This window comes from Sorangium sp. So ce321 (genome assembly GCF_051530195.1).
Lineage (GTDB): Bacteria > Myxococcota_A > Polyangia > Polyangiales > Polyangiaceae > Sorangium.
In genome coordinates this window covers 2,645,320-2,760,662 of record NZ_CP150329.1, presented here as the reverse complement: position 1 = coordinate 2,760,662, position 115,343 = coordinate 2,645,320, and the positions used below count along the sequence as shown (strand labels likewise).

80 protein-coding genes (2 of these 80 only partly in view) are annotated in these 115,343 nt (G+C 72.1%); 41 read left to right on the top strand and 39 right to left on the bottom strand.

From position 1 onward, the window contains the following. Nucleotides 1-1,997, bottom strand: the start of a protein-coding gene (locus WME89_RS10705) for a protein kinase domain-containing protein (RefSeq protein WP_438009118.1). 2,020 nt of this gene lie to the left of the window's left edge; the window shows 1,997 of its 4,017 coding nt (coding positions 1-1,997); the start codon lies at nucleotides 1,995-1,997; the stop codon falls past the left edge of the window. 576 nt (nucleotides 1,998-2,573) lie between these two features. Between WME89_RS10705 and WME89_RS10700 the strand changes: the two genes are divergently transcribed. From WME89_RS10700 to WME89_RS10645, 12 genes are all read left to right on the top strand, one after another. Continuing rightward, on the top strand, nucleotides 2,574-6,902 hold the full coding sequence (locus WME89_RS10700; RefSeq protein WP_438009117.1) for a HEAT repeat domain-containing protein: 4,329 nt from the start codon (nucleotides 2,574-2,576) through the stop codon (nucleotides 6,900-6,902). Beyond that, nucleotides 6,899-7,531, top strand: coding sequence for a hypothetical protein (locus tag WME89_RS10695; protein ID WP_438009116.1), 633 nt, complete (start codon nucleotides 6,899-6,901; stop codon nucleotides 7,529-7,531). Before WME89_RS10700 ends, WME89_RS10695 begins: the two co-directional genes overlap by 4 nt. Continuing rightward, a complete protein-coding gene (gene tsaD, locus WME89_RS10690; protein WP_438009115.1) occupies nucleotides 7,519-8,592 on the top strand; it encodes a tRNA (adenosine(37)-N6)-threonylcarbamoyltransferase complex transferase subunit TsaD in 1,074 nt (357 codons plus the stop codon). The genes WME89_RS10695 and tsaD overlap by 13 nt, the downstream gene beginning before the upstream one ends. A gap of 298 nt (nucleotides 8,593-8,890) precedes the next feature. After that, nucleotides 8,891-9,910 carry a hypothetical protein gene (locus tag WME89_RS10685; protein WP_438009114.1) on the top strand — a complete coding sequence of 340 codons (1,020 nt, stop codon included), beginning with the start codon at nucleotides 8,891-8,893 and terminating at the stop codon, nucleotides 9,908-9,910. Next, nucleotides 9,900-11,759 carry a hypothetical protein gene (locus WME89_RS10680; protein WP_438009113.1) on the top strand — a complete coding sequence of 620 codons (1,860 nt, stop codon included), beginning with the start codon at nucleotides 9,900-9,902 and terminating at the stop codon, nucleotides 11,757-11,759. Before WME89_RS10685 ends, WME89_RS10680 begins: the two co-directional genes overlap by 11 nt. A gap of 2 nt (nucleotides 11,760-11,761) precedes the next feature. Further along, nucleotides 11,762-12,874: a PEGA domain-containing protein gene (locus WME89_RS10675; RefSeq protein ID WP_438009112.1), complete on the top strand. Its 1,113-nt coding sequence runs from the start codon at nucleotides 11,762-11,764 to the stop codon at nucleotides 12,872-12,874. Nucleotides 12,875-12,885: 11 nt separating this feature from the next. Next, complete coding sequence (locus WME89_RS10670) at nucleotides 12,886-14,481, top strand: hypothetical protein (RefSeq protein ID WP_438009111.1); 1,596 nt, start codon at nucleotides 12,886-12,888, stop codon at nucleotides 14,479-14,481. A gap of 80 nt (nucleotides 14,482-14,561) precedes the next feature. Beyond that, nucleotides 14,562-15,557, top strand: coding sequence for a tetratricopeptide repeat protein (locus WME89_RS10665; protein WP_438009110.1), 996 nt, complete (start codon nucleotides 14,562-14,564; stop codon nucleotides 15,555-15,557). Between the two features lie 12 nt (nucleotides 15,558-15,569). Then, nucleotides 15,570-17,165: a hypothetical protein gene (locus WME89_RS10660; RefSeq protein ID WP_438009109.1), complete on the top strand. Its 1,596-nt coding sequence runs from the start codon at nucleotides 15,570-15,572 to the stop codon at nucleotides 17,163-17,165. A gap of 1,412 nt (nucleotides 17,166-18,577) precedes the next feature. Beyond that, nucleotides 18,578-20,014: a PGRS family protein gene (locus tag WME89_RS10655; protein WP_438009108.1), complete on the top strand. Its 1,437-nt coding sequence runs from the start codon at nucleotides 18,578-18,580 to the stop codon at nucleotides 20,012-20,014. A gap of 81 nt (nucleotides 20,015-20,095) precedes the next feature. Then, on the top strand, nucleotides 20,096-21,082 hold the full coding sequence (locus WME89_RS10650; RefSeq protein WP_438009107.1) for a tetratricopeptide repeat protein: 987 nt from the start codon (nucleotides 20,096-20,098) through the stop codon (nucleotides 21,080-21,082). Between the two features lie 162 nt (nucleotides 21,083-21,244). Then, a complete protein-coding gene (locus WME89_RS10645) occupies nucleotides 21,245-22,768 on the top strand; it encodes a PGRS family protein (RefSeq protein ID WP_438009106.1) in 1,524 nt (507 codons plus the stop codon). 410 nt (nucleotides 22,769-23,178) lie between these two features. Here the strand turns inward: WME89_RS10645 and WME89_RS10640 are convergent, their stop codons facing one another. The 4 genes from WME89_RS10640 to WME89_RS10625 all read right to left on the bottom strand — a co-directional run bounded on the left by WME89_RS10640 (nucleotide 23,179) and on the right by WME89_RS10625 (nucleotide 31,598). Continuing rightward, complete coding sequence (locus WME89_RS10640; protein WP_438009105.1) at nucleotides 23,179-24,837, bottom strand: protein kinase domain-containing protein; 1,659 nt, start codon at nucleotides 24,835-24,837, stop codon at nucleotides 23,179-23,181. A 290-nt stretch (nucleotides 24,838-25,127) separates the two neighbouring features. Beyond that, nucleotides 25,128-27,374, bottom strand: coding sequence for a protein kinase domain-containing protein (locus tag WME89_RS10635; RefSeq protein WP_438009104.1), 2,247 nt, complete (start codon nucleotides 27,372-27,374; stop codon nucleotides 25,128-25,130). 5 nt (nucleotides 27,375-27,379) lie between these two features. After that, nucleotides 27,380-28,885 (bottom strand): protein kinase domain-containing protein, encoded by a 1,506-nt coding sequence (locus tag WME89_RS10630; protein WP_438009103.1) that lies wholly within the window; start codon nucleotides 28,883-28,885, stop codon nucleotides 27,380-27,382. A 262-nt stretch (nucleotides 28,886-29,147) separates the two neighbouring features. After that, nucleotides 29,148-31,598: a serine/threonine-protein kinase gene (locus tag WME89_RS10625; protein ID WP_438009102.1), complete on the bottom strand. Its 2,451-nt coding sequence runs from the start codon at nucleotides 31,596-31,598 to the stop codon at nucleotides 29,148-29,150. Nucleotides 31,599-31,997: 399 nt separating this feature from the next. Here WME89_RS10625 and WME89_RS10620 point away from each other — a divergent pair, with 399 nt between their 5' ends. After that, a complete protein-coding gene (locus WME89_RS10620) occupies nucleotides 31,998-32,339 on the top strand; it encodes a cupin domain-containing protein (protein WP_438009101.1) in 342 nt (113 codons plus the stop codon). A gap of 102 nt (nucleotides 32,340-32,441) precedes the next feature. Here the strand turns inward: WME89_RS10620 and WME89_RS10615 are convergent, their stop codons facing one another. From WME89_RS10615 to WME89_RS10580, 8 genes are all read right to left on the bottom strand, one after another. After that, on the bottom strand, nucleotides 32,442-35,243 hold the full coding sequence (locus tag WME89_RS10615) for a transglycosylase SLT domain-containing protein (protein WP_438009100.1): 2,802 nt from the start codon (nucleotides 35,241-35,243) through the stop codon (nucleotides 32,442-32,444). Between the two features lie 364 nt (nucleotides 35,244-35,607). Next, nucleotides 35,608-36,690 carry a chemotaxis-specific protein-glutamate methyltransferase CheB gene (gene cheB / locus WME89_RS10610; protein WP_437625028.1) on the bottom strand — a complete coding sequence of 361 codons (1,083 nt, stop codon included), beginning with the start codon at nucleotides 36,688-36,690 and terminating at the stop codon, nucleotides 35,608-35,610. Between the two features lie 132 nt (nucleotides 36,691-36,822). Beyond that, nucleotides 36,823-37,731: a CheR family methyltransferase gene (locus WME89_RS10605; protein ID WP_438009099.1), complete on the bottom strand. Its 909-nt coding sequence runs from the start codon at nucleotides 37,729-37,731 to the stop codon at nucleotides 36,823-36,825. Continuing rightward, entirely contained in the window at nucleotides 37,728-39,851 is a 2,124-nt protein-coding gene (locus tag WME89_RS10600; RefSeq protein ID WP_438009098.1) for a HEAT repeat domain-containing protein, read from the bottom strand. The genes WME89_RS10605 and WME89_RS10600 overlap by 4 nt, the downstream gene beginning before the upstream one ends. Further along, nucleotides 39,848-40,339: a chemotaxis protein CheW gene (locus WME89_RS10595; protein WP_437625025.1), complete on the bottom strand. Its 492-nt coding sequence runs from the start codon at nucleotides 40,337-40,339 to the stop codon at nucleotides 39,848-39,850. The genes WME89_RS10600 and WME89_RS10595 overlap by 4 nt, the downstream gene beginning before the upstream one ends. 56 nt (nucleotides 40,340-40,395) lie before the next feature. After that, a complete protein-coding gene (locus WME89_RS10590; protein ID WP_437309009.1) occupies nucleotides 40,396-40,932 on the bottom strand; it encodes a chemotaxis protein CheW in 537 nt (178 codons plus the stop codon). After that, a complete protein-coding gene (locus WME89_RS10585; RefSeq protein WP_437625024.1) occupies nucleotides 40,925-43,189 on the bottom strand; it encodes a chemotaxis protein CheA in 2,265 nt (754 codons plus the stop codon). The genes WME89_RS10590 and WME89_RS10585 overlap by 8 nt, the downstream gene beginning before the upstream one ends. Further along, nucleotides 43,189-43,716 (bottom strand): response regulator, encoded by a 528-nt coding sequence (locus WME89_RS10580; RefSeq protein WP_438009097.1) that lies wholly within the window; start codon nucleotides 43,714-43,716, stop codon nucleotides 43,189-43,191. The genes WME89_RS10585 and WME89_RS10580 overlap by 1 nt, the downstream gene beginning before the upstream one ends. A gap of 331 nt (nucleotides 43,717-44,047) precedes the next feature. Between WME89_RS10580 and WME89_RS10575 the strand changes: the two genes are divergently transcribed. After that, nucleotides 44,048-45,160, top strand: coding sequence for a VWA domain-containing protein (locus WME89_RS10575; protein ID WP_438009096.1), 1,113 nt, complete (start codon nucleotides 44,048-44,050; stop codon nucleotides 45,158-45,160). A gap of 58 nt (nucleotides 45,161-45,218) precedes the next feature. On the opposite strand, the gene WME89_RS10570 is transcribed toward WME89_RS10575, so the two are convergent. Together WME89_RS10570 and WME89_RS10565 are read right to left on the bottom strand one after the other, a co-directional pair. Next, a complete protein-coding gene (locus tag WME89_RS10570; protein WP_438009095.1) occupies nucleotides 45,219-46,058 on the bottom strand; it encodes a hypothetical protein in 840 nt (279 codons plus the stop codon). A gap of 117 nt (nucleotides 46,059-46,175) precedes the next feature. Continuing rightward, entirely contained in the window at nucleotides 46,176-47,258 is a 1,083-nt protein-coding gene (locus WME89_RS10565) for a hypothetical protein (RefSeq protein ID WP_438009094.1), read from the bottom strand. 218 nt (nucleotides 47,259-47,476) lie between these two features. Here WME89_RS10565 and WME89_RS10560 point away from each other — a divergent pair, with 218 nt between their 5' ends. The 3 genes from WME89_RS10560 (at nucleotide 47,477) to WME89_RS10550 (ending at nucleotide 50,743) form a co-directional block, all read left to right on the top strand. After that, a complete protein-coding gene (locus WME89_RS10560; RefSeq protein ID WP_438009093.1) occupies nucleotides 47,477-48,724 on the top strand; it encodes a putative DNA modification/repair radical SAM protein in 1,248 nt (415 codons plus the stop codon). Beyond that, nucleotides 48,721-50,175: a UdgX family uracil-DNA binding protein gene (locus WME89_RS10555; RefSeq protein ID WP_438009092.1), complete on the top strand. Its 1,455-nt coding sequence runs from the start codon at nucleotides 48,721-48,723 to the stop codon at nucleotides 50,173-50,175. The genes WME89_RS10560 and WME89_RS10555 overlap by 4 nt, the downstream gene beginning before the upstream one ends. Nucleotides 50,176-50,467: 292 nt before the next feature. Beyond that, on the top strand, nucleotides 50,468-50,743 hold the full coding sequence (locus tag WME89_RS10550; protein WP_438009091.1) for a hypothetical protein: 276 nt from the start codon (nucleotides 50,468-50,470) through the stop codon (nucleotides 50,741-50,743). Nucleotides 50,744-50,784: 41 nt separating this feature from the next. Here WME89_RS10550 and WME89_RS10545 read toward each other — a convergent pair whose 3' ends face one another. Together WME89_RS10545 and WME89_RS10540 are read right to left on the bottom strand one after the other, a co-directional pair. Next, entirely contained in the window at nucleotides 50,785-51,750 is a 966-nt protein-coding gene (locus tag WME89_RS10545; RefSeq protein WP_438009090.1) for a serine/threonine-protein kinase, read from the bottom strand. Nucleotides 51,751-51,848: 98 nt separating this feature from the next. Then, nucleotides 51,849-55,313: a nitric oxide synthase oxygenase gene (locus tag WME89_RS10540; protein ID WP_438009089.1), complete on the bottom strand. Its 3,465-nt coding sequence runs from the start codon at nucleotides 55,311-55,313 to the stop codon at nucleotides 51,849-51,851. Nucleotides 55,314-55,878: 565 nt separating this feature from the next. Here WME89_RS10540 and WME89_RS10535 point away from each other — a divergent pair. Further along, complete coding sequence (locus tag WME89_RS10535; RefSeq protein WP_438009088.1) at nucleotides 55,879-56,775, top strand: DUF5995 family protein; 897 nt, start codon at nucleotides 55,879-55,881, stop codon at nucleotides 56,773-56,775. Here the strand turns inward: WME89_RS10535 and rlmN are convergent. Then, on the bottom strand, nucleotides 56,753-58,042 hold the full coding sequence (gene rlmN, locus WME89_RS10530; RefSeq protein WP_438009087.1) for a 23S rRNA (adenine(2503)-C(2))-methyltransferase RlmN: 1,290 nt from the start codon (nucleotides 58,040-58,042) through the stop codon (nucleotides 56,753-56,755). The genes WME89_RS10535 and rlmN overlap by 23 nt on opposite strands. A 615-nt stretch (nucleotides 58,043-58,657) precedes the next feature. Here rlmN and WME89_RS10525 point away from each other — a divergent pair. Both WME89_RS10525 and WME89_RS10520 read left to right on the top strand, forming a co-directional pair. Then, complete coding sequence (locus WME89_RS10525) at nucleotides 58,658-60,295, top strand: hypothetical protein (RefSeq protein ID WP_438009086.1); 1,638 nt, start codon at nucleotides 58,658-58,660, stop codon at nucleotides 60,293-60,295. After that, on the top strand, nucleotides 60,296-61,315 hold the full coding sequence (locus WME89_RS10520; protein ID WP_438009085.1) for a hypothetical protein: 1,020 nt from the start codon (nucleotides 60,296-60,298) through the stop codon (nucleotides 61,313-61,315). It begins immediately after the preceding gene. Between the two features lie 374 nt (nucleotides 61,316-61,689). Here WME89_RS10520 and WME89_RS10515 read toward each other — a convergent pair whose 3' ends face one another. Then, nucleotides 61,690-62,499, bottom strand: a complete 810-nt coding sequence (locus tag WME89_RS10515; protein ID WP_438009084.1) for an alpha/beta hydrolase — start codon at nucleotides 62,497-62,499, stop codon at nucleotides 61,690-61,692. A 433-nt stretch (nucleotides 62,500-62,932) separates the two neighbouring features. After that, nucleotides 62,933-64,012, bottom strand: a complete 1,080-nt coding sequence (locus WME89_RS10510) for a CAP domain-containing protein (RefSeq protein WP_438009083.1) — start codon at nucleotides 64,010-64,012, stop codon at nucleotides 62,933-62,935. Between the two features lie 778 nt (nucleotides 64,013-64,790). On the opposite strand from WME89_RS10510, the gene WME89_RS10505 reads away from it, so the two are divergent. The 9 genes from WME89_RS10505 (at nucleotide 64,791) to WME89_RS10465 (ending at nucleotide 79,682) form a co-directional block, all read left to right on the top strand. Next, the gene (locus WME89_RS10505) at nucleotides 64,791-65,630 is read left to right on the top strand and encodes an SDR family oxidoreductase (protein ID WP_438009082.1); all 840 of its coding nucleotides are present in this window, start codon (nucleotides 64,791-64,793) and stop codon (nucleotides 65,628-65,630) included. A 10-nt stretch (nucleotides 65,631-65,640) separates the two neighbouring features. Further along, nucleotides 65,641-65,985 carry a hypothetical protein gene (locus WME89_RS10500; protein ID WP_438009081.1) on the top strand — a complete coding sequence of 115 codons (345 nt, stop codon included), beginning with the start codon at nucleotides 65,641-65,643 and terminating at the stop codon, nucleotides 65,983-65,985. After that, the gene (gene mtnA, locus WME89_RS10495) at nucleotides 65,986-67,125 is read left to right on the top strand and encodes an S-methyl-5-thioribose-1-phosphate isomerase (protein WP_438009080.1); all 1,140 of its coding nucleotides are present in this window, start codon (nucleotides 65,986-65,988) and stop codon (nucleotides 67,123-67,125) included. It abuts the gene before it with no gap. Nucleotides 67,126-67,281: 156 nt separating this feature from the next. Next, nucleotides 67,282-68,424, top strand: a complete 1,143-nt coding sequence (gene lipA / locus WME89_RS10490; RefSeq protein WP_438009079.1) for a lipoyl synthase — start codon at nucleotides 67,282-67,284, stop codon at nucleotides 68,422-68,424. 329 nt (nucleotides 68,425-68,753) lie between these two features. Continuing rightward, nucleotides 68,754-69,323 carry a tellurite resistance TerB family protein gene (locus tag WME89_RS10485; protein ID WP_438009078.1) on the top strand — a complete coding sequence of 190 codons (570 nt, stop codon included), beginning with the start codon at nucleotides 68,754-68,756 and terminating at the stop codon, nucleotides 69,321-69,323. Nucleotides 69,324-69,504: 181 nt separating this feature from the next. Then, nucleotides 69,505-70,695 (top strand): thiamine pyrophosphate-dependent dehydrogenase E1 component subunit alpha, encoded by a 1,191-nt coding sequence (locus WME89_RS10480; protein ID WP_438009077.1) that lies wholly within the window; start codon nucleotides 69,505-69,507, stop codon nucleotides 70,693-70,695. A 164-nt stretch (nucleotides 70,696-70,859) separates the two neighbouring features. Next, entirely contained in the window at nucleotides 70,860-71,834 is a 975-nt protein-coding gene (locus WME89_RS10475; protein ID WP_437625001.1) for an alpha-ketoacid dehydrogenase subunit beta, read from the top strand. Between the two features lie 3 nt (nucleotides 71,835-71,837). Beyond that, the gene (locus WME89_RS10470; protein WP_438009076.1) at nucleotides 71,838-73,331 is read left to right on the top strand and encodes a dihydrolipoamide acetyltransferase family protein; all 1,494 of its coding nucleotides are present in this window, start codon (nucleotides 71,838-71,840) and stop codon (nucleotides 73,329-73,331) included. A gap of 282 nt (nucleotides 73,332-73,613) precedes the next feature. Beyond that, nucleotides 73,614-79,682, top strand: a complete 6,069-nt coding sequence (locus tag WME89_RS10465; protein WP_438009075.1) for an AAA family ATPase — start codon at nucleotides 73,614-73,616, stop codon at nucleotides 79,680-79,682. Nucleotides 79,683-80,051: 369 nt separating this feature from the next. Here the strand turns inward: WME89_RS10465 and WME89_RS10460 are convergent, their stop codons facing one another. After that, complete coding sequence (locus WME89_RS10460) at nucleotides 80,052-80,666, bottom strand: RNA polymerase sigma factor (RefSeq protein ID WP_438009074.1); 615 nt, start codon at nucleotides 80,664-80,666, stop codon at nucleotides 80,052-80,054. Between the two features lie 351 nt (nucleotides 80,667-81,017). Then, a complete protein-coding gene (locus tag WME89_RS10455; protein ID WP_438009073.1) occupies nucleotides 81,018-82,040 on the bottom strand; it encodes an RNA polymerase sigma factor in 1,023 nt (340 codons plus the stop codon). Between the two features lie 395 nt (nucleotides 82,041-82,435). On the opposite strand from WME89_RS10455, the gene WME89_RS10450 reads away from it, so the two are divergent. From WME89_RS10450 to WME89_RS10440, 3 genes are all read left to right on the top strand, one after another. After that, entirely contained in the window at nucleotides 82,436-83,533 is a 1,098-nt protein-coding gene (locus tag WME89_RS10450; RefSeq protein WP_438009072.1) for a PEGA domain-containing protein, read from the top strand. A gap of 14 nt (nucleotides 83,534-83,547) precedes the next feature. Beyond that, complete coding sequence (locus tag WME89_RS10445; protein ID WP_438009071.1) at nucleotides 83,548-85,182, top strand: hypothetical protein; 1,635 nt, start codon at nucleotides 83,548-83,550, stop codon at nucleotides 85,180-85,182. A gap of 471 nt (nucleotides 85,183-85,653) precedes the next feature. Further along, the gene (locus tag WME89_RS10440; RefSeq protein ID WP_438009070.1) at nucleotides 85,654-86,802 is read left to right on the top strand and encodes a hypothetical protein; all 1,149 of its coding nucleotides are present in this window, start codon (nucleotides 85,654-85,656) and stop codon (nucleotides 86,800-86,802) included. A gap of 387 nt (nucleotides 86,803-87,189) precedes the next feature. Here WME89_RS10440 and WME89_RS10435 read toward each other — a convergent pair whose 3' ends face one another. Next, nucleotides 87,190-88,404 (bottom strand): DUF4062 domain-containing protein, encoded by a 1,215-nt coding sequence (locus WME89_RS10435; RefSeq protein ID WP_438009069.1) that lies wholly within the window; start codon nucleotides 88,402-88,404, stop codon nucleotides 87,190-87,192. A 456-nt stretch (nucleotides 88,405-88,860) separates the two neighbouring features. Between WME89_RS10435 and WME89_RS10430 the strand changes: the two genes are divergently transcribed. Then, nucleotides 88,861-89,673: a tetratricopeptide repeat protein gene (locus WME89_RS10430; RefSeq protein WP_438009068.1), complete on the top strand. Its 813-nt coding sequence runs from the start codon at nucleotides 88,861-88,863 to the stop codon at nucleotides 89,671-89,673. A 20-nt stretch (nucleotides 89,674-89,693) separates the two neighbouring features. Here the strand turns inward: WME89_RS10430 and WME89_RS10425 are convergent, their stop codons facing one another. Both WME89_RS10425 and WME89_RS10420 read right to left on the bottom strand, forming a co-directional pair. After that, the gene (locus WME89_RS10425; RefSeq protein WP_438009067.1) at nucleotides 89,694-90,497 is read right to left on the bottom strand and encodes a hypothetical protein; all 804 of its coding nucleotides are present in this window, start codon (nucleotides 90,495-90,497) and stop codon (nucleotides 89,694-89,696) included. A 16-nt stretch (nucleotides 90,498-90,513) separates the two neighbouring features. After that, on the bottom strand, nucleotides 90,514-91,317 hold the full coding sequence (locus WME89_RS10420; RefSeq protein ID WP_438009066.1) for a hypothetical protein: 804 nt from the start codon (nucleotides 91,315-91,317) through the stop codon (nucleotides 90,514-90,516). 774 nt (nucleotides 91,318-92,091) lie between these two features. Here WME89_RS10420 and WME89_RS10415 point away from each other — a divergent pair. After that, nucleotides 92,092-93,291, top strand: coding sequence for a hypothetical protein (locus WME89_RS10415; protein ID WP_438009065.1), 1,200 nt, complete (start codon nucleotides 92,092-92,094; stop codon nucleotides 93,289-93,291). Between the two features lie 507 nt (nucleotides 93,292-93,798). Here the strand turns inward: WME89_RS10415 and WME89_RS10410 are convergent. The 6 genes from WME89_RS10410 to WME89_RS10385 all read right to left on the bottom strand — a co-directional run bounded on the left by WME89_RS10410 (nucleotide 93,799) and on the right by WME89_RS10385 (nucleotide 98,717). Beyond that, the gene (locus tag WME89_RS10410; protein ID WP_438009064.1) at nucleotides 93,799-94,500 is read right to left on the bottom strand and encodes a hypothetical protein; all 702 of its coding nucleotides are present in this window, start codon (nucleotides 94,498-94,500) and stop codon (nucleotides 93,799-93,801) included. Between the two features lie 405 nt (nucleotides 94,501-94,905). Further along, complete coding sequence (locus tag WME89_RS10405) at nucleotides 94,906-95,733, bottom strand: hypothetical protein (protein WP_438009063.1); 828 nt, start codon at nucleotides 95,731-95,733, stop codon at nucleotides 94,906-94,908. Beyond that, nucleotides 95,730-96,389: a hypothetical protein gene (locus WME89_RS10400; protein WP_438009062.1), complete on the bottom strand. Its 660-nt coding sequence runs from the start codon at nucleotides 96,387-96,389 to the stop codon at nucleotides 95,730-95,732. The genes WME89_RS10405 and WME89_RS10400 overlap by 4 nt, the downstream gene beginning before the upstream one ends. Nucleotides 96,390-97,164: 775 nt before the next feature. Continuing rightward, nucleotides 97,165-97,596 carry a type II toxin-antitoxin system VapC family toxin gene (locus WME89_RS10395; RefSeq protein ID WP_438009061.1) on the bottom strand — a complete coding sequence of 144 codons (432 nt, stop codon included), beginning with the start codon at nucleotides 97,594-97,596 and terminating at the stop codon, nucleotides 97,165-97,167. After that, entirely contained in the window at nucleotides 97,574-97,828 is a 255-nt protein-coding gene (locus WME89_RS10390) for a hypothetical protein (protein WP_438009060.1), read from the bottom strand. The genes WME89_RS10395 and WME89_RS10390 overlap by 23 nt, the downstream gene beginning before the upstream one ends. A 514-nt stretch (nucleotides 97,829-98,342) precedes the next feature. Further along, a complete protein-coding gene (locus WME89_RS10385; RefSeq protein ID WP_438009059.1) occupies nucleotides 98,343-98,717 on the bottom strand; it encodes a hypothetical protein in 375 nt (124 codons plus the stop codon). Between the two features lie 599 nt (nucleotides 98,718-99,316). On the opposite strand from WME89_RS10385, the gene WME89_RS10380 reads away from it, so the two are divergent. From WME89_RS10380 to WME89_RS10355, 6 genes are all read left to right on the top strand, one after another. After that, on the top strand, nucleotides 99,317-99,493 hold the full coding sequence (locus WME89_RS10380; protein WP_437624975.1) for a hypothetical protein: 177 nt from the start codon (nucleotides 99,317-99,319) through the stop codon (nucleotides 99,491-99,493). Between the two features lie 532 nt (nucleotides 99,494-100,025). Then, on the top strand, nucleotides 100,026-101,027 hold the full coding sequence (locus WME89_RS10375) for a hypothetical protein (RefSeq protein WP_438009058.1): 1,002 nt from the start codon (nucleotides 100,026-100,028) through the stop codon (nucleotides 101,025-101,027). A gap of 247 nt (nucleotides 101,028-101,274) precedes the next feature. After that, a complete protein-coding gene (locus tag WME89_RS10370; protein ID WP_438009057.1) occupies nucleotides 101,275-102,561 on the top strand; it encodes a NosD domain-containing protein in 1,287 nt (428 codons plus the stop codon). 400 nt (nucleotides 102,562-102,961) lie between these two features. Next, nucleotides 102,962-104,365 (top strand): hypothetical protein, encoded by a 1,404-nt coding sequence (locus tag WME89_RS10365; protein WP_438009056.1) that lies wholly within the window; start codon nucleotides 102,962-102,964, stop codon nucleotides 104,363-104,365. Continuing rightward, nucleotides 104,362-106,242 (top strand): prolipoprotein diacylglyceryl transferase, encoded by a 1,881-nt coding sequence (locus WME89_RS10360; protein WP_438009055.1) that lies wholly within the window; start codon nucleotides 104,362-104,364, stop codon nucleotides 106,240-106,242. Before WME89_RS10365 ends, WME89_RS10360 begins: the two co-directional genes overlap by 4 nt. 431 nt (nucleotides 106,243-106,673) lie before the next feature. Beyond that, nucleotides 106,674-107,669 carry an IS110 family transposase gene (locus WME89_RS10355; RefSeq protein ID WP_438009054.1) on the top strand — a complete coding sequence of 332 codons (996 nt, stop codon included), beginning with the start codon at nucleotides 106,674-106,676 and terminating at the stop codon, nucleotides 107,667-107,669. 57 nt (nucleotides 107,670-107,726) lie between these two features. Here WME89_RS10355 and WME89_RS10350 read toward each other — a convergent pair whose 3' ends face one another. From WME89_RS10350 to WME89_RS10325, 6 genes are all read right to left on the bottom strand, one after another. Further along, nucleotides 107,727-108,311, bottom strand: coding sequence for an O-methyltransferase (locus WME89_RS10350; RefSeq protein ID WP_438009053.1), 585 nt, complete (start codon nucleotides 108,309-108,311; stop codon nucleotides 107,727-107,729). A 125-nt stretch (nucleotides 108,312-108,436) separates the two neighbouring features. Further along, the gene (locus tag WME89_RS10345) at nucleotides 108,437-109,063 is read right to left on the bottom strand and encodes a class I SAM-dependent methyltransferase (protein ID WP_438009052.1); all 627 of its coding nucleotides are present in this window, start codon (nucleotides 109,061-109,063) and stop codon (nucleotides 108,437-108,439) included. A gap of 267 nt (nucleotides 109,064-109,330) precedes the next feature. Further along, nucleotides 109,331-110,032: an acireductone synthase gene (gene mtnC, locus WME89_RS10340; protein WP_438009051.1), complete on the bottom strand. Its 702-nt coding sequence runs from the start codon at nucleotides 110,030-110,032 to the stop codon at nucleotides 109,331-109,333. Nucleotides 110,033-110,034: 2 nt separating this feature from the next. Next, nucleotides 110,035-110,577: a 1,2-dihydroxy-3-keto-5-methylthiopentene dioxygenase gene (locus tag WME89_RS10335; RefSeq protein ID WP_437652361.1), complete on the bottom strand. Its 543-nt coding sequence runs from the start codon at nucleotides 110,575-110,577 to the stop codon at nucleotides 110,035-110,037. Beyond that, complete coding sequence (locus tag WME89_RS10330; RefSeq protein WP_438009050.1) at nucleotides 110,574-111,212, bottom strand: methylthioribulose 1-phosphate dehydratase; 639 nt, start codon at nucleotides 111,210-111,212, stop codon at nucleotides 110,574-110,576. The genes WME89_RS10335 and WME89_RS10330 overlap by 4 nt, the downstream gene beginning before the upstream one ends. A 103-nt stretch (nucleotides 111,213-111,315) precedes the next feature. Beyond that, the gene (locus WME89_RS10325; RefSeq protein WP_438009049.1) at nucleotides 111,316-112,392 is read right to left on the bottom strand and encodes a glycosyltransferase family 2 protein; all 1,077 of its coding nucleotides are present in this window, start codon (nucleotides 112,390-112,392) and stop codon (nucleotides 111,316-111,318) included. Between the two features lie 336 nt (nucleotides 112,393-112,728). Between WME89_RS10325 and WME89_RS10320 the strand changes: the two genes are divergently transcribed. Then, nucleotides 112,729-113,340: a tRNA (pseudouridine(54)-N(1))-methyltransferase TrmY gene (locus WME89_RS10320; RefSeq protein ID WP_438009048.1), complete on the top strand. Its 612-nt coding sequence runs from the start codon at nucleotides 112,729-112,731 to the stop codon at nucleotides 113,338-113,340. A gap of 289 nt (nucleotides 113,341-113,629) precedes the next feature. On the opposite strand, the gene WME89_RS10315 is transcribed toward WME89_RS10320, so the two are convergent. Both WME89_RS10315 and WME89_RS10310 read right to left on the bottom strand, forming a co-directional pair. Next, nucleotides 113,630-115,177: a protein kinase domain-containing protein gene (locus tag WME89_RS10315; RefSeq protein ID WP_438009047.1), complete on the bottom strand. Its 1,548-nt coding sequence runs from the start codon at nucleotides 115,175-115,177 to the stop codon at nucleotides 113,630-113,632. After that, nucleotides 115,174-115,343, bottom strand: partial view of a FecR domain-containing protein gene (locus WME89_RS10310; protein WP_438009046.1) — the 3' portion only. 2,266 nt of this gene lie beyond the right edge of the window; 170 of the gene's 2,436 nt are visible here — the last part of the coding sequence; the start codon falls outside the window, past its right edge; it ends in the stop codon at nucleotides 115,174-115,176. The genes WME89_RS10315 and WME89_RS10310 overlap by 4 nt, the downstream gene beginning before the upstream one ends.

Sequence of the window (115,343 nt, the reverse complement as noted above, 5' to 3'; positions counted from 1 at the left end):
ATCTCGCGCACCTCGGGCCGGCCGAGCGCCAGCACCATGAACGGCGCGTCGCGCAGGTTCCGCAGGGCGCTGTTGATCATGGCGACCGTGGGCAGGTCGCCCCAATGCATGTCCTCCAGGACGAGCAGCACCGGCTGCGCCGCGCACTCGGCGCGCAGGAACTCCTCCCAGACGAGGTGCAGCTGATCGCCCATGAGCAGGGAGCTCCGGCGCGCCGCCCGGAGCGCCTCGCTGTCCTCGTCCGGGAACGGCGCGCCCAGGAGCTCGCCGAGGAAGGGCGCCATGCGCGCGCCTTCCTCGCCATGACGGCCGAGGCGCTCGCGGATCGCGCGCTGCACCGCCGGGGCCGGCGCGCCGTCGGCGACGCCGAGCGCGCGGCGGAGCACCTGCGCCAGCAGGCCGAAGGCGGCGCCGGCGCTCATCGGGTCGCCGCGCGCGATCCAGACCTCCATCGGCTCGCCGCGCGCCCGGAGGCGCCGGAGCAGCTCGGTGCGCAGGCGCGACTTGCCCATGCCGGCGGGGGCCGTGACCAGCACCGCGGACGGGGTCTGCTCCTCGATGCACTGGGCGAACGTCGCCTCGAGCAGGGACAGCTCGCGGTCGCGGCCCACGCACGGCGTCGGCTTGCCGAGCAGGCGCGGCACGACCTCGAGGTCGTCGCGCTCGCCGCGCAGGAGGTGGCCGGCGTGGTCCGCGCCGAGATCGAACCGCGCGCCGAGCAGGCCGGCCGTGACCTCGTCGACACGGACGACGCCAGGCCGCGCCGCCTCGCCGGCGAGGAGCGCGGCGGCCTGATCGATGAGCTTGCCGATCGGGGAGCGGGCGGAGATCTCGGTGCGCCCCGAGACGAGCGCGACCGGCGCGCCGCCGAGCAGCACCTGCATCGCCAGGGCGCACCGCGCGCCGCGGGTGGCGAGGTCGGTGGGCGCGAGCGCGCCGGACAGCACGACGACGGGCGAGCGCGACTCGATGATCTCGAGGCGGCCCTGGTGGCGCTCGGCCAGGGCGCTGAGCGCGCGCACCCGGAGCGCGTCCTCGCCCTCCGACCGGGTCGCGTCGCTGTCGAGCGCGCCGTCGCGGGCGAGGATGAGGCAGATCATCCGGCGCTCGCCGGTCGTGAGCTCCGGGGTCGGACCGCCGGCGGGCGACGGGAGGCCGCGCCGCGAGGCGGGCGCGAGATCGCCGAGGGACGCGAGCTCGGCGGCCACGGCCGCGCCGTCGCGGGGGCGATCGCGCGGCGCCTTGGCGAGCATGCGGGTGACGAGGTCGTCGACGGCGGCGGGGACCTCGCCGCGGAGCTCCCGGAGCCGCGGTGGGTCCTCGAGCAGGACCTTCACGAGCACGGAGAGGCCGTCGTTGCCGACGAACGGGGGCCGGCCGGTGAGGCAGCGGTAGAGGACGCAGCCGAGGGCGAAGACGTCGGCGCGCGCGTCGATGGCGACCTCGCCGCGCGCCTGCTCGGGGGCCATGTACCCGGGGGTGCCGAGCATCACGCCGGGCATGGTGAGCTCCTGGCCGGCCTCCGCGACGCGCGCGACGCCGAAGTCGAGGAGGGTGACCTCCTCGACGGAGCCGCCGACGAGCAGGAGGTTGCTCGGCTTGAGGTCGCGGTGGACGATGCCGAGCCGGTGGAGCGCGCCGAGCGTGGACGCGACGCGCACGCCGAGCGCGAGGCTCTCGGGCACGGTGAGCGGCTCGCGGAGGAAGCGCTCGGCGAGCGTCTCGCCGGCGAGCCACTGCATGGCGAGGTAGAGCTCGCCGCCCTCCGTCGTGCCGTGGGCGACGTACGCGACGATGCCCGGGTGCCGGAGCGCGGCGAGCGCGTGGGCCTCCCGGATGAAGCGGTGCGTCTCCTGGGGGCCCGTGCGCTGCAGGACCTTCAGCGCGACCGGCTCGCCCGTGAGCCTGTCGCGGGCGCGGAAGATCTGCGCCATGCCGCCGGCGCTCGCGTGCCCCTCGATCTCGAAGCGGCTTCCGACGACGTCACCTGCGCGCATCAGCGGTACCCCTGCGGCGGCTCAGGGAGCCGCAGCGCTCGCCTGTGCGGTGCGTCGGACCAGCCCATCGCAGGGGCCCAGGATAGCCAGAACCGGCGGCCTTCCAGGCAGCAAATGTTGCTGTGAGCGAGGCAACCTCCGCAGGGCGCCGCGGGGTGTCTGTCGGGCGGCGCGGCGTGACGCGGGCAGGTGGTGAGGCTTCGTACGTAACGTGTGCCCGAGGCGGTCACTTCCGCGAGCGTCCTTGCATCGCGCCGGAGGAAGAGGGGTTGTCCTTCAGGGCGGTAGAGAAGAAGCTCCCGAAAACGGGGTCACCTCATCGAGGAAGCCGTTCGGGTGGCCGGTTCATCGAGGAAGCCGTTCGGGTGGCCGCTGTGGATGGCCGCCGGGTCGCCCCAGACTGTCCCGGCCGCCTCCAGCGCGCCAGGCGCCCCGCCGGGATGGCAGGAGACCCCAGCTGAGCTCAGCAGTCCGGCCCCCGGCGCGCCGCTCTGCCGACATCGCGCCCTCTCCGCGCAGGCGCCGCCGCCGCCGCTCCGGATGGCCCGCCGCGCACCGCCGATCTACCCTAGCCCGGTGCGATCCCACGTTCTGGCCGGCTGCCTCGCGGTCCTGATCCCCGCAGCCGCGACTCTCGCGATCCCGCACGCCGAGGCCGCGGACTTCGATCCGTCCGGCCGCGGCAGGCGGCCCAAGCCGAAGGCCCCGAAGCCCGGCGTCAGCAAGCCGGGCCCCGCCGCCAGACCGCAGCCCGGACCGCGGCCGCAGCCCGGACCGCGGCCGCAGCCCGCCCCGGAGCCGCAGGCGAAGCCCGACCCGGCCGACGCCGGCGACGCGAAGCGGGGCGGGCCGTCGAGCGACGCGCTGATCGCCCGCTACACGGCCATCGTGATGAGCCAGCCGAGCGCGCCCTTCCCCCTCCAGCGCCTCGCCCAGCTCTACCGCGAGCGCGACGGGAACCTGAAGAAGCTCGTCGAGGAGTTCGAGCGCCGCGCGGCGCAGCCAGGGGCCGACGCCTGGGCCTCCAAGGTCGTGCTCGCGGGCGTCTACAAGCAGGACGGGCGCTACGACGACGCGATCAAGACGTACGAGGCCGCCATCGCGGACCGGCCCCAGGACCCGGCGGCGATGATGGCGCTCGCCCAGCTCGAGGCGGACCGCGGCGACAAGGCCCGCGCCCGCGCCCACTACGAGAAGGCGCTGCCGCTGCTCAAGGTCCCCGCGGACGTGGAGCAGACCCGGCGCACGCTGCTCGCGCTCAGCCTCGACCTCTCCGACTTCGCCGCGGCCAAGGCGCAGCACGAGGCGCTCGTGAAGAACGCGCAGGGCTCGCTCTTCGTGAAGGCCGAGCTCGGGCGCGAGCTCGCCGCGCGCGGGCACCACGCGCGCGCCGAGGCCGAGTTCCGCGAGCTCGTGAAGGCCGCGGCAGGCGACAACCGCGCGCTCGCGCCGGCGCTGCGCGACCTCGGGCAGGCGCTCGCCCGGCAGAAGAAGATGGACGAGGCGCTCGCCGTGCTGAAGCGGGCGCTCGCCATCGCCGGCAGCGCCGCGGGCGTGCGGGCAGAGATCCTGCTCATCATCACCGACGCGTTCCGCGCCGAGGGGAAGCTCGCGGAGCTCATCGCGATCCTCGAGGCCGAGCGGGGGCAGGACTTCCAGCGGCTCGCGACCCTGGGCGCGCTGTACGAGGAGACCGGCGACGTCGACAAGGCGATCGCGATCTACAGGAGGGCGCTCGCGCTCGACGGCAAGCACATCGACACGCGGCTCCGGCTCGTCCACCTGCTCCAGACCGCAGGCGAGCTCGACACAGCCATCCGCGAGTACGAGCTCCTGATCAAGGCGGCGCCGAACAACGCGGACTTCGTGTTCGAGCTGTGCGAGACGCTCATCCAGCGGGGCGACCGGCCCAAGGCGCTGGCCCTGCTCACGCAGCTCGAGGGGCGCGTCGCGAACGAGCCCGAGGCGCTCGCGGCCGTCGCCGACTTCTACGAGCGGGTCGAGGAGAAGGACCGGGCCCTCCGGGTGCTCCAGCGGCTCGCGGGGGCCGCGGGCGGCGATCCGAGCCACCTCGTCGACCTGGGCGACAGGTACTTCCAGGCGGGCGACAAGAAGAAGGCGCTCGAGACCTGGGCGCGCATCAAGCAGGTCGTGCCGAACCGGGCGCGCGCCGCGGCCACGCTCGGCGAGGTGTACCTCGACCACGACATGGTGACGGAGGCGCTCGCCTCGCTCCGGGAGGCGGCGCAGCTCGAGCCCGCGAACAGCCGCTACAAGAAGGCGCTGGCGATCGCGCTGGAGCGCACCGCGAGCTCGCTCGGCAACGCGGGGCCGCGGTACACCGAGGCGCGCGAGCTCTGGGAGCAGCTGCTCGCCGGCGCGGGCACCGACAAGCTGCTCGCGCGCGAGGCGCGGACCCACATCGTCAGCCTCTGGTCGCTCACCCGCGAGCTGCCGAGCCGCGTCGCGCCGCTCGGCGCCCGCTTCAACGCGACCCCGCCCGACCTGGAGGCGGGGCGGCTGCTCGCGGAGGTGCAGCGCAAGCTGCACCGGCTGCCCGACGCCGAGGCGACGCTCCGGAAGCTCATCCAGGCCGCCCCGGGCGACGAGGACTCGCTCCTCGCGCTGGAGCGCGTGCTCGTGCTCCAGCAGAACCTCCTCGGCGCCATCGACGTGCTGGGCAAGCTCGTCGAGGTGAACCCGAAGCGCGCGCGCGAGTTCTACCAGCGCATGGCGCAGTACGCCGCGGAGCTCTACCGCGACGACGACGCGATCCGGTACGCCGCGCGGGCCGTCGAGCTGTCGCCCGAGGACGCGAGCGGCCACCAGAAGCTCGGCGACATGTACCGGCGGCGGCAGGACTTCCCGCGCGCCATCGCCGAGTACCGGCAGGCGCTCGCGAAGAACGACCGGCTGTTCCCGGTGTACTTCGACCTCGCCGAGCTCCTGCTCACGGCGGGGCAGTCCGACGAGGCCGACCGGCTCTTCCGGCGGGTCGTGCGGGCGTCGAACGACGAGGAGCTCGTCGCGCGCGCGGCGCGGATGTCGATGCAGGTGAACCTCGGCAGGGGCTCGCTCGAGGTGCTCGAGCGCGAGCTCTTGCCGGTCGCGGTCGGCAACCCGCAGAAGCCGCTCTACCGGCGGCTGCTCGTGGAGCTGTACGGGGCGATGACCTTGCCGCTGATGCAGAAGGTCCGCGGCGAGGGCCGCGCCGCGAGCGCGGGCGCGCGCGCCGAGCTCGCGAAGATCGGCGCGCGCGCCGTGAAGCCGCTGCTCGACGCGCTCGCCGACGAGAAGGAGTCGCAGCAGAAGATCGCGATCGAGGTGCTGGCCTACGTCGAGAACAAGAGCGCCGGGCCGGCGCTCTACAACTTCGCGATCGGGCAGGCGGACAAGGGCCTGCGCGCCCGCGCGATGATCGCGTGCGGCGCGCTGCGCGACCCGGCGATGCTGGAGCGCTACGAGCAGATGCTCGCGCCGAGGGACGCGGCGGCGAGCGTGCTGCCGAACGACGCTGTCGCGGTCGCCGCGGCCTGGGGCGTGGCGCGGCTCGCGGCGGGCGGCGCCCGGCCCGCGGCGGCCCGGGCGGAGGCGCTGCTCGCGCGGCTGCTCTCGTCGCCGGCGCCGGAGGTGCGGGCGATCGCCGCGATCGGCCTCGGGCTGACGCGCGACCGGAAGCACGCGGCGGCGCTGTCCGCTGTCGCGCGGGCGCCCGAGGCCGGCTCGATCCCGCGCGCGGCCGCGGTGCGGGCGCTGGGCGAGCTCGGGGGCGGGGGCGAGGGGCCGGCGCTGTTCATGTCGCTCGCCGACTCGAGCGAGCCGGAGCTCCGCCGCGCGGCGCTCCTCACGCTCGCGCGGCTCGGCGGGGGCGGGGGCGGGTCAAGGGTCGGCGGCGGCGGGCCGGGCGAGGCCGAGGCGTCCGGCTCGGGAGGGGCCGCGCAGGCGATCGCGGCCGGCGCGTTCTCGTCGGACGAGGGGCTGCGCGCGGCCGCTGTGTCGGCGGCGGTCGCGCTCACGCGGCGGGTGTACCCGCGCACGCGCGAGCCGCTGCCGGTGCCGGACGGGGCGCTGACGGTGAAGGACGTGCTCGCGGGGCTCGATCCGGACCCTTTCGGCCCCGAGGATCGCGCGGCGGCGCTCGTCGCGCTCGGCCCGGCGCTCCAGCGGGCCGCGGTCGCCGCGGTGGCGACGTCGCCGGAGCGGGCGCTCGTCGTCGCGGACGCGATCCTGTCGAGCGGGTCGCGCGGCGCTCGGGCCGGGGCCGCAGGCGGGGCAGGAGGCGAGCGCGCCGGGGGCGGGGTGGCGCTCGGGCTCGCGCCGTTCACGGACGGGCGGGCGGAGCTCGGCGCGGAGCTGAAGAAGCAGGTGGAGGCCGCCGTCGAGGGGGTCGCCGCCGCGGTCGTGAGCGGGTTCGTGGCGCTCGTGCGGCACCCGGCGATCGAGGTGCGCACGCGCGCGGTGGAGCTGCTCGCGACCCGGCCCGAGCCGGAGGCGCAGGCCGCGGTGGTCGACGCGCTCGGCGATCCGGAGGAGAGCGTGCGGCGGGCGGCGCTGTCGGCGCTCGGGGCGGTCCGGCACGGGCCGACGATCGCGGCCGTCTCGGAGCTCCTGCGCAGCTCGTCGAGCTGGCCGCTGCGCGTGCGCGCGGCGGAGGCGCTGGGCCGGCTCGGCGCGCCGGGGGCGGGCGGGGCCGGCGCCGCCAGCAGGCCGAGCCAGGTCTCCGAGACGCTCGGCGCGGCGGCGCGCTCCGACGCGTACGCCCTGGTCCGCGAGGCGGCGGCGCGCGCCCTCGCCTCGGCCGACCGCGCGGCGGCGGCGCCGGTGCTGAAGCAGCTCGCGGCGCGCGACCCCGAGCCGCGCGTGCGCCAGGCCGCGGCGGAGCTGATGCGGAGCGCCGCGCCTTGAGCAGCGGCGCCCTGCCCGGGCCGCGGCGCGTGGCGCTGCGGCTCGCGCCGCTCGCGCCGCGGCTCCCGTCGCTCACGCGGCGGCTCGCGCCGCTCGTGCTGGCCGGCGCGCTCGGCGCGGGCGGCGCGGCCGGCTGCGACGACGTGAGCCGGTTCTCGACGGCCGAGGGGGAGGCGTACTGCGGCGCGATCACGCTGGGCGGCGCGTTCCGCGCCGGCCTGAGCCCGCGCGTGCAGATGCGGCTGTCGCTCGACGCGGACGCGCTCGACGGGCCGGACCCGCCGGGCGCGCTGTGGACCTACGAGGCGCCCGACGGGACGACGCCGGAGCGGCGCCTGCTCGACGCCGCGCCGCTCCGGCCGATCGGCGCGCTCGCCCACGACCCGCTGTCGCGGCTGGAGTTCGGGGAGGGCCGGGAGCGCAACGCGATCTACGCGGTCGGCGCGGCGGAGCCCGGGGCAGAGTCGCTGCTCGCGATCCTGTCGCTGCGCACGGACGAGTCGGTCGAGGTCCGCTTGCTCCGGCCGGGCCAGGCGCCGCTCCCTTCGGGCGAGCCCCTTGCGGCGGGGCAGCGGCAGGTGTTCGGCAACTTCAGGCTGACGCGGCGGACGGGGACATGCGGGTTCTAGGCATCGAGACATCGTGCGATGAGACGGCGGCGGCGGTGGTCACCGAGGGCGGCGACGTCCTCTCGGACGTCGTGCGCAGCCAGGTGGCGCTGCACGCGCCGTACGGGGGCGTCGTGCCCGAGGTCGCGGCGCGCGATCACGCGCGCGCGGTGGTCCCTGTCGTGCGCGAGGCGCTGGCGCGCGCGGGCGTGACGGCGGCGGACCTCGACGGCATCGCGGTGACGTCGCGGCCGGGGCTCGCGGGGGCGCTGCTCGTCGGCCTGCAGGCGGCGAAGGGGCTCGCGTGGGCGTCGGGCAAGCCGCTCGTCGGCGTCGATCACCTCGTGGGGCACCTGCTCGCTGTGTTCCTGCGGCGGGACGGCGCGCCCGCTCCGCCCACGTCGGAAGAGCGGCCGGCGTTCCCGTACGTGGCGCTGCTCGCCTCGGGCGGGCACACGGCGATCTACCGGGTGGATGGGCCTGCGCTCGGCGCGATCCGGGAGCTCGGCGCGACGCGCGACGATGCGGCGGGCGAGGCGTTCGACAAGGTGGCGAAGCTGCTCGGCCTCGGGTATCCGGGCGGCCCGGTGGTCGACCGGCTCGCGGCCACGGGGGACGCGGCGGCCGCGGCGGAGGCGGTGCCGGCGGTGATGGCGCGCAAGGAGTCGCTGGAGTTCAGCTTCTCGGGCATCAAGAGCGCGGTGGCGCGCCACGTGGCGAAGCGGGGGCGTCCGGAGGGGCAGGCGCTGAACGACCTGTGCGCGGCGTTCCAGGGCGCGGTGGTCGACGCGCTCGTGCAGAAGACCGTGCGGGCGGCGCGGGCCGAGGGGATCGAGCGGGTGGTCCTCGGGGGCGGCGTCGCGGCGAACCGCGGGCTCCGGGCGAAGATGGCGGCGGCGTGCGCGCGGCGGGGGCTCGGGCTGTTCGTCCCGCCGTTCGCGAGCTGCACGGACAACGGGGCGATGATCGCGTATGCGGGCGCGCTGCGGCTCGCGGCCGGGGAGCGGGACACGCTGGATCTCGCGCCGGACACGAGGACGGCGCTGCCGCGGGTGACGCGCAAGGGCGGCGGCGTGCGGTGAGCCGGAGAGGCTGGCAGTCGCGTGTCGCGGGCCGGCGGCGGGGCGTCGCCGGGGAGGCCGCGGCGGCGTGCGGGGCTGGCGGACGCTGGCGTTACCGGCGCGGGGCTGCGGTGTGTGGGGCCATGCGGGGTGGTGCAGGAACGCCTCGTGCCGGGGATTACCTCGGACTTGTACGCTGCGGCGAGCCGTGGTCTGATGAGAGCTCAGGATTCAGGCCGGCCCGCGCTGGCCGTTCTTCCGGCCGCACGGGACAGGACAGCTTGGGAGAGCCGCCCGGCGGGGCGCGAGGGTTGTGAGCATGCAAGTTGTTCTACCGATTGTGCTCGGGTTGATCGCGGTGGCGTGCGGCGCAGGCGCCGTGTTCCTGCTGATACAGGCGACGCAGCTGAGACGGCAGCTCCAGGACGCGAACCAGCACATCGAGGCGCTCCGGCAGGCGAAGAGCCAGCTGGATCAGATGCGGTCGCAGTACGGGCAGCTCCAGCAGGCGCTCGACATCGCGCGGGGCGAGGACCGGCAGAAGGTCGACTGGCTCGATGCGCAGCAGAAAGAGATCGACTGGTACAAGAGCGAGCTCGAGAGCCGGCCGAAGATCACGCAGAAGCGGTACAAGATCCTGACCCTTGGCATCAAGTGGACCGGCAAGACGTCGCTCACGCTCAAGTGGGCGAATCCGCTCGTGGATCTCGGCACGCTGCAGGGGACGAAGATCGAGCGTTACGAGCGGACGGTCAGCCACGTGCTCACGAAAGAGGTGCTGACCGAGCACGTCTTCGAGGTCGGCGACTGGGGCGGCGAGCACATCGTGGACGCGCAGCAGGAGCTCATCATGGAGGAGATCCATGGGCTCTTGATGGTCGTGGATCTGGCGGGCAAGGACGGGCAGAAGCTCGAGCCGTCGCGGATCCAGGAGCAGCTCCGGGAGTTCCAGCCGCAGTCGCTGCAGTTCTTCTTCAGCCCGAAGACGCTGGCGTCGTGCAAGGCGGTGGTGCTGTTCATCAACAAGTCCGATGTTCTGTCCGGGACGCCGGCCGATGTGGAGCGGGAGGCGCGCGGGTATTACAAGCCGCTCATCGACAGCCTCGAGCGGTACAAGAACCACATTGATATTCGCGTGCTCGTCGGGTCGGCGAGCTACGGGCACAGCACACATCATCTGTTCTCGCACTTCGTGGAGCGGATCCTCCCGAAGAACGCGTATGATCCGCAGCTGCTCCAGCGGATGAAGCAGGACATCGGTCCGAATCCGGCGCTGTCGCGGACCGCGCAGCTCCCTGCCCCGCAGCTGCCGCAGCAGGTCAGGCCCAATGTACGGTAGCGAGGGCGCCTCGGGGTATGTGATCCCGCGGTACCGCGCGCCGGCGGACGCGCCGTGGTATCACGTGCTGCACGGGAACATCCCGGGGCACCAGATTGACTTCATGTACTGCCCGGAGGTGCCCCAGGGGCCCCTCACGACGACGCATTTCAGCCATCTGGCGCGGCTGATGAAGTACATCGAGCCCGCGACGGGGTCGACGCACGCGTTCGCGATCGGGAACCTGTCGCGCGACGACACGCAGCACGAGCCTGGGCACGGGGCGGTGGGGCTGATCTTCGGGTTCCGCATCGGCGGGGCGGTCGATCACGCCGGGCGGGGGAATCCGCCGTTCGCGCACGGGCTCGTCGCGGTGGACCGGGACCTCGGGTATGCGACGCTGCTGGAGGCGTCGGCGACGTTCTACCGGCACGTGATGAACGCGACCGAGCTGAACTCGTCGGCTGGCATGTTCTACCGCGAGTACGTGGGCGCGGTGCGGGAGGCGCCGGAGCGGGTGCCGCACGTGCTGGAGCGGTACGTCGAGGAGTACGGGGACCTGCCGTATCTGAGGCGGAGCAGCGCGACGTGGGACTGGGTGGCCGACGAGGGGACGCTGCCGAAGCGGGTGGTGATCGTGCACAAGCACGATGAGCCGTTCGGGGCGATCGCCCATGCGGCGGCGCGGATCGCGACGGTGCTCTACCGGTCGAACATCAAGTGGACGTCGATCACGAGCGGGCGCGAGGCGGACATCCCGGGCGGGGTGTCGGTGCGGTTCGTGCGGGAGCGCGATGTCTCGATGGAGGAGCGGCACGGGGTGCTGATCCGGATCGAGGAGGTCGCGGAGGACGAGGGGGAGATCGCGCGGGGGATGTTCGGGGCGCGGCCCAGCGACACGGAGCCGGAGCGGCCGAGGTACGCGGGGGGGTGGCGCGAGAAGTACGCGGCGCAGCAGGCGGGGGGCGCGGCGCACCTGGCGCAGACGGCCGGAGGGGTTGTGCAGGCCGGGCCGGTGTCGGAGGGGCGGCGGGCGCCCTCGTCGCCGCCGGGGCATCGGCGGGGCGAGGCCAGCGCGCACGCGGACGCGCAGAGCGCGGCGCTGGCGCCGATGTCGTCCGCGGCGGCGATGGGGCCGAAGGGGACGCTGGTCATCGACACGGACAAGCTGCTCAGGGGCGCTGGGCTGGGCGAGGCGTCGTCCGGCCACGCGGCGGCTGGAGGCGCGGTCCTGGGCGTGCCTGGGTTGAGCAGCGGAGCGACGGGGAGGGTTCCCTACGAGCCTGCGCGCGGCGGGGCGGCCGCCGCGCGGCCTCCGCCGCCGATGGGCGCAGGCGCGCGTGCACCTGCGCAGGCGCCGATGCCGGCCGTCGCGGCGCGCAGCGATGCGGCGGGTGACGATCTCGCGGAGATCCCGATCGTCGTCGAGCAGCCTCGCAGGTCGCGGAAGGGGCTCTGGGTGGTCGCGGCGATCGGGTGCGCCGCGGCGGCGGGGGCTGCCGCCTGGGTGGTGACGTCCAGGGGTCCGGCGGAGCAGCCGGCGCCCCCTGCGACGGAGGGCCCTGGCGCTGCGACGGGGGCGGCGACGACGGCGGCCCCGGGCGCGAAGGAGGAGCCTGGGACACCGGACCCGCAGGGGGCCGCGCCTGCGCCCTCGCAGAGCGCGGGGTCGCCGGGCGGGGCCTCGACGGCCGAGGCCAGCGCGAGCGCAGAGCCGAGCGCACCTGTACCGCGGCAGCAGGGGAGGGCCGGCAGGAGGGCGCCGGGCAGGCCGGCGGCAACGGGGGACCAGTCCACGGACCCGGAGTCCGATACGGGCACGGGGAGCCCGAAGACCCGGGGAGCAATTCAACCCAAGGTAAAATGGTGATCATGCGTTTCGCCCAGATCGTTCCGCCGATGTGCCTCCTCGGCCTGCTCGCGTCGACGTTGCCAGGCGAGGCACGAGCGCAGAGCAGCTCTCCGCCGAAAGGCGCCGCGCAGACGAAGGCGCAGGGCCAGCCGAAGCTCCAGCGCGCGCCCAGCGACGCCATGAGCGACAAGGCCCGGAAGCTCTACATCGAGGGCGTGATGGCGTCGGAGAAGGATCGGTGGGCTGACGCCTACGCGTCGTTCGTCGCGGCGTGGGCGCTGCAGAAGCACTACACGATCGCCGGGGGGATGGGGACGTGCGAGCTGATGTTGCAGAAGTACCGCGACGCGGCCGAGCACCTCGCGATCTACGTGCGCGAGATCGAGAAGGACGCGACCACCACCCCGGAGGAGCGCGCCGCCGCCGTGGAGACGTATGCGAAGGCGCGCGCGAAGGTGGGCGCGGTCGTGGTGGGCGTCAACGTGCAGGGCGCGGACGTGCTGGTGGATGGGGCGCGCGTGGGGACCGCGCCGCTCGCAGATCCGGTGTTCGTGGAGCCGGGGGCGCACACGATCACGGTGAAGCGCGAGGGGTATGTGCCGAGCGAGAAGAAGGTGGAGGTCGGCGCGGGGAGCGAGGCGCGGAGCGATTTCCAGCTGGCGAGGCCGGTCGTTAGCGAGCCGTTGAGGCCGGTGGCGGACCCGGCGCCGGCCGAGGGGACGGGGACGAAGGCCAACATGGGGATCGTCGTGGCGGGCGGCTCGGTGGCGGCGGCGGGGGTGATCGCGGGGGTGGTGTTCACGCTCGTCGCGAACAACAAGGCGAGCGACAAGAGGAAGCAGTGGCATGTGGTTCATGCCATCGGCGGCGGAGCGGTGGACTGCGCGGGACCTGTCACTGACGACGCAGCGCAGAAGTGCGAGAAGCTGCGGTCGCTGGTCAAGGACCGCGATCTCTTCAGCAACCTGGCGGTGTGGAGCTACGCCGCAGGAGGCGCGGCCGCGCTCGGGACGCTCGGCTACACCTTGTTTGCTACCTCGTCAGGGGAGCCGGAGCCGGAGAGGAGACACATGCGCCTCTCTCCACTCATGATGCCGGGCGGTGGTGGAATCGTCGCCGGCGGGGCTTTCTGAGCCGAGGGACCATGACGCGACATACCAAGACGACTATGCGACGCGCTGCTCAAGTAGCTCCGGCGCTGCTCGTGGTGTCCACGGTGGCCGCCATGCATGCGGCGGGCTGCATCAGCACAGATCCTTGCGATTATCCGGACCTGCATGCCTGCATGGAGCCGCCGCCCGTACCCGTCGAGAAGGAGTGCGTGCCCAGCAAGACGACCGTGGGCCTGGAAGACTCCTGTGGCGTGTTTGTGGCGCTCGCGCCGAGGGGGAAGCCGGGCGCGGCGGGCACCAAGGAGGCGCCCCTCGCCTCGATCGAGGAGGGCATCGGCCGCGCACAAGAGAACGGCAAGCGAGCCGTGTATGTGTGCGCCGAGCAATTCGAGGAGACCATCGAGATCGGCGACAGCATCACCCTCTTCGGCAGCCTCGACTGTGAGGATGACTGGAAGTGGGGCAAGGAGGGCAAGCAGACGGTTCTGACGACCGACCCAGGGCAGGTGCCGATGACGATGCGTCCGGCGACCGGGACAGTGCGCATTGAGGACATGAAGGTCCTGGCAGCGGAGAGCGATCCGAATGTGGACGGGCAGTCCTCCATCGCGATGATCGCCGACGGGGGCAGACTAGATCTTGTGCGCTGCGATATCGAGGCTCAAAACGCGGCGAAGGGTGCGGACGGGGCAGACCCAGCGCAACCGCTGGCGGAAAGCGCGCCGCCAGGCACTCTGGGTACTGATGGCAAGACGGCTTGCTCAGCCAACGTTGTGACAACGGAAGATCCCGTTCCCAACGACTGCGGAACACCGGATGACAAGAGCGACGACTCGGTTGGTGGGCTGGGCGGGCCAGGTATTAGTAATGGAGAGGTAGACGGGCTTCCTGGCGACCCGGACCGCGGCTTTCGCGAGAATGCTGGCACTCACCTGGACGACGGCACATGCAGCCCTGTCGAAGACGTGGCGGGAAGCGACGGTTCCTCGGGCACGTCCGGCATCAGCGCCGGTGAAGAGGCAGAAAAGATCGGGACCATCTCGAGCACCGGCTACACCGGCGTCTTCGGAACCGACGGGACCAAGGGCTCCACCGCTCAGGGCGGCGGCGGTGGCGCCGGTGCCAAGGGGAGCACCAGCGAGTGCGTAGGGCAGGACGGCAATGGAGGTGCCAGCGGCGGCAACGGAGGCTCGGGCGGCTGCGGCGGCCAGGGGGGCAAGGGCGGACATTTCGGCGGTTCGAGCATCGCCTTGATCAGCCTCGACGCGACGGTCTCCTTCGAGAACGTCGCGCTGAAAGCCGGCAACGGCGGTAAAGGCGGCGACGGAGAACCAGGTCAGCCCGGCGGCGCAGGCGGCCCAGGTGGCGACGGCGGACGGAACGTGGGCGACCTGAGCCGCGGCTGCAACGGCGGCAAGGGCGGCAAGGGCGGCGACGGCGGGCACGGCGGCGGAGGTCTCGGCGGGCACTCGCTCGGCATCGCCTACGTCGGCCAACGGCCGCCCCCCGAAGGCCGCACGATCTCCTTCGGTGAAGCCGGGATCAACGGCAATCGTGGCCCTGAGGCCACGACCAAGACCGGTCGCTCCGTCGACGTGCTGTTATTACCCAGGCAAAACGGCCAGTAGTCGCTCGCCTAGGCGCACGATCCCACACATCCTCCATGCATCGTCGTTCTCCCTGGCTCTCCCGTGCAGGTACGTTGCTCGTGGCGACGCTCATCGCCGGGCACGCCTCCGCTCAGACCGCCCTTCCCTCGACCCAGGCCAAGGAGACGGCCCGCGCGCTCGCCAACCTCGGCTGGGATCATTACCACAACGGGCGCTACGCCGAGGCCCTCCAGGCCTTCGGCGGCGCCGAGGCCGCGGTGCACGCTCCGCCGTTCTTGCTCATGATCGCGCGCACCCATGACAAGCTCGGGCGGCTGCTCGAGTCGCGTGCGACATACCGCCGCCTCGTGAGCGAAGAGCTCGCGCCAGGTTCGCCGCGGGCGTTCGTGGTGGCAAAGGGCGACGCGAAACAGGAGCTTGCCGCGCTGGAACCACGCATTCCCACCCTGGAGGTGACCGTCACGGGCACGGCGCAAGGCGGGGTGAAGCTGGCTCTGGACGGAAAACCTATCACGCCGGCGACACCTGTGGAGCTTGACCCTGGCGAACATCGATTGGTCGCGGTCGTACCAGGCCAGCGCACGGTGACGAAGACGCTTCGACTGAGGGAAGGAACGAGGGATCACGTTCTCCTCGATCTGACGCCACCATCGCCCGCAGCGTCGCCTCCGGATCGCGCCCCCGCGTCCGCTGGGAACGGTGCGAGCACGGCCTTGATCATCGGCGGCGGCGTTGCGGCCGGAGCAGGAGCGGTCGCGGGGGTTGTGTTCACACTCGTCGCGAACAGCAAGGCGAGCGACAAGAGGAAGCAGTGGCATGTGGTCGATGCCATCAATGGTGGAACGATAAACTGCGCGGAACCTGCCGCTGGCAATCCGGCGCAGCAGTGCGAGAAGCTGAACTCGCTGGTCGACGACCGAGATCTCTTCACCAACCTGGCGATGGGGAGCTTCATTGGCGGGGGCGTGGTCGCGCTCGGAACGCTCGGCTACTGGATTGCTGCGTCGTCGAGCGCACCTGAGAAGGCGCATGCGCGCATTCTTCCATTCGTGTTACCCAACGGCGGCGGGATCGTCGCCGGCGGGGCCTTCTGAGCCGGGGAACGCATGAATCGACAGACCAAGATGACGATGCGGCTCGCTGCTCGGAGGGTCTCGGCGCTGTTCGTGCTGGCCACGACGTCGGCGCTGCACGCTGCGAGTTGTAAAAGCACAGACCCCTGCGATTTTCCGGACCGGCATGCCTGCATGGAGCCGCCGCTCATGATCGTTGTGGATAAGTGCGTGCCCAGCAAGACGACCGTGGGACTGGACGACTCCTGTGGTGTGTTTGTGGCGCTCGCGCCGAGGGGGAAGCCGGGCGCGGCGGGCACCAAGGAGGCGCCCCTCGCCTCGATCGAGGAGGGCATTGGTCGCGCCCAAGAGAACGGCAAGCGAGCCGTGTATGTGTGCGCCGAGCAATTCGAGGAGACCATCGAGATCGACGACAGCGTCACCATCTTCGGCAGCCTCGATTGCGAGGATGACTGGAAGTGGGGCAAGGAGGGCAAGCGGACGGTTCTGACGACCGACCCAGGCCAGGTGCCGATGACGATGCGCCCGGCGAGCGGGGCATTGCGCATCGAGGACGTGAAGGTCCTGGCAGCGGAGAGCGATCCGAATGTGGACGGGCAGTCCTCCATCGCGATGATCGCCGACGGGGGCAGCGTAGATCTTGTGCGCTGCGAGCTCGAGGCCCAGAATGCGGCGAACGGGGCGGACGGGGCGGACCCAGAGCAACCGATGGCGGAAAGCGCGCCGACAGGCACTCCGGGCACTGATGGCAAGGCGGCTTGCTCAGACACCATTGTGAAAACGGATAATTTCGTTCCCAACGACTGCGGAACACCGGGTGACACGAGCGACGACTCGGTTGGTGGGCTTGGCGGACCAGGTCTTACCAATCAAGAGGCCGATGGGCTCGCTGGCGACCCGGACCGCGGCTTTCGCGAGAATGCTGGCACTCACCTCGACGATGGCTCGTGCAGCCTTGCCGATGACGTGGCGGGAAGCGACGGCTCCCCGGGCACGTCCGGCATCAGCGCCGGCGGAGAGGCAGACAAGATCGGAATCCTCTCGATCGCCGGCTACACCGGCGTCCCCGGGACCGACGGGACCAATGGATCTACCGCTCAGGGCGGCGGCGGTGGCGCCGGGGCCAGGGGGAGCACCGTCGAGTGCGCGAGCTTCCCCGGAACAGGCGGCGCCAGCGGCGGCAACGGAGGCTCGGGCGGCTGCGGCGGCCAGGGCGGCAAGGGCGGGCACTTCGGCGGTTCGAGCATCGCCTTGATCAGCCTTGACGCGACGGTCTCCTTCGAGGACGTCGTGCTGAAAGCCGGCAACGGCGGTAAAGGCGGCGACGGAGAACCAGGTCAGCTCGGCGGCGCAGGCGGCCCAGGTGGCAACGGCGGACGGAACGTGGGCGCCCTGAGCCGCGGCTGCAACGGCGGCCAGGGCGGCAAGGGCGGCGACGGCGGGCATGGCGGCGGAGGTCTCGGCGGGCACTCGCTCGGCATCGCCTACGTCGGCCAACGGCCGCCCACCGCCGGCCGCACGATCACCTTCGGTGCAGCCGGCATCAACGGCAATCGTGGCCCTGACGCCACGACCACGACCGGTCGCGCCGCCGACGTGCTGTTACTCCCCAGGCAAAGCGGCCAGTAGTCGCTCGCCTGGGCGCACGATCCCGCCAACGCCCGCAGCGTCGCCTGCTTCCTCTGCCCTCCGTGCAGACACGCTCCCCGCGGCAGCGTTCCTCGCGGCGCGCGCCTCCGCTCAGACCGCCCTTCCCTCGCCTCGGCCAGGGAGACGGCCCGCACGCTCTCCCACCGCGGCTGGGACCACGACCAGAACGAGCGCTATATCGAGGCGCTCCAGGCCCACAATGGTGCCGTTCCCACGTCCTTACCTCTCCTTCACCACGTGTGACGACGCGCGCCTGGAAGGCGCTCGGTAACCTGCCGAGCCATGGGGCCCAGGGCAGCCGTGGGGCCCAGCGGGAGGGAAGCTGCGGCGCCCTGGCCCGCTCACGCTTAACGGCGGCCTCTGGTGCGCCGCAGGAACCCAAGCACACTGGTCCGACCGGAATGAGCTCCGGCTCGCACGTCGATGCCGGATGAGGCGGCAACGGCGGAGCGAGCGTCAGCCGCCTCGGTGGCCACGGCATCGCACCGCCCTCTTGACACCCGGCCGCCGGCCGAAGGTGTGCCGCTCGACTCCGTTACTCGTTGCTCAATCGGCAAAGGCAGCGCGGCACGACATGGACCGCGACAACGGGACCGCCCCTCGCCACGCTTGACGATGGCGCCTCCCGCTGCCCGGAATATGGGCCCTCGGGGTGGAGCGCGCTGTCCTCCAAGTGCGCAGGTTGCCACGCGACGCCCCTGCGGCCGAGACCGTTGAGCAGGCAGAGCCGCCGCGCCAGCGTCCACGGCAGCGGGTAACGCCTGTCGAGGCGAGGACGGCGGAGAAGTAAGGTCGCACGACGTACATGCGCATCCGACCCGTCCGCAGCGCCACGAGCCCCCAGCGGATGCACGGGTTCGAAAAAAACGGCGGCGAGCCGTTTGCCGGAAGGTAAGATGATGACCATGCATCTTCCCCTGATCGACGACCCTGGACGCCGAGCCACGGACGCGGAGGCGATGGTGGCGCTGCGGAGCGTGTTCCGCAGAGCAGCCGGTGCGCTCGGGACAATCGGGCTCTTGCCTGCAAGGTCGTCGAGCCCGCCAGGAGCGAAGCTCGTGCACATTTTTCTGCTTGTGACCGCAGGCGGCGCGAGTATCGTCGTTGGCGGCGTTTTCTGAGTCGAGGAGTCCATGAATCGACAGACCAAGAGGGCGATGCGGCTCGTCGCACACGGGGCTTCGGCGCTGTTCATGGCATCGACGGTCGCCGCACTGCAAGCATCGAGCTGTGTCTATGATACCCCGGAACCGGACTGTGTAGACCGGCATCAAGGTTGCCCGGGCGGCGGCGGGAGCGGAGGGGGAGCCGGGAGCGGAGGGGGAGCCGGGAGCGGAGGCGAAGGCGAAGGCGGGCAGCCGCCCGATCCTACGGGCCCGATGGTCGAGTGCGTGCCCCACGAGATGACGGGTGGCGTGGACGAGACGTGCGGCGTGTTCGTGTCGGCAAGCCGAGCAGGCTCCGAGGGGTCGGGAGCCAAGGACGATCCGCTCGGCTCGCTCCAGCAGGCCATTGCGCTCGCCCAGCAGAACGGGACCGGTCGCGTCTACGCATGCGCAGGCGACGGCGAGGAGTTCAACGAAGCCGTCGAGGTGCCGGGCGGTGTCACGATCTTCGGCGGACTCGACTGCCGCGACGATTGGAAGTGGGTCGGCGACGCGCACAAGACGATCCTGACCGCGGAGGTGGGAAAGATCCCGCTGACCATGCGCGGGCTGCCAGGGGCCGTGCACATTGAGGACGTGCGCGTCGTCGCGCAGCCGACCAGCGAGGCAGACGACCCGGGGCTCTCGTCGATCGCGGCCATCGCGCTCAGCGCGATCGTCGAGCTCGTCCGGTGCGAGCTCGAAGCCGGAGATGCAGGGCAGGGAGCGGACGGACCACCTCGGGCGACCCCTGCCATGGCGGGCGCGCCAGGAAGGCCAGGAGGCGACGCGTGCTCCCTCGATGACGGTTCTACCGTGGCGGGTGGAAGCGCTGTGACGACCGACTGCGGCACCCCCGGCGACCTGAACGATGACTCGTCTGGTGGCCGCGGTGGGAATGGCTGGATGACCACGGGAGACGATGGGAGCAGCGGAACACCGCTCGTGTCGACCAGCAGCGACGCCGGACAGGGCGGCACAGGCCAAGATGGTCTTGGGAACCTCTGCACGGATGGCGCCACCGGCAGCAGCCGCAGCATGGGCACACCCGGCCCTGGAGCCAAGGGCCCCGGTGCCATCTCCGTGGACGGCTATGCCGGCGTCAGCGGCGCCCCCGGAAGCCCTGGAGCGCAGGCACAGGGCGGCGGCGGCGGTGGTGGCGAGCGTGGCGCATCGACGACAACGCCGGCCCGAAGCTGTCCGGACGGTGTGAAGGGCCGCTCCGGCGCAGCCGGCGGCTCCGGTGGGACCGGCGGCTGCGGCGGTCGAGGTGGACGCGGCGGCGCGCCCGGCGGCGCCAGCATCGCGCTCATCAGCATCGACGCCGCGCCGTCCTTCGCCGACGTGACCCTGAAGGCTGGCAACGGAGGCAATGGCGGCAGCGGAGGCGACGGGCAGCCGGGTGGCGACGGCGGCGAAGGTGGCCCGGGCGGGACGGTTCCGATGGGTGCCAGCGGCATGTTCCCCGGCTGCAACGGTGGCAAGGGCGGCACCGGTGGCACCGGCGGCCGAGGCGGCGGCGGGCAGGGCGGCCATTCCCTCGGCATCGCGTTCCGCGGCAGCCCGCCCCCCACCGACGGCGTGACCATCCAGCTCGGCGCCGCTGGCTCCGGTGGCGAGGGCGACGACCCCGACAACCCCGCCGACGCTGGGCTCGCGATGGACTCTCTGGAGTTCAACTGAACCGCCCGGATTCGCCTCATCACCATGAGATCCCGCCGACAGCTCCGCCTCGGTCTGCTCCTCGCCCTCGCGCTCCCGTACGTGCCGGCCACCGCCATCGCGCAGCAAGCCCAACCGACCGCGGAGGCGAAGGCCGCGGCCCGCGCTCTCGCCGGCAAGGGCTGGGAGCTCTTCAATGCCGGCCGCTATGAAGACGCGCTCACGGCCTTTCGTCACGCCGAGGCCCAGGTCCACGCGCCTCCGTTCCTCGTCATGGCCGCGCGCTCCTGCGAGCGGATCGGTCGGCTCATCGAGGCGCGCTCGTTCTATCAGCGCGTCGTGGATGAGGCGCTCGCAGCGAGCGCTCCCGGCGCATTTTATCAGGCCCAGGCCGACGCGAAGGTCGAGCTCGCGGCCCTGAGACCCCGCATCCCGGCCCTGGTGGTCGCGATCATCGGCACGGCGAAGGGCGGTGTGAACCTGACGCTGGACGGGCAACGCATCGACCAGGCACTGCCGGTGGAACGCGATCCCGGCGACCACACGTTGGTCGCCGTCGCACCAGGCCGGAACTCGATGACAAGAATGATCCGATTGAACGAGGGAACGAGAGAGCACGTCACCCTCGATTTGACGCCCCCACAGGCAGCATCATCAGCGCCCGCGGACGGCCCGGCTGCGTCTTCGGGGAGCGATGCGAGGATGGCCATGTTCATCGGCGGCGGAATCACCGCTGGAGTCGGTGTGCTCGCGGGGACTGCATTCACGCTGGTCGCCAACAGCAAGGCAGGCGATGCGAGTCAGCAACGGAACGTGGTCGATCCCACGTTCCAGGGATCTACGATCTGCTCGAAGCCCCCCGCGGACAGCGTGGCGGTGCAGTGCGACAAGTTGAGCTCGATCGTGGACGACCAGTACCTGTTCAGCAACCTGGCGCTGTGGAGCTTCATCGGCGGAGGCGCAGCCGCGCTTGGCACGCTCGGCTACGCCTGGCTGGTGACCTCGCCGAGCGAGCCGGGGAGGCAGATGCGCGTCCTCCCGGTCGTGACGCCAGGCGGCGGGGGGATCGTCGCAGGCGGGTCTTTCTGAATCGAGGAGCCCATGAACCGACAGGTGAAGAGGACCAGGCGGCTCGCCACGCACGGAGCTTCGGCGCTGGTCATGGCATCGATCGTCGCTGCGATGCAGGCGGCGGGCTGCCTCCGAGCTGATTGCAGTGAGCGGTACCAGTGCACAGACGGTGACGCAGGGATGCAGGTACCTGACGCTGACCCTGAAGATCCCTCGGAGCCGCAGGATCCGCCCGAACCGCCCGATCCTACGGGCCCGGTGGTCGAGTGCGTGCCGCGCGAGGCGACCGGCCGCGTGGATGAGACGTGCGGCGTGTTCGTGTCGGCAAGCGGATCCCGTTCCGAGGGCTCGGGAGCCAAGAACGATCCGCTCGGCTCGCTCCAACAGGCCATTGCGCTCGCCCAGCAGAACGGGACCGGTCGCGTCTACGCATGCGCAGGCGACGGCGAGGAGTTCAACGAAGCCGTCGAGGTGCCCGGCGGTGTCACGATCTTTGGCGGGCTCGACTGCGGCGACGATTGGAAGTGGGTCGGCGACGCGCAGAAGACGATCCTGACCGCGGAGGCCGGGAAGATCCCGCTGACCATGCGCGGGCTGCCGGGGGCCGTGCACATCGAGGACGTGCGCGTCGTGGCGCAGCCGACCCGCGAGGCAGGCGACCCGGGGCTCTCGTCGATCGGGGCGATCGCGCTCAGCACGATCGTCGAGCTCGTCCGGTGCGAGCTCGAAGCCGGAGATGCAGGACAGGGAGCGGACGGAGTACCTCGCGCGACCCCTGCCATGGCGGGCGTGCCAGGACAGCCAGGAGGCGATGCGTGCTCCCTCGATGACAGTTCTGTCGTGGCGGGTGGAAGCACTGTGACGAACGACTGCGGCACCTCCAACGACCTGAACGATGATTCGTCTGGTGGTCGCGGTGGGAATGGCGGGATGACCAGGGGATACGCTGGCAGCAGCGGGACACCGCTCGTGTCGACCAACAGCAACGACGGACAGGGCGGCTGGGGCGATGATGATGGGAACTTCTGCACGGATGGCGCCACCGGCAGCAGCCGCAGCATGGGCACGCCCGGCGCAGGTGCCAGGGGATTAGGTGCCATCTCCATGGACGGCTATGCCGGCGTCAGCGGCGCCTATGGAGGCATTGGAGCGCAGGGACAGGGCGGCGGCGGCGGTGGTGGCCAGCGTGGCGCATCGACGACAACGCCGGCCCGAAGCTGTCCGGACGGTGTGAAGGGCCGCTCCGGCGCAGCCGGCGGCTCCGGTGGGACCGGCGGCTGCGGCGGTCTGGGTGGACGCGGCGGCGCGCCCGGCGGCGCCAGCATCGCGCTCATCAGCATCGACGCCGCGCTGTCCTTCGACAACGTGACCCTGAAGGCTGGCAACGCAGGCAATGGCGGCAACGGAGGCAACGGGCAGCCGGGTGGCGACGGCGGCGAGGGCGGCCCGGGCGGGACGGTTCCGGAGGATGCCATCGGCATGTCCCCCGGCTGCAGCGGAGGCAAGGGCGGCACCGGTGGTACCGGCGGCCGAGGCGGCGGCGGGCAGGGCGGCCATTCCCTCGGCATCGCGTTCCGCGGCAGCCCGCCCCCCGCCGACGGCGTGACCATCCAGCTCGGCGCCGCTGGTTCCGGTGGCGAGGGCGACGACCCCGACCAGCCTGCAGACGCTGGGCTCGCGATGGACTCGCTGGAGTTCAACTAGCCGTCGCGGATGACCGGAGTTTTCGCTCCGGCGATCCGGAAGCGGTGGATCTCTCGATCCAGGCCGCGCGCATTTGCTATCGGTGCACGGGCCGGGTGCGACATCGCACAGCATCTCTCATCATGGGCAGAGCGCGAAGGCTCGCCTTAGCGAGCGGGAAGCACGCCCCGGATGTGACGTCGCACAGCTCGACGCACACCGCGGGCTCCGCAACGCCCCGCCATCGATGCGCTGCTGCCGTACACGGACGTTCCACTGCCCTCGGCGGGGGCTGCACCTCGAGCGAACGATGTCCACCTTCGTTCAACCGAAGCGCGACATCAGCTCCTCGACGTGCGACATCGGTTTTTCGATGTCGCACGTCGACTCGTGGCAGCTACCCCTTGACAAGCGCTCCCGCGAATCTCGTCTCAGAGCTTGTCAATCCCCCAGTCCGGCTGCTTCGGCGCCTCCTCGGGATACGGGTCCGAACCCGCCGGCTGTGGTTTCCCGGGTTTCGAGGACTGCGGCCGTACCGTACGCGAACCTGCCGGAGCCGCCGGACGCACCGAGGCAGCCGGCGAGGCGCTCGTTCCCGACGAAGCTGCCGTCGCCTGCGTTGGCTCGGGCGCTGCGCTCGCTCCAGCATCGTTCTCCGGCGCAAAGACGCTCGGCGCCGGCGCTGCCGCCGACGCTGATCCTGCGGCGGGCGCTGCCGCTGCCGCCGCCGTCGCAGACGCCGCAGGCCCCGCAGCACCCGTTGCCGACGCAGACTCCGCTGCGCCCGTCCCAGCGCCCGTCCTCGCGTCGGCCGGCGCGCTCGCCTCCACCGCGGCGCCCGGCGCTTCCAGCGTGCGGCGCAGCATCACCCCGAGCCCCACCCCCACGATCGCAAGCCCCGCGGCTGCCACGGCGACCCATGCCGCACGCGCTCTTCTCGAGCGCGGTCGCGGCGACGCCGACACGTGAACGGCATCGGTCAGCGTCCCCGGCGGAGGCTCCTGCCCGGCCGCCACGGCATGACCATGCCGGTTGCCCGCAAACTGCCCAGGCGCTGCCAGCTGCGGACCAGCGCCATGGCTGCCTCCCGGCACCGCAGCCCCCACCGGCGCCCTCGGTCCCGCAGCCCCCGCAGCACCTGCACCCCCCGCGGCCCCCGCAGGAACCGTCCCCGGCGCCCCCACCGCCGTCCACCCGAACGGGCTCGACCCGCCCACCCCCGACGACGAGAACACCGGCATCCCCGTCGCCCGCCCGAACTCCTCGACCATCTCGCGCGCGCTCTGGAACCGGTGCGCCCGATCGCGCGCAAACGCTCGCGCGAAGAACGCGTCGAGCGCCGGCGGCAGATCCGCCGCGAGCTGCCTCGCCGAGGGGATCGGCTCCACGAGGATCCGCGTCATCACCTGCGCCAGCACGTCGCCCGGGAACGGCAGATACCCCGTCACCATCCGGAACAGGATCACGCCCATCGCCCACAGATCGCTGCGCGCGTCGATGTCGCGGTCGGCCCGGAGCTGCTCCGGGCTCATGTAGTGCGGCGACCCCATCACCTCGCCGGTCGTCGAGGCCTCGGTCACGAGCTTCGACGCCGTCTCCTTCGCGATGCCGAAGTCGATCAGCTTGAGCAGATCCTCGTCCTCTCCATCGACGCGCGCCAGGAACAGGTTCGCCGGCTTCAGGTCCCGGTGGACCAGCCCCGCGTCGTGCACGCTCCGCAGCGCCTTCCCCGCCTGCACCAGGAGGCGCTGCGTCTCCGGCAGCGACAGCCTGCGCACCCGGGAAAGCCGCGCGCTCAGGTCCTCGCCGCGCAGGAGCTCCATCACGAGGTACGGCACGCTCTGCTCGAAGCCGAAGTCGTGCACCTGCACGACGTGAGGGCTCCTCAGGTGCGCCGCCGCGCGCGCCTCGCGCTCGAACCGGGCGCGGAACGCCGGCGATCCGGCGTAGGCGGTCCCCATGAACTTGACCGCGACGTGCGTGCCGAGCTGGACGTGCTGCGCCACCCACACCGAGCCCATGCCGCCCGCGGAGAGCGGGCGCTCCAGACGGTATTTGCCGGCGATTATCGAGCCTGATTCGAGCTGCATGCGCCGGGGCGCCTCCTGGAAGTGGGAGCAGCGTAGCCGATCGCACGCCGGTCGCGCAGGCCGAGCGCCTCCGCCGCGACCCCGGCCAGGGGCGCAGCGCGTTCACCTGTGATTCGTGGATCCCTCCACTCCGCCTCCCCAGCGCGCTCCCCTCCCGCATCCACCGCCCCCTGCAACACGAACGCCGCCCCACCGCCTGCGCGGGCTCACCATCGCGCCCGCGCGGCCAGAACCACGGAAGCCACGCTCTCGCCGGGACGGGACAGGCCACGACAGCCCGTCAGCGCCGTTCAGGGGGCGTAGGGGTCCCTCTTCCTCGCGTTCTCGCGCAGGCAGTTCGTCCGGATGAACCCTGTCTTGCCCGCGCACGGATCCGCGGGCGGCCGTCGAGCCGCGGGTTGCTGCGCAGATCGCGACGCCGCCGGCGCGGCCGGCGCCATGGGAGGCTTCATCACGGGCTGCGCCGCACCGACCGACCGTACCGGCGGCGGCGGCGCAGCTACGGACCGTACCGGCGGCGGCGCCGCAGCTGCCGGCGCCGACGGCACCGCCGGCTCCTTCCGCTCCGCGACCGCTGGCTCCTTCTGCTCCACCGCGGCCGCCGTCTCGGCGCCCGCCGCGCTGTCCGCTCCGCCTGCGTCCACAGGCTCATCGCCCCTGGGCGGCTCGGGCGTCGCCGCAGCCTGAGGCGCAGCGGTCGCCGGCGGGGGCGGCGGCTCGGGCTGCCTGGCGGCGCTCGCGTCGCCCTCGATCCCGGCCTCCGGCAGCACCTCGGGCCCCGCGGCGCTCTCCGGCGGCGCTGGCGAGCGCAAGGCAAAGAAGAGCACGACGCCCACCAGGCCTGCCGCGCCGGCGGCCATCGCCGCCAGAACCGGGCGGGGGACTCGATTCCAGATCTCCTGCTGCCACGACATCCGCGGCTGCAGCGTCGGCGCAGGGAGCGGCGTCGCTCGCGCTGCCCACGGCGATGGCTGCCCGGCTCGAGCCGCCTCCGGGCTCGGCACGAGCGGCGCCGTCGTCGACCTCCCGAAGTCGTTGTGCCCCCCTGGCGCCCCTGGCGCCCCTGGCGGCGGGGCCCCCATCCCCGGCTCTGCGCTCGTCGTGGCGTCAAACTCGAGCTTCTGGGTCAGCTCGGCGTTCCACTCCTGCTCCGGCGCCGCGCTCGCCATCCGCGCTGGCTGCGACCCGCCCGGCGCCGCGCTCGCCCTCGGCGAGAGCGGCCCTGCCGGCGCCGCGCTCCCCAGCGGCGGCAGCGACGTCCCCAGCGGCGGCAGCGACGTCCCCAGCGGCGGCAGCGGCGTCCCCAGCGGCGACAGCGGCGCCCCCGCCGGCACCGCGCTCGCCATCAGCGCCGGCTGCGACCCGCCCGGCGCCACGCCCGCCCTCGGCGACAGCGGCGGCCCTGCCGGAGGCTCGCTGTGCCGCGGCGCCCCGGCCACCATCCCACCGGCCACCGGCGACAGCAGCGCCCCCGCCGGCCCTCCGCCGGGAAACCCCGGCGCCTCGGCCAGCGCCATCTGCCCGCCGCCCCCGGCCATCCCGGGCCCCCCGGCCATCCCGGGCCCCCCGGCCATCCCAAGCCCCCCGGCCATCCCGGGCCCCCCGGCCATCCCGGCCCCCCCGGCCATCCCGAGCCCCCCGCCCCCCACGGCGGCGCCCGTCCCCACGCCCGACCGCGCGCCCGCGCCCGTGTAGCCATCGAGGAGGTCCGCCAGCTCAGCCGCCGACCCGATCCGGTCGTCCCGGTGGCGCGCCATGCACCGCGCCACGAGCTCCACGAGCCCCGGGTCGATCCGCCGCACGTACCGGGAAACCTTCGGGATTTCCCCCGTCAAGATCCCGGTGAAGACCGCCCTCGCGTCCCCCTGGAACGGCCGCATGCCGGTCAGCATCTCGAACAGCACCACGCCGAGCGCCCAGATGTCGGCGCGGTGATCGACGTTCGGCTCGGCCCTCACCTGCTCCGGGCTCATGTAGAGCGGCGACCCCACCGCGCCGCCGGTCGCCGTGCGGACCCCATCGTTCACGGCGAGGTTCTTGGCGACCCCGAAATCGAGCACCTTCACCACCGGCTCGTCCGCGTCCGGCTCGCGGTGCAGGAAGATGTTCGCCGGCTTCAGATCGCGGTGGACGATGTGCAGCGCGTGCACCGCCGACAGGCCCCGCGCCACGTCGCGCCCGATCGACGCCGCCACGTCCGCGTCGAGCCGCCGCCGGCGCTGGAGCAGCTCCGCGAGCGTCTCGCCCACGAGCAGCTGCATCACGAGGAAGGGCTCACCGAAGTCGGTCTCCCCCATGTCATACATGTCGATGACGTTGCGGTGCCGCAGCGCCCCGCCGTTCCGCCCTTCCCGCTGCAGCCGCCGCCGGAGCTCGGGATCCGGGCGGTGAATCAGCTTCAGCGCCACCTCGCGCGACGTGGACAGGTTGAGCGCCGCCCACACGACGCCCATGGACCCCTCCCCGATCCGCCGCACCAGCTTGTACTTCTCGGCGATCACCAGGCCAGCAGCGATCTGCGTGAAGGACTTCGACATCGAGCTCAACAGGGTTGTTCTGCGCGCAGCACCGCGGCGCGCGAGGTCTCTTTGCCCCTCACGAGCGCGAGGGCGTCACGGAACGTAGCACGCTCTCCGCCCCGGCCACTCGGGCTCTCCGCCCCGGCCCGCAGCAGGAGATACCCCGCGGCCATGCCGATCCCCACGAGGAGCGCCGCCGCGAGCACCGCCACCGCGATCCACAGGACCGGCGACCGGGCACGCTCAGGCGACGACCGCCGCGGCGCCGAGATCGGCCCGAGCGGCACCGTGCCGTTCACCGGCACCCCAGGCGCCGACACCGCACCTTGCGCCGGCCGATACACGGCCGCCTGCCCCGGGGAGAGCTTGATCGTCCCGTGCTCCCCCAGCAGAGGATTGCTCGACGCCCACCTCTGGCCAGCCGGTGCCGCCGGGCCTCCGCTCGCCGGAGGCGGCAGCCCCGGCGACGAGCCCGCCGCCCCGCGCGGCGATGGCGTCGGCGCGCTCGCCTGTGCCTGCTGTGCCTGCAGGCGCGCCACCGACGCCGGGAGCGGCGTCGCGGTCGCCGGCGGCGGCCCGACCGCAGCCCCGCCCCACGACCCGCGCCCGAGGTGCTGTGGCACCTCGTACCGGAGGTCCGGCGACGAGTTGACGCGCGGGGGCGCCGACGGCGTGACGAACGACTCGAGCGCCGCCGCGACGTCCGCCGCCGAGCGCGGCCTCTTCTCGCGATCGCGCTGGAGACACTGCGAGACGAGCGCGTCGAGGCCGGGATCGATCTGCCAGACGAACTGGGACACCGTCGGGATGTCGCCCTGCAGCACGTTCCGCAGGAGCTCGTGCGCCCTGCCCTGGATCGGTCGCCTGCTGGTGAGCATCTCGAACATCACCACGCCGAGCGCCCAGAGGTCCGCGCGCGTATCGATATCGCCCTGCGCCCGCACCTGCTCCGGGCTCATGTACGCCGGCGAGCCGATGAGGATGCCAGTCGCGGTGCGCATCTGTTGAGGCCCGGTGAGGAACTTGCTCACGCCGAAGTCGAGTATCTTGACGACGTAATTGCTCTCGCCAGGCTCGGTGTGGAGAAAGATGTTGGACGGCTTCAGATCGCGGTGGATGATGCCGCGCTCGTGCGCGGCGGAGAGGCCGCGCGCGATGTCCCGGGCGATGCGCGACGCCTCCGGGACCTCCAGCTTTCGCCTGCGCTTGAGCAAGGACGAGAGCGTCTCGCCGGAGAGCAGCGGCATGACCAGGAACGGATCGCCATTCTCCGCCTCGTCAGCGTCGTAGATATCGACGATGTTCCGGTGGCTCACCGCGCCGCAAGCGCGCGCCTCCCGGAGCAACCGGACGCGGAGCTCCGGGTCAGGGCGCACCAGCAGCTTGAGCGCCACCTCGCGCGAGGTGGCCTCGTTGTGCGCTGCCCAGACGACCCCCATCGCGCCCTCGCCGATCCGGCGAAGAAGGCGGTACTTGCCGCAAACGAGCGCACCTGGCGGCGGCGCGGCAGGAGGCGAGGGAGACTGCATGGGTGGACTCGCTGAAGGGCGGGCGCAGAAGGCGGATGAAGGGCGCTCGGGGGCAATTGTCGCAGGTGAGGCAGCGCACCGTCAAGCAAAGGCGCGCGCGGGGCCGGGAGAAGCACAGGAGCGCGAGGCAGGCTCCGGTGCTCCCGAGCGCGGAGCGCGATCAGCACACCTGAACGTCACGCCCGCGTCGCACCACGCGAATCCGGGCGCGACCTTGGTGTCATCGGGTGAGGCGTGGCCGAGGTGCGGAGAGAGAGCGAGCCTATTTCTTGAGCCTCGCCTCGCACATCTTCTTCTCCATGAACTTGAGCGCAGCGCACGGGTTCGCCCCTGACGGCGGCTTCGCGCTCTGCGGCGCCGCCGGCGCGGGCGAGCTCGATGAAGCGCGCGGCTTCGCGCTGCTCGCCGCCGCCACCGCTGCACCGGCGCCGCGACCGGTCGCCGCACCGGCGCTGCCGCCCGGCGCGGCGCCAGCGTTGCCGCCCGGCGCGGCGCCAGCGTTGCCGCCCGGCGCGGCGCCAGCGTTGCCGCCCGGCGCGGCGCCAGCGCTGTTCACCGGAAGGGCGCTCGGCGCCGGCGGAACGGGCGTCGCGGGCGTCGCGGAGCCCGGCGGCGCCTCGGTGGGCTGCGCCGTCGGCGCCTGGTTCTGCGGCAGCGCGCCCCCGCGCTCCGGCACGGTGCCCGTGTCGCCACCGGCGCTGTTCGCCGGCGGCGTCACGCTCCCGGGCAGCTCTGTCGCCGCGGGCGACTCTGGCGCCGCGGGCGACGTCTCGCCCGATCGCAGGGCGATGAGCATCCCCACGACGATCAGCGACAGCGCGGCGGCCGCGATCGCCAGCGTCGCGGCCGTCCTCCGGCGCTTCTGATCGTCGCCGCCGTGCAGCGTCGAATCCCGGGCGTCCTGGGCCGCGTGCGCGCCGGTCTGATGGACCGACGGGTGGTTCGAGACGAGCGGCGTCGTCGACGAGCTACCCGTCTGCCGCGGGTCGCCCGTCCGCGAGTCCGAGGCGCTCGCGCCAGGCCGCGAGTCCGAGGTGCTCGCGCCCGCCTCCGCCCCGAGCTTCACCGTCGACTCGAAGACCCCGCCCGACAGCGCGGCCGCGCCTGCGGTCATCGGCGCGGCCGCCGGGCCGCTGCTGGCCGCCCCCGCCGAGCCGCTGCCGCCCGGCTTTCGCTCCGGGATCACCGGCGGGTGCGCCATGCGCACCGTGCTTCCCCAGGCTCCGCGCTCCGGCATCGCCCCCGCCGCGGGCTGCGCCGCCGCGGGCTGCGCTGCGCTCGCCTGGGCCAGCCCGGGCACCGCGGACGCCACCTGCGCCGACGGCAGCGGCGTCAGCAGCGCGGCGCCGGGATACCCCGCTGCCGGGTGCTGCCCCGAGGACCCCGCGCGCTGCCTCGCGGCCCCGACCGCATCCGCGCTCCCCCTCGCCAGCGGCAGGGTCGCCACATCCTCGTCCCACGCGGCGCTCCCGGCGGGCGCCGCGGCGCTGATCTGCGCCGAGCTCCCCGCGCGCCGAGGCGCCGCGCCCGCCGCGTCCCGCGCCCCCGCCGGCTGGCCCAGCGCCGCCGGCTGGCCCAGCGCCGCCACCTGCCCTGGATTCAGCGAAGGCAACCTCGCCGACCCCGGCGCGTCATGCAGCGGCACCGGCGCCCGCGGCCCGCCGCCGAGCAGCGCCAGCGGCAGCGCGCCCGCGCTCACCGAGCTCGGCTCCGCGACCGCCGCCGGCCCCGCGAGGCCCGCGACGGCGCTCCCCGACCCGGGCTGCGCCCCCTGCGCCCCGCCGCCCGTCCCCTCGGCCGGCTGCAGCGCGTAGCCCTCCGACAACGACTGCCGCGACGCTGCGTCCAGGCCCCGCCCCGCGTACCGGTCGAGCTGCGCCGCGATCTCCGCCGCCGACCCGATCCGCTCCGCGCGATCCCGCCGCATGCACCGGGCGATCAGATCGACGAGCCCCTGGTCCACGCGCCGCAGGTACCTGGACACGGTGGGGATCTCGCCCGTCAGGATCCCCATGAACACCGCCTGCGCGTCCCCCTGGAACGGCCGCACGCCGGTCAGCATCTCGAACAGCACCACGCCGAGCGCCCAGATGTCGGCGCGGTGGTCGACGTTCGGCTCGGCCCGCACCTGCTCCGGGCTCATGTAGAGCGGCGACCCCACCGCGCCGCCCTGCACCGTGTGCAGGCCGTCGTTGACCGAGAGGTTCTTGGCGACCCCGAAATCGAGCACCTTCACCACCGGCTCGTCCACGTCCGGCTCGCGGTGCAGGAAGATGTTCGCCGGCTTCAGATCGCGGTGGATGGTGTGCATCGCGTGCGCCGCCGCGAGCCCCCGCGCCACGTCGCGCCCGATCGACGCGGCGACCGCCGGCTCGAGCTTGCGCCGCCGCGCGAGCAGCTCGGCCACGGTCTCGCCCGTGAGCAGCTGCATCACCAGGAACGGCTCGCCGGCCTCCGTCTCCCCCATGTCGTAGATGTCGATGACGTTCCGGTGCCGCAGCGCCCCGCAGTTGCGCGCCTCGCGCTGCAGCCGCAGCCGGAACTCGGCCTCGGGGCGGTGGATCAGCTTCAGCGCCACCTCGCGGGCGGTCGCCACGTTCACCGCCGACCACACGACGCCCATGGCCCCCTCGCCGATCTGGCGGACGAGCCGGTACTTCCTGTCGATCAGCACGCCGGACGCGAGCAACGTCGAACTCTTCGATGGGGACATCAGCGACTTTCCAGCGGCGAAGCGCGCCTCGACCTCGCGGAGCGCGCCCGGACGATCGCGGCCAGCGGGGCGAGGCGAGCGGGGCCGCGCCCTGTTCCCCCCGGATGCCCACGCCGCCCCGCGCTCGCTCCGCGCGACCCCTCCTGCGCGCGCTCCCGCGCAACGTAGCATCCGAACCCCAGGTCCACGGGTCGCGCCTCCTGAGCGATCCATCCTACAGCAGTTCGGGCGGTCGCGATACGTTCTGTGCGACGAAAGACCGACGAGGAGCGACGGACCACGAAAGCGGGAGAACCCTGATTCGCTCCAGTCAGGCTCGAATCCACGATCGCGCCCACGCTTCTCGACAAACCGGGCAGATGACCGGACGGATCGATCGAGGATGAAAGCGAGGCGCAGATGAGCGACACAACCATCATGAAGGTCTCCTCCGGCCGCTCTCCGAGAGGCCAGATGGGACAGAAATACCTGGCCTCCGGAATCCAGGTATCGATGCGGCTCTGGGAGCGCGAGCCGCCGGGCGACGAGAAACAGCCGACCGCTCGCGATTATGAGACCGTGGGGTTCGTGATCGAGGGGCGCGCCGAGCTGCACATCGAGGGGCAGATGGTGCGCCTCGAGCCGGGCGACTCCTGGACGGTGCCCAAGGGCGCATTGCACTCTTACAGGATCATTGAACCGTTCACGGCGGTCGAGGCGACCAGTCCGCCCGCCAGCGTGCACGGGCGCGACGAGTCCTGAGAAAGCCACCCGACGAGACCCGGTCGCGGCATCGGGTACATTGCGCCCTCTCGAGTGAAGAGGTCGCCTGCAGAGGAATTCGCCTCCGCACGGGACTCGACCTCAGAGCGCGGTGCCGCCGCCGGTCGCGGGCTTCTCCTTGCCCTGCGCTCCCTTGGCGCGCCCCGCCGGGGCCTTCTCGTCCGCGCCGCCCGGCGCCGGCTTCTTCTCGCCCTCGGCGGCCTTCTTCTCCTCCGGCGGCGTTCCAGTCTGATCGCCCCTGCCCGCCGCGCCGGGCTTCTCGCCCGTGCCCGCCACGCCGGGCTTCTCGCCCGCGCCGCCGGACTTCTCGCCCGTGCCCGTCTCGACCTTCGCCTGCTCCGACCGCGCCCGCTTCGTCTCGCCCGCCTCGGCCCGCGCCGGCTTCGTCTCGCTCGCTTCCGCCTTCGCCTCGGCCCGCGTCGGCTTCGTCTCGCCCGCCTCGGCCTTCGCCTCGGCCCGCGTCGGCTTCGTCTCGCTCGCTTCCGCCTTCGCCTCGGCCCGCGTCGGCTTCGTCTCGCCCGCCTCGGCCTTCGCCTCGGCCCGCGTCGGCTTCGTCTCGCTCGCTTCCGCCTTCGCCTCGGCCCGCGCCGGCTTCGCCTCCCCGCCGCCCGCCTCGGCCGCACCGCCGCTCGCGTCCTTCGCGCCGGCCGCCTTGCGGCCGTCCTGCGCGCCGCCCGCGCGCTGTGCGTCCGCCGATGCCGCCAGCCCCGCCGGCTTCACCGGCACGGCCGCGGCCGCCTTGTCACCGTCGTCCACCGGGCCCGCCGCCTCGGCCGACGCCACGCGGACCTCGTCCTCGCGCGGCTCCACCGGCGGCGGATCGTCCGGCCGCGTCGTCGGCACGTACACGACCAGCCGGTCCCCCGGCATCAGCACGCTCCGCCGCGAGCGCTGGTTGATCCGCTCCAGGCTGCCCACGCTCAGGCCGTAACGGGTCGCGATCTTGCTGAACGAGTCGCCCTCCCGCGCGGCGATCTCGACGCGCTTGCGGCCCTTCAGCCCCTCGAAGTGGGCGAAGAACTCCTCCGAGCCGACCTCCATGACGCGCGCCTCGGCCTCGTCGAGCAGGAAGACCCCGTCGTAGCGGTGCGACCTCGGGACGAACAGCTGGAGCGTCATCCCCTCGTGGAGCGACGCCCCGGGCGCGAGCGCGTTCCAGCGGCAGATCTCGTCCGGCGTCACCGACAGCACCGCCGCGAGATCCCGCAGCCCGTCGCCCGCGACGACGCGGTAGAAGACGCGCCGGCGGCCCTCGTACGAGAAGCGCTGCGCCGGGACCACGACGACCGGCTTCGCCTCCGACGACAGCGGCGCGCTGTTCGCGAGCAGGTGCTCCGCCGCCGCCACGCCGACCCCCTCCGCCGCCGGGACGAACAGCAGCGACCCCGGCCGCACCGGCTCGCCGGGCCGCAGGCCGTTCAGCGACTGCAGCGTCCACCGCGTCGTCCCCCGGAAGGTCGCTATATCGTCGAGCGACTCGCCCCAGCGGACCAGGTAGCGCTCGAGCTTCGGCTCGCGCTCCAGGAGCTTCGGCATCGACTTCGCCGCGCGCGCCCCGGCGCCCGCGGGCACCCGGATCTCCCAGCGCGCCTGCTCCTTCGCGTCCACCGGCAGCGGCGGCGTGCGCTTCGCCACGAGCTGCGGGTTCAGCGCCTCGACCTCCGGCGCCCCCGCCCCCGCCGCGGCCGCCACCGACTGCAGCGACACCCCGGACCCGAGCGAGATCTTGTCGAACGTCACCGCCGGATCGAGCTCCAGCTCGTCGCAGCCGAACACCTTCGGGTTCCGCGCCACGATCGCGATCGCGAGGATCTTCGGCACGTAGAGCGCCGTCTCCAGCGGCATCCCGGCCTCGAGCCGCGACAGCTCCCAGAAGTCGTTCGTGTTGTACTTCCGGATCGACGCGAGCAGCCCCCCGTAGCCCATGTTGTAGGCCGCGAAGGCGAGCTCCCAGCTGCCGAAGCGCCGCCGCAGATCCGACAGGTACCGCGCCGCCGCCAGGGTCGAGCGCTCCGGATCGAGGCGCTCGTCGATCCAGCGATCGACGGTGAGGCCGTAGATGCGCGCGCCCTCCGGCATGAACTGCCAGAGCCCGGCGGCGCCGGCCGGGGAGTGGATGGTCGGGTCGAAGCCGCTCTCGACGAGCGAGAGCCAGAGCAGATCCTCCGGCAGCTCCTGCTCGCGGAGGACGCGGCGGATGGCGGCGCCGTAGCGGCCGCTCTTCTTGATCCAGGAGACCACGGCGGAGCGGCCGCGCGGGTCGTCCTTGTAGTACTCGAGGTAGCGCACGACCCGGCCGTCCCAGCGGACCGGGATCTGGGGCAGCTCGAGCTGCCGCAGCCAGGAGATGTCGCGGGTCTCCTCGGCCTGCACCGGCGGGGCGGGCAGGCCCGAGGGCGGCAGGCCCGAGGCCTCGAGGCGCGGCTCGCCCGCGCCGAGCAGGAGCGTGCCGTCGCCGGGCCACGCGGGCCCGGCGCTCGGCGCGGCGCCGGGAAAGAGGGTCTGGTCGATCTCGCGCAGCGTGCGGAGCTCGGGCGACTCGCCGACGCTCGACCCGGCCGGCGTCGCCGTGCCCGCGATGACCCGCCGCGCCGCCTCGTCCGGCGCGCCAGGCTCCCCCGGCTTGCGCGCGATCTTGGCCGCGCCCTTCTTCGAGGGCGCCTTCGAGCGCGCCGCCGGCTTCGCCTGCGCCTTGGCGGCCACGCGCTTCGCGCCGCCGCTCGGCTTGTCTGGCGCAGGCTTCTCCGCCTTGCCCTCGGCCTCCCCGCCCTTCTTCGCTTCCTTCGCCTCGGCCTTCGGGGGCGCGGCCGCGGCCGGCACCGCCGTCGCGGCCTCCGGAGGCGCAGCGACGCCGTCGAGAGCGACGCCCGAGAGGGCGGCCATCCAGCCAAGACAAACAAGCCTGCCTGCGGCACGTCGGATCCGCATGTCAGCGACCGACCTGTCTCACGATGCGCCCGGGGGGTCAACTTTGGCAGTCAGCCAGGAACCGCCGCGGCCGCCAGATCACCGGGGTGCTGGAGCACACAGCACCGGTGCGGGTGCGATGAAGGAAGAGATTTGAACCACAGAGGCACAGAGGGCACAGAGGAAAGAGAGCTCGGAGACAAAGAGAGCGCAGAGCGCTCGGACAGAAGGAGGGTTCAGATCGGAGAGGGGCAGAAAACTCTCTCTCCTCTGTGCCCTCTGTGCCTCTGTGCCTCTGTGGTTCAATTTTCTTCGGGCTCTCGAGAAACCACCGCCTCGGCTAGGAGAGCAGCGCGATGAAGTCGCCGACCGCCGTGAACGGCAGGCTCTCGTTCACGACCCCCGCTCGCACCGCGGCGCCGGGCATGCCGTAGACCACCGCCGAGTCCTCGCTCTCGGCCACCACCGTGCCCCCGGCCGCGCGGATCGCCCGCGCGCCGTTCACCCCGTCGTCGCCCATCCCCGTCAGGATGATGCCCACCGCGCGGCTGCCGCCCACCTGCGCCACGCTCCGGAACAGCCGGTCCGCGCTCGGCACGTACCGATCGCCAGGCGCCGGCGCCCCGACGCGGATCCGGATGTCGCCGCTCAGGCCGACCCCGCTGCCCGGCGTCACCGCGATCTCCATGCACATCCGGCCAGGGCACACGTACGCCTTGCGGGCCACCACCTGATCGCCGTTCTGCGCCTCCACCACCCGGAGCCCGCCCTTGCGATCGAGCCGCTCGGCGAACGTGCGGGTGAACTTGTCCGGCATGTGCTGCGCGATGAGGATCGCGCCGGGGAAGCGATCCGGGATCCGGTTGAAGATCTCGAGGAGCGCCGTGGGCCCGCCCGTCGACGAGCCGACCGCCACGAGGTGGCGCAGCGACACCCCGAGCCGCGACGCCTCCGGCGCCGCGCGCGGCGAGGTGGGCTGCGACGCGCGCGCCGGGGTCGTGGCCGCCGGCATCGGCGACCGGGGCCGCAGGTAGCGCACGAGCAGGACCTTCTGGATGATCTCCCGGCGGATCTGCGCGTCCGCCGTGAACTGCCGGTCCGGCTTCGCCACGAAGTCGACCGCGCCGAGCTCGAGCGCCTTGAAGACGTTCTCCTTGTGGCTGTAACTCGAGACGATGATCACCGGCGTGGGCTGCCGCGCCATCAGGATGCGCAGGAACGTGAAGCCGTCCATGCGCGGCATCTCGAGGTCCAGCGTGATCGCGTCCGGCCTGAGCTGAGCGGCCTGGCGGAGCGCGTCATCGCCGTCACCGGCCTTGCCCACCACCTCGATCTCGTCGCTTCCGCTCAAGATCTCGGCGATGTTGCGCCGGTTGTACGCGGAGTCGTCGACGACGAGCACGCGCAGGGGAGCGAATGTCATGAGCGCAAAACCTTCCGCCGGAGGTTCATTCTAACCCACCAGGAGCGCCATGGGACCACCCGTCGCCTGCACAGCCTCCACTTCGTCGGCGCCTCATCAGCCCCCCTCTCCGCCCCCCTCTCTGGCCCCGGCTCATTCCCCCCCCTCCCCCCCCCGCTCCGGCAGGCCCTCCGCGAGCCCCAGACGCAGCGTGGCCGCCGGCTTGCGGTACACGAGGTCCTCCCGCAGGTGCACGAGCTCGAACGCGGTCGTCACGTTCAGGAGCGACTCCGAGTGGCCGAGCAGGAGGAACCCGCCGGGCAAGAGGCGCTCGTAGAAGATGTCGATCACCCGGCGCCGCGACTCCTCGTCCAGGTAGATGAGGACGTTGCGGCAGAAAATGACGTCCACGCGCCCGACCACCGCCGCGCGCGACGAGTCGAGCAGGTTCAGGTGACCGAACTGGCAGAGCGCCCGCAGCTCGTCCACCACGTGGAACCCGTCCGGCCGCTCCGTGAAGTAGCGCCGCTTGATGTCGGGCGGCGTCGCGCGGAACGACGACGCGCCGTAGACCCCCTTGCGCGCGGCCACCACGCAGCGGCGCGAGATGTCGCTGCCAAAGACGCGGAGCTCGCGGCGATCCGTGGCGCCGGACTCCCGCGCGGTGATCGCGATCGAGTAGACCTCCTCGCCGGTCGAGCAGCCCGCGCTCCAGATGGACAGCCGGCCCTTGGCGCCCCCCGCCTTGACGATCATCGGCACGATCTCGGTCATGAGGGCGCGGAGCTGGTAGTCCTCGCGGAAGAAGTACGTCTCGTTGACCGTGATGACCTCGAGCGCCTCGTCGAGCTCGGCGCGCCCGCGGCTGTGGAAGCGCAGGTACTCGTAGTACTGCCCGAACGACGAGAGCCCGAGCACGACCACCCGCTCGCGCAGCCGGCGCTCCATGGACGTGCGCGCCTCGGGCCCAAACTGGAGCCCGCAGTGCTTGTTGAACAGCTCCCGCAGCCTCTGGAACTCGTCGGGCAAGAGGCGGATCTCGTCGTCCCGCCGCCGGTTCACAGCACCTTCCCCGACGGCGGCCCGCCGGACATGCCCGGGGTGGACGCGGAGCCCTCGCCACCGTCGATGGGACCGGGCGCGCTCAGCCGGCCCCCCGCCTCGCTCCAGGGGGGATCCGACCGGAACGAGGCGCCGCCCTGCGCCGCGGCCGTGACGAGCTCGGGCTCCCCCGAGGCGCGCACCAGCCCGAGCAGCTCGCGGGCGCGGACCCGGTCGTCGCCGGCCGGGCTCGACTCCGTGAGCGACGCGTACAGCCGGCCGAGCGCGCGCGCCGCCGCGAGCCGGACCTCCCGCTCCTCGTCGGCGAGCGACAGGCTCAGCACGTCGAGCGCCGAGGCGCCCGCCGCCGCCGCGACCGCCGTCACGGCCGCCCGGCGCGCGCGCACGTCCCCCGCCGACGCGACGCCGGTGAGGAACGCGATCTCCTCGGGATCCGCCGAGCCGAGCGCCTCGATCACGATCGCCGCCGCGAGGTGGGTCTCCTCCGCCTGCATCAGCCGGCGCGCGAGCGCGCGCGCCGCCTCGGGGTACCGCTCGGAGAGCCCGGCGAGCGCGCTCTCCGCCGCGCGCGCGACCGGGAGCGAGATCGCGCGCGTCTGCGAGACGACGAGCGGGAAGTCGTCCGCGGCCCCGATCTTCGCGAGCCCGTAGAGCGCGCTCGTCGCCACGAGCGTCGAGGGGCTCTTCACCGACCGCCGCACCGCGCCGAGCAGCTCGTCGAGCTGCGGGTCGAGGCGATCGACGCCGGGCGCCCCCGGCCCGCCCTCGCGCCCGCGCTGCCGCGCGATCGCCACGGCGCCGTCGATGAGCGCGGCCGTCGCGTCGTCGAGGCCCTCCCAGAGATCGGGATCAGGATCGACGTGCCGATCGAGGTAGGCGAGCACCGCCGGCAGCGCCTCGCCGCCGAGCAGGCCGAGCGCGCGCTGCGCCGTCTCGACGAGCGCGGGCTCGATCATGGCCTGCACCGCGGCGTCGGCGGCGCCCGGCGCGCGCGCCATCGCCGCGAGCACGAGCGCCTGCGCGCGGCCGCTCACCGGGTCGGCGCCGAGGCCCCGCCACGAGGCGGGGGGCTCCGCGCCGCCCGAGCCCTGCGCCGCGGCGGCCTGCACGAGGCGGGCGCCCACCTCGATCGGCGCCGCCTGGAGCGCGTCCACGGCGTGCTGCGCGAGCGGGCCCTCCGCGAGCCGCGCGAGCGCGCGCACGAGCTGCGCGAAGGCGCCGCCGCGCGCGGTCGCGAGCGCCGCGACGAGCGCCCGCGGCGCCTCCGGGCTCTCCGCGAGCGCCGCGGCGACCAGCGCCGCCGAGCGGAGGATCGGGTCCTCGATGAGCGGCGACAGCACCCGCCACGGCACCGGCGCCTCGAGGCCGTTCAGCCCGTTCAGCGCGGTCAGCCGCACGAACCGATCGCGATCGGCGAGCCGCTCGTAGAGGATGTCCGTCACCCGCTCGCGCGCGATGAGCCCCATCCCGGAGATCGCCTCGATCGCGCTCTGGCGGAGGTTGTCGTCCTGCTCGGCGAGCGCCGCGTGGAGCGCGTCGAGCGCCGCCGGGTCGCGCGTGCGGCCGAGCGCGTCGACGACGAGCTTGCGCTCGTCGCCCCCGAGCTCGCCGAGCGCCCCGACGAGCGCCGGCGTGGCGTCGCGGCCGCAGTAGCCGAGCACCTCGATGGCCGCGTTCCGGAGGCCCACGTCGTCGCTGGTCCGCAGCGCGTCGAGGAGCGCCCCGACGAGGAGCTGCGAGGCCGGCGGCCGCTCGCCCTCGGCGCCGCCCTCGGACGCGGGCGGGCGCTCGCCCTCGGCGCCCTGGATCGACCCGGCCGGCGCGGCCTGGATCAGCCGGTGGCAGGCGTAGGTCGCCTCCTTGCGGACGCGCCAGTCGGGGTCGCCGAGCGCGCGCAGGAGGAGCGGCAGGGCCTCGGTGACGTCGGCCCTGCCGAGCCGCGCGGCCGCCTGGCGGCGCTCCTCGGCGTCGTCGGCGGCGAGCGCCGCGGCGATGGCCGAGATCGGCATCGGCGTGCTCCGCACGCTCGGCGAGATGGAGTCGGGCTCGCTCGGCCAGAGGTTCGCGTCGCTCACGCGCGGGCCGCCGAACGGACCCAGGTCGTCGGAGGCGCGGCTCACGGGGCCTCCAGGAGGGCGCCGGACGCGGCGAGCGCGAGCGCGAGCTCGATGAAGCGCCCGACGTCGAGCACGAAGATCATCCGCTCGTCGTGGGTCGTCACGCCCACGATGCCGCGCAGGTCGCTGCTGCCGCCGACCGGCGGCGTCGGCCGGTAGTCGCCGCTCGTCCCGAAGACCTCCGTCACGGCGTCGACGACGAGCCCCACCGTGTGGGTCCCCACGTCGACCAGGATCCACTTGGTGCTACGGCTCGGCTCGACCGGGTGGAGCCCGAAGCGCACGCGGAGCTCGATCACGGGCACCACCTCGCCGCGGTGGTTCGCGACGCCGGAGACCTCGGGGGGCGTGTGCGGCAGCGTGGTCACTTCGAGGGGATTCACGATCTCGCGCACCCGCGTGATGTCGATCGCGTAGTGAACGTCGCCGACCACAAAGCCGACGAGGCTCTTCTGCGGGTCGGGACGGCTGCGCTCTCCAGTCAACGGCATCTGAGCCTCCGAGCGTCCGGGCGCTGCGAGCCGCCCGGGCGCGGACGAGTCGTCCGTTAGGACGCGAGTATGGCCTGCAGGTCGAGCAGGATGATGACGCGCGGCTGCGCCTCGCCCTGCGTGCCGTCCGACGCGCTCGCCCCGTGCAGGGGCCGGGCGATGCCGGCGATGTAGCCCGCGACGTCCCCCCCGAGCGCCGTCGCGGCGTGCTCGATCTCGGCGTCGGCGAGCCGGTAGACCTGCTGGACCTCGTCGACGAACAGGCCGAGCGTCTCGCCGTTCGCCGCGTCGACGAGCAGGATGCGCGCCCGCCGCTGCGGCGCGCCCTCGTGCAGCCGCATCCGCCGCCGCAGATCGATGACGGTGACGAGCTGCCCGCGCACGCTGACGATGCCCATCGTCGAGTCCGGCGCGCGCGGCACCGGCGTGAGCGGGGGCGGCTTCAGGATCTCGCGCACGAGCGAGACGGGCGCGGCGTAGGTGTCGCCCGCGAGCGTGAAGGCGAGGTACTCGGTGCGCGGGCCGGTCGCCTGCGCGCGCGGGCTCCGCTTCGAGACAGGTATCCGGGCGGGCCTTCGGGAGAGGTTAGCCATGGGTGCTCCGCGGATCGTTGCGCTGCCGGTCCCCACCCCCATGCATGATCTCCTCGATGAGCGCCGGGGCGTCGATGACGAGCGCGATGCGCTGGTCGCCGAGCTCCGTGGCGCCGGAGAAGCCGCGCACCGAGGAGAGCGACGGGCCGAGCGCCTTGATCACGACGTCCTGCTGGCCGATGAGCGTGCTCACGACGAGCCCCAGCCTGCGCGCGCCGACCGACGCCACCACGATGTACTTGCGCTTGTTGCCCCCCTGCAGCCCGAGCGTCCCGCGGCCGTCGGACCCGCGGCGACCGCCCACGGCGGGCCGCGCCGCCGAGCCGCCGCGCGCCGCCCCGCCGAGCAGGCCGGCGATGCGCGCGCTGAGCTCCTCCTCCTCGTTCAGGCCGAAGAGCCGCGCCAGGTAGCAGAGCTGGAGCGTGCTGTTGCGCAGCGTGATCATCTCGCGGCCGTCGATCTGCCGCACCGTGGCCTCGTCGAGCGCGACCGCCTCCTGCACGTTGGTGAGCGGGATCGCGAAGAGCCTGTCGGCGACGCGGACGATGAGCGCGCTGATGATCGCCAGCGTGATCGGCAGCGTCACCGTCATCTTGGTGCCGATGCCGGGCTCGCTGTGCACGTCGATGACGCCGCCGAGCTTGCTGATGTTCGTCTTCACGACGTCCATCCCGACGCCGCGCCCCGAGATCTCGCTGACGTCGGTCTTCGTCGAGATGCCCGGCTGGAAGATGAGGTTCAGGACCTCGCGGTAGCTCGTGGTGCGCGCGTCCTCCTGGGTCATGACGCCGCGGCGCAGGGCGGCGTCGAGGAGCTTGTCGACGTCGATGCCCTTGCCGTCGTCCTCGATCTCGATGACGACGTGGTTGCCCTTCTGGAAGGCGTTCAGCGCGATCGTGCCGACCGCCGGCTTGCCCACCGCCTCGCGCACGCTCTTCGACTCGATGCCGTGGTCGATGGCGTTGCGCATCATGTGCATGAGCGGGTCGCTGAGCTCCTCGACGATGAGCTTGTCGACCTCGGTCTCGGCGCCCGTGATGACGAGGTTCACGAGCTTGTCGGCGTCGCGGCTGATCTGGCGGACGACGCGGGCGAGCTTGTCGAAGACCTGCCCGAGCGGGACCATCCGGACCTCGAGGATGCCCGCCTGCATCTGGGCGAGGTGCCGGTCGAACGTGCGCTGGAGCCGGTGGAGGTCGAGGGAGAGCTCGCGCTCGGTCGGCGCCGACCGGAGCCGCTCGACGAGGCGGCCGAGCGCCGACCGGACGAGGGCGAGCTCGCCGACGATGTTCATCAGCCGGTCGAGCTTGTGGATGTCGACGCGCACCGTCTGCGCGACCGAGCGGATGGAGCTGAGCTCGCCCTTGCGGGTGCCGCGCGCGCTCGACGGCGGGCTCGCCGCCATCGAGCCGGTCAGGTCGACGGCCCGCGACACGCCCGTCGGCGCGCCGCCGCGGAGCGCGGCCGACATCGACGGCATGCCGGGCGGCGCGACCCGGCCGTGCCCGTTGTTGTTGCGCCGCGGGATCTCCTCGACCGCGGCGCCGGCCTGGTGCAGGGCGCGCTGGAGCTCCTCGAGCGGCGCGCGCGAGGCCATGAGGATGTCGAGCTCGATCGAGTCCTGGTCCGCGCCCGCGCCGGTCGGCAGGTAGGTGATGATCTCGCCGTACGGCTTCGCGGTGATCTTCAGGTCGTCGAGGGCCTGGTCGATCGTGGCGAGGTGGAACTGCACGCGGAGCCGGAACAGGGTCATCCCGCTCGCGATGTTCGTGCGCAGCCGGTGCTCCTCGTACTCGGTGAGCACGGAGAGCAGCCCCGGGTCGAGGTCGTAGTTGTCGTCCGGGAGGCCGGCCGCGCTCGGGCCGGCGTCCTGGTGGAGCAGGCGCAGGAGGTCGTCGACCTCGGGCATGGGCGCGTCGCGCCCGTCCTTCTCGTTCTGGAGGATGCGCCCGTAGAGCTCGACGCTGCGGAACAGGAGGTCGAGGACGGACGCGCTGATCTCGATGCGCCCGAGGCGCAGGTTGTCGAGCAGCTCCTCGAGCTCGTGCGACAGCGTCGCCATCCGGGTCGCGCCGAAGAGCCCGGCGAGCCCCTTCAGGGTGTGCACGGCGCGGAAGACGTCGTTGATGACGTCGGGGTCGACCTTGTTGGTCCGCACCGCCTCGTCGAGCGCGAGGAGGTCGCGCCCGAGCCCCTCGACGATCTCCTGCGCTTCCGAGAAGAACTCCTCGCGCGCGCGATCGCCGCTGTCGACCATCAGCCCCCGCCTTCCTCGCCGGAGCCGGGCTGCTTCGTGCGCGTGGCGGGCTCGGCGGCGCGCGGGGGCACCGGGGACCCGCCGTCGGCCGGCGGGAGCGCGCCGTCGGCCGGCGGGGGCTCGCCGTCGAGCGCGGGCTGGGCCCGCCCGTCGAGGCAGGCGACCACCGCGTCGCGCAGCGCCTCGGGCGTGAACGGCTTCGCGAGGAAGCGGTCCGCGCCGAGGCGGAGCCCGCGCTGCACATCGCGCTCGGCGGCCTGCGTCGAGATGATGAGGATGCAGACGCGCCGGTAGCGGTCGCTCTGCCGGACGAAACGGATGAGCTCGAGCCCGTTGATGTCGGGCATGTTGATGTCGGTGATCACGAGGTCGAACGCGCCGCGCGGCAGGAGCCGGAGCGCGTCGAAGCCGTTCACGGCCTCCACGATATCGACGTCGCCCTCGAGCCCGAGCACGCAGTCCTCGAGCGTCGAGCGTACGTACGCTCGCATTGCCGGGGAGTCCTCGACGATCAGGATGCGTGCCATGCGGCGACAGGGTAACGGAAATCCGCTGGGAGGGAGCAACTGGCTGACTACCGGGGGGGCGCCTCGCGCGCTCCTCGGCGGCGCGCCGGCCTATGTACGGCGGTCTCCTTCCCGGTGTAAACCGGCGCGAGCGCCGTCCGGCGCTGGCCGGCGAGGGGGCCGCGCCGGAGGAGGGCGCCGCGCGCGGCGACCGGACCGGGAGCGGAGGGGGAAACGCCGCGCCGCGGGTCGACTCGGCGGTCGGCTCGGCCGGGCCCGCCCGGCGCGCCCGGGCCGGCCGCCTGCGGCAGTGAATTGACATGACGCCGCCCGATGCGCGCTAATCGCGGCCGTGAAAATTCTCTTTTGTTCTCCAGCGTTCCGGATCCTGCTCGCCGCCCTGTTTGCGCTCTCGAGCGTGGCCTGCGGCGGCGGGCTGCGGGTGAACCGGATCAACTCCGCCCAGAAGAAGCCGAACAACGTCTGGGTGTTCTTCAGCGTCGACGCCGGCGAGGACGAGCCGGTGGGCGGCCTCACCGCCGAGGACTTCGAAATTTACGAGGACGGTGATCTCGTCTCGAAGTTCGAGAGCAAGCAGACCATCCAGAACCCCGAGGTCGCGGCGGTCATGTACACGATGCTGCTCGTCGACATGAGCGGCAGCATCACCGAGTCGGGCCAGGCCGACGCGCTGGTCGACGCCGCGCAGTCGTTCAGCGACCGGGTGGGCAAGAGCCAGAAGGTCGGCGTGTACGCGTTCGACGGCGAGGTGAAGATCCACTCGGTCGTCCCGTTCACCGAGGCGCAGGGCTCGGTCCAGGGCGGGCTCGAGGGGCTCCGGACCTACAAGCCGAAGGACACGTCGACCAACCTCCACGGCGGCGTCGTCGAGGGCATCCGCGAGCTCAAGAAGCAGCTCGACAAGGACCGGCGCCCGCTCAAGTTCGGCACGCTCGTCGTCTTCTCCGACGGCACCGATCGCGCGAACCGCGTGAGCCGGGAGGACATGCTGAAGGAGCTCGACAAGGAAGAGTACGAGAACTACCAGATCTTCGTCGTCGGCGTCGGCGCCGAGATCGAGAAGGCGCGGCTCGACGAGATCGGGCGCGACGGGACCGAGCTCGCGGCGGACCAGGCCAAGGTCAAGGAGTCGTTCGAGAAGATCGCGGCGAAGATCGAGGCGCACATGAAGCGCTTCTACCTGCTCTCGTACTGCACGCCGGCGCGCGCGGGGGAGCACGAGGTGGAGATCAAGGCGATCAGCAAGGATCCGTCGGCCTCCGGGTCGCTCGCGTGGAAGTTCAACGCCGACGGGTTCGGGCCGCCGCCGGAGTGCGATCCCAACACGCCGCCGTCGTTCGATCTGAAGGCGACCACGCCCGCGCCGGACGGCGACGGCGGCGGCAGCGGCGGCGCGAAGGCGAACTTCAAGGCGAGCGCCGGCGTGAAGGTCGACGCGAAGTGAAGGCCGTCGCGGCCGCGCTCGGCGGCCGCGGCGCTGCTCTCTCGCGGCGAGCCGCTAGCTAGCGGGGCACCTCGGGGACGAACTCGGCGCCCAGCCGGAAGACGAGGAAATCCTTCGTCGCGTTGCCGCTGCCGCCGGGCCACAGGAACGGGCTGCCGCTGCTGCGGTCCGGGTCCCACTCGAACCACATCCACCGCGCCCCCTCTTCGATGCCGCAGACGATCGGGAACTCGTTGCCTGGCTGCGGGTCGTCGCGGGCGGTGTCGTTCGCTTCTCCGAACGCGACATGGCCGTGCGCGGACGGCTCGGCGGTCACCCAGCCGGCGCTGGTCGTCTGCGGATCCAGGCCCCCGCGGTTGCAGCTCGCGATGTGCTCGTTGATGGTCTCCAGCGTCGGCCCGTGCGAGCCGAGGTCGTAGTCCTCGCCCGTCGCGCAGGCCTCCCACGCGCCGCTGCCGGTGAAGACGGGCTCGGCGCCATCGCGGAAGAACTGGCCGAGCACGCCCTGCGTCGTGAGCATGTCGGCGTAGGTGACGATGTAGAGATAGTGCCCGGCGTCCGCGGACCCGGCCGGCACCCGGTACGACTCGGGGCCGTGGCCGACGGGGCAGGAGAAGATCTCGTCAGCGAGCAGGTTCTCGATGCCGCCGAAGTAATTCAGGAGCTTGTCACCGGTCCCGTAGCCGAAGCCATAAGCGTTGTCGGCCGTGATGATCACGTTCACGTCGGTCGTGACGCCGCTCCCCCCGCCGACTCCGGCGATCTCACCGGGGCCGACCTCGCCGCCGCCCGCGCCCCCGGAGCCGGAGCCCCCTGGGTCGGCGGTGCCGGCGTCCGAGCACGCGGATCCATGAAGCGCGAAAGCAAGAGCCAGGCTTGGGACAAGACGTAGGTTCATCCCATCAGGATCGGCGAAGTCGCGCTCTCTGTAAAGTTACAACGGAGCGCCCGCTCGAGGCATCCCCGCGTCCGCCTCGCTGGCCACGCGGCGATCAGGGCACGATCCGCGCGGCGATCAGGGCACGATCTCCCGGACGCTGCCCTTCTTGTACAGGAGCCCATCGGGGCCCACCCCGTCGCTCCGGAAGTAGACGCTGATATTGGGTTTGCCGGTCTCCGAGCCCGGGCGGGTCGGCTCCCGGGTGAGCCGCATCGCGGGATCGGCGCCCGGCTCGCAGGGCTCGCCGCCCACGCCGAAGTCGGTCCCCTGGTCGTCGTGCTCGTGGATCTTCACCCAGGCGCCGCCGTTCGCGCCGTCGGTCTCATCGATCCAGAGCTCCTGCTTCACATCGCCGTTCGGCAGGTCGTAGACGAGCTGCTTGTAGCCGATCCAGACCTGCTCCGGCATGCCGCCCTCCCAGTATGTCTTCCCGAGGAGGGCTACCGAGGCTGGGTGACTCGTCTCCTTCTCGAAATCGATCTTGCCGTCGTAGCGCATGCGGGCGGCGATCCCGCGCGTATCGCACCTGTTGACGTCCTCGTCGCCGATCGTGCCGTGGTTGGTGCGCGCCATGGCGACGAGGCCCCCGTAAGCCGTCCCGTCATCGCCGGCGCGCAGGAAATACATGGTCACCTCGACGTCGCGCCATTGATCGATGAGCGCGGGGTCGTGCACGTACATCCGCGGGACCCTGCCGCTGATCTCGAGGACGCCCTGGCCGTCGGTCTCATAGGAGGCGTCGCCGTGGTCGGCGTCGAACCAGGCATCCTCCGGGTCGACGCCCGAGAACGCGCGCGCGACGCCGCTGTCCCAGGTCGAGAACCACGCCTTGCCGGACGGCAGCGTGGGCCGCAGCATCGCGATCCCGAACCGGTCGACCTGACCCGCCTCCCCGCCCCCGGCGCCGGTCGAGCTCGACGCCTCGGCGTCGCTCGATCCGGACGAGACCTCGCCGGCTCCGCCGCCGGGACCGCTGCCGCCGGGACTGCCGCCGAGGCCGCCGCTGCCGCCGAGGCCACCGCCGCCGAGGCCGCCGAGGCCGCCCTGTCCGGCGTGGCTTTCGGTCGCGGGAGGGGCGTCCTCGCCGCCACAACCGGCGCTGGTCGCGCTGGCGATAGCCGCCATGATCGCCATCGCGATCGTCAAGGAAGTTCGCACGCCTCCGCAGTAACACACCGCGATCACGACGAGCGAGAGCAAACGAGCTGGCTCATCAGGCCCACGATCGTCATGAGGCCCAGCGACACGGACGCGATGAAGCGGCGAGGACCGCTCGCCTGCCTGCCTGGCCCGTTCGCTTCAACGTGTCCGTGCGCGCGGCGCGGGCCTCGCCAGGGCTTGCCAAAGGAGGCGGAATCCCCACGTTCGTTCAGCTCATGGAGCTCAAGCGAAAGCTCGCGATCCTCGCGGACGCCGCCAAGTACGACGCATCGTGCGCGAGCAGCGGCTCCCGCCGTCCCGCCCTGCCGCAGGGGATCGGCAGCACGGAGGGCATGGGCATCTGCCACAGCTACACGCCGGACGGCCGCTGCGTCTCCCTTCTCAAGATCCTGCTCACCAACGTCTGTATCTACGACTGCCAGTACTGCGTGAACCGCCTGTCCAGCGACGTGGAGCGGGCGAGCTTTTCCCCGAAAGAGGTGGTCGCGCTCACGCTCGACTTCTACCGGCGGAACTACATCGAAGGGCTGTTCCTGAGCTCGGGAGTCCTCAAGAGCCCCGACTACACGATGGAGCAGCTCGTGGCCGTCGCCCGGTCGCTCCGCGAGGAGCACCGGTTCGGCGGCTACATCCACCTGAAGGCGGCGCCGGGCGTCTCTCCCGAGCTCCTCGACGTCGCGGGGCGCTACGCCGATCGCCTCAGCGTCAACGTCGAGCTGCCCACCCAGCGGGATCTCGCGGCGCTCGCGCCCGAGAAGACGATGCCGTCCATCGAGGCCGCCATGGCGGAGATCCACACCCGGATCATCGAGACCCGCGACGATCCGAGCCCGCGGAGGCCCGCGTTCGCGCCGGCGGGGCACAGCACGCAGATGATCGTGGGCGCGACGCCGACGAGCGATCAGGAGATCCTCGCCACCGCGTCGCGGCTGTACACGGCGCACGGGCTGCGGCGCGTCTACTACTCCGCGTTCAGCCCGATCCCGCACGCCGACGCCCGGCTCCCCGCCGACTCCCCGCCGCTCGCGCGCGAGCACCGGCTTTACGAGGCGGACTGGCTGATCCGGTTCTATGGCTTCTCCGCGGGCGAGCTCCTCAGCGCGGCCTCGCCGAACCTGGATCTGACGATGGACCCGAAGCTCGCGTGGGCGATCGCGCACCGCGAGTTCTTCCCCGTCGACGTGAACACAGCGCCCCGGGAGGCGCTCCTCCGCGTGCCCGGGCTCGGGGTGCGGACGGTCAAGCGCGTGCTCGCGATGCGCCGCCACAGCGCCGTCCGCATGGCCGACCTCGCGCGGCTCCGCGTCCCGGTCGCCCGCGCGGCGCCGTTTCTCGTGACGGCCGACGAGCACCGCAGCGCGGCGCGGGATCTCGACCGCGCCGGGCTCGCGCAGCGGGTCCGCCCTCCGGCGCAGCTCGGCCTGTTCGAGGCGCGCGAGGGGGCGCGCTCCGGGGAGCTGTGATCCGCGCGCCCATCCCCCCGACGTTCGAGGCCTTCCGCGACGCCGCCCGCGCGCTGCTCGCCCGCGAGGCGCCGCCCGAGGACGTCCTCTGGGAGGACGTGGCGGAGCAGGGTCAGGGCGTCCTCTTCGGCGCCGCGCTCGCAGCGCCGGCCGCGCCCGCAACCCCGGACGCGCCCGCAACCCCGGACGCGCCGCGGCCGCGCGTCCCGGCCGCCTTCATGCGCCTCGCGACCGCCGTCGCCTGCCACCGGGACGCGGCGCGGTTTCCGCTGCTCTACCGCGCGCTGTTCCGGCTCACCCACGGCGAGCCCTACCTGCTCGAGCTCGCCGCCGATCCCGACGTGGCCAGGCTGCGCGCCCTGGAGCAGGCGGTGCGGCGCGACGTCCACAAGCTGCACGCGTTCGTGCGCTTCCGGCGGGTCGAGGACGAAGGCGGCCGCGAGCGCTACGTCGCGTGGCACCGCCCGGACCACCGGATCCTCCGCCTGGGCGCGCCGTTCTTCGAGCGGCGCTTCCCGTCGATGGGGTGGTCGATCCTCACGCCGGACGAGTCGGCGCACTGGGACGGCGCCGAGCTCCGCTACGGCCCGGGGCTGCCGCGCGACGCCGCGCCGCGCGAGGACGAGCTCGAGGAGCTGTTCCGCACCTACTACCGGGCGATCTACAACCCGGCGCGCGTGAACCTGCGGGCGATGCGCGCGGAGATGCCGGCGAAGCACTGGAGCACCCTGCCCGAGCTCTCGGTGATGAGCGAGCTCGTGCGGGACGCCGCGTCGCGCGTCGACGCGATGCAGGCGAGCCGCAGCGGGACGGCGAGCGCGGCGGAGGCGTACGTGCCCGCTGCGCGCGCGCTCCCGGTGCTCCGCGAGGCGGCGGCGTCCTGCCAGGCGTGCGCGCTGTGCGAGCGGGCGACGCAGACGGTGTTCGGGGAGGGCCCGGCGGACGCGCCGCTGATGCTCGTGGGGGAGCAGCCTGGGGATGAGGAGGACCTCTGCGGGCGGCCGTTCGTCGGTCCGGCGGGTCGCGTGCTCGACGAGGCGCTCTCCGTAGCGGGCCTGTCGCGGGGCGGCATCTACGTGACGAACGCGGTGAAGCACTTCAAGTGGGAGCCGCGCGGCGAGCGCCGGCTGCACGCGAAGCCCGTCGGCCCGGAGATCCAGGCCTGTCGCGCCTGGCTCCAGGCGGAGGTCGAGGCGGTGCGGCCGCGGGTGATCGTGTGTCTCGGCGCGACGGCGGCGCGCTCGTTCCTCGGCGGGCGATTCAGCATCACGCAGAGCCGCGGTCAGGTCTTCAAGACGCCGTGGGCGGAGGCGTGGATGGCGACATACCACCCGGCCGCGCTCCTGCGCATGCCCGACGAGGCGGCGCGCGCTGCCGCGAAGGCGCACTTCCAGGCGGATCTCGCGCAGGCGGCGAGCTTGCTCGCGGGCGAGGGGAGCTGGAGCGGATAGGGAAGCTGCGGGGCGGTTGCGGGAGAGATGCGGGCGGGGGCCCTGCCAGGGGTCTCACGGGGACAGTGTTGTTCTCGTTCGAGAATCGCTCTCTTCGTCGTACTTCGAGCAGGCGGCATTGCGTTCGTAGTTATATCGTCGATTCCCTCCCTCGTTCCCGGGATCGAGAAAGCCGCCAGCGGCGAAAGAGGCCGACTACCGGCCCAGCAGGATTGCGCCCCCGGAGCGGCCGCTCCATGAGCTCAACAACGCATCGCCCCGCGAGGCGCTGCGCCAACGTGGGGGGAAAATCATGAAGAACACGCTCGTCGCGCTGCTCCTCGGCGCGCTCTCGTTGTCCACCGTGATGTCCAGCAGCGATCCGGCGCAAGCCCAGGACCGGGACCGGGAGCCCGGTGGGTCTTACCGCAGGACGTGCAGGGACGTCCGGACCGACCGCGGCACGCTGTTCGCGCGGTGCGAGGACCGAAGAGGGAGATACCACAGGACGCGCCTGGAAGATTACCGCCGGTGCAGAGGAGATATCGAGAACGACAACGGCCAGCTCCGCTGTCGCCGCGGCCGCTGACGCTCCGGGCGGCCCTCCGCGACGCGGGCGGCCCTCCCCCCTCAGCGCGGCGGGAGCCGGGCCCCCGCCGGGATCCGCCCCTCCTCCACGGCCACCACGTACGGCGGCAGCCGGCCCGACCGCACCGCGCGGATGTCGGCGCGCATCGTCGCCGCGTCGGGGTACCGCTCGACCTTGTGGAACGCCAGCGCGCGATCCACGACGTCGCACACCTCGGAGGGCACGTCCGGCGCGCACGCCGCGAGCGACGGCGCCCGCTCCGTCGCCGCGGCGATGAGCAGGCGCGCGTCGGCGACATCGCCGTGGATCGCGCGGCCGGAGAGCAGGCGGAACATCGTCGCGCCCAGCCCGAAGACGTCGGTCCTGCCGTCGATCTCGCGCACGTTCCCCGTCGCCTGCTCGGGCGCCATGTACTCGCTCGTTCCGAGCGCCACCCCCGTCTTCGTCGCCGTCTTCTCCGGCAGCTCCCCCATGCCGAACGGGAGCGGATCGAGGACCCGCGCGATCCCGAAGTCGAGCACCTTCACGCGCCCGTCGTTCCCGATGTGCAGGTTCTCGGGCTTGATGTCCCGGTGGACCACGCCGTGCGCGTGCGCCACGACCAGCACGTCGAGGACCCGCTCGGCCAGCGTCAGCACCTCGCCCACGGGGCGCGTGCCCAGCCGGGCCATGCGGTCGAAGAGCGTCTCGCCCTCGAGCACCTCCATGGCCAGGTACGCGGCGCCGTCGTCCGCGACGCCCGACTCCAGGACGAGCGGCAGCCCCTCGCAGAGCGGGCCGACCGCGGCCAGGGCGCTGCCGATCGGGCCCTCGCGCAGGAACCGCTTCCGGAGCTCCTCGATCTGGCTGAGGGACGGGTGAAGGACCTTCACCGCCGCCGCGTGGCCGTCCGCGCGCCGGCCGAGGAAGACGCTCGCCATCCCGCCGCCCCCGAGCACGCGCTCGACCGTCCAGGTGCCGATCTTCGTGCCGATGCGCTGCGCCGCGAGCTCCTCGTCGTCCATCATCGCGCGCGGAGCTTACCAAGACAGCCGCGGGGACGATCGGGAAAGGCCCACCGACGCCCGCCGACGCCCCGCTGAGCCCCGCCGCGACGAGCCCCCCGCTACCCCTTCTGCGCCTTCCACGGGTCGTCCTGATAAAGGTAGTTCGGCTTCAGGATCTTGTTCTCCATGTTGGTGTGGAACACCGCCATGGTCGACGCCGACATCGGCGGGACGACCCAGGTCCAGTCCGCGTAGACCGGGCGCCCGCACTCCCGCTCCTGCTGCTCGAACTTCTTGAAGTACTCCGACAGCGCGTGGTGATCGAGGATGCGCACCTTGGCCTGCCGGAACGAGTGCAGCACCGCGATGTTCAGCTCGACCAGCGCCGCGTCCTGCCACAGCGTGTCGCTGCGCGACCGGTCGAGCCCGAGGCGGTCCGCGATGAGCGGCAGCTGGTTGTACCGCGTCACGTCGCTCAGGTTGCGCGCGCCGATCTCGGTCCCCATGTAGAAGCCGTTGAACGGCGCCGCCATGTACTGCACCCCGCCGACGTCGAAGGCCATGTTGCAGACCGCCGGCAGCGCGTGCCACTTCAGCCCGAGCTCGGCGAACCACGCGTGGCGCGGGTGCACGATCGGCACCTCGAGCACCCGCTCCCGCGGCAGCTCGAACCACCGCGGCCGGGCATCGCCGATCTGGATGATCAACGGCAGCAGATCGAAGCGCGTCCGCTCCCCGCCCGGCCACCCCAGCGCGAGGGCCTGCTCCGTCAGCTCCACGTTCGCCGGATCGCCGAGGATGCCCCCGTCCGGGAGCCGGTAGCCCGCATACCGGACGATCTGCCCGTTCCAGATGCGGATCCGCGGCTCCCCCGGCCTGAACACGGTCATCGTCGCCCGGATGTCGCCCCCGTTGGTCGCCAGGTCGACGTGCTCGACGAGCGCCCCGAAGATCTCCTCCTCCGTCTTCAGGTGGCGCATGTCGCGCACGTGGAGCGTCGACCAGAAGAAGCGCCCGATGCAGCGCGAGCTGTTGCGCCACGCGAGCCGGGCCCCGTACGCGAGCTCGTCGGGCAGGTGCTCGTACGTCCCGCGCTTCTCCAGGCTCGCCCGCACCTCCCGCCAGCGCTCCTCCGCGGCGGAGGGCACCCCGAGCTCCGCATAGCACTGGCGCAGGAATGCCTCGGCCTCGGTCAGCGCCGCCCCGGGCCCGGTGGGGGTCAGGTGGAACGACGCATGCTCGACCGGGCAGACCCCGCCCGCCGCGCGGGCCGCGCCGGCCCGGCGGAGCGGCATCGGGCGGATCCCCCCCGCGGCGTCGACGTTCGACGTGAACAGCTCGCGCTGGATCGCGTCCTCCGGCCAGCCCGCCGCGCGCAGGTGCTCGTGCGCGTCGCGCATGAACCCCTCGGGCCCGCACACGAGCGCCCGCGACCCCGGCCGGTAGGCGTACAGCTCGGCCACGCTCTCCCTCGACAGCCGCCCCTCCGCCTGCGTCGCGCGCAGGCGGAGCCCGACGCCGGGCGTGCGGCCGGCGATCGCGCGCAGCTCCTCCTCGAAATAGAGGAAGTCCGCGGCGCGCGACGCCGACCAGTCGAGCAGGAAGCCCTGCAGGTCGGGGCGGGCGACCTTCCCGTCGAGCGCCCGCAGCATCGCCATCGCCGGCGTGACGCCGATCCCGCCCGCGAGGAACACCACCCGGTCCACGGGCGGCGCCGGCAGGACGAAGCTGCCCCGCGGCGCGGAGGCGCGCAGCAGCGACGCCGCGCCGCGCTCGCACAGCCACCGCGAGAAGACCCCGAGCTCCTCGCGCTTCACCGTGACCTCGTAGTCCCCGCCCGCGACCGCCGGCGCCGACAGCGTGTACGCGCGCGCCACCCAGCGCCGATCGAGGTAGCCCTGCACGAGGACGTGCTGCCCGGGCTCGGACGCCGCCGGCGCGCCGCCGACCGGCGCGAGCTTGATCTGGAAGATCCCGGGAGAGAGCTCCTGCGCCCCCTTCACCTCGGCCTGCACCAGGCTCGACGCGCCGAACATCTCCTCGATCGCCGGGACGCAGCCGCCGCAGATCTGCCCCGCCCGCGTCCGCTCCGACACCTCGGCGCGCGTCGCGCACCCGGACGCGATGAGGCTCGTGATCTGCCCGCGCCTGACCCCGGCGCAGTTGCACACGACCTCGTCGGGCTCGAACAGCGTCGCGGGCTGCTCGAGCTTCAGCTCGCCGAGCTCCCGGAACGTCGCGAGCTGCCAGCCGGGCAGCGGGGCGCGCGCCATGAGCAGCCGCATCGCGGACGGGAGCCCTTGCCACTCGCCCTCGACGTGCAGCCCCGCGAGCTGTCCTTCCGAGACGAGGAGCGCGCGGCGCTTGTCGCGATCGCCGCACACCACCCACCGGAGGCTCGCGGGCACCGCGTCGAGCCACCGCGCCGAGACGCCGGTCCCGTCGAGCGCGCGGAAGAGCGAGAGGACGCGGCCGCCGCCGTCCACCACGCTCGAGATCGCGGCCGCCTTGCCCGCCAGCGCGCCCATCGCCGCGCTGCTGTCGACGAGCCCCTCGCGCAGCGAGAGCAGCCCCTGCCCGGGGAGGAGGTGGACGTTCACGTGATCGAGCGCGTGCCGCTCGGCCCATGCGTCGACGCTCGCGGGCGGGAGCTCGAGCCAGGCGTCGTCGGGCCCGCGCGCGTCCGCGGGGATCCCTTCGCTGGCCAGGCTCGTCCAGCCCTCGATCAGCGCCTCGGCCGCCGCCTTGCGCAGGCCCGCCCGGGCCAGCGCCGCCACGGCCGCGTCCGCCGGCGTGTCCACGTACCGGATCTCGAAGCTGTCCTCGCGGAGCAGCTGCTGGACGAGGTTGTCGAGCCGCCCCCGCAGCCCGGCGGTGAACTCCTCGAAATCGAGGGTCCCGTCCCCGGTCGCGTCCGCGGCCACGAGCAGCGCCTTCGCCTCGTCGGCCGGCATGCCGAGGCCGGTGAGGTAGGGCAGGAGCTCGTCCTCGCTGAGCGCGCGGTTGTTGTCGCGATCGATCTCCTCGAACCGTCGCCGCGCGAACCTGTCGCTCGCCAGCCCCGCCCGGACGGCGCGGGAGAGCGCGGCCGCCACCTGGGCCCCGGTGCACGCGGCGGGCCCGCAGACGACCGGCGGCGCGGCGCCAGGCTGCTCGAGCGCGCGGAGCGCCATGCGGGCCACGTCGGCCGGCGCCACCCACGGCAGCGCACCATCGCCGAGCGGCAGAGGCAGCGTGCGACGGAGCCGGATGTCCTCGCTCCAGAGCATGAGCGCGCTGAGCAAGGGGCCGTGACACACAGCCGTCACCTTGTGCCCGGAGGCGCGCACAAATGCCTCAGCGTCGCGAATCTGCCGCCCCACACGGCTCGAGGGCGGGAGGTATGGCGCCACCCACAGGAGGTGAGACGCTCCGACCTCCCTGGCCGAGGCGAGGAACATCCGCGCGGCGACGAGCGGATAGGCGAGGTCCGCCGTGCTCAGCACGAGCGCGATGGCCGGCTCCGCGGGCTCGATCGGCAGGGCTTGAAGGAATGAAGCGAGGTCGTTTCTCGGCTCGGAACAGACGATCTTGAGGAAGCTCATGGTGCTCGGCGATGGCGGCCGCGGAGGAGCACAGCAGACCTCCCCGCGCGCCGGTCGGTACGGTGGACGCGCGCAGAGGCGCGGGTCGCTCCGTCCAGGATACGGCGCATCCCCCGGCGGGCCGAAACTTCCGGCGCTGACTCGGGGTGTCGCACCGTGTCGCGTCAAGTCGTCGAAAGCCGCGGAGCGTCAGGAGCTCCCGCATTTTGCGTGAAGGTTCTCCGTCCGCGCGTAACAAACTGCCCCATGGGGCAGTTTGGCGCTCTGGTCAGCTTTCTCACGTTGTCGGGAGATGGCATTCAGGTAGCACCCGCTGAACGGCCCCCTCGCGGTTAGGGGAGAAACATCGCTGCGGCGCTCGCGCGCTCGCCCGGGTGTTCCAAGGGCTGCGCTTCGCTGGATTCACGGGAAATCGCGCAGGCGGAGGCGGGACGGACCAGCGCGCCTGCGCCTGTCGCGCGCGCTCGATCGCCCGCGCCGGGCGACCTCAGGGGGCGACGCAAAGTGTACGACTGCGAACAGGACATACAGGCACGATCCTTGAATTCGCTCGCTCAGCGCAGCCATGAACACCCTTACTTCCGAGCGACCCCTGGCGATGATCAGCAAGCAGACGCGGTCGGCGGCCGCGTGCCGGCCTGCGATGTCCGCCGCGCGTCACGCGGTCCTCGAGGGCGTGACGATGAAGCCCATGAACGTCGCCGAGGCGCTCGTCGCCCTGGAGACGGTCGCCGCGCGGCTGCGCGAGAAGAACGACCCGCGGGCGGTGTTCCCCGACGTCTACGCCGTGATCACGCGCCGCGTGAAGGAGGCGGTCGTCGACGGCACGGACGACCGGTTCCTCGAGCCCGCGTGGATCTCGCGCCTCGCCGGGATCTTCTGCGAGTACTACCTGAAGGCGCTGGAGGCGTCGCTGGACGGGCGCTCCACGGGCGTCGAGGCGTGGGATGTGGCGTTCCAGTGCAACAGCGCGGGTGGGACGGCGGCGGCGGTTCACGCCCTGCTCGGCATCAACGCGCACATCAACTACGACCTGGCCCTCGGGCTCTACCAGAACATCGTCCAGCACGGCGCGGTGCAGGACGCCCGGCTTCTCGGCCGCTACCGCCACGACCACGACCTTGTGAACGAAATTCTCGCGGCGGCGATGCCGGAAATCTTCGCAATCCTGAGCGATCGTTATGGCTGCCCGCTCGCCCGGATCGCGACCGTCACGAAGGACGTGCAGCGGACTGTCTCCAGCGTCGTGCTCTTCCTGCTCCGGAAGTGGCGCGACAGGGTCTGGGACGACCTGCTCTCCCTGCTTGCGACGGCCGGCGACCTGGACCGGCGGACGGTGGTCACCCGGATGAACCGGAACGCGGGGAAGGTCGCCCGCACGTTCGCGGCGGGCAACGGGGCGCTCCGCGTGGGAGCCCCGCTCGTCCGGAACGCCGCGCTCACGCTGGCGATGGCTGCCTGACGCGGGCCATCCCCGCGAGCTGGCCGCAGGCGCCGCCCACGTCGCGCCCCCGCGGCCGCCGCACCAGGGTGGTCACGCCGTGCGCGGACAGCCGGGCCACGAAGGCGTCGAGCCGCGCCGCGGACGGCGGGCGGAGCGCGGGATCCGGGCCTGGGTTGCAGGGGATGACGTTCACGCGGCACCGGAGCCCGGCGACGTACGCCGCGAGGAGATCTGCGTCCTCCGGCGCGTCGTTGTAGCCGTCGAAGAGCACGTACTCGAACAGCACGCGCCGGCCCTGCGGCATCGACCGCGCGAGCGCCTCCTTGAGGGCCGCCATCGGGAAGCGCGCGTTCACCGGCATGATCGCCTGCCTGCGGGCGTCGTCCGGGGCGTTCAGGCTGACGGCGAGCTCAGCGTGCGCGTCGCGGAAGAACGGCTCGATCTTGTCCGCCACCCCGACGGTGCTCACGGTCACGTGCGACGGGGCGAACCGGAACGCCCGCGGGTCGGTGAGCAGCCGGATCGCCTTCAGCACCTCGCCCAGGTTATCGAACGGCTCCCCCATCCCCATGAAGACGAGGTTCCTGAGCGGCGCGCCGCCGCGCTGCGCCGCGAGCGCGCGCGCGATCCGGACCTGATCGACGATCTCGCCGGCGGCGAGCTGGCGCGCGAGCCCGAGCCGCCCCGTCTCGCAGAAGGCACAGGCGCGGGCGCAGCCGACCTGGCTCGAGACGCAGAGCGTCGTGCGGGCCGGCCCCGGGATGAGCACCGACTCGATGAGCGCGCCGTCGCGAGCGCGCAGGACGAGCCGGAGCGTGTCGTCCGTCGAGGGCGCCTGCTCGGCGATCTCGAGCGACGGGGCGGGATCGAGCGCGAGCAGGGCCTCATGCGCCCACGCCCCGATGCCCAGGGCGGCGAGCGCGGCCGCGTCCCATGCAGGCGCGGGCTGCAGCGCGGCCGGCTCCGCCCCGAACGCGTGGCGCACCACCTTGCCGGCGACGGCGCGCGCCGCGGACGCCGTGCCGCCGGCCTTGAGGAGGAGCTCCGCGAGCGAGGAGGCGTCGTGGTCGGCAAGCCGTGCGCCGGCGCGCGCGCTCCTCCGGACGAGCGGGCGCGCAGCGAGCTGCGCGGGCGCGTCGCTGGCGCCGAGGGCCGGCGCGTCGCTGGAACCGAGGCGCGGCGCGTCGCTGGCGCCGAGGGCCGGCGCGTCGCTGGCGCCGAGGGCCGGCGCGTCGCTGGCGCCGAGGGCCGGCGCGATCTCCTCGGGGAATTCCGGAAGGCGCATGCGCACCAGCTAGCACGCCGCGCGCGGCGCCGCGCGCCCAGCCGCCGCCGCGCGCCTCCGGACGGCTCCGCCAGATCGGGCGTCCGCCGGCTCCCCTCTTCATGTCGTCACGCGTCTGTCAATCTCGACCGGCGCCCCGGGCCAGCACCGGCCGGGCATGGACGAAACCTGCGCGTCGTCTGGGGCCATCGGGTGGCCAATCTGTGGACAACCCTGTGGAGGGGCCAAACCCGGGTCAGGCGCGTGATTTTTGGGTTGCAGATCGGTGCCGGAGGAGGGACTTTAGCGCCCGGAAGCTCTGCGGCGGTCGGGCCGCGGAGTGCCCGAGATCGCAAGATAATCGGTGAACTTGGTGTGGGCGGCGCGTCCATGCCCGGGCTGGCCCATGGTCGGCGCCGGGGTCTGGAGGAGCTGCCGCCCCCGCGATCGGACGAGGACCCGGGCAGCTCCGCGAGGTGCCAGGGGACACGTGCGGGTAATCCACAAGCTGGGCACAACCTGTGGATTACTTGCCCGTTCCGTGCCCGCCGTGGGACGGAGGTCGGGCGGCCAGACGGCCGGCTTTCGGATTTTTGTGGAGCTCGTGGCCGCACCTGTGGACTACGTTGCCGGCCGATGTCCGTACGCAACGGCCCCGCTCCCTGCGCGCCGCGCGCGCTGCTCGCGATCGCGGTCAGCCTCTGCGGGTGGCTGACGGCGGGCGCTGCAGCGGCACAGGCGTCTCCCCGGGATGCCCAGGCGGAGGCGGCCCTGAACGAGGCGCTGGGGACCGATTACCTCGAGACCCGGTTCGACCAGGCGGAGCGCAAGCTCCGGGCTGCCATCGACGCTTGCGGCGAGTCGGGGTGCTCGCCCGCGGTCAAGGCCAGGCTGTTCGTCGCGCTGGGCTCGGTGCTCGCCCAGGGGCGAAAGGAGCTGGGGGACGCCCGCGACGCCTTCGCGGACGCCCTCCGCATCGATCCGTCCGCGCGGCTGGACCCGGGCCTGGCGACGCCGGAGGTCTCGTTCGCGTTCGAGCAGGCGCGCGCCGCGACCGGTGCCGGCGCGTCCGCCGCGGCCGGCGCGCGGCTGCAGATGTCGCCGCCGCCCGAGCAGCGCGTCCGCACGCCCGTCCCTCTTTATATCGAGGTGCCGGCCGACCTGCTGTCCAGCGTGAAGCAGGTGACCGTCTGGTACCTGCCGCCCGGCGAGGACGAGTACCGCCCGCTCGTCATGAAGAAGCTGCGGGGCCAGGGGTTCGGCATCAACGTGCCGTGCTCCGCGCTCGAGAAGGAGGGGACGCTGCGCTACCACGTCGCGGCGGTCGACGAGGACGGCGCGATCCTCGCGAGCGCGGGCGCGCGCGACGCCCCGCTGGCCACGGAGATCAAGGCGCGCCCCGCCGCGACGCCGCCGCACTGGCCCGGCTACGCGCCCCCGGCGACGTGCGCGGCGCCCGAGAAGGAGCGGCCGCGGCAGTGCCTCGACGACCGGCAGTGCAACGGCGGGCTCGCCTGTGTCGGCGGCTCGTGCGTCGCGCGATCGGCGTCGTCGTCGACGGCGGCGGCGGAGGCGGCGGCGGATGTCCGCAGGAACTGGGTCTCGCTCACCTTCTCCCCCGACGTCGCGCTGCTCTCCGGCCGGGACGTGTGCACGGTCGCGTCGCAGGCGAGCGACAACTTCGTCTGCCTGCGCGGCGACGGGACCCGGTATGACGGCACGCCGACGCCGGGGGTCGCGAACGACGTGAACCTCGGCTTCGCGCTCGCGACGCTGCGGGTGGCGATCGCCTACGATCGGCTCCTGCTCGACAACCTCACGGTCGGCGGCCGCGTCGGCTTCGCCGCCGGCGGCACCTCGGGCGGCGGCGCGTCGTTCCTGCCGCTCCACCTCGAGGCGCGCGCGCAGTACTTCCTCGCGGCGCGGCCGTTCGAGCAGCTCGGCGCCCGTCCGTTCGTGCTCGCCGCGGCAGGCGTCGCGCAGGTCGACGCCGAGGTCGACGTGGAGGTCCTCGAGGACGCGGACGCGTGCGGGGCGGGCGCCGGCATCACGAGCCCGTGCACGAGGTCGGGCCGGAGCGGGCGGCTCGAGCCCCGGCAGCAGACGCTCGCCGCGACAAGGCAAGCGGGCCAGGGGTTCGCGTCTGTCGGCGTGGGCGTCGCGTACGCGCCGCTCGACGCCGTCTCGCTGAACCTCGCGGTCCGCGCGGGGCTCACCTTTCCCGCTGTCACCGCCGTCCTCTCCCCGGAGGTCGGCCTTTCTCTGGGGTTCTGAATGGCCGATTCCTCGGATCTACGCCGGGGCGCGACGCCCCCCGGCGCGCTGCGCAACCCGAAGATCGATGCGGCGGTCGAGCGCGCCACGCAGCTCGGCGATCCGGCCGAGCTGCTCGCGCTGCTCGATCGGAGCTCGGGGCTGCCTGCCCGGCGGGGCGGCGTTCGCGCGCCAGGCCCCGACCTCGGGCCGAACGCGCCCTTGCCGCGCGTGAACCTGGATCTCGCCCGGGCGGTCGGCGCGGCGATCGCGGACCGCGGGCCGCCGGCGGAGCGGCTCGTGCGGGCGCTCTGCGCGAGCACCGAGGAGTACGCGCTCATCGTGGCCGCGCAGGCGCTCGCGGCGATGGCGACGGCGACGGCGACGGCAACGCAAGGAGCGCAGGCGGCGCGGCCGGGGGGCGCCGCAGGCGCGGCGAGCCCGCAGCGTGGGCGCGGGGCGCGGGGCGCGCGGGGCGGGTTCGATCCGCTGGGGGAGCTCGAGCAGCTGGCCGAGGACCCGCGGCGCGTGGTGCGCGACGGCGTCGTGGCGGCGCTGCGCGCCGTCATCGCGGCGCGGGGCGACGCGGCGGTCGGCGAGCTCGCGTCCTGGACCGACGGCTACCTGCAGGCGTACGTCGCGCTCGAGGCGCTCGCGGAGCGCACGCTGCTCACGGGGATCTCGGCGGGCGCGGAGGTCGTCGCGCGCCTCGAGGAGGCGTTCGCGATGGCGGATCGCTCGCCGCGCGCCGACGAGCGGCTGCAGGGGCTGCGCCTGCTCCGGCAGGGGATGCCGGCGCAGATCGCGACCTTCGCGGCCCGCTTCCCCGAGGTCGTGCGCTGGCTTGAAGAGAGGACGCAGGTGGAGCGCCCCGAGTCGCGCGACGTCGTCGCGCAGGCGATCGCCGCGCTGCGGAGAGGCTCGTTCTCGGACGCGGAGACCGCCCGGCTCGGCGCGGCGCTCACCGCGAGCGCCCCGCCGGCGCGCTACGCGGCGCGCATCGTCCAGGGGACGCGCAAGCGGAGCAAGGGGCGGCGGTAGAGAGGATCGGGCGCGCGTTCTGCGCACCAAACGGTCGCGTAAGCTCATGAGCGTGATAGCCACTCACGGATAGTGGATATCGCCATCGACTCGAACGCTACCGCATCACCAGCCCCACTCGGCCGGCTCCGAAGAGCGGATTATCCGAGCTGGAGACATGTAGTCGAGCACCACGAAAGAGATAGCTCACCAGGGCCTGTTCGTCGTGCCTGTCGCGCGCAACCGTCATCGCGGCTAGGCGAGCAACGCCAGTGAGCTCGTGGCCTGTCGCGCCGAGGAGACCGTACAGCGCGAGTAACGCATGCTGACCTTCCCGGCTCATGGCGGTGAGGCGCGGGGGCCTCCCTCAGCTCCGCCGGCGCATCGGGACCAGCTCAGGCGGCCCGCTGCGAGCCGTCCGGCGCCCCGGCGTCCCCCGGCTGCTCCCCTGCCGCCTCGGCGAACAGGAACTGCAGCGCTCCCGGGGCGCGCCGGCGCCAGGCGTCCTCGCTGTGGGTCCCGGCCTCGTCCGGGCAGAAGAGCAGGTTGGCGTCGCTGTACCCCCGCTCGCGCAGGTGCTCGACGAGCCGCGCGGCGTCGCGCAGCACCGAGCCGCCGTCCTCCTGGGCGCCGGCGTCGACGTACAGCCGCGAGCTCGCCGGGACGGGCTGCGCCGCGATGAAATCGAAGATCTTGCGCTCCGCGAACCAGAGCGAGGGCGACATGCACAGCGCCGCCCCGAGCACATCGGGGCGGCGGAAATGGGCGTAGAGCGCCGCGAGTCCCCCCATCGACGAGCCGCCGATCGCCGTGCCCGCCGGGTCGCGCCGCACCGCGAAGCGCTGCTGCACCGCCGGCACGATCTCGGAGGTGAGCCAGCCGAGGAAGTCGTCGAGCCTCCCCTCGCTGCCGTCGCCCGGGAACGGCGACAGCTCGGTCAGCCGCTCGCCCCCGCCGTGATCGATGCCGACGAGGACCGGCGCGACGAGGCCCCGATCCGCGAGATCGCGCACCGCCTCGTGGAGGTGCCAGCCGCCGCTGTACGAGGGATCGTCGTGGAAGACGTTCTGACCATCGAACAGGAAGAGCACAGGCGAAGGCTCGGCGTGCGCCCCCTCGCTGGGCAGGTAGACGCGGACGTCCCGCTCGCCCTGGAAGCCGGGGATCCGATACGGCCCGAGGAGATAGATGATGTGTTCGGCCATGACATTCTTCGAAGCGGGCAGTGGGCGCGCCGCGCGCACCGCCAGGACACCGTCTGTCCCCAGGAAGGCGGGAAGTCATGGATCTGCTTCCGACTCCCCACCTTCCTGGGCGCTACCCCGGATCGAGCGTGGGATACCTGCTCCCCACGCCGATCGGACATCTCGAGGGCGCCCTCGGTGAGCAGCGCCCCGTGAACAGCCGCGTCCTGACGGCCTTCGCGATTCTTCGCTTGCGTGGATGGTTTGCCGTTGTACCGCCCGGTGGTCCGGTCATCCGGTCATCGCGACGTGAAGCAATCGCCGGGCCGAACCGCGGTGGTCGCGCTCCGCCGGGGCGAACAGCGCAGATCGGGTGTGCTGGCACCCGATCTGCGCTGAGCCGCCGTAGCAGAACGCCTCAGACGTGACAGGCTGCTCCGGGCAGGCGCGCTGCTCAGTTGCAGCTCGCCTCGGAGCTGCCGCCGAACGTGGTGGTCCAGTAGGACCCGTAGGTGCCGCCCCCGGTCGCCCGCCCGATGCCGATCACCCGGAAGCCCGTTCCGAGCATGTTCTTGTTGTGGCCGTCCGAGTTCTTCCACTGATCGAACGTCCCCTGCGCTCCCGAGTTGCCGGCCGCGATGTTCTCGGCCATGGCGGTCCCCCCGCAGCCGAGCTCGTAACAGGCGTTGCACATGCGCGCCCACGGCGTCCGGCCGTCGAGGCTCGAGTGCGAGAAGTAGTTCTGATCGCGCATGTCCTCGCTGTGCCCCTGGGCGGCGCGGCTCATCGAGGTGCAGGCCGAGAGCGCCCCGAGACCCTTCTCGGCGCGGTACTGGTTGATGAGGCGAAGGAAGGCCTGCTCCTCGGTGTCGAGCGTCGTGGTGCTGGGCCCCGCGCCTTCGCACGTCTGGCAGGCGCCGCAGTCGCTCGCGCAGCTGGAGCAGTCCTCGCCCGCGCCGCACACGCCGTTGCCGCAGACCTCAGCGCCCGTGGAGCCGCCCCCGCCGGTCGTCGAGCTGCCCTCGCCCGTCGAGCCGCCCCCGCCGGTCGTCGAGCCGCCCTCGCCCGTCGAGCCGCCCTCGCCCGTCGAGCCGCCCTCGCCCGTCGAGCCGCCCCCGCCGCTCGTCGAGCCGCCGTCCGGCGCCGGGGCGCACGCGGCCTGGACGTAAAGCCGCTTCGTGGTTCTCCTGCACGGGTCGCCGAAGGTCGCGTTGTTCGCGAGCACGGTGCAGCTCGATTGCCCGACACACGCGCGCTCGACCACCGACTTCGACGTCGACGCGTTGCACGTGGTCGCCGAGAAGCCCCCGCAGGTCCCGCGAGGCCGGCCATAGCTCGCGAACTCGATCGCCGTGATGACCTCCCCTGCCGGGCAGGAGAGCGTGACGTCCGCGCCCTCTGCAGCGGTATCGCAGACCGACCCCTCCAGCGGATCGGACTTCCCGTCAGACAGCTCCTCGTCGACGCCGGTCGAGCTCAGACAGCCCACGGCAGAACAGCCAGCGATGAAGGCGAGGACAAGCGTCCGATGCAAGGCACTCATTAATATACTCCTAGTTCTGTGAGCCTGTCCCAGCCCGGCTCGCACCGGCGCCGCGGCTCGCGCCGACGGTCGCGCCGGGGCGCCAGCGCCGCGACAGGCCACCCCAGTACAGCGTTGTTCAGGGGGCCGAACAGCGCCCTGCGCTCTCGAGCGCAGCGCAACGCCTCCCTTCAGTTCGCTCGAGACACGGTGTCACCTGAACCCTGGCATGTCCAGAGACGAAACAATCGAGCATGCATGATTTGACGCTCCATCGCTGGATCTTTCCAAAAGCCGTGAAACCAACCTGTTCGAGCCTCGATGAGAGAGGATTTGTTCAACCGAGATCGGTGTGCGACAGGGCGCCAGTGGGACACCCCATCTCCCTTGAGCCGAAGGGTGGGTGTCCGTGCGCCGGGAGGAGACCGCGGCCAGAAGAGCCGCGGCCAGATGACGATCGACACAAGACGTCCGCGCGCGCGTCGCGCCGGGAGCCGAGGGGTCGCGCCGCGCGGCCGGCGTCGCACGGTCGATGCGCTCCTCCGGGACACGGCACACGGCGCGATCCCTCGGCCCGGCGCGACGCTCCCGGTTGAAAGCCCCCTGACATCTCGACGAGGCTCCCCGGTCGTCGCGGGGTCGCAGCGAGGTCGGACAGACCGCTCAGCGCCCTCGCCCGCCGCCGTCCGCGGCAGAGCCTGCCCTCGGCCCCGCTCCGCTCGCGACGGCTCCCCGGGCAGCGCACCGCAGGGCCGCCCCCTCGGCGGCTCCTGTGCTATGACCGCCCTCCATGCGCCTCAAGGACCGCGTCGTCTTCATCACCGGAGCTTCCCGCGGGATCGGACGGGCCGTCGCCCTCGCCTGCGCGCGGGAAGGTGCGGATATCGTCGTCGCCGCGAAGACGGAGGTCGCCGAGAACCCGCGCCTCCCGGGCACGATCCACGATGTCGCCCGCGAGGTCGAGGCGCTCGGTCGCCGCGCGCTGCCCCTCAAGCTCGACGTGCGCGACGACGAGGCCTGCAAGGCCGCCGTCGCCGCCGCCGCCGAGCGCTTCGGGCGCATCGACGCGCTCGTCAACAACGCGGGCGCGCTCTGGTGGGCCGATGTCCTGGACACGCCCATGAAGAAGTTCGACCTCATCATGGGCATCAACGTGCGCGCGTCGTTCGCCCTCTCGCAGGCGGTGCTCCCGCACATGATCGCGCAGCGATACGGCCATATCATCATGATGTCGCCCCCCGTCGACGCCGCGGCCTGCGCCCACCACGGCGCCTATGCGGTCTCGAAATTCGGCATGACGATGGTCGCCCACGCCATCGCCGAGGAGTACGCCGATCAGAACATCACGGCCCACGCCCTCTGGCCCGCCACGGCGATCGAGAGCTACGCGACGATGAACTTCGGCCTCGGCGGCCCGGAGCTGTGGCGCAAGGCGGACATCATCGCCGACGCGACGCTGGCGCTGCTCTCGCGCGAGCCGTCGGCCCGGCGCGGCAAGGCGTGGGTCGACGAGGCGCTGCTCCGCGAGGAGGGCGTCACCGACTTCTCCGGGTACCAGTGCGTGCCCGGCGTGGAGCCGCCGCAGTTCCCCTTCACCGCGATCCCCAAGGCGACGACCACCAGGAAATGAGGCGCGAACCGTGAGCCGCGACGACGACGAGGACGAGGACGAGAAGGCGCGCCCCGGTGCCGGCGGCGGCATCAATCCAGGGGCAGAGCTCGCCGCGGTCTTCGACGACCTGGAGACGCTGCTCAAGAACGGCGACGTCATCTCCGCGCTCACGTCGCGCGGGGTCAACGCCAGCATCGCGCTGCTCGCCGCCGACGCGCTCCGCGCCTACCTCGTGGGCCACAAGGCCGACGCGGCCGAGGACTTCGCGACCGTCGCCGAGGAGATCCGCGGCCGGCTGGCCGCGAGCGCCGAGGGCTCGGGGACGGACGCGGGATCGCAAGGAGAGCCGTCACGCTCGAACGGGAGGCGCTGAATGAGCACGAGCTTCGAAGCAGAACAGAGATCCCAGGCGGGCGACGGCGCACGATCGGCGCCGCCCTGGGCGCCGGCCGAGGCCCTCTCCGGCGCCGACTACTCGGCCGTCGAGCTCGCGCAGGGCGACGACCGCGTGTTCCTCCTGGAGCAGCGCGAGCTGCCCGAGCGCGAGCGCTACGTGACCGCGACCGACGCCGCCGGCGTCGCCGAGGCGATCCGGTCGATGGTGGTCCGCGGCGCCCCGGCGATCGGCATCGCCGCCGCGTACGGGATGGCGCTCGCCGCGCGCGCCGCCCGGGGCGAGGGCGCCTCCGGCTACGTCGCCGCCATGCGCGCCGCGGGAGAGCACCTCGCCTCCGCCCGGCCCACCGCCGTGAACCTCGGCTGGGCGGTGCGCCGCGCGATCGCCGCGGCCCTGCAGCACGCCGGGCGCCGCGGCGAGGAGCGCGCGCGGGAGCTCGCCGAGCTCGCGCGCGAGATCCACCGGGAAGACGTCGCCGCCTGCCACCAGATGGGCCGCGCCGGCGCGGCGCGCCTGCCCGAGTCCGGCACGGTCCTCACCCACTGCAACGCCGGCGCGCTCGCGACGGGCGGCTACGGCACGGCGCTCGGCGTCATCCGCGCCGCCATCGCCGAGGGCAAGACCATCCGCGTGCTCGCGTGCGAGACCCGCCCGTACCTCCAGGGCGCCCGCCTCACGGCGTGGGAGCTCCAGCGCGACGGCGTCCCCGTCGAGGTGATCTCCGACTCGATGGCCGCGTGGTTCATGCAGAAGGGCGAGATCGGCGCCGTCGTCGTCGGGGCCGACCGCATCGCCCGGAACGGCGACGTCGCGAACAAGATCGGGACCTACGGCCTCGCCTGCCTGGCGCGCCACCACGGCGTCCCTTTCTACGTGGCCGCCCCCTGGAGCACGATCGACCTCGCGACCGAGAGCGGCGCGTCGATCCCCATCGAGGAGCGCAGCCGCGACGAGCTCGCCGTGATCGGCGGTCGCCACTTCGTCCCGCCCGGCGTGCCCGTCCGCCACCCGGCCTTCGACGTCACCCCGGCCGAGCTCGTGACCGCGATCTTCACCGAGCGCGGCAAGCTGACCTCGCGCGAGATCAGCCGCTCCGTGCCGCCGCCGGGCGCCTAGCTCCGCCCGCGAGCAGCCCGGCGCCATGGGACGGCCGTCCGCCATGGCAGACGGCTGTCCCATGGCGCCGGGCTTCTGCGCCGGTTCGCGGCGGCTTCGCGCGGGCGGCCGCCTCCCCCTCGCGCTTCCCCTTCGCATGGGCTAAGGACAGCCCTGATGGCGCAGTTCTCGCCCAAGCCTGAATGGCTCAAGGTCCGCGCTCCCGGAGGGGACACCTACCACCACCTCAAGGAGACGTTCCGCAAGCTCGATCTCCACACGGTCTGCGAGGAGGCGCGCTGCCCGAACGTCGGCGAGTGCTGGCGCGAGGGGACCGCGACCGTGATGCTCCTCGGCGACGTGTGCACGCGCGGCTGCCGCTTCTGCGCGGTCACGACCGGCGACCCGCGCGGCGCGGTCGACGTGCGCGAGCCCGAGCACGTGGCCCGCGCCATCGCCCGGCTCTCGCTCCAGTACGTCGTGATGACCATGGTCAACCGCGACGACCTGCTCGACGGCGGCGCCGACCACGTCGCCCGCACCGTGAGCCGCCTGCACGCGCTCCGCCCCGACCTGCTCATCGAGACGCTGGTCGGCGACTTCCAGGGCCACATGAGCGGCGTCGACACCGTCGTCGACGCCGGGCCCGACGTCTTCGCCCACAACATCGAGGTCGTCCGCCGCATCACGCGCGTCATCCGCGACGTCCGGTCGAGCTACGACCAGTCGCTCGCGGTGCTGCGGCGCGCGAAGGAGCGCCAGCGGCGCCTGGCCGCGGACGCGGCGGAGCGCGGCGCGCCGGCGCCGCGGCGGCTCACCAAGAGCTCGATCATGGTCGGCATCGGCGAGACCGACGACGAGGTGCTGGAGGCCCTGCGCGACCTCCGCGAGGCCGGGGTGGACATCGTGACCATCGGCCAGTACCTCCGCCCCTCGTCGAAGCACGCGCCCGTGCAGCGCTTCGTCGAGCCCGAGACGTTCGCCGCGTTCGAGCGGGCGGCGCTCGAGATGGGCTTCCTCTACGCCGCCAGCGCGCCGCTCGTGCGGTCGAGCTACAAGGCCGCCGAGGTCTTCGTCCGCAGCCTGATGGACCGGAGCGGCCCCGGGCTGCCCGCCGCGTCCGCCGGCGCCCCCGACGGCGCCGCCGGCGCGGCGCAGGTCGAGGCGCTCCTCGAGGAGCGGCTCGCCGTGGCGCGGCGCGAGGCGGCCCGCCTCTCCGCGGAGCTCGCCCCGGACGAGCCCCACCCGCTCGACGCCGTGGCGGCGGCGTCCGCCACCCCCACGCAGCTCGTCCCCGCGACCTCTCTCGTCCGCCGCTGAGCGGGGCTCGCCCGCTTCGGATACGGGCCCACCTCGGCGCCTTCGGTGCTCGGCGCACTGGAGTGCGCCTGCGCGCCGAAGACGCCGATCTGGGCCCGTCTCCTGTGCGGGCGAGCCCCGCTCTGGGACGCGCGGACCGCCGAAGACGGCGAGCTGGGCCCATCTGCTGTGCGGGCGAGCGCCGCTCTGGGACGCGCGGACGAGGGGGTGGATAATTTTGCTGCGTTTGCGGGAGCATCGCGGTGGCGCAGCGCGTTCGCAGCTGCAAGCGGCTTGACGCTCCCCGGCGATTGACCGAGCTTGAGCCCGCAGGAGGGTCTGAGACCACGATGTCCGCTCCCATCGACAGGCGCCCCCGCGGCGTTGCTCCCGGCACCCAGCGCCCCGGCTCGGAGACGCCGCGCGCACGCATCGCGTCGATCCTCGCCCAGGCGGCGAGGGCCTACAGCGCGCGCCCTCCGATCGAGGACATCACGATGCCCACCGGCTTCGATCCGGCCGCCGTGGCGCTCTTCGAGACGATCATCGAGGCCGCGTTCCTCGTCGCGAACGCCGACGGCCACTTCGACGACGCCGAGCGCAAGCGCTTCCAGGACATCGTCGTGGACGCCTGCCAGAACCTCGTCCACGAGAAGCAGATCGAGGCGCTCATCGCCGACCTGTGCGAGATGCTCGCCGAGGATGGGATGGAGAAGCGCGTCAGCATGGTCGCCCGCACGATCGGGCGGACCGAGCATCAGCGCGAGGTGCTGCGCGTGGCGGCGTTCATGGCGCACGCCTCCAGCGGCGTGAGCGCGCCGGAGCGCGGCGTGCTGGAGCATCTCGCGCGCGGGTTCAAGCTCGACGCGGCTGCCGTCGACGAGGCGCTCGCGCAAGCAGCCGGGCCCGGGAGCGTGTAGCCGGGACATCCGCACGGCGGCGTGCGGTGCGCGACGTGCGGCGCGGGAGGGCTCGCCGCGGCGAGTCAAGCAGGGGGCGCGCTCGCTGCGACGAGTCAACGTCACGCGCACAGCGAATGAGCGTACGCGACGTCTCGGCACTGGTCTCGGGGAGCGCCTTTGATTAGTGTCCAGCGAGCCGATGAGCACCGCGACGTACTCCACCGACCGCCCGCAGAACGTCTCAGGGGCAAGCCTGGAGCCGCAGGCTGCCGTCGCACGGCACCCGCTCGACACGTGTGCCGACGACGTCATCAAGGTCCTGCGCGACGACGGCTCGCTCGACCCCGCGCACGATCCGAAGCTCGACCCGTCGGAGGTCGTCACCCTCTACAAGGCCATGGTGCGCGTGCGCCAGCTCGACGAGCGCCTCGTCGCGCTGCAGCGGCAGGGGCGCATCGGGTTCCACATCGGGTCGCTCGGCGAGGAGGCGGCGGTCCTCGGCAGCGTCGCCGCGACGCGGCCCCAGGACTGGGTGTTCCCTTGCTACCGCGAGTTCGGCGCCGCGCTCTGGCGGGGGCTGCCGCTCCAGCGGTACATCGACAACATGTTCGGCAACGCGAACGACACGGTGAAGGGGCGGCAGATGCCGGACCACTACACCTACCGCGAGGGGCACTTCGGCTCCGTGAGCTCGCCCATCGGCACGCAGATCACGCAGGCCGTGGGCTTCGCGTGGGCCGCGAAGCTGAAGCGCGACGAGCTCGCCTCGCTGGTCTACTTCGGCGACGGCGCGACGAGCTCCTCGGACTTCCACAACGGCCTGAACTTCGCGGGCGTGTTCAAGGTGCCGGTCGTCTTCTTCTGCCGGAACAACGGCTGGGCGATCAGCGTGCCGACCGAGCGCCAGACGTCGAGCAACACGTTCGCGGCCAAGGGCGTCGCGTACGGCGTCCCCGGGGTGCGGGTCGACGGCAACGACCTGTTCGCCGTCGTGAAGGTGACGCGCGACGCGATCGCGCGCGCCGCGCGCGGCGAGGGCGCGACGCTCATCGAGGCGATGACGTACCGCCTGTCGGGCCACTCGACGAGCGACGACCCGAAGGCGTACCGCCCCGACGCGTGGCTGGAGCCGTGGCGCCGGCTCGACCCGATCGCGCGGCTGCGGCGGCACCTGGAGCGCACCCACGGCTGGAGCGAGGCGCAGGACCGCGAGATCGAGGTGGCGGTCGACGCGGAGGTCAAGGCCTGCATCGCTGTCTCGGAGAAGGTGGCGCCGCCGTCGCTCGACTCGATGTTCGAGGACGTCTACGCGGAGCCGCCCTGGCACCTCGTCGAGCAGCGGGAGCAGCTCAAGGCAGGCCCGAGGCCCAAGGGCCACGGCGGCCACTAGGCCGCGCGGGCGCGGCGTGGACGGCGCGGGCGGCGGGGCGGCTCGCCGGGCAGCGCCGATGGCCGGGGTGGCGCCGCCGCCCGCGATCGACAGGGCCCCCAGGGGAGCGGGGGGCCTGTGAGGTTGCACTCCCACCTTCTGGCCGAGAGACGGAGACGAAGAGCATGCCTCAGATGAACATGGTCCAGGCGATCAACGACGCGCTACGCCACGAGATGCGGCGGGACGCGCGGGTCGTCGTGCTCGGCGAGGATGTCGGCAAGGTCGGGGGCGTGTTCCGCGTGACCCAGGGCCTGTTCGACGAGTTCGGGGACGATCGGGTGATCGACACGCCGCTCTCGGAGGGCGGCATCGTCGGGGCGGCGATCGGCATGGCCCTCTACGGGCTCGTGCCGGTCCCGGAGATCCAGTTCGCCGATTTCATCTACCCCGCGTACGACCAGATCGTGTCCGAGCTGGCGAAGTACCGCTACCGCTCGGGCGGCGAGTACCCGTCGAAGCTGGTGATCCGCACGCCGGTGGGCGGCGGCATCCGCGGCGGGCACTACCACTCGCAGTCGCCGGAGGCGCAGTTCATCCACGTGCCGGGGCTGAAGGTCGTGTGCCCGTCGAACCCGGCGGACGCGAAGGGGCTGCTGCTCTCGTCGATCCGGGATCCGGACCCGGTGCTGTTCTTCGAGCCGAAGCGCATCTACCGCGCGGCGAAGGGGGACGTCCCGGAGGGTGACTACACGGTGCCGCTCGGCAAGGCGAAGGTGGTCCGGCCGGGCTGGCACGCGACGCTCGTGGTCTGGGGCGCGATGCTCTACGAGGCGCTCGACGCGGCGAACCAGGCGGCCGCGCAGGGCGTCGAGTGCGAGGTGATCGACCTGCGCACGCTGTGGCCGCTCGACATCGACACCGTCGTCGAGTCGGTGAAGCGGACGGGCCGGGTGATCGTGGTGCACGAGGCGCCGAAGAGCTGCGGCCTCGGGGCCGAGCTCGTCGCGCTGGTCAACGAGAAGGCGTTCCTCCACCTCGAGGCGCCGCCGGTCCGGATCACGGGCTTCGACACCCCGTTCCCCTACACCCTCGAGAACGAGTACCTCCCGCTCTCGCACCGTATCCTTCCGGCGATCCTCGAGACGGCGAGGTACTGACGCATGGGCAAGTACGAGTTCAAGCTGCCGGACATCGGCGAGGGCGTGACCGAGGGGGAGATCGTGACCTGGCTGGTGTCCCCGGGCGACGTGGTCGCCGAGGACCAGCCGATGGTCGAGGTGATGACCGACAAGGCGACGGTGACGATCACGTCGCCGCGCGCGGGCCGGATCGTGGAGACGCGGGGCAAGGTGGGCGGGGTCGTCCCGGTCCACTCGGTGCTCGTCGTGTTCGACCTCGACGACAGGCCCGCCGCGCCGTCGCCCGCGTCGGGGACGGGGATGCGCCAGTCCGCCGCGAACGCCGCGAATACCGGCCCGGCGGAGCCGGCGGCGACGGCGGTCGGCGACATCAAGGAGGACCTGCCGGGGATGAACCTGGTGGCGCCCGCGCCGGCCGCCTGGATGAACGGCAGCATGGGCGCCGGCACGGCGGCGTACTTCAACGAGAAGCCGCTCGCGACGCCGGCGACGCGCAAGCTGGCGCGCGACCTCGGGGTCGACCTGCGGCGCGTGCCGCCGACCGGCCCGGGGGGCCGCGTGACCAAGGACGACGTGCGGGCGCTCGAGGCGCCCGAGGTGGAGCCCGAGACGGCACCGCTGCTGTCCGTGACGGCGCCGAGGGCGGCGGCGCCCCGGGGCGCGGGGGAGCGCGCGGCGGCGGCGGTGGAGCGCGCGGCGGCGGCGGCGGAGCGCGCGGCGGCGGCGGCGCCCGCCGGGCAGCTGGGGGAGGACCGCGGGCACGGGGCGGCCCGGCCCGACGGGGAGCGCGCGCGGAGGCTGCCCGAGTCGCCGGGCGACGAGCGCATCCCGCTGCGCGGCGTGCGCAAGCGGATCTTCGAGGGGATGTCGCGGTCGAAGCACACGGCGGCGCACTTCACCTTCGTCGAGGAGTGCGACGTCTCCGCGCTGAAGGAGCGCCGCGCGCGCCTGCGGCCGCTGGCCGAGAAGGCGGGCGTCAAGCTGACCTTCCTGCCCTTCTTCGTGAAGGCCGTCGTCGCCGCGCTCAAGAAGCACCCGACGCTGAACAGCACCTTCGACGAGGCCACGCAGGAGATCGTGGTCAAGAAGAGCTACCATATCGGGATCGCGTCCGCGACCGAGGCCGGGCTCATCGTGCCGGTCGTGCGCGACGCGGATCGCCGGAGCGTGCTGGACATCGCGAAGGAGATCGCGCGGCTCGGCGAGGACACGAAGTCGGGGCGGGTGAAGCCGGAGGATCTCGGCGGCTCGACGTTCACGATCACGTCGCTCGGCCAGCAAGGAGGCCTGTTCGCGACGCCGATCCTGAACTTCCCCGAGGTCGCGATCCTCGGGATCCACCAGATGAAGCAGAAGCCGGTGGTGCGCGACGGGCAGATCGTGATCGGCGAGGTGATGCTGCTGTCGCTGTCGTTCGATCACCGGATCATCGACGGTCACGTGGGGGCGGCGTTCGCGTACGAGATCATCGGGTATCTGGAGGATCCGGATCGGCTGTTCCTCGAGATGAGCTGAGCGCATCCCCGCCTTACCAGCGCGCGAGCCCATCTGGTGGGCTCGCCTGCGCGCTGCGCTGAGCGAGCGCCCCTGTCTCACCGGCCTCGCGAGCCCACCTGGTCGGCATCTTCTTCGTCGAGCCCTGTCACGATGTCATCGACAGGGTGGCTCCGGTGTGGGTCGTGGCGGGCGCTGGTTCGCGGAGGTGAACGGATGAGCCCGGCGCCTCGCCGGCTCATGGCGATGGCGATGCGCGCCGACCATGGCAGCATGCTTCGCACCAGCCGTCGTGGGGCTCATGTGGATACCACCATTCCCGTCTGCTCCGATCCCGGGGCGTCGTCCCGTTATGCCATCATCGCGGTCCTCTGCGAGGGCTCGGACACCCTTCTTTACCGGGGTGTGCGCGAAGACGACGGCGTTCCCGTGGTGCTCAAGGTCCTCCGGCGCGATCACGCGAGCCCGCGCGCTCTCGAGCGACTGCGTCACGAGTACGAGGTCGCCCGGGCTATCGACACCACGGCCGTCGTCAAGCCCTATGCGCTCGTGATGCTCGGCGATCAGCCGGCGCTGGTCCTGGAGGATTTCGGCGGCGTGTCGCTCGATCGGCTCCTGGAAGGGCCGACGCCGCTCGAACGCTTCTTCCCACTCGCCGTCGGCCTGGCGGAGGCGCTCGCCGGGCTGCATCGGCACGACGTCGTCCACAAGGACATCAAGCCCCAAAACCTGCTCCTCAACCCCACCACCGGCGAGGTGAAGATCACCGACCTGGGGATTGCGTCCCGGATCCCCCGCGAGCTCCAGCACCTCGCGCACGTCGGGCTCATCGAGGGGACGCTGGTTTACATGGCCCCGGAGCAGACGGGCCGGATGAACCGCTGGATTGACGATCGGACCGATCTTTACTCCCTCGGCGTCGTCTTCTACGAACTGCTGACTGGCGTGCTGCCGTTCCGGGCGAGTGATCCCGTCGAGTGGCTCTATTGCCACGTCGCCCAGAAGCCGGTCGCGCCGCACGCGATCGTCCCCTCGATTCCGCCGCTCCTGTCGGAGGTCGTGCTCAAGCTGCTCTCCAAGGCCGCCGAGGAGCGTTACCAGAGCGCGGCGGGCCTGCGGCACGATCTGGACGAGTGCTCCGCCAGGTGGCGGGCGAGCGGCACCATCCAGCCCTTCGCGCTCGGGGAGCGCGATCTCTCCAACCGGTTCCAGGTCCCGCAGCGGCTGTACGGGCGCGAGCGCGAGGTGGAGGCGCTGCTCGCCGTGTTCGAGCGGGTGGTGGCGCAGGGCCGGCCAGAGCTCGTGCTCGTATCGGGGTACTCGGGCATCGGCAAGTCGTCGCTCGTCGCCGAGCTGCACCGGCCGATCGCGAGGGAACGGGGATTCTTCCTCTCCGGCAAGTTCGATCAAACCGCGAGGGACGTCCCCTACCGCGCTTTCCTTCAGGCGTTCCGGGCGCTTCTGCAGGAGATCCTCTGCGCGAGCGAGGAGCAGGTCGAGCGCTGGAGACAGCGTCTCCGGGAGGCCCTCGGCGAAAGCGGCAGGCTGCTCGCCGATGTGCTCCCCGAGCTCACGCTGCTCCTCGGCCCCCAGCCGCCCGTGCCCGAGCTTCCGCCCACCGAGGCCCAGAGCCGGCTGCACGCGACCCTCCAGCGCGTCGTCGCGGTGTGCGCCCGGAAGGAGCACCCCATGGCGCTCTTCCTCGACGATCTGCAGTGGGCCGACGCGGCCAGCCTCCAGTTGCTCGAACAGCTCGCCACCTACACCGGGTCCGAGCACCTGCTGCTGATCGGCGCCTACCGCGACAACGAGATCGGCCCCGCGCACCCGCTGCGGCTCACGCTGGCCGAGGCGCGGAAGCGCGGCGCCGCCGTCTCCGAGCTCGTGCTCGCGCCGCTCTCCGCCGCCCACGTCGGGGCGCTCGTGGCCGAGACGGTCCACGCGCCCGAAGAGCAGGTCGAGCCGCTCACGCGGCTCGTCTATGAGAAGACGGGCGGCAACCCGTTCTTCGTGTTCCAGTTCCTGCTCGCGCTGCACCAGGAGGGGCTCATCGCCTTTGACGCGGAGCAGCGCAGGTGGCGGTGGGACATCGCCGCGATCCGCGACAAGGGGTTCACCGACAACGTCGTCGAGCTGATGGCGGGCAAGCTGATGCGGCTCTCGGTCCCGGCGCGGGACGCGCTCAAGCTCGCCGCGTGCCTCGGCAGCAGCCTGGACCTCGACACCCTCGCGATCGTCGCGGGCCGTCCGGCGGCGGAGCTCCGCGATGCGCTCGAGGAGGCCGTGCAGGAGGGGCTGCTGCTCCGCCGGGGCTCTGGCTATCGATTCCTCCATGACCGGGTGCAGCAAGCCGCTTACTCGCTCATCCCGGCGGGACAGCTCGCCGAGATGCACCTGGGGATCGGGCGGCTGCTCCTCTCGGCACAACGCGCGGAAGAGCGCGACGACGCGCTCTTCGACGTCGTCGGCCACCTCAACCGCGGCGCCGCGCTTCTACGTTCCCAGGCGGAGCGGGATGAGGTCGCGGCGCTGAACCTCCGCGCCGGCAGGAAGGCCAAGGCCGCCGCGGCCTTCCAGTCCGCCGCCGCGCTCTTCGCCGCGGGCCTTTCGCTGCTCGCGCCGGCCTCGTGGGAGGCGCGGCACGAGCTGACCTATGGCCTGACCTTCGAGCGCGCGCACATCGCGTACATCACCGGCCGCTTCGAGGAAGCCGAGCAGCGCCTGGAAGAGCTCATGGGTCGCGCGAGGACTCGGCACGAGACGGCCGCCGCCGCCGCGCTCGTCGTCGCGCTGAATGTCACCCGCGGGCAATACGCCCGCGCGGTGGAGATCGGGCTCTCGTGCCTCCGCGCGTGCGACATTGATCTGCCGCTCCACCCCACCGACGCACAGATTGAGACGGAGACCGAGAGCGTCTGGCAGGCCCTGGGCGATCGGGCCATCGAGGACCTGATCCATCTGCCCCCCATGACGCACCCGGAGATCAAGATCACGATGGGCGTCCTGCAGAGCGTGTCCCTCCCTGCGTTCTTCGTGGACCCGAACCTGTACAATCTCGTCGTCATGCGCATGGTCAAGCTCAGCCTGCGCCACGGCAACGCCGAGCACTCCGCTGTCGCGTACGCCGCCTTCGCAATGGTGATCAGCTCGAGGTTCGGGCGATATCAGGAGGCTTACCTGTTCGGCAGGCTTGGCCAGGACCTGGCGGACGGGAGCGGCCTCCTGACCACGAAATCGGCGGTGGTCGTCCTCTTCGGACACCATGTCGTCTTCTGGACACGCCACTACAGAGAGACGTATCCGTACACGCGCGACGGCTTCAGCGCCGCGGTCGAGTCCGGTGACCTGAACATGGCGTGCACCAACTGCATCTGGGCCGCGCTGTTCCCGCTGCTCTCTGGCGAGCCGCTGGAGGACGTGCTCCACGAGGTCAAGGAGCGCCTCGGTTTCGTGCACTGGGTCGGTTACACGTTTGCGCACAACGCCCTCCTCGGCGGCCACGCCATGATCCAGACGCTGCGCGGGAGGCCGGTCCGCTTCTCGATGCTGGACGGGTCCGAGCTGGATCCGCCGGCCTTCGAGGCGCAGCTGGAGGAGGCTGGGGAGCTGGAGGCCGCTCGCGACTTCTATCACAGCTTGAAGGCGCAGGCGCTCTTCGTGCTCGGCTCTCCCCGAGAGGCGCTCGCGGCGGCGACCCGCGCGATCGCCGAGCACCCCCCCAGGGTCGTGCCGCACGCGGTCATCGCCGAGAGCTTCTATTATCTCGCGCTCTCGCTCGCGGCCCTCTTCAACGAAGCGCGCGAGGCGCACGAGACGGGGCCCTCCCCGCAGCGGGAGCTCCCCGAGCGGCTCCTCGAGTGCGAGCGGCAGCTCGGCGAGTGGGCCAGGAGCGGCCCCGACAACTTCCTCCACAAGCACGCCCTGGTCCGCGCCGAGATCGCCCGGCTCCAGGGGCACGAGCCGGAGGCCAGCCGGCTCTACGAGCAGGCCATCGCGGCGGCGCGGGAGGGCGCCTTCGTCCAGCACGAGGCCATCGCCTGCGAGCTCGCCGCGGGGTTCTACCGCGGCCGCGGCCTCGCGACGCCCGCCGACAGCTACCTGCGAGAGGCCCGCGCCGCCTACTTCAGGTGGGGCGCCCACGCCAAGGTCGAGCAGCTCGATCAACGCTACCCCCACCTCGCCCTGCGCAAGCCGATCGCCCCGACCGTCACCTTCGCCGTACGAGCCGAGCAGTTCGACGTCCTGTCGGTGGTGAAGGCGTCGCAGAGCATCTCCGGCGAGCTCAAGCTCCCGCGGCTGCTCGAGACGCTGCTTCGCATCGCGGTCGAGCACGCGGGCGCCGAGGAGGGATGCGTCCTCCTGGTCCGAGAGGATCACCCGTGGATCGCGGCGATCGAGGTGCCGGGAGGCGCAGTGCGACTGCTCGGCTCGGACGAAGCGCGTTCGGCCGCGATGCCGCAGTCCATCCTCAACTACGTTCGCCGGAGCCACGAGCGCGTGCTGCTCGACGACGCCGCCGCCCGGCACCCCTTCATGGAGGACGAGTATTTCCGGCGCAAGCGCCCGAGATCGGTGCTGTGCCTCCCGATCGTGCGCCAAGGCCTCATCGGGCTGCTCTACCTGGAGAACAACCTCGTCACCGGCGCCTTCACTCCAGGGCGGCTCAGCGTCGTCGAGCTGCTCGCCTCGCAGTCAGCCATCTCGCTGGAAAACGCCATGCTCTACTCGGAGCTGGAGCAGGAGAACGCCGAGCGCCGGCGGGCGGAGCAGGCGCTCAAGGCCCACCAGGAGATGCTCCAGGCCATCGTCGACAACTCGGCGGCGAGCATCTACCTCAAAGATCGCGAGGGCCGGCTCCTGCTCGCCAACCGGCACATAGGCACCCTGCTGGGCGTGCGGAGCGAGCAGCTCCTCGGGAGGACCGATGCCGAGCTCTTCCCTGCTCCCGTCGCCGAGATGATCCGCGAGCACGACCGGAAGGTGCTGGAGGCGGGCGCGCCGATGGAGTGGGAGGAGACGATACCGCTGGAGGACGGGCTGCACACCTTCCTGTCGGTCAAATTCCCTCTTGGAGGGGGGGCCGTGCCCCACAGGCTCTGCGGCATCTCCACGGACATCACCGAGCGCAAGCGGGCCGAGCAGGCCGAGCGCTTCCTGGCCGAGGCGAGCCGCCAGCTGATGACGCTGGGTTACGGCGCGACGTTCGAGGACGTCGCGCAGCTCCCGGTGCCCGAGCTGTCGGATCAGTGCATCATCGAGGTGCGCTTCGAGGAAGGGACGCCGAGCACGACGGCCCTCGCAGGGGTGTCCGGCGAGCAGCTGGAAGCGCTGAAGGCCGCGCTGCGCGGCCTGGCGGAGGCGCCGCCGGCCGGAGCCGAGGAGGACGAGGGCCGCGTCACGCCGCGGTTTCAGCAGGTGCGTTCGCTCGACCCGCGGGTCAGGCCTCTCTGGCAGCAGCTCGGCGTTCATGCGTTCTTGCGGATTCCGCTGCTCGCGCGCGACCGGCATTTCGGCGTCATGACCCTGCTGGCGACCTCGCCCGAGCGCCGTTATGGTCCCGCCGACCTGCGGCTGGCCGAGGAGCTGGGGCGCCGCGCGGCGCTCGTGCTCGACAACGCCCGTCTGTATGCCGAGGCCCAGGAGGCGATCCAGCGGCGGGACGAGTTCCTCGTCGTCGCGTCTCACGAGCTCAAGACCCCGCTGACCTCGCTGCAGATGCAGGTGCAGGCGGTCGAGCGCCTGCTGCGCCGCCGCTCGCTCGCGGACGTCCCCCCGGAGCGGATCGAGAGGATGTTCCATATTCTCGGCCGCCAGATGTTGCGGCTCGGGCGCCTGGTCGACGAGCTGCTCGACGTCACGAGGTTGAACGCCGGGCGGCTGATGCTCGCGCGGGCGCCGGTCGATCTGGCGGAGCTGGCGCGCGAGGTCGTCGAGCGGATGCGCCCGCAGCTCGCGGAGTCCTGCTGCCGGACGCAGCTGGATCTGGAAGCGCCCGTGGTCGGGTGCTGGGATCCGTCTCGCGTGGAGCAGGTCGTCATCAACCTCCTGTCGAACGCGATGAAGTACGGCGCAGGCAAGCCTATCCTCGTCGGTGTGCGGCGGCAGGCCGAGCTCGCGCTGCTGGTCGTCCGGGATCAGGGGATCGGGATCGCCGAGGCCGATCAGGGCAGGATCTTCGAGCGCTTCGAGCGCGCGGTGTCGGTGCGGAACTTCGGCGGCCTCGGCCTCGGGCTGTACATCGTGCGCTCGGTCGTGATGTCGCACGGCGGATCCATCCGGGTGGAGAGCAAGCCAGGCGCGGGCGCGACGTTCGTGGTGGAGCTCCCGCTGAACCCGCCGGAGGCGGACGAGCCCGGCGCCGCGCCGGCCTGACCCTGCTTTCCGAACGCCAGCGCGCTCCTGCGCAGCCGTCGCCCCCCTCCTGCGCAGCCCCGGCACCCTCCTGCGCAGCCTTCGCCCCCCTCCTGCGCAGCCCCGGCACCCTCCTGCGCAGCCTTCGCCCCCTCCTGCGCACCTCTTTACGTATCCTATGTCACAATCGAGTGGCTCCTGCGCCGCCCCGGCGCCCTCCTGCGCACACCTTTTTGTGTCCTGCGCAACCAGCGCTCGACGCCTGCGCACCGCCGCCACCCCTCCTGCACTGCCCCCGGCACCCTCCTGCGCCGTCCCGGCACCCTCCTGCGCACGCAAGTACGTGAGCTACACAGCAATTTCTTTCTCCTGCGCATATCCAGACGTGAGCTATGCAACCCTTTGCGGCACCGGACCGGGCGGCGCGAGATCGTCCGAGACCACATGGGGCTTCGCGCAGCGCTCCTGCTCCGCGGCGAGGCGCCTCGCGAGCGCTTCCTGCGCGCCGTGCAGCGCTCTGGTGCGCCGTTTGTACACCGTGCTGAGGGGTATCTCTCTCATCTCGGCGATGTCTCTCATGGAGATCTCGTAGAGATCGTGCTGGAAAAGCACCGAGCGCAGCTCGAGCGGCAACTCCAGGACGAGTGATCTCAGCAGGCGCCGCCGCTCCGCTGCGAGGAGGAGCTCGACGGCCGTCGCGCCGCCGCCGGCCTTGCACAGCTCCGCGGGATCCGTGATGGCCTCGTTCCGCCTAGAAGCCTTCGCGTGGTAATGCGAAGCCAGATTCACCGTGATGCCGTTCAGCCACCGCGCGACCGAGCCGTGCGCCGGGTCATGGCGGCCAAAGCTCGAGAACGCCGCGAGGAACACTTCCTGGCTCAGGTCGTGTCGATCGCGCTCGGGCACGCGGAGCTTGCCGAGCCATCGGTGGACGCGCCGGATCATCTCCGCCTGAAAGAGGGAGCTGAAGGCGTGCTCGCGGTCGGTGTCCGCCCCAGGCTTCACCTCCTTGTACGGAGATCCAGGCGGATCCGTCGTCCGCGGCGCGATGCGAGGCGCGCCCGATGCCCCAGCACAAGCCGTCCTGTCGTGTCGCACCACAGGCGCCGACTCCTCGGCGAAGATGTGTGATCCGATGCAATGCACGATTGCCCCACGTGGCGGCAACGCCACAAGCTCCATGGCTCGCCTCTGGTCAAAATGTGAATGCTCCGCGCGCCCCCTCGTTCGCGCGCGGACGCGCCCGCGCACGAGGCGCTCAATCCCCCGTTGGCTGCGACCACGAACCACGGTGGTCCCGCACGACCTTCGTCACGAAGGCCGCCTCACGCGCGGCGATCGCCTACCGCGCCGCCCTCACCTGAGCCGGTCGAGCAGCGCTTCGCGCTCCGCCGCCAGGCGCCCGCGCGGAAACCGCCGTCCGTGCTCCTCCAGCAGGCGCCGCGCCTCGACGAGCGACACGATGTCACCGGCCTCCACGGCTGCCCGGGCGCGGGCGACCAGATCGCGTTCGCGGGCTCCGTCCGCCGGGCGCTGCCTCGATGGCCGGCCTGCCGGCGCGGCAAGGGCGAGAGAGGCCTTGGCTGGCGCTTCGTGCGCCGAGCGGGCGGACATGGTCGTGGCCTCCGCAAGCTCGCTCGGGGCTTGCGCGCCCGGCAGCGCGAGCGCGGTGGAGACCAGGGCAGCCACAGCCATGGGGCTCTGGACGGGCTCGGCCGGCTCGACGTGGCTCGTGACGAGCACCGCGAGCGCCGCCGCAAAGGCGATGACCACCCCTTCCGCCATCGACCGCGTGGGGCCGTCTCGCCACGGCCAGCGCCGCGCGAAGAGCCAGGGCGGAAAGAGCACGGCGCGCAGCCGGCGAGCGCCGCGCCCTCGTTGCCTCGACGCCCACCGGGCCGCCGCCTCGTCGAACTCCTCCCAGGCCCGGCGGAGGCGGCTCCTCGCCGTCTCGAGAGGGATCTCCTGCTCGCGGGCGACCTCGGCGATCGGCCGCTCCAGGAGCTCGCACGCGATGAAGACCCCACGATGCCGCTCGCCGATGTGACCGATGAGCTCCCGCACGAGAGCCGCCTCCTGGCGAGCGATGGCGTGCTCCTCGGGGCTCGGACGCTCATCGCGTAGCGCCGCCTCGTCAAAGCCCGTGAGCGCCTCCTCGCGCCTGCGCGCTCCCCGGCGGTGATCGCGGGCCGTGTTCAGCACGACGCTGTCGCGCCACGCGCCCGGGTTCCTGGCCGATCGGGCCTGCTCTCGCCTTTGCCACAGCCGGACCATCGCTTCCTGCATGACGTCCTCGAGGTCCCGGGTGGGCACCCCGACATAAGCGACGAGCGACTTCACGCGCGCGGGCGGATGGGGGGTCGGCGTTGCTCGGTCCACGATCCAGCAGACGATCCGGGCCCGGTCCGAAGGTTCAACAATCGACCGAGCCCCCGGAAGAAGGTGAGACAGACGGCGCCGCCGTGCGCGATCGCGAAGAGGAGAAACAGGGGCCAGCGCGGGGGCCTCCCCTCGGGCCGCAGCGCTGGCCGCCGGGGGAGCTGATCCGTTGCCCGGCGACGCCATGACCGCCTTCCTCTTCCGCTTCCGCCCTCCTGATCCCCCTGGTGGAACCAAGACACCAGGACGTTCCTTCATCGATGCTTCGATTCTCCTTCGCTCATCGTTCCAGTGACGATTCTGGCCGTCCTGAACGCGGTCGTTGACCAGGATTCCCAGCGGTTCCGGGAGACGGCTCGTTGACATGGGTCCGCGTGAAGGATACTCAGGGCGGCGTGCGTCACGCGCTGTGCGCCTTCATGCCGTGCTTCTTCATGGGAGTCGCCGCGGTGGAGGGCGTGGCGATCGCGAGCGAGCCCCATGCCGTCTCGGATCCGCGCGAGACATCGACCGTGGCGAGCTCGCTGCACCGCGCTCGGCAGGCGCGCGATGCGGGACGGTGGGTCGAGGCCGAGGCGGCGTACGAGGCGGCCCTGACGGCGGCCGACGCGGCCTGGACGACCGACGCGGAGCGCGCCGAGATCGCCGCGGAGCTCGGCCTGTGCGAGCTCGCGCTGGGCAGGTATCGAGACGCGGCCGACCACCTGGCGCAGAGCTTGAGGCACCGCGATGCGCTCCGCGGCGGGCTGGCGGAGCGGGTCGAAGAGGGATTGAAGAAGGCCGAGAGCCGGGTGGTGACGTTCTACCTGGGTGTGAGCCCACCGGACGCCGAGGTCTTCGTCGATGGAAAGCCGGTGGGGCGCCCGGCGCCGACCTACGAGCTGTTCCTGGAGCCGGGGCGCCACACGGTGCGGGCGCGGCTCACGGGCCACACGGAAGCGGTGAGCGCGTTCGAGGGGCAGGCCGGCAAGGACAGCTCGCTGACCCTGAAGCTGCCTCGCGCGCCAGAGCGCGGCGAGGCGGGGGCGGCCGGCGCCGGGCCGGCGCGGGCGGTGCGGCCGGTGGATCCGGCGGCGCAGCCGGCGGTGCGGCCGGCGCTCCCCCTGACGGAGCTGCGGGTCGGGGGCGCGGCGCTGGCGACGGCGGCGCTGGCGGCCGGCACGGTATTCCTGCTGCGGGCCGACGTGATCGACGGCAACATGGCCGAGCGCGAGATCGTGTTCCGCGGGCAAGGCTGGACGCGGACGACGTGCTGGTGGCCGAACGCGCCCTCGGCCTGCACGGAGATTCGCAACGACCTGGCCGAGCGGGATCTGTTCGCCACGATCGGCAGCGTGGCGCTGGCGACGGGGGCGGTGTTCGGGGTCGCGACGGCGGCGTCGTTCGTTGCGGAGGGGTGGCTCCTCCGCGAGACGCCGGTCCGCAGTGGCGTGCAGGTGGTGCCGAGCGCGACGGGAACGCAGGCCGGACTCGTCCTTCAGGGCGTGTGGTGAGGCGAGGAGGGGCGATGGGGATGCGCGGGGGGCGAGGTCGAGCAAGGCTGCGTTCGGTCGCGCTGATCGTGCTCGGCTGCGGAAGCGCCGCGGGGGCCGCCGGCTGTTCTTATGCCGAGGACTGCGCGAGGAGTTTCACGTGCCATCCGCTCCCCGGCGAGACGCCGCCGGTGCTGCCGGCGTCGCCGTGCGACGGCGATCCCGCGACGAGCCCGGCGAAGGACGGGTGCGGGGTGTTCGTCGCGCGGCACGGGGACGACGCGAGCGACGGGACGAGGGAAGCGCCCGTGAGGACGCTGCGGCGCGCGGTGGAAAAGGCGTCGGAGCCCGGGGGGACGCGGCGGGTGTATGCCTGCGCGGAGGACTTTGGGGAGGCGGTCACGCTGCCGTCGGGCGTCGCGATCTGGGGCGGCCGGGACTGCGGCGCGGAGGCGTGGACCTGGGGCGGCGTGGAGAGCTTCACCGGGATCGCGCCGGCGCCGGAGCAGGTGCCGCTCACCGTGGAGACGCGCCAGGCGAGCATGACGTCGGTGGTGTTCGGCGTGCGGCTCGTGGCGGCGGACGCGACCTCGCCCAGCGGGTCGTCGATCGGGATGATCGTGCGCGAGGGCGCGGCGGTGGAGGTGGTGTCGAGCGAGATCCTGGCGGGGAACGGGGCCGATGGGGCGGACGGGGACGATGGTGCTCCCCGAGACCAGCCATGGCGGGCGCCTGATGGGGCGCCTGGCCATTCAGGCGCGCCCGGGTGCCTCGCGGACTGGGCCGAGGGCGCTCCGGCGGCGGTGACCGTGTGCGAGGACGGCACGACGTCCATCGGCGGCCCGGGTGGCGACGGTGACGTCGCTGCGGGCGCCGACGGCGCGGAAGGTGCACCGGCGCCTGGCGTGGCACCAGGGTCTGGCTCGGTGGACGATGGTGAAGGGGGAAGGGGCGGGGCGATGAGCTGTACCCCCGGCAAGAGGGGAGGCGATGGGAAGCCCAGCGCGAACGGGGTTGGAGGCGGGACAGGATTGGAGGAGCCGCTCAAGTACGGGAGCATCAGCGCGCACGGCTGGCAGGGGTTCTCGGGACAGGACGGCCACAACGGGGGCATCGGCCAGGGCGGCGGCGGCGGGGGCGGCGTTGGACCGAACGGGCAGTGCCGCCCCGTGGATCCGCAAGGCGGACCGTCCGGCGGCTCGGGCGGGGGCGGCGGCTGCGGGGGGCGTGGTGGCCGGGGGGGCGGCTACGGGGGCGGTAGCTTCGGCATCATCGCCCTGCATGCTCACGTCCTGGTGGACAAGACCGACATCATCACCGGCAATGGGGGGCGCGGCGGTAACGGCGGGAGGGGGCAAGAGGGTGGCAAAGGCGGGCCACGCGGCGCCCCTGGAGCTATCCCAGGTACGGCCTACTTTGCATGCGAGGGTGGGTTCGGCGGTACCGGAGGCAAAGGTGGCCATGGCGGCGGAGGGCTTGGGGGCATTTCCGTCGCCGTCGCTCGCGTGGACAGCAGCGTTCACCTCACGGAAAGCGCTCAATGGAGCCTATCAGGCGCCCCCGGTGCCGGTGGATTCGGACCCGATCCGGACGAGGAGCCAGCCAAAGGGCAGCCCGGCATGAGTTCTCCTCTCTGGGATTTCCCGGAGCTGGTCGTGCCGCCTCAATGAGGTGGTCCGCACGGGGATGAACAGGAAGAGAGGATCATGAAGATCACAGTCGGTGCATGGGTCCTTCTGCTGTGCTCCCCGACCGTCCTGGGGTGCGGAACGGAAACGTCGACCCCACCGTGCGCGGACGGGGGCACCTGCAATGCCGAGCCTTCGGAGCAGGCGTGTCTCGAAGGCCTCGCCGCGCTGCGTGTGCAAGATGGTTGCGGGGTGTTCGCGAGCACGACCCAGGGAGACGACGACAACCCCGGCACGATGAATAGGCCGGTGAAGACGCTTGCCCGCGCGATCGCGCTCGCGCCGCGTGCACGGGGGCGGGTGTTCGCCTGCACCGAGCCTTTCCTCCATGATGTCACGTTACCGTCCGGCATCGATCTGTATGGCGGCTTCAGTTGCTGGGCGGGATGGAAACACGCCACGGAAACGTGGAGCCCCGAGTATGTGGCGTCGATCCAGCCAGGATCGTCGTCGGTGGTCGCACCGCTCACCGTGGTGGCAGCGCAGGACGACGGCGAGGTGGCCACCGACGGTGTATCCACGATCGTGGACCTGCACGTAATCGCCGATTTCGCATCGGAGGAGTCGAGCCCCTCTACCATCGCGATGAGGCTCTGGCCGGGTGCGGTCGTCGAGGTGCTTCGGAGCGTGATCCAGACGAGCTACGGCTGGAGAGGTGCTGACGGCGCGAACGGGGCGAACCTTGCCCTACCGGGATCGGGCGCATACGGGGAGATCGGCGCTATCGGGACGGACGCTTGTTCGGCCGCCACGGTGACCGGCGGGCCCGCCGTGATGACCGTGTGCGGCGACCTGATATCGACCGGCGGCAAAGGGGGCGACGGGACCCCGGACCGCGGCGGCGATGGCGAGGACGGCAAGCCGCTGCCGACCCCAAACTCCAGGGACGCAGGCCTGGGCGGCGTAGGCGCGAAGGACGGCGCCCCGTGCGAGGACGGTCGCCGTGGGAATGACGGCGCGCCGGGCGCGCCCGGCGTCGGCGGCCAGGGTGGACGCCTCACCGAGGCTGGGTGGGAAGGCGTGCCCGGCAGTCAAGGCGGCACGGGAGCGCCCGGCCAGGGGGGCGGCGGCGGAGGCGGCGCACCAGGTGGCCGGAGCAGCTGCGGCAACCCGGCGCTGGGCGGTGCGTCGGGCGGCTCGGGCGGCGGTGGCGGCTGCGGCGGCACGGGCGGCGGTGGCGGCGCGCCGGGCGGCGCGAGCATCGCGATCTTCGTCCATCCGGGCAGCAAGCTTACCCTGCAGGAGACCCGGGTCGTCACGGTCGGAGGCGGTTCCGGCGGCGGGGGCGGGCGAGGCCAGATGGGCGGGCAGGGCGTGCAAGGAGGCCCACCGGGGCGAGCGCCGGCCATGGGAGGCGAGTACGCCTGCCGAGGAGGCTACGGTGGCTGGGGCGGTACGGGCGGCTACGGCGGCGGGGGCTCCGGCGGGCCCTCGATCGGCGTCGCCCATGCCGACAACGAGCAACTCACCCTGGATCGCGTCACGTTCGAGATCGGCCCAGGGGGCCGGGGCGGCATCGCGGATGTCGAGGACGAGACGCGCGACAAGGCGAACCGAGGCAGCGACGGCTTCGCTGCCGAGACGATGCGCTTCTCGCCGTAGGGTCTGCGCCCTGGATTGCCGCCCGCGACCGCTCTCCCTTGCCCGATCGGGAGCAGGGGCGGACGAGCGAGCTAAGCTTGAGCTTGTTGCGCGCGAGCGGTCATCGTGCAACGAGAGCTATCCGACCGCCGACCGCACCGTCAGCCGTGACGAGGCGAGTTGCGCAAGGTGTACCTCGTACATCAAAGCGACACACTTAGGTGCGATCAGCGTCGTACGCGACAGTACCTCCAGTGGACACCGGTGGTTCCATTGCAATGGTCGTCAGCTGATCCAGTATCTTCTCGCATCCCGCACGCCATCAGAACGCCTTCTCGCCTACCCAACGACCAATGATAAGCTGCGCGCCGCACAGCGACGCATCAGCTTCATCGATTGATTGAGCAGCTAACGCTTCGGCCGTTTCGCCGCCGGAGACTTATGGGAATCCGCCGCGCTCACGCTGGCCACCTTAGCAGTTGGCTTCGCTCGGGACGCCTTACTGTGAGTGCCCGCCGGTGATTGGGGCGGGGCCGATGTTGCAACTGTCGGCGCATTCCCACCGCTTACCGGAGTCGCCCGGGCGTGAAACATGGTTGCGACCTGACCAAGAAATCGCTTGCCGGATTCCGACAGCACCATTCGCTGCCAGTGCACACCGTTAGGCACCTTACTAAATTCCATGAGTCCATAGACCGCCAATGGCGAGGCGACGCGGTGAAACAGCTGTTGCTCCCATTCGCTCGCTATAGCTGCACTCGATACTCCTTTGGCCAAATAGGATTTTGATCCATACGCAGCCGAAAGCAGATCGACGCTCTGGCTCTGGCCATTCTGGGTGAGTACGACCTTTTCCGCTTGGAGCACTTCATAGAGCTCTTCAAAGGTGCGTCCGTTGTACTGCCCTCGCGACGTCACCTCTCCCCGGAGTCGCTGGACTTTGGCCTCCAGCACTGCGTTTTTTTGTTGCAATGACGCTGCCAACTGCGTCGCCGCTCCCAAATCGGCGACAACTTGCGCCGTTGCAGTCGAGTCCTTACCGGAAATCCAACCGGCGAATTCGTGGCGCCGCTCAAGCTCGCGTATACTCTGCGCTACGGCGAGCCGGATATCTTTCTCATCATCGACAAACTTGCACATTCGCGATGTCACGAGCGCCTGAAAGGCCTTGAGCTTTTCCGGATTGGATCGCTCCACGATCTCATCAAGCGACTGGCCAGCTCGCACCTTAGCATTCACAAATGCTTCAGAGAGCACAACCGCAAAAAACGGCTTCTTGGAACTGTAAGCATACTCATACTCTAGCTCGGTATAGCTGCAGCCGCTCTTCGGCTCAAGGCTGCCATAACGGCGACCGAGAACGAGCATGAAGATGTCTGACTCGTCGATCCACCTACGGATTACCTCAAGTTGCTCCTCATTTCCGGCAGCGAAGAGCTCCATTCCTGCGGGAATGTGCCCGTTCTCCAGAATTGCCGTGACTGCGGCTTGACGCTCGGAGCGGAGATCCAGGTACGTGGACGAGACAAATACTTGGAGCTTGCGTTGAGGAGAAGTTGCCATCTGCATCCAGTCAGGTGAATTGCGTATGGACGGTGACATACCGCGAGCAGGGATCGCCATCCACCGATATGTAGAATTTTCCGGCTTATCCGATATCGCGCTGGTTGATCGATTTCACTTTTTGGCTCGGGAGCACAGGGCGGCCCGCACGCTACGCCATGTCTGCTTGTCCGCCCTATCAGTCGATTAGTCAACCGAAGCCGCCGGACCAGGTCTGTCTAGATCGTCGCCTGTTGTGACCTCCCCCTGGGAAGTCTCACGGATCGGCTCTGCACCGCAAGGCCCAGATGCTGTCCAGTGCCATAGGGTAGATCCACCTAACACCGGCGGCATCCGGTGCCTTTCCGGAGGGCGGGGCGCCTGGAGGCGCGCGGCGGACGCGCAGCCGGAGGCCGGCGCCGTGAAGGAGGGAGGCCATGGGTCGCGGGACGCCGGTCATGCGATCCAGGAGAGCGCTCACCTCGCTCGGCGTGAGCACCGCGGGGAGGCGCGGGGCGCTTCGCTCAGGTGAAAACGGTGAGCGCGCTCGATCGCGGACAAATCCCGGCCGCGATCGACGGGTTCCGCCGAGCGCTCACGTTCGATCCGGAGGAGCCGCGCGCGCACGCGCTGCGCGCCGTTGCCCTCTCGCTGCTGAAGCGGCTCGGGGCGGCGCTCATCGAGGCGCAGACGGCGCGCCGGCTCTCCCCCGCGGCGCCGCTCACGCACCTGGTCCTCGGCCGCGTCCTGCTCGCGCACCGGAGGCTGAGCGAGGCGCGGGAGCATGTTGCCACGGCCCGTGGCCTCGCTCTCTCGGATCCCGCGCCCCTCCGCGGCCTCGCCGCCGTCGAGCGGTACCCTGATCGCGACGATCGCGCCGTCGAGCTCCTGACCCAGGCACTCGATCTGGCCCCGCAGGACGTCGAGCCCCTCGTCGCCCTCGCCGATGCACACCTCGCGCGCGGCCGCGTCGACGACGCCGAACACTGGGCGCGCGCCGCGCGGGAGGCCGAGCCTGAGCACGCCGACGCGCTCGTCCTCCCGGGGCACGTGCTGCTCCGGCGCGGGGACGTGAGCGGCGCGCGCGAGCACGCGGCCTGGGCGCTCCGCACCGACGTGAGCGATCCGGACGCGCTGAGGCTCCTCGCCGTCATCAAGGCGCGCGAGAGCTTGCTCCTCGGCCTCTGGTTCCGGGGGAGCTCCGTGCTCGCGGGGCTCGGTCCGAGCGCGATGCTCGTCCTCCTCGCCGCGGATCTCGCCCCAGGACCCGCCGCTGCGTTGACGGCCGCTCCCGTGGCGGCTCTCCGCGGCGGGGACGTCCACCGCGCGTCGTGCGCTCGGAGCACGTGAGCGCAGCCGGCGAGCAGGCCTTAGCCATTGTCGTTGCTCGGCCCTTCCGGTGGCCCCTCGGGCGCGTCCCACCCGCCGGGTGGCTCCTCGATGCCCAGCGCGGCGAGGAGCTCGCGGGCGGCCTCCGAGACGTCGGTCGGGATCTCGGGCCCTGGCTCCCAGGCCGACAGCAGGGCGCGGAGCCTCCGGGCAGGCGCGGCGAATCGCTGCTGGTCGAGCTCCGCTCCGAAGGCGGACAGGAGCTGGTCCACATGCTCGACCAGGTGCTCTCGCGACGGCCACGACGTCGCCCTGGCCCACAAGCGCGGCGAGGCGAGCGCGCCGGCGATGTTCACGGCGCCCGCAACCGCCTGGGCCAGCTGGGCCGCCTTCTTCGAGGCGTCTCCGTAGCTCCGCGGCGCGCCCGCAGCCTCCGCTGCGGGCGGCGGCTCCGCATCGTCCGTGTCGCGGTCGACCGCGCGAACCTGGTAGCCGTCGTCGTCCTCCCAGCCGCCGGGGGGCTTCCTTCCGCCAATGGAGAGGATAAACCTCCGGGCCGCCTCGTGGACCGCCTGCGGGACCTTCTCGCCTTCTCTCCACATGAGAGCCGCCTCCCGAAGCTCGCGCGCCCGCTCGCGGCTGTTCTCGATCGGATCGATCGCGATGTAGAGGTCGAGCGCCGAGAGCAGCTCCGCGCGCGTCGGTTGCCTCTCGAGGGTCGACAGCCTGCGGGCCGAGGTCATCTCATCCATTAGAAGCACGGCCTTGTTGAATGCCTCGGCCTCCGTGTCACGGTGCGATATCGGCTGGAGGGCGCGCGGTTCTCTCGGGCAATTGGACTTCATGGTCATCGGCTCCTGCTCACGGATGAGCGATACAAACGGGTCCGAAGAATGTGTCCCTGAGCGCCGAGATGGCACCGGCACCGACGGCGACAACCTCGGGAGGCGACGTCCCGAGCTGGACGCAGACATAAGAGCACCACGACCGTATGACGACGTTCTGCAGGAGCTCGTTCACTAAGTCCGGGCAGGTGGGGCACTTCGCTTTGCCGCAGTCGTCGACAAAGCAGATGTGGCGAACGGCAGGGATATACCCCTGTTGGCATTCCGATGTGTACTTGCAGCTATAGTCTCTCCCGCACTCGTACTTTGGACTCAACGTATACGCGAGCACGGATCGGTCGGTGCCCGCGAGCCACGCCCGCGCCTGCTCCATCGCTCCCGGCGCGTACTGCTCCAGGAGCGCCCTGAGGGTCTCGTCGTCGATCGCGGCCGGATCGATTTGCGCGGCCTCGACCGCGCCGGCCAGGGCGCACGTCATGTTCCCGGCCAGGGCTGACGCGAACGCCAGCTCCTCCGGGTCGAGCTGCGCATAGGCTTCCTCGCCCAGATGCTGCTCTTCCGGGCTGACGCCCGTCCCGTCATCGACGGCCCCGCTGCCGCCCGTCCCGTCGTCGACGGCCTCGCTGCCGCCCGTCCCGTCGTCGACGGGACCGCTGCCGCCCGCTCCGTCCTCGGGGGTGCTGTCCCCGTCGCCGGAGCCAGGCCACGCCCCATCCTCATCCCCCGAACCCACCCGGATGACGCATCCGGGAACCACGGCATACCCGGCCAGCCCCACGAGCACGACCGCCACAAGCCCTTGAGTCGCTCGCTTTGCCATCCCACCCTCGCTGAACCATGGCTGGCGGCATTCCGCCACCAGCAAGCTGTCGAGGCGCGTACCATGCGCGCTCTCCCACCACAAGCGAGCGGCAGACGAGGTGCCGGCAAGCCGCGCAGCGGCCCTATGGCCACGCGCACACCGGCGAACCCCAGCGACGCCAGCCTGAGCGGCGCGGGCGCGAAGGACGGCGCCCGGTGCGAGGACGGCCGCCGTGGGGGAGACGGCGCGCCGGGCGCGCCCCGGCGCAGCCGGCCAGGGTGGACGCCTCACCGGAGCCGGGTGGGAAGGCGTGCCCGGCAGCCAGGGCGGCACGGGAGCGCCCGACCAGGGGGGCGGCGGGGGCGGCGGCGCGCCGGGTGGGCGGAGCGCCTGCGGCAACGCGGCGCTGGGCGGCGCCGGGGGCGGCCGAACCGAAGCAGCGACGGCTTCGCCGCCGAGACGATGCGCTTCTCGCCGTAGCGGCCTGCGCTGGCCCTTACTTGGGCGGGGGCCGCACCTTACGCCTGGCCTGCGCCCCTCGCTGCTGTCCCGTCCCGCGCTCGTCCCGACGATCGAGGCGACACGACGTCCGGATATCCCCATCGAAGTGCGGGACAAGACCCGAGAACCCACGCGTCCTATGCGAGACGGCGCACGACCGATCAGAGTTGCCCATAATCACGAGGCCGAGCGCTCTTTTCTTTCTCATTAGACTCGAGATCGACGACAATCCCAAGACGCGATTCAACATAGACCGCCCAGACGCCCCCTTGCCACGAAACGCCAACCCAAGTGTTCATCTCCGCTATCGACAATAGCCATTTTACACTTCGCGCCTGCCTGCCGCCGTGGCAGTTTGTCAGCTGCTCCGTCGCAATATCCCGCGGAAGTGATAGGATGGCATCCATGGTTGAGTCCACCGCCGAGCGCCCAGCGACCGGTCCGTATCCTCAGCTCGGCGCGATCGCCGCCTGGCTCGGCGTGGCCCACGCCGGGGCCCCCGAGATCAGCGCGTGGGTAGGCGGAATGAGAGTCGTCGTCTCGCTCCAGATCAACAGTGGAATCGTCTGCGGGATGTCCATTCACGTTCCGCGCGCGGGTCTCCTGAACATGACGCTACGGCCCGAGTCCTCGAGAGACGTGCGCGGCAAGGAGCTCGGCATCAACCGTGAGGTGCAATGGGGCGACGCGGATTTCAACGCTCGCGTCTACGTCGAGACCGACGCCCCCGACGTCGCGGTGCGCGCGCTCCTCGAGTCATCACGAGCGCGCGCGGCGGTGGTTGCCCTGCTGCGCTGGTGCCCGCAGATCGTGCTCTCCGCCACCGGGATCCACGCCACGACCGATAAGCACCCCGAGCTCTTCGACCCGGCGCATTTCTCCGGCGTTCTCGCCGCGATCCGCGAGCTCGCCACCGTTCCCGCGGTTCACGTCGACCCGGCTGAGCTCCGCGGGCGCACCGGGATCGTGCTCGTCGTGCTCGCCGTCGTCGCGACACCCGTGGTGCTCGGCGCGGCGCTGGCCGCGCTGGGGACCTTTCCCCCGCAGCGCGCGACGCTCCCGTTCATCGGCCTGGCGTCGGGGCTCGGCCTCTGGCCCCTCATCCGGCCGTTGCTCGCGCTACACGTCCGAGGCCACTCGCGCGCCTATCGTTACTATCTGGCGCTCGCCGTGATGACCTTCATCGACCTGCCAGCCCTGGGATGTGCGCTCGCGGTAGGGATCAACGGCGCAGCCGATCGCTCGCCGGAAGACAAGCAGGTGGGCGTGATCGCGACGATCCGTCAGGTCCACAACGACGATGGCAACAAGACCGACACGACCACGAGGTGGCTCGATGGCTCGACCAGCAGCCACATGTTCGACGACCCAGCCCACCAGCTCCGCGTGGGCGATCCGGTCGTGATCGTCCGACGAGCGGGGTTCTTCGGCTTCGCTTGGCAGCAGGAGTCGGCGGTCGCCTACTGGAATTCCGGTGGAAGGGTGCCGTGATGGATTCCGTTGGAGGAGGGGCGTCGAGCGCGGCGAAGAGCTCCGTCTGCGGCGTCGGGTCCGGCGACGATCATGTCGGATCGCGTCGAGATACCCCGCGAGAGGTGCACCTCGCGCGCGGCCGCGGCGACGACGCCGCGCGCTGGAGGCCGAGCCTGAGCACGCCGACGCGCTCGTCCTCCTGGGGCACGTGCTCCTCCGGCGCGGGGGACGTGAGCGGCGCGCGCGAGCACGCGGTCTGGGCGCTCCGCACCGACGTGAGCGATCCGGACGCGCTGAGGCTCCTCGCCGCCATCAAGGCGCGCGAGCGCCTGCTCCTCGGCCTCGGGTTCCGGTGGAGCTCGGTGCTCGCGGGGCTCGGTCCGAGCGCGAGGCTCGTCCTCCTCGGGGGTCGCCCCAGGACCCGCCGCTGCGTTGACGGCCCCTCCCGTGGCGGCTCTCCGCGGCGCGAACGTCCACCGCGCGTCGTGGGCTCAGGTCACGCGCAGCGCAGCCGGCGAGCAGGCCTTAGCCATTGTCGTTGCTCGGCCCTTCCCGCGGCCTCTCGGGCGCGTCCCACCCGCCGGGTGGCTCCTCAATACCCACCGCGGCGAGGAGCTCGCGGGCGGCCTCCGAGACGTCGGCCGGGAGCTCGGGCCCCGGCTCCCAGGCCGACAGCAGGGCGCGGAGCCTCCGGGCAGGCGCGGTGAACTTCTGTTGTTCGAGCTCCGCTCCGAAGGCGGAGAGGAGCTGGTCCACGTGCTCGACCAGGTGCTCTCGCGACGGCCACGTCGTCGCCTTGGCCCACAGGCGCGGCGAGGCGAGCGCGCCGGCGAGGTTCACGACGCCCGCCACCGCCTGGGCCAGCCGGGCCGCCTGCTTCGATGCATCGCTGTAGCTCCGGGACGCGGCCGCGGACGCCGCTTCGGGCGGTGGCTCCGCGCCGTCCGTGTCGCGATCGATCGCCCGGACCTGGTAGCCGTCGTCGTTCTCCCAGCCGCAGGCGGGCTCCCGTACGCCGAGGGAGAGCACGAATTGCCGGGTCGCCTCGTAGACCGCCTGCGGGATCTCCTCGCCTTCTCTCCAGGTGAGGACCGCCTCCCGGAGCTCGCGCGCTCGCTCACGGGGCTGCTCGAGCGGGAAGTACGCGATGTAGTCGTCGGCCGCCTGGAGGACTTCCGAGCGCGTCGGTCGTCTCACGAGGGTCGACAGCCGGCGAGCCGAGGTCATCTCACGCAACAGGTATAAGGCGTTGTCGAGGGCCTCGCCCTCCTTGTCGTCACGGTCCGATGTTCGACGGATAGTGCGCGGCTCTCGCGGTTGGGTCGGCTTCACGTATCGTCTCTCTTGCTCACGGATACGGCATCCAGACGGGTCCGAAGTAGATGTTTCACGCGCTGAGGCTCGTCGCCGCCATCAAGGCGCGCGAGAGCTTGCTCCTCGGCCTCTGGTTCCGGGTGAGCTCTGTGCTCGCGGGGCTCGGTCCGAGCGCGATGTTCGTCCTCCTCGCCGCGGATGTCGCCCCAGGGCCCAGCCGCTGCGTTGACGGCCCCTCCCGTGGCGGCTCTCCGCGGCGGGGACGTCCACCGCGCGTCGTGCGCTCGGGTCACGCGCAGCGCAGCCGGATAGCAGGCCTCATCCGCTGTCGTTGCTCGGCCCTTCCGGCGGCCCCTCGGGCGCGTCCCGCCCGTTGGGTGGCTCCTCAATGCCCAGCGCGGCAAGGAGATCGCGGGCGGCCTCCGAGACGTCGGCGGGGACATGGGGCCCCGGCTCCCAGGCCGACAGCAGCGCGCGGAGCCTCCGGGCGGGCGCGGCGAATTTCTGTTGAGCAAGCTCCGCTCCGAAGGCGGACAGGAGCTGGTCCACGTGCTCGACCAGGTGCTCTCGCGATGGCCACGGCGTCGCCTTGGCCCACAGCGAGGGCGAGGCGAGCAGTTCAGCGACGTTCACTGCGCCCGCGAGTGCCTGGGCCAGCTGGGCCGCCTTCTTCGACGCATCGCTGTAGCTCCGCGGCGCGGCCGTGGTCTCCGTTTTGGGCGGCGGCTCCGCTTCGTCCGTTTCGCGATCGATTGCCCGGACCTGGTAGCCGTCGTCGTTCTCCCAGCCGCAGGCAGGCTCCCTTATGCCAAGCGAAAGACAGAAACGCCGGACCGCCTCATGGACCGCCTGCGGGATCTCCTCGCCCTCTCTCCAGGTAAGAACCGCCTCCCGGAGCTCGCGCGCTCGCTCGCGGGGCTGCTCGAGCGGGAAATACGCGATGTAGTCGTCGGCCGCCTGGAGGACTTCCGGGCGCGTCGGTCGTCTCACGAGGGTCGACAGCCTGCGGGCCGAGGTCATCTCACGCAGCAGGTCGAACGCGTTGTCGAGGGCCTCGCCCTCCTTGTCGTCATGCTTCGATGTTCGACGCATGGTGCGCGGCTCTCGCGGTTGGGTAGGCTTCACGGCATCGTCTCTCCGGCTCACGGATACGGCATACAGACGGGTCCGAAGTAGATGTTCCTGAGCGCCGAGATGGCGCCGGCGCCGACGGCGACGACCTCGGACGGCGACGTCCCGGTCTTGACGCAGACGTAAGAGCACCACGACCGTATGGCGATGTTCTGCAGGAGCTCGTTCACGAAGTCCGGGTAGGTGGGGCACTTCGCCTTCCCGCAGTCGTTGATGATGCAACGATGACTCATGGCAGGTATGTAGCCCTGCTGGCACCGTGGCTGACGTTCGCAGCCGTAGTCTGCCTCGCATTCGTACTTTGGTATCACCGTGTATGCGAGCATTGACGGATCGGTGCCCGAGAGCCACGCCCGCGCCTGCTCCAGCGCTCCCGGCGCGTACTGCTCCAGGAGCGCCCTGAGGGTCTCGTCATCGAGCGTGGCCGGATCGATCTGCGCGGACTCGACCGCACCGGTGAGCGCGCACGTCATGTTCCCGGCCAAGGCTGAAGCGAACGCCAGCTCCTCTGGATCGATCTGCGCGTAGGCATCCTCGACCAGCTGCTGCTCCTCCGGGCTGACGCCCGTGCCCTCGTCGACGGCCTCGCTGCCGCCCGTACCGTCGTCGACGGGACCGCTGCCGCCCGCGCCGTCCTCGGGGCGCTGTCCCCGTCGGCGGAGCCAGGCCACGCCCCGTCCCCATCCCCTGGGCCCACCCGGATGACGCATCCGGGGACCACGGCATACCCGGTCAGCCATACGAGCACGACCGCCACAAGCTCTTGAGCCGCGCGCTTCGCCATCCCACCCTCGCTGACCCATGGCTGGCGGCATTCCGCCACCAGCAAGCTGTCGAGGCGCGTACCATGCGCGCTCTCCCACCACAAGCGAGCGGCAGACGAGGTGCCGGCAAGCCGCGCAGCGCCCCGATGGCCGAGGGCACACCGGCGAACCCCAGCGACGCCCGCCTGAGCGGCGCGGGCCTGAAGGACGGCGCCCGGTGCGAGCACGGATGCGATGGGCAAGATGGTGCACCGGGCGAGCCCGGTGCTAGCGGCTGGCGGCCGGGGTGGACGCCTCACCGAGGCCGGGTGGGAAGGCGTGCCCGGAGGCCAAGGCGGTACGGGAGCACCCGGCCAAGGGGATGGCGGGGGCGGCGGCGCGCCGGGTGGCCGGAGCGCCTGCGGCAACGCGGCGCTAGGCGGCGCGTCGGGCGGCTCGGGCGGCGGCGCGGGCGGCGCGAGCATCGCAATCTTCGCCCATCCGGGCAGCAAGCTGATCCTCCAAGAGATCCAGGTCATCACGGGCAAGGGCGGCGCCGGAGGCAGAGGGGGCCAAGGCCAGTCCGGCGGGGTTGGCCTGCAAGGAGGCCCGCCGGGGCGACCACCGCCCATGCTCGGTGAATACGCTTGCCGGCATGTTGGGCCCTATGCGTACCGCAGGGCGTCCTGAGTACCCTGCGGGTTCACAAGCTAGGCTCTCTCCAGTTTTCGAGCACGAGCGGGTACCCCGCATCTTGGATCTTGACGAAATGACGCGTGTTTCCGGTTGCGACGGGAAGCCCGTGACGGATCGCCGTCGCTGCGATCAGGGTATCCTCGATCGTCAACTTGCTCCCCAGGCGTTCGAGATCGGCTCGGATCCGGCCCGCGAGCTCGGCTGCCGTGGGGTCGAGCCACAAAACCTCTGCTCGCGCCAGCAGCGACAAGAACTGTTGAATCCGATCGTCACGACCCACGCGTGAATAGCCGTAGACTACCTCCATGACGGTGATCACCGAGAGCGTATAGCGCCCTAGCTCCGCGTGATACTTGCGCGCCCTCTCTGCGACGGTCGGATCCTTCGCCTTGAGGATCTCGGACCAGATGTCCGTATCAAGAATGGTTCTCGTCGCCATTGAAAGCCTCGCGCCCCTGGTGGCGCGACGTGATCGCGACATGGTGGATCTCGTCGGCGAGCTCCGGCTCGTCAGCGAGCAGTCCCAGGAACGGATCGTCCGATGGGCTCGCCAGCCCCGCCGGCTCGCTCGGGGTGCCGCCAAGCTCCCGAACGATGCGTTCGATGAGCGTGCGCTGCGCATCGGTCGGAAGACTACGGATCTCCTCGAAGATTTGCTCGGCGTCCATCATGCCCGACCTCCACTTTCGCCGCTGTCCAGTCTACCACGTCGCGCCGTTCCCGCCGCTGCAGCCGCTCTGGGGACGCAGGCAACGCTGGAGGCCGGGCGCCCGTCAAGGGCAGCCTCGGAGCGAACGGTGGCGCAGGGATCGCTGGAGTAGAAGCGGCACCTGCGCCGGACTGCACCCCACCCCTGCCCGGTCGAGCGCAATCCCCGGCGGACCGAGCGCCGTCGTCGTGAGACCCCGAGCATCCTGGCCGTGGAAGCGGGCCCCGATGGAGAGCGAGGCAGGCGCCGGTGGATGGCGCTCCCGCTGCTCACGTGTCCACGGCTCTCGTTCGTCGGGCCTGGGAGACCGCGGTCACGCAGGCCCACCCGCGCAGCATGATGCCGGCGGCCCAACATCGTCGTGGTGGCCGCGATCGACGGGTTCCGCCGGGCGCTCACGCTCGATCCGGACGAGCCGCGCGCGGACGCGCTGCTCGCCGTGGCCCTCTTGCGGCGGAAGCGGCTCGGGGCGGCGCTCATCGAGGCGCAGACGGCGCGCCCCGGCTCTCCCCCGCGGCGCCGCTCACGCACCTGGTCCTCGGCCGCGCCTGCTCGCGCACCGCAGGCCGAGCGAGGCGCGGGAGCATGTTGCCACGGCCCGTGCCTCGCTCCATCGGACCCCGCGCCCCTCCGCGGCCCTCGCCGCCGTCGCGCGGTACCCTGATCGCGACGATCGCGCCGTCGAGCTCCTGATCCTGGCGCTCGAGCTGGCCCCGGAGGACGTCGAGACGCTCGTCCCCCTCGGCGATGCGCTCCTCGCGCGCGGCCGCGTCGACGACGCCGAGCGCTGGGCGCGCGCCGCGCTGGAGGCCGAGCCTGAGCACGCCGACGCGCTCGTCCTCATGGGGCACGTGCTCCTCTGGCGCCGGACGTGAGCGGCGCGCGCGAGCACGCGGTCTCGGCGCTCCGCACCGACGTGAGCGATCCGGACGCGCTGAGGCTCCTCGCCGTCATCAAGGCGCGCGAGAGCTTGCTCCTCGGCCTCTGGTTCCGGGTGAGCTCGGTGCTCGCGGGGCTCGGTCCGAGCGCGAGGCTCGTCCTCCTCGCCGCGGATGTCGCCCCAGGACCCGCCGCTGCGTTGACGGCCCCTCCCGTGGCGGCTCTCCGCGGCGGGAACGTCCACCGGAGCGCGAGAGCTTGCGTCCCTCGTCGTGGCGTTCAACTCGAGCCCATCAGGAGTCGGCGCCCCGCTCCTGGCGTCATCTCAGGCGCGCTCCAGGTCCTCAGCTTCAGCAACGACTCCGATGCCTTCGCACGCTGCACGCACGGTAGCCTCATCCAGCAGCCCGGAGCGGTAGCAGCGCAGCAAGAACCGATAAACCGAGGCGCGAACTCTGCCTCGGGCAGCTTCCATCTGCTCCGACGGGATCCTGGTAGGCGCTGGTGGGGTCTGTGGGCCGAGCTCGCAGCGCCCTCCGCAGATCGGGCAGTACCCCGAGACCTTTGTTCCATGCGCCTTGACCCACCCGACCTGAGCTTCGCGAAGGCGACTGAACCGCTGCGGGTACTCATCGATCGTGCGCAGGGCGTGGGCAGCCTCGTCCAGCCAGAAGTCCAGGTTGGCGACCTGCCCGGCGAGCTGGTGGACGTTCGCGTGTGCGAACCGTTCGAGCTGGTCCGCAAGTAGCTCAGCTCTGTCAACGCTGTACACCATCCAGAACTTCTCGATAACCCGCCATCAAAGACCTATCGCCCAAGAACGACGAGCCGATGAAACCGCGCACCGGAGGCCGCGCGAGGCGCGGGAGCATGTTGCCACGGCCCGTGACCTCGCTCCATAAAAGCTGCATGACTCGCGCGCATCGCGCAAGCGCCTCGTGCGCGTCGCGATAACCCGGCGACACGATTTTTGCCCCACTCAACAACTTGAATGGTAACGCAAATTCGGCGCGCGTGACGGCGTGGGCTCGATCCGCGAGGCTTCACCGGGCGCCACCCCTCGCCCCAGGGCATCGCCTGGATATATACTGGGCAGCGGAGGCTCGATGATGCCGGTGTGTAGCAGGCGGGTCTGGATTGCAGCGGCAGGACTCGTCGCAGCAGGAGCCCCATCGGCTTGCGGTAGGACGTCTCCTGACGCTCCAGGCATCGCGGGCGACAGTGAAGGGGCAAGCTCCTCCGCGGGCGGAGGTGTTGGAGGAAGCGGCGCGGGCGGAACCATGGGCAAAGGCTCCGGCCCGGGTGGCCTGTTCGACTCGGCTGGGTCGAGCGACGGCGGCGCGGCAGCGAGCTCGGGCGGCATGGCCCCGGGCGGCACCGGCGGGGCTCCGGGAGGAACCGGCGGGAGCGCGGGGACGCCCACGGAGCTGGACTGCGCCACGGCGCGGCCCAGCTCGGGCTCGCTGTATTTGCAGCACCAGATCGAGGTCGACGACTTGCCGCTCATCTCGGAAGTCCAGGGGGACCTGGAGCTCGGCGAAGGGGTGAATCGGCTGCAACGCCTTGGCTGTCTACGGCACGTCACGGGCTCGGTCGACATCCGGTACACGCGTACCCTCTCCACGCTCGAGGGGCTCGAGCGGCTCGAGTCCATCGGGGCGAGCTTGACGATCGAGAGCAACGATGCGCTCGCGAGCGTGACGGGGCTTCAGGGCCTGAAGACCGTGGGGGGCGCGTTGACCATCGACTCGAACCTCCGCCTCGCTGACCTGGGCGGGCTCGAGAACCTGACGACGGTGCGCGCTGGCGGCGTCCGGATCGAGAACAGCCCCGCCCTGGTGAGCCTCGCCGGGCTGCGCAACCTGACCGCCACGGGCGCAGTGGAGCTCAAGTACAACCCGGGTCTCAAGAACTTGCAGGGCCTCGAAGGCCTGAGTCAGCTCGCCACCCTCCTCGTCAGTGACAACGCGAACCTCGAAAACCTCGAGGGGCTCCCGGCGCTCGCGACGATCTACCAGGACCTCACCATCGGGAGCAACCCCGTGCTCACTTCCCTCGATGGGCTCTCTGCGCTCCAGGCGATCGAGCAAAGCCTCATCATCTCGAACAACCCGGAGCTCACCCGCATCGATGGGCTCTCTTCGCTCGAGCGGATCCACTACCGTCTCGAGATCACGTACAACCCGAAGCTCCCCACCTGTGAAGCCGAAGAGCTCCGTGAGCGGACCGGGGTTCCACGAGCGGACCTGATCGACAACGACGACGCGGCGACGTGCCCCTGACGCTCAAGCACCTGACGCCTCACGTCGACAAGCTCTTCATACCCCGAGGCATCCGCGCGATGAACGATTGGACGGTGACGACGGCGCGGGGGAAGCGGCTCGGGTCATGAGCCCTGCAGCCGGCCGGCGACGGCCACCACGTGGCTCAGCGATTGACCGTCACCATCGCCAGGCGCGTGGCTCAGCGTGGCACACGCGGCCCCTGGATCGCGGCCGATACCGTTGCTTTCGCCTTCAGCGGAATGGCATGGCACTTGCCGTTCTCACCGCCATGAGCACCATCTCCCGATTCGGAGCGATCTGCGCCACGGTGTGGATCGCCGCGTGTGGTACAGAGGTCTCGACACGGCGGGATGTCCAGGAGCCCTCGAGCCCCGTGCAGCCAGGCGGGGCGAGCAGGCCGGACGACGCGCCGGGCGGCACCGACGGCTCGGCGCAGGGCGCTTCCTCCGCGCTGCGGCTTCGCGTGCCCGGCGGCGAGCGCGTGCTCCTCGACCGCTTGCTCGTGACATCGGACGCTCCGGCGGTGCTGGACGTCGAGAGCGCGACCGGCCCGACCATCACGCTGGCCACCGACGGCGCGGCGCTCGCTTCCGCGGTGGCGCTCGACGAGGGCGGCGAGGTGCTGGACGCGAGCACGGGCACGGCGGGGTGCTCGCTCCCGATCCCGGGCGAGGCGCGCGTGCTCGTCGTGCCGGATGTCTACCCGAGCATCCAGGGGGCCATCGACGCGGCGGCGTATGGCGATACGGTCTTCGTCCAGCCGGGGGAGTACCACGAGCACCTCCGCCTGCGCTCGGGCGTGAAGCTGGTCGGCGCGGGCGCGACGAAGACGGTGCTCGACGGGCAGGGGCTGGGCGAGAACCTCATCGACTACACCGGCGCCCAGAACGCCGTCGTCCGGGGCTTCACGCTGCGGAACGTGGGCTCGGCAGGGGATTGCTCGCGTGACGTGCTGGGCTGCTCGGGCAACTGGTACGCCGCCGCCGTCTACGCGGACGGCCACAGCGGGGATAACTGGGAAGACTGCGAGCGTCCGTCGCTGCTCCTCACGCAGAACATCATCGAGGGCAACGAGATCGGCGTGATGCTCTACTTCCACGCGCTCGCCGTGGTCCGCAACAACGTGTTCATCCACAACGAGCATGGCTTCGTGGGGAGTCACCTGCAGGATCACGCGGTCGTCGCCCAGAACGTCTTCTACGAGAACCGCGAGCACGCGATCGCCGCCGACGCCGCGGAGCTCGATGTCGTCAACAACGTGATCATCGCGAACGGCGCCGCGCTCGAGCAGGAGCACGTGCAGCGCGGGCGCGTGCGGTGCAACGTGCTCTTCGAGAACGAGCGGCTGGGCAACGTGATCGTGCCCGGTCAGGACGGGAACATCGACGCTGACCCGATCCTCGCGGATCTGCTCGCGGGTGACTTCCACCTGAGCGCCGGCTCGCCGGCGCTGACGGCCGGCTGCCTGGGCAAGGACGGCGAGGAGCACGTCGCCGCGGGCGCCCACGGCGGGGCGCTGGGCTCCTGGTAGCGCCGGAGGGCTGCCGCGCCATCACGAGGGTCGCCGGGCCTCGTCCTGTGACCCGCTCCGCGCGACGACGGCTCGACCTGCGGTGATCACCGCTCGCCTGGCAGCCGGGGCGGGTCACCTCGGGCATGGGCTCTCCCGAGGCCAGCGCCTCGAGGCGGTATCCCACCATGGCGCCAGGCCCGCGTGATGTCGGAGTCCGGGGTGCCTCGTTGAAGGAGCGTCCCGCGCTCGGCGCGAGCTCCCGCTCGGCGCTCCTCCACATGGGCCTTGGCCAGCGCCGCTCCCTCTGGCACGCTCGTCGTTGGTCTCCTCGCGGCGGTGTCCTCACCGGCGATGCGCCCGCGCGGCTGAGCGCGACGTGTCCAGTCAGGGTCCGTACGCTCGGGGAGCGAGGGGGCGAATGCGCGCGAACATCGTCATCGGAAGAGCGATCCGCTGTGCCGCTGGGCTGCTTGCGATCGCCGCGCTCGGCGCGTGCGGCGCGGAGACACCGCCTTACGACGACCTGCCGCTGCGGGACGCGCTGAGCGCCGCGCCGGAGGTCCTCGCGGCCTTGCCCGAGGAAGCCCTCCACGATCTGGCCGTGCGGCTGGAAGAGGCGCACCGCGCGGCGGGAGGAGAGACGGCCATCGACGACGCGGAGATCGCGAGCGTCCCGGCGCTGGTCCGCAGCGCGGACGCGGCGCGGGAGGAGCGCGGGGAGGACGCGATCGTCCTCGGCGCGCTCGAGCCTGCCGCGGAGGGGTTCGTGCTGCGCGCCGTCCCGTCCAGCGCGTCCGTCACGCCGGAGCGCAGGCCCGAGGGGCCGCTCGATCGGCCGGTCCTCGCGGGGGAGCCGGCGTCGCCGGAGACCGCGCAGCTCGAGGACGCGGCGCTCGACGGCCGGGCCGGCGTCATCCTGGCGGAGCTCGCGCGGCGCGCCGATGCGCACGACCTCATCCGCGTCACCGGGCTGCCCGCGGGCGTGGTCGCCCTGGATCGTACCGTGTACGTGAACGCGGCGTGGCTGGTCGCGCTCGGTGCCCTCTCGCCCCCGGGCTCGCCCGCGCTCACCGGCCCTCCGGGCGATGCCGTCGTGATCACCGGAGGACCCCGGATCGAGCCGAGATCCGTGGAGTTCAACCCCTACCACCTGCCGGGATCGATCGCCGAGTGCGCCGCCGACGTGCGGGACGTGTGCACCTGCGCGGTGGCCGGCTCCTGCGATCACGAGCGTACGGACCCGGCGTTCGCGGATGCGCAGGCCGAGTGCTCGTGGGTGAACGCTGGCGCGCTGAACGCCGAGGCGCTCTGCGTGCTCGCGCTGATGAGCATCGAAGGGGTGAAGGAGTGCGTCTACTCCGCGGGCAGCGGCGCCTGCACCGCGCTGCCGATCGCGGGCCGCGACGGCGCGCTCGCGTTCGCCGCGGACGACGGCTGCATGGGGGTGCTCGATCGCTGTCTTCAGTTCGGCAGGCCGACCGTCTCCGCCGGCGTCCCGAGCGTCCCCTCCGGAGGCACGACGGACACGGACTCGGACGGCTGCGGCGGCGGCTGCAAGGGCTGCAACGAGGACGTCTCGGGCTGCAACCAGAACTGCAGCGACTGCAATCAGAATTGCAGCGATTGCAACCAGAACTGCAGCGATTGCAACCAGGATTGCAAGAACGCCAAGGACGGTGATCCGTCGACGACCTGCCGCCTGAGCGCCGGCCGGCGCGACCTGGAGGGGGGCCGCCCGGGCGCGCCGCCGCCGCTGGGCGCCGCGTTCTGGCTGGTCGTGCCCGCGGGCTACATGCTGCTGCGCATCCGGAGGCGGGCGTGAGCGGCGCCGTGATGCTCTGGCTGGAGCGCCACGGTCTGCCGCCGTGGCTCTCGCCGACGTACGCGGTGATGGTCGCCGTCGCGGGGCTCCTCGGGGCGATGGCGTTCTTCTGGCTCGTGCGCCGGGACCGGGGCGACGTCGCCGTCGAGGGCCGCGCGCTGCTCTCGGGCTACGTCGCGGCGCTGCTGGGCGGCTACGTCTTCGAGGCGCTGCGCGCCGCGCCCGAGGCGCTCGCGCGGGGCTCGTGGGGTCCGGTGCTCCACGCGGGCCGCGCCGCATATGGCGGTCTCCTCGCGGGCGTCGTCGTGGCCAGCCTGGTCCTGCTCCGCCACCGCGCGGCCGTGCGCCCGTTCCTCGACCGGCTCGTGCCCGGGCTCGGCGTCACCTACGCCTGCGTGCGCACCGGGTGCTTCCTCGCGGGGTGCGACTACGGCCGCGTCACGGCCGGCGCGCTGGGCGTCCGGTTCCCCGCCGGCAGCCCGGCGGCGATGGACCACGCCGCGGCCGGCTGGGTGCCCCTCGGGGCGCCGAGCCTGCCCGTGCATCCCACGCAGCTCTACGAGGCGGCGCTCGGCGCGCTGGCGAGCGCGATCGCCGCCGTCTGGCTCGTCCGGGGGCATCGGGACGGCCGTGCGTTCGGGACCTGGCTCGCGCTCTACGCCGCGGGGCGGTTCATCATCGAGCTGGTCCGCGGCGATGCCGGACGCGGCGTTTACGGCGGGCTCAGCACCGCCCAGCTCGTCTCGCTGGCGCTCATGCTCGGCCTCGCGGCGGTGGCCCTACGCGCTCGCCGCGGGCGCCGCGCCGCGGCGGCGGTGCCCGCGCTGCTGTCGCTCGCGTCCCTGGGCCTCGCGGCGGGCGACGCCGCGGCCCAGCCGGCGCCCCGCGCGGCGCCGACGGCGGCTCCGCCCGCGGGAGCGAGCTCGGCGCCTGCTCCGGCGCCGCCGCCCGCGGCCTCCCCGTACCCGCCGGCCCCCGCGGGAGGCCCCTCGGCGCCCTCCTACCCGCCCCAGGCCGGCGGATACCAGCCGCCCTACCCGTACCCGCCCCCGGCCGGCGGATACCCACCGCCGTACCCGCCTCCGGCCGGCGGATACCCACCGCCGTACCCGCCCCCGGCCGGCGGATACCCACCGCCGTACCCGCCCCCGGCCGGCGGATACCCACCGCCGTACCCGCCTCCGGCCGGCGGATACCCACCGCCCTATCCCTACGCGCCGCCTCCGGCCGGCGGCTACCCGCCGCCCTATCCCTACGCGCCGCCTCCGGCCGGCGGCTACCCGCCGCCCTACTCTCCCCCGCCTGCGTCTGCTGCACAGCCGCCCCCGCCTGCCGCACAGCCGCCCGAGCGCACGCCGGACGCGCCGGCGAAACCTGCGGCGGCGAGCCCCGAGGTGAACCATCAGGCGGAGGCCAACGCGCGCCGGATGGCGCTCTCGGTCGGGCTCTCCGGCTACTTTGTCCCGGCCCGTTTCGCTGTCGAGGACGGGGTGTCTCTGGATCTCGGCGCCGTGGCGCGCCTCCGCGTGAGCGACACGAACCGCTTCGAGATGGGCGTCGAGCTCCGGGGCCTCTTTGCTGCCGACGCCGACCAGCTGGCTATCGGCGTGCCGCTCCGGTTCGTGATGGCGGTCGGCTCGCACGTCGAGATGTCGGTCGGGATCACGCCAGGCTACCACCGCGTCTTCTTCGAATCCCCCTATTTCGAGGGCGTCGGCGCCCTGGGCGCCCGTTTCGCGTGGGGCATCCAGTTCCCTATCGGATCGCACCTGTTCGTCGGTTTCTCTCCCGCGAGCTTTCTCGTGCTCGGCTCGAACGATGTGGACACGCTCGTCGCGTACGAGCCCGGGGTGTGGATCGGCACCGGATTGCTCTGAGGAATGCAGCAGCTCGATCTTCTCATCGAGCACGGCGACGACCTTGCGCTCGTTGTCGGCAAGACAGGGCGCTGCTCCTTGCGGGCGTGGCCGGCGCCTGGCACCGATCAGGGAATGAAGAGATTTGAACCACAGAGGCACAGAGGACACAGAGGAACAACAAAAAAAGCTCTGTGCCTCTGTGCCTCTGTGCCTTGTATGTTCCGCGAGGGTACTCGATCCACGTCGTCGTCGTACCGAGGGGGGGCCCGGGGGGGAGACCGGCAACCTGTGGGTTTGTGGACAAGTTCGCGGGGAGCGGCCAAAAAGCTACGCGCGGTAGACCGTTTGTGTCTTGGTCTGGAGACCGTCACAGAGCATGGGTCGCCGCGCCGTAGGTCCTGGATGAGCCCGTACGGCTGCCTGAGGGAAAGCTCGCATATTTCGCAAGGATGGGCGACCGGGGCCGGGTTGTAACAGAGGGGAGAGAGGAAGGGACGGACGTGGGCGGGTTCGTAGGGATCGATGTCTCCAAGGAGCATCTGGACTGGGCCGTGCACGGAGAGGCCGCGGACGCGCGCCTCGCGCATGACGAGGACGGCCTGCAAGAGCTGGTTCGCCGTCTGAACGAGCTGCGGCCAGCGCTGGTGGTGCTGGAGGCGACGGGGGGCCTGGAGATGGCCGTGTTGGCCGCGCTCAGCGTTGCCGGCCTGCCCGTGGCCGTGGTTAACCCGCTCCAGATCCGCAACTTTGCGCGCGCCACCGGCCGGCAGGCCAAGACGGATCGGCTCGACGCCCGATGCATCGCGCACTTCGCAGCCGCCGTGCAGCCGCCGCTGACGCCCATGCCCGAGGCAACGACCATCGAGCTGGAGCTGATGCTGGCGCGCCGGCGCCAGCTGACCGGCATGCTCGTGGCGGAGAAGAACCGCCTCTCTGGCCTCATCGGTCCGCGTAAGGTGGCGCGTGTCGTCGCCAGCATCGAGCGCGTGATCAAGACGATCGAGAAGGAGCTGGAGAAGCTCGACGACGAGCTGAAGACCAAGATCGAACAGAGCCCGGTATGGCGGGCGAAGGACGAGCTGCTCCGCTCGGTGCCCGGTGTCGGGCCTGGTACCTCGCGCACGCTGCTGCTCGACCTGCCTGAGCTGGGAACGCTCAGCCGCCAGCAGATCGCGGCGCTCGTTGGCGTCGCGCCGTTCAACCGCGACAGCGGCAAGGCCAAGGGACGGCGAGCGATTTGGGGTGGCCGCGCTTCGGTGCGCTCGATGCTCTACATGGCCAGCGTCACCGCCGTGCGATGCAACCCCGTCATTCGTGCCTTCTACGACCGGCTGCGAGCCGCGGGGAAGCCCTACAAGGTCGCCATGACGGCTTGCATGCACAAGCTGCTCACCATCCTCAACGCGATGGCGAAGGCAGCACGGCCTTGGCAGGCCGCTGCTTGACAAAGAACACGGCTGCTCTGTGGTTCATTTTCTCGGGGTTTCAACCCGTTCGGTGTCCTAGGCGCGCTCGACTCTCGTCGCGATGATCAGCCCTGACGACCAGCAAAGCTTGGTCACCACGAGGTGCTCACGCCGCTCGAGGGTGGCGATCAGCTCCGCCACCTTGGGCGCATGTCCATCCGGCCAGTTGGGCTGAGGGAGCAGATCGTCGATGATGTAGAGGCCGCCGGGCTTGAGCAGGCCCAGCGCCTCGTCGAGGGCGTAGAACTTGCCAGGCCATGTATCGGCGAAGATGAAGTCGAACCGCTGCTCCCGGAGCGAGCGCAGGAAGGCCTCGCCATCCATGTTCTCGAGCGTCAGGCGGTGGTCGCCGCCGAGGTGCTGCCGCGCCACGGCCTGGACCTTCTCGTCGCTCTCCACGGAGGTGAGCGTGGAGCGAGGATCCATCCCATCGAGGATCCAGCACGTCGAGATCCCTGTGCCGGTGCCGAGCTCGAGAAAGGCGCCGGACCTGGCGGCCGCGAGCGTGCGCAGGAGCGACCCTGTCTGCCTGTCGCTGGCCATGTTGAAGCCGATCTCGGCGCTGGCCCGCTCGATCGCGTCGAGCAGAGCAGGCGGGTTCAGGTGCTCCAGGTCGTTCATGAGAGGCTCCTTCTCCGCTCGAGCGAGCGGGCGCTACCCTACAGCATGGGCTTGCGCGGCGCGGGGCATTTCGGACCAGCCACGGATCACGATCTCGCCAGGGCTGCGGCTCCGCGCGAAGGGGCTCAGGGTGCTGGCTTTCGCGCGAGGATGTAGATGCGCCGGCTCTGATGCTCGAAGTCGTACGGCGCCCGCTCCAGGCACTCCTCGACGGCGAAGCCGGCCGTCTTCAGGTATCCCGTCATCTCGTCTGGTTCGAAGAAGGTGAAGTCCACCGAGACTGCTTGTTCCCACCAGCTGTCGAGGTGGATGACCTCCTGGCCTCCGTGGAACGCGAGCAGGAGCAGTCCACCGTCGCGCAGCGCGCGCTGCATCTCTCCCAGGGCGCGCACGGCGTTCCGTCGTCCGACATGGATGATGGAGTAGAACGCGGCGATCCCTGCCCAGGCCTCGTCGGGCACGTCCAGGGACAGCATATCTCCCTGGCGGAACGGGATACCGGGGCTCAGCCGTCCGGCGTGCGCCACCATCTCGGGCGACAGATCGACGCCGAGCGCCTCGACCCCCCGCGACGCCAGATAGGCGGCGATCTGTCCTGGCCCGCACCCCATATCGCAGACGGGCCCGCGTCCAGCGACCTCTCTGGCGAACCGATCCAGCAGCTCGCGATCGAACGGTTTCCGCTCGAGCTCGTGGAAGAACGTCTCCACGTAAGTCCGGGCCACGCGATCATAGCTCTCCTTGACGCTCATTGCCCCTCGCTCCCACCGTCCTCAACACCCACTCTCCCGTACGCGACCGAGAGAGCCAGCGGTGGAGGGGGGGCGGCGCGGGGGGGCGGCGGGGCAGGCCCCCACAAACCCCGAGCGCCGGCCCGCACCGCAGCGAGTCGCCCCCAGATCTCTCCCCCCCGGTTCCCGGGGCAATAGCCACCAAAAGGCGCGAGTTTGTGGGACCGCCCCGCCGCCCCCCCGCGCCGCACCCCCTCCACCGCTGGCTCCGCTGCCGCCGGCCGGGCCCTACTCCACCGCGACCTCGTCGAACCTCTCCGCGACCGCGTGTCGCCCCCCCGCGTCCCGCGCCGTCCCCGGCCTGAGGATCTGCACCGTGCGCATCCCGGCCTTGACCGCCGCGTCCAGCTCGGCCGCCACATCGGACAGGAACAGCACCTCTCCTGGCCGCACCCCGAGCGCCTCCGCGATCCGCTCGTAGGCTACCGCCTCCCGCTTCGGCCCGGTCGTCGTGTCGAAGAACCTCGTGAACAGCCCGGTCAGATCCCCCGCCGTCGAGTGCCGGAACAGGAGCACCTGCGCCTCGACCGATCCGGAGCTGAACACCGCCAGCGTCACCCCCAGATCCCGCCACCTCCGCAGGGCCGGCTCCACATCCGGATAGACGTGGCTCCGGAGCCCCCCCGACTCGTACGCGCCGCGCCAGATCTTCCCCTGCAGCGCCTTGAGCGACGTCTCCTTGCGATCCTCGTCGATCCACGAAAGCAGCGCCGCCGCGAGCTCTCCGTCGCTCACGGCCCCCTCGGAGACGCCCCGCTCGCGCGCTACCGCCGCCCGCGCCGCCTCGACCTCGGGGCTGCCGGCGTGCGCGGACACGTGCGCGGCCAGATCCCTGCGCGCCACGGAGAACAGCGTCTCGTGGACGAACCTCACGTCCGTCGTGGTCCCCTCGATGTCGACCAGCACCGCGCGCGCCGGGATCGCGGCCACGCTCACGCCTCCAGGCGCGGGAAGCGCGACGCGATGTCCGACCCGGTGTGCTCGGCGACCCACCCCTTCGGGTCGGAGAACCAGCGGATGCACGTGAACGAGGGCGCCGGCCCCATGTCGAACCAGTGCCGCGTTCCAGCCGGAACGCTGATGAGGTCGCCCTTCTCGACAAGGAACGAGAGCACGCGCTCGCCCTGGTGGATGCAGAACAGCCCCCGCCCCTCGACGAAGAAGCGCGCCTCGTCCTCGGTGTGGATGTGCTCGTCGAGGAACTTCCGCCGGATCTCCCCGTGGTTCGGGGTGTTCGGCCCGACCGAGATCACGTCCGCCGTGACGAACCCGCACGCCTCGGAGAGCCGCTTCACCGGGCCAGCGTACGCCTCGAGCACCTGCTCCGGCGACGTCCCCGAGGGCAGCGGGCGCTCGGCGGACCAGCGCTCGAAGCGGATCTGCGACGCGGCGGCGACGCGCGCGATGTCCTCGAACGTCGTGTACTCCTCGGCCTTCGTCGGATCGCTCTCCCGGTAAACCCGCAGCAAGCTCATGAAATGCTCCCTTCCAGCAGCGCGCAGTCGAGCATGAACTCGAGCGCCTCGATATGGCGGCTCGTGTCGACGATGTCCGCTCCCCACGTGTAAAGCCCGTGGCCGGCGATGAGGTAGCCGTGCACCGGCGGGTGCGCCGACATGAACGCCTCGACGTCCTCGGCCAGCTTCCCGATGTCCTGCGTGTTGACGAACACGGGGAGGAGCACCGTGTCGTCGTGCGTCGTCACCCCGGAGAGCGCCTTGGCCACCTCGTAGCCCGCGAGGGTCACGTACCCCTCGTGCGCGCACCGGCGCGAGAGCACCGTCGCGGCGCGCGAGTGGGTGTGCGCGACCGCGCCGACGCCGGGGGAGCGCCGGTAGAGCTGGCAGTGGAGCGCCGTCTCGGCCGACGGGCGGCCCGCGGACGGCCCCGTCAGGCGACCGTCCGTGTTGACGACGACGATGTCCGACAGGACGAGCGACCCCTTGGGCCGCCCGGACGCCGTGATCGCGAGCGTCTCGTCGCCGAGCCGGGCGGAGAAATTGCCGCTCGTCGCCGGCGTCCAGCCGCGCTCGTGGCACCAACGGGCCAGCGCAATGAGCTCGGTAGCGACCGAAGAGAACGATGAAAACGACGTCCCGCGCGCGCTCACCGCGCGACGATACCAAAGGGACCCCGGCCGATCAACGCGCCCGCCCCCGGATCGAGCCGGCGAGCCCGGGGATCGCCCGCGGACGCGCCGCCGTCCGCGCTGCTCACGGCGCCGGCAGGCGCTCGGCCTCGCGCCGGCCCGCGCGGTCCCGCGCGCCGCGGAGCAGGCCGGCCCAGAAGCCGAGGCCGTGCGCGGCGTGCAGCGTGGGGAAGATGCCGCAGAGCAAAGGGAAATCGCGCGGCGAGCCGCGCCGCGCGAGCCGGAGCGACTCCGCCATGACGAGCGCGGCATAGGCGAGCGAGGCGAGCGCGAGCGCGGGGCGCACGGACGGGAGGAGCGCGGAGGCGAGCGCGAGCAGCGCGAAGGCCGTCACCATGCAGAACGGCAGCATCGGCCGGAGCGACAGGAGCCGCCGGCGGCAGCGCAGCGTGCGCGCGCGCCCCGTGCCGTAGGCGAGGTACTGCCGCGCGAGCGCCGCGAAGGACGACCGCGGGTAGTAGTAAGCGACGATCTCCCGCGACAGGTAGACCGCGCCGCCGGCCTCGATGATGCGCTGGTTCAGCTCGGCGTCCTCGTTGGTGATCGCGGCCGGGTCGTAGAGGCCGGCGATCTCGAACGCCTCGCGCCGGAAGGCCCCGTTGAACACGGACTCGACGAACCCCTCGCGCGACGGGTCCCTGTAGGCGGAGCCGCCCACGCCGAGGGGGCTCGAGAGCGCCGCGCAGAGCGCCCGCTGGAAGCCGTTCCGGTGGCGCGGCCGCGCGGCGCCGCCCGCGTTGAGCGCGCCGGTCCTGCGGAGCGCCGCGACCGACGCGGCGACGTAGTCGTCGGCGTACTCGGCGTGCGCGTCCATCCGGACGATCACCTCGCCTCGCGCTCGGCGAATGCCGATGTTCATCGCCGCGGCCTGGATCCGGGCGGGGTTGTGGAGGAGCGTCACCCGCGGCTCGTCCGCCGCGATGCGCGCGACGATCTCCCGTGTCCTGTCGAGCGAGCCGCCGTCGACCACGAAGATCTCGAGGAGATCCGTCGGATAACGCTGCCGGAGGGCGCAGCGGAGGACGTCCTCGATGTAGCGCTCCTCGTTGTAACAGGGAATGACGATGCTGCACCGCGGCCGCTCGGCGAGCGGCCGCAGGGTGAGGCGCCCGCCGCGGGGCGCGCTCGCTGCTGGATTCATGATCTCCCTCCGGCCCTCCGCGGGCCGGATAGACCCGCCGCCTGGCCTCGCGGGAGGCCGATACAAGCGCGGTGCCAGGACGTATGGCGGGGTCGACCGGAGCAAACTGCACTGCGCGGGAGAGCCGGGATCGCGGGTGAGCAGGCGGCTGGGCTCGGGCTGCACACACCGGCGCCAGACCTTGCTCGTGATGCCGCGCTCCCGGAGAAACGCCTCGAGCTTCGCCAGAACGTCCCGATGCCCTCCACCGCCGCGAGGAAGCTGTCGAGCTCGGCGGGCTTGGTCACGAAGCAGCTCGCCGCGAGCGGTCAACGGAGCGTGCTAGAAGCGAGCGTCATGCGTCGCTTCGTCGTGGTTGGGCAGCGGGCCACGGCCTCGCCCGATTTTTTGCTCGTCGACCTGCCGGGGACGAGCGGTCGGCTCGACGTGCTCCTCCGCTGCGTGCGCGCGGCGCTCCTCGTGTCCCATGGGGTGCGCCGCGATACCGTCGTTTACCTCGTCCTGCTCGGGGGGCCGCGCGCACCGAGGACGCTTCGTGTGGAGGGGGAGGCCGTCCGCTTCCTGCGTCCGGATGAGCGGCACCTCGCGAAGACGGTGCAGAAGGCGCTCGCGACCCCGTCCGACAGGGAAGGATTCGTGCCCATCCGCGCGGGTATCGCGCTCGCCGACGGCGGGCTCGAGGCGGTGCTCGCCGATCTCGGGCCGATGACGCCCTACGTGCTCGAGGAGGGGGCCACCGATGTCCGCGAGGTGCCGTTCGACGCGCCGGCCCCGGTGTTCTTCCTCGGCGATCACCTGGGCTTCGACGACGTGACGCGCGCGCGCCTCGCCTCCGTGTCGGCCACGGCGGTCGGCGTCGGACCGGTCAGCGTCCACGCGGATGATGCCGTGGTGATCGTGTGCAACGAGCTCGATCGCCGTGACGCGCGGGAGGCGCAAGTGACGTGAATGTCGCAGGTGGCGCAAGAACGCAACTCATCAATCCATGGTGGATGAGGTCGAGTTCATTGGTTGGGAGGCAGTTGGCAGAGGGTGCGCACATTTCGGGCGCAGTTCGAGCTTGCGCTCCGATTTCCAATGAAATGGTGGAGCGGCGGCGGCGTTCCTTCGCGACCCGCTCGAAACTCTGGTCGAGGCCACCCGGGAGTGCGGAGACGTCGTTCGCTTCGAGAGTCCCGGGGAAGGCGCCGGATCGCAACGGTTCGCCACCGCGAAGTCGTCCTCGAGCGACGCGGACCTACCGCCCCCGGCGCACCACCCGCGCGATCTTGCGCGACAGCACGTCCGGCGCGACCGGATAGCGCGCGACATCCGCGGCCCCGGCCGCGACGAGGGCGTTCATCCGGTCCGACGAGAGCCCGGCCGCGCAGACGACGGCGCGCACGCTCGGCGCCGCGCGGCCGAGCGCCTCGAGCAGCGCGCACGCAGCGTCCACGTCGGCGCCGGCGTCGATCAAGGCCACGCCGAGCCCCGACTCGGCCAGCGCCGTGGCGTCAGGCACCTCGGTGAGGTGGATCCCCTGCGCGTCGAGCCCGATCTCGCACGCCTCGCTGAGCCCCTGCCCCGCCGGCGCGAGCCGGAGCAGCGCGACGGCGTGCTCCGGCGCTGAATCGAGCCGCGCCGCTGTCTCGCTCTCCGGCCACGCCGGCGCCCGCTCGCCCCGCTCCCCGGGCGACGCTTCCCCCTTGCGCGCCGGCAGCCGCCGCGCCTCGGCCTCCTGCGACATCGCCTCCGCGAGCCGCGCCCGCGCCGCCGCGGCGCTCTCCGGCCGCCGCTCCGGCAGCTTGGCCAGCAGATCCAGCCGGAGCCGCTCCAGGAGCGGCGGGACCGGCGGCGCCCCGGGCGGCCGGACCAGCGGCGGCGGGATCGAGAACATGTGCATCGCCATGAGCTCGATCGCCGGGAGCCCGGTGAACGGCGGCCGCCCTTGCAACATCGCCGTGAGAATGCACCCGCACGCGTAGAGGTCGGAGCTCGGGCCCACGGCGAGCGAGCGGCACTGCTCCGGGCTCATGTACTCCGGGGTGCCCGCGACCATGTCCTTCGACGTGAGCGTCGGCCCGGCGTCGAGCGGGTCGTCGAGGTGCGCCAGGCCGAAATCGACGACCTTGGCGATGCGCTCCCCGTCCTGCTCCGCGAGCAGCACGTTCTCCGGCTTGAGGTCGCGGTGCACGATGCCGCTCGCGTGCGCGGCGCCCACGCCGTCGAGGATGTCCGCGAAGATGGACGCCACCTCCGCGAGGCCGAGGAGCTCGCGCGAGGCCCGGAGCCGCGCGGCGAGCGACTGCCCCTTGAGCAGCTCCATCACGAGGTAGATCAGCCCGTCGCCGCCGTCCTCGTCGCCCCCGAGGTCGAGCACCTTGACCACGTTCCGGTGCACGAGCCGCGACGCTGCGCGCGCCTCGCGGAGGAACCGCCGCCGGCTCTCGGGGAGCGCCGCGATGTGCTGGTGCATGGTCTTCACCGCGACCGGAACGCCGAGGAGCACGTGCTCCGCCTCGTAGACCTCGCCCATGCCCCCGGCGCCGAGCAGCCGCACGAGGTTGTACTTGCCGCCGAGAACGCGCCCGACGCCGCCCCGCTGCGATGAGCCCGCGCCGGGCTCCTCCGAGGGGAGCGTCTCCGCCGCGGCCGGCGGCCGACCGGAAGCCGGCCGGTCCGGCCCGACACGGCCGGCGGCCCCCGGCGCGCGCGGAGCCTTCACCACGGTGCGGTCGGCCAGCACGGTGCGCTCGGCCTCCCCGCCCCCGTCCGGCGGCCGGCGCGCCCCGTCGTCCGTGCTCACGGCGACGCCTCGCGGAAGCCCACGGCGATCTGCGCCGTCAGCGGGCCCTCGCCCGCCTCGCGCCACGGGCTCGCCCGCACCGACAGCGCCCCGAACAGCGCGCCGCCCGCCTCCGCGCCCGCCGACAGCCCGCCGAGCACGTCGTTCGCGCCGGCGTCCCGGTGGA

Excerpts from the sequence above, each read along its gene's own strand:
- tsaD (WP_438009115.1), top strand. The coding sequence starts at position 7,519 with ATGCGGGTTCTAGGCATCGAGACATCGTGCGATGAGACGGCGGCGGCG.
- WME89_RS10570 (WP_438009095.1), bottom strand. The coding sequence starts at position 46,058 with ATGAACCTACGTCTTGTCCCAAGCCTGGCTCTTGCTTTCGCGCTTCAT.
- WME89_RS10370 (WP_438009057.1), top strand. The coding sequence starts at position 101,275 with ATGGCACTTGCCGTTCTCACCGCCATGAGCACCATCTCCCGATTCGGA.
- WME89_RS10595 (WP_437625025.1), bottom strand. The coding sequence starts at position 40,339 with ATGCCGTTGACTGGAGAGCGCAGCCGTCCCGACCCGCAGAAGAGCCTC.
- WME89_RS10445 (WP_438009071.1), top strand. The coding sequence starts at position 83,548 with ATGGGGATGCGCGGGGGGCGAGGTCGAGCAAGGCTGCGTTCGGTCGCG.
- WME89_RS10320 (WP_438009048.1), top strand. The coding sequence starts at position 112,729 with ATGCGTCGCTTCGTCGTGGTTGGGCAGCGGGCCACGGCCTCGCCCGAT.
- WME89_RS10345 (WP_438009052.1), bottom strand. The coding sequence starts at position 109,063 with ATGAGCGTCAAGGAGAGCTATGATCGCGTGGCCCGGACTTACGTGGAG.
- WME89_RS10615 (WP_438009100.1), bottom strand. The coding sequence starts at position 35,243 with ATGGCCGCCCTCTCGGGCGTCGCTCTCGACGGCGTCGCTGCGCCTCCG.
- WME89_RS10660 (WP_438009109.1), top strand. The coding sequence starts at position 15,570 with ATGAATCGACAGACCAAGATGACGATGCGGCTCGCTGCTCGGAGGGTC.
- WME89_RS10635 (WP_438009104.1), bottom strand. The coding sequence starts at position 27,374 with ATGTCGAAGTCCTTCACGCAGATCGCTGCTGGCCTGGTGATCGCCGAG.
- rlmN (WP_438009087.1), bottom strand. The coding sequence starts at position 58,042 with ATGCGCCTTCCGGAATTCCCCGAGGAGATCGCGCCGGCCCTCGGCGCC.
- WME89_RS10545 (WP_438009090.1), bottom strand. The coding sequence starts at position 51,750 with ATGATGGACGACGAGGAGCTCGCGGCGCAGCGCATCGGCACGAAGATC.
- WME89_RS10325 (WP_438009049.1), bottom strand. The coding sequence starts at position 112,392 with ATGAATCCAGCAGCGAGCGCGCCCCGCGGCGGGCGCCTCACCCTGCGG.
- WME89_RS10525 (WP_438009086.1), top strand. The coding sequence starts at position 58,658 with ATGTCCGTACGCAACGGCCCCGCTCCCTGCGCGCCGCGCGCGCTGCTC.
- WME89_RS10420 (WP_438009066.1), bottom strand. The coding sequence starts at position 91,317 with ATGGCAAAGCGAGCGACTCAAGGGCTTGTGGCGGTCGTGCTCGTGGGG.
- WME89_RS10675 (WP_438009112.1), top strand. The coding sequence starts at position 11,762 with ATGCGTTTCGCCCAGATCGTTCCGCCGATGTGCCTCCTCGGCCTGCTC.
- WME89_RS10680 (WP_438009113.1), top strand. The coding sequence starts at position 9,900 with ATGTACGGTAGCGAGGGCGCCTCGGGGTATGTGATCCCGCGGTACCGC.
- WME89_RS10585 (WP_437625024.1), bottom strand. The coding sequence starts at position 43,189 with ATGGTCGACAGCGGCGATCGCGCGCGCGAGGAGTTCTTCTCGGAAGCG.
- WME89_RS10350 (WP_438009053.1), bottom strand. The coding sequence starts at position 108,311 with ATGAACGACCTGGAGCACCTGAACCCGCCTGCTCTGCTCGACGCGATC.
- WME89_RS10505 (WP_438009082.1), top strand. The coding sequence starts at position 64,791 with ATGCGCCTCAAGGACCGCGTCGTCTTCATCACCGGAGCTTCCCGCGGG.
- WME89_RS10395 (WP_438009061.1), bottom strand. The coding sequence starts at position 97,596 with ATGGCGACGAGAACCATTCTTGATACGGACATCTGGTCCGAGATCCTC.
- WME89_RS10435 (WP_438009069.1), bottom strand. The coding sequence starts at position 88,404 with ATGGCGATCCCTGCTCGCGGTATGTCACCGTCCATACGCAATTCACCT.
- WME89_RS10590 (WP_437309009.1), bottom strand. The coding sequence starts at position 40,932 with ATGGCTAACCTCTCCCGAAGGCCCGCCCGGATACCTGTCTCGAAGCGG.
- WME89_RS10335 (WP_437652361.1), bottom strand. The coding sequence starts at position 110,577 with ATGAGCTTGCTGCGGGTTTACCGGGAGAGCGATCCGACGAAGGCCGAG.
- WME89_RS10625 (WP_438009102.1), bottom strand. The coding sequence starts at position 31,598 with ATGTCCCCATCGAAGAGTTCGACGTTGCTCGCGTCCGGCGTGCTGATC.
- WME89_RS10580 (WP_438009097.1), bottom strand. The coding sequence starts at position 43,716 with ATGGCACGCATCCTGATCGTCGAGGACTCCCCGGCAATGCGAGCGTAC.
- WME89_RS10620 (WP_438009101.1), top strand. The coding sequence starts at position 31,998 with ATGAGCGACACAACCATCATGAAGGTCTCCTCCGGCCGCTCTCCGAGA.
- WME89_RS10485 (WP_438009078.1), top strand. The coding sequence starts at position 68,754 with ATGTCCGCTCCCATCGACAGGCGCCCCCGCGGCGTTGCTCCCGGCACC.
- WME89_RS10425 (WP_438009067.1), bottom strand. The coding sequence starts at position 90,497 with ATGAAGTCCAATTGCCCGAGAGAACCGCGCGCCCTCCAGCCGATATCG.
- WME89_RS10515 (WP_438009084.1), bottom strand. The coding sequence starts at position 62,499 with ATGGCCGAACACATCATCTATCTCCTCGGGCCGTATCGGATCCCCGGC.
- WME89_RS10535 (WP_438009088.1), top strand. The coding sequence starts at position 55,879 with ATGAACACCCTTACTTCCGAGCGACCCCTGGCGATGATCAGCAAGCAG.
- WME89_RS10645 (WP_438009106.1), top strand. The coding sequence starts at position 21,245 with ATGCAGGTACCTGACGCTGACCCTGAAGATCCCTCGGAGCCGCAGGAT.
- WME89_RS10480 (WP_438009077.1), top strand. The coding sequence starts at position 69,505 with ATGAGCACCGCGACGTACTCCACCGACCGCCCGCAGAACGTCTCAGGG.
- lipA (WP_438009079.1), top strand. The coding sequence starts at position 67,282 with ATGGCGCAGTTCTCGCCCAAGCCTGAATGGCTCAAGGTCCGCGCTCCC.
- WME89_RS10540 (WP_438009089.1), bottom strand. The coding sequence starts at position 55,313 with ATGAGCTTCCTCAAGATCGTCTGTTCCGAGCCGAGAAACGACCTCGCT.
- WME89_RS10375 (WP_438009058.1), top strand. The coding sequence starts at position 100,026 with ATGGGCAAAGGCTCCGGCCCGGGTGGCCTGTTCGACTCGGCTGGGTCG.
- WME89_RS10520 (WP_438009085.1), top strand. The coding sequence starts at position 60,296 with ATGGCCGATTCCTCGGATCTACGCCGGGGCGCGACGCCCCCCGGCGCG.
- WME89_RS10355 (WP_438009054.1), top strand. The coding sequence starts at position 106,674 with ATGGGCGACCGGGGCCGGGTTGTAACAGAGGGGAGAGAGGAAGGGACG.
- mtnA (WP_438009080.1), top strand. The coding sequence starts at position 65,986 with ATGAGCACGAGCTTCGAAGCAGAACAGAGATCCCAGGCGGGCGACGGC.
- WME89_RS10365 (WP_438009056.1), top strand. The coding sequence starts at position 102,962 with ATGCGCGCGAACATCGTCATCGGAAGAGCGATCCGCTGTGCCGCTGGG.
- WME89_RS10380 (WP_437624975.1), top strand. The coding sequence starts at position 99,317 with ATGCGCCTTGACCCACCCGACCTGAGCTTCGCGAAGGCGACTGAACCG.
- WME89_RS10550 (WP_438009091.1), top strand. The coding sequence starts at position 50,468 with ATGAAGAACACGCTCGTCGCGCTGCTCCTCGGCGCGCTCTCGTTGTCC.
- WME89_RS10470 (WP_438009076.1), top strand. The coding sequence starts at position 71,838 with ATGGGCAAGTACGAGTTCAAGCTGCCGGACATCGGCGAGGGCGTGACC.
- WME89_RS10630 (WP_438009103.1), bottom strand. The coding sequence starts at position 28,885 with ATGCAGTCTCCCTCGCCTCCTGCCGCGCCGCCGCCAGGTGCGCTCGTT.
- cheB (WP_437625028.1), bottom strand. The coding sequence starts at position 36,690 with ATGACATTCGCTCCCCTGCGCGTGCTCGTCGTCGACGACTCCGCGTAC.
- WME89_RS10670 (WP_438009111.1), top strand. The coding sequence starts at position 12,886 with ATGACGCGACATACCAAGACGACTATGCGACGCGCTGCTCAAGTAGCT.
- WME89_RS10410 (WP_438009064.1), bottom strand. The coding sequence starts at position 94,500 with ATGACCTCGGCTCGCCGGCTGTCGACCCTCGTGAGACGACCGACGCGC.
- WME89_RS10640 (WP_438009105.1), bottom strand. The coding sequence starts at position 24,837 with ATGCAGCTCGAATCAGGCTCGATAATCGCCGGCAAATACCGTCTGGAG.
- WME89_RS10390 (WP_438009060.1), bottom strand. The coding sequence starts at position 97,828 with ATGATGGACGCCGAGCAAATCTTCGAGGAGATCCGTAGTCTTCCGACC.
- WME89_RS10685 (WP_438009114.1), top strand. The coding sequence starts at position 8,891 with ATGCAAGTTGTTCTACCGATTGTGCTCGGGTTGATCGCGGTGGCGTGC.
- WME89_RS10475 (WP_437625001.1), top strand. The coding sequence starts at position 70,860 with ATGCCTCAGATGAACATGGTCCAGGCGATCAACGACGCGCTACGCCAC.
- WME89_RS10560 (WP_438009093.1), top strand. The coding sequence starts at position 47,477 with ATGGAGCTCAAGCGAAAGCTCGCGATCCTCGCGGACGCCGCCAAGTAC.